Annotated in this window: 69 protein-coding genes and 1 pseudogene; 35 read left to right on the top strand and 35 right to left on the bottom strand. The window is 70.0% G+C overall.

Annotated elements, in window-relative coordinates:
• Positions 1–82 precede the first annotated feature (82 nt).
• From D452_RS0108210 to D452_RS0108200, 3 genes are all read right to left on the bottom strand, one after another.
• Positions 83–2,170 carry an FUSC family protein gene (locus tag D452_RS0108210; RefSeq protein ID WP_017543674.1) on the bottom strand — a complete coding sequence of 696 codons (2,088 nt, stop codon included), beginning with the start codon at positions 2,168–2,170 and terminating at the stop codon, positions 83–85.
• Positions 2,171–2,266: 96 nt separating this feature from the next.
• Positions 2,267–3,442 (bottom strand): coiled-coil domain-containing protein, encoded by a 1,176-nt coding sequence (locus D452_RS0108205; RefSeq protein WP_017543673.1) that lies wholly within the window; start codon positions 3,440–3,442, stop codon positions 2,267–2,269.
• Positions 3,443–3,682: 240 nt separating this feature from the next.
• Positions 3,683–4,225, bottom strand: a complete 543-nt coding sequence (locus tag D452_RS0108200; protein ID WP_017543672.1) for a GNAT family N-acetyltransferase — start codon at positions 4,223–4,225, stop codon at positions 3,683–3,685.
• Between the two features lie 314 nt (positions 4,226–4,539).
• Here D452_RS0108200 and D452_RS0108195 point away from each other — a divergent pair, with 314 nt between their 5' ends.
• Positions 4,540–5,469, top strand: coding sequence for a LysR family transcriptional regulator (locus D452_RS0108195; RefSeq protein ID WP_017543671.1), 930 nt, complete (start codon positions 4,540–4,542; stop codon positions 5,467–5,469).
• Positions 5,470–5,507: 38 nt separating this feature from the next.
• On the opposite strand, the gene D452_RS0108190 is transcribed toward D452_RS0108195, so the two are convergent.
• Entirely contained in the window at positions 5,508–6,428 is a 921-nt protein-coding gene (locus D452_RS0108190; protein ID WP_017543670.1) for a LysR family transcriptional regulator, read from the bottom strand.
• Positions 6,429–6,499: 71 nt separating this feature from the next.
• Here D452_RS0108190 and D452_RS0108185 point away from each other — a divergent pair, with 71 nt between their 5' ends.
• The 4 genes from D452_RS0108185 to D452_RS0108170 all read left to right on the top strand — a co-directional run bounded on the left by D452_RS0108185 (position 6,500) and on the right by D452_RS0108170 (position 11,567).
• Positions 6,500–7,558: an EamA family transporter gene (locus tag D452_RS0108185; RefSeq protein ID WP_017543669.1), complete on the top strand. Its 1,059-nt coding sequence runs from the start codon at positions 6,500–6,502 to the stop codon at positions 7,556–7,558.
• A 271-nt stretch (positions 7,559–7,829) separates the two neighbouring features.
• Positions 7,830–9,632, top strand: a complete 1,803-nt coding sequence (locus D452_RS0108180; RefSeq protein WP_017543668.1) for a hypothetical protein — start codon at positions 7,830–7,832, stop codon at positions 9,630–9,632.
• Positions 9,633–9,719: 87 nt separating this feature from the next.
• On the top strand, positions 9,720–10,367 hold the full coding sequence (locus D452_RS0108175) for an alpha-ketoglutarate-dependent dioxygenase AlkB family protein (protein ID WP_017543667.1): 648 nt from the start codon (positions 9,720–9,722) through the stop codon (positions 10,365–10,367).
• A 114-nt stretch (positions 10,368–10,481) separates the two neighbouring features.
• Entirely contained in the window at positions 10,482–11,567 is a 1,086-nt protein-coding gene (locus D452_RS0108170; RefSeq protein ID WP_017543666.1) for a magnesium and cobalt transport protein CorA, read from the top strand.
• Positions 11,568–11,582: 15 nt separating this feature from the next.
• On the opposite strand, the gene D452_RS0108165 is transcribed toward D452_RS0108170, so the two are convergent.
• Positions 11,583–13,187: a hypothetical protein gene (locus D452_RS0108165; protein ID WP_017543665.1), complete on the bottom strand. Its 1,605-nt coding sequence runs from the start codon at positions 13,185–13,187 to the stop codon at positions 11,583–11,585.
• Positions 13,188–13,326: 139 nt separating this feature from the next.
• Between D452_RS0108165 and D452_RS0108160 the strand changes: the two genes are divergently transcribed.
• Both D452_RS0108160 and D452_RS0108155 read left to right on the top strand, forming a co-directional pair.
• A complete protein-coding gene (locus D452_RS0108160) occupies positions 13,327–14,709 on the top strand; it encodes a GH1 family beta-glucosidase (protein WP_017543664.1) in 1,383 nt (460 codons plus the stop codon).
• Positions 14,710–14,911: 202 nt separating this feature from the next.
• The gene (locus tag D452_RS0108155; RefSeq protein WP_017543663.1) at positions 14,912–15,478 is read left to right on the top strand and encodes a TetR/AcrR family transcriptional regulator; all 567 of its coding nucleotides are present in this window, start codon (positions 14,912–14,914) and stop codon (positions 15,476–15,478) included.
• 68 nt (positions 15,479–15,546) lie between these two features.
• Here the strand turns inward: D452_RS0108155 and D452_RS27925 are convergent, their stop codons facing one another.
• Entirely contained in the window at positions 15,547–15,774 is a 228-nt protein-coding gene (locus D452_RS27925; protein ID WP_040693363.1) for a hypothetical protein, read from the bottom strand.
• 591 nt (positions 15,775–16,365) lie between these two features.
• Here D452_RS27925 and D452_RS0108145 point away from each other — a divergent pair.
• Together D452_RS0108145 and D452_RS0108140 are read left to right on the top strand one after the other, a co-directional pair.
• A complete protein-coding gene (locus tag D452_RS0108145) occupies positions 16,366–16,824 on the top strand; it encodes a hypothetical protein (RefSeq protein ID WP_040693376.1) in 459 nt (152 codons plus the stop codon).
• 565 nt (positions 16,825–17,389) lie between these two features.
• The gene (locus tag D452_RS0108140) at positions 17,390–18,001 is read left to right on the top strand and encodes a flavodoxin family protein (protein WP_026129084.1); all 612 of its coding nucleotides are present in this window, start codon (positions 17,390–17,392) and stop codon (positions 17,999–18,001) included.
• Positions 18,002–18,315: 314 nt separating this feature from the next.
• Here D452_RS0108140 and D452_RS0108135 read toward each other — a convergent pair whose 3' ends face one another.
• Complete coding sequence (locus D452_RS0108135) at positions 18,316–19,224, bottom strand: sigma-70 family RNA polymerase sigma factor (RefSeq protein WP_017543659.1); 909 nt, start codon at positions 19,222–19,224, stop codon at positions 18,316–18,318.
• 553 nt (positions 19,225–19,777) lie between these two features.
• On the opposite strand from D452_RS0108135, the gene D452_RS31830 reads away from it, so the two are divergent.
• Entirely contained in the window at positions 19,778–20,362 is a 585-nt protein-coding gene (locus D452_RS31830) for a molybdopterin dinucleotide binding domain-containing protein (RefSeq protein ID WP_338042020.1), read from the top strand.
• A 239-nt stretch (positions 20,363–20,601) separates the two neighbouring features.
• Here D452_RS31830 and D452_RS0108125 read toward each other — a convergent pair whose 3' ends face one another.
• Entirely contained in the window at positions 20,602–20,817 is a 216-nt protein-coding gene (locus D452_RS0108125; protein WP_026129083.1) for a hypothetical protein, read from the bottom strand.
• Between the two features lie 508 nt (positions 20,818–21,325).
• Between D452_RS0108125 and D452_RS0108120 the strand changes: the two genes are divergently transcribed.
• From D452_RS0108120 to D452_RS27920, 5 genes are all read left to right on the top strand, one after another.
• Positions 21,326–21,721 (top strand): Fur family transcriptional regulator, encoded by a 396-nt coding sequence (locus D452_RS0108120; RefSeq protein WP_026129082.1) that lies wholly within the window; start codon positions 21,326–21,328, stop codon positions 21,719–21,721.
• 228 nt (positions 21,722–21,949) lie between these two features.
• Positions 21,950–23,461, top strand: a complete 1,512-nt coding sequence (locus D452_RS0108115) for an ABC transporter substrate-binding protein (RefSeq protein ID WP_026129081.1) — start codon at positions 21,950–21,952, stop codon at positions 23,459–23,461.
• Positions 23,461–24,459 (top strand): ABC transporter permease, encoded by a 999-nt coding sequence (locus D452_RS0108110; RefSeq protein WP_017543654.1) that lies wholly within the window; start codon positions 23,461–23,463, stop codon positions 24,457–24,459. The genes D452_RS0108115 and D452_RS0108110 overlap by 1 nt, the downstream gene beginning before the upstream one ends.
• The gene (locus D452_RS0108105) at positions 24,456–25,307 is read left to right on the top strand and encodes an ABC transporter permease (protein WP_051061269.1); all 852 of its coding nucleotides are present in this window, start codon (positions 24,456–24,458) and stop codon (positions 25,305–25,307) included. Before D452_RS0108110 ends, D452_RS0108105 begins: the two co-directional genes overlap by 4 nt.
• Positions 25,300–26,697 carry an ABC transporter ATP-binding protein gene (locus D452_RS27920; RefSeq protein WP_040693360.1) on the top strand — a complete coding sequence of 466 codons (1,398 nt, stop codon included), beginning with the start codon at positions 25,300–25,302 and terminating at the stop codon, positions 26,695–26,697. Before D452_RS0108105 ends, D452_RS27920 begins: the two co-directional genes overlap by 8 nt.
• A 378-nt stretch (positions 26,698–27,075) precedes the next feature.
• On the opposite strand, the gene D452_RS0108085 is transcribed toward D452_RS27920, so the two are convergent.
• The 4 genes from D452_RS0108085 to D452_RS0108070 all read right to left on the bottom strand — a co-directional run bounded on the left by D452_RS0108085 (position 27,076) and on the right by D452_RS0108070 (position 31,614).
• Complete coding sequence (locus D452_RS0108085; protein WP_017543649.1) at positions 27,076–27,933, bottom strand: SAM-dependent methyltransferase; 858 nt, start codon at positions 27,931–27,933, stop codon at positions 27,076–27,078.
• Positions 27,934–27,997: 64 nt separating this feature from the next.
• Positions 27,998–29,314: a salicylate synthase gene (locus D452_RS0108080; RefSeq protein ID WP_017543648.1), complete on the bottom strand. Its 1,317-nt coding sequence runs from the start codon at positions 29,312–29,314 to the stop codon at positions 27,998–28,000.
• Between the two features lie 273 nt (positions 29,315–29,587).
• Positions 29,588–29,785 carry a ferredoxin gene (locus D452_RS0108075; protein WP_017543647.1) on the bottom strand — a complete coding sequence of 66 codons (198 nt, stop codon included), beginning with the start codon at positions 29,783–29,785 and terminating at the stop codon, positions 29,588–29,590.
• Between the two features lie 158 nt (positions 29,786–29,943).
• Positions 29,944–31,614, bottom strand: a complete 1,671-nt coding sequence (locus D452_RS0108070; protein WP_017543646.1) for a (2,3-dihydroxybenzoyl)adenylate synthase — start codon at positions 31,612–31,614, stop codon at positions 29,944–29,946.
• Between the two features lie 164 nt (positions 31,615–31,778).
• On the opposite strand from D452_RS0108070, the gene D452_RS0108065 reads away from it, so the two are divergent.
• Genes D452_RS0108065 through D452_RS31285 form a run of 4 tightly spaced genes read left to right on the top strand, consistent with a single transcriptional unit; the run spans position 31,779 to position 46,928 of the window.
• Positions 31,779–38,363 carry a non-ribosomal peptide synthetase gene (locus D452_RS0108065; protein ID WP_204366606.1) on the top strand — a complete coding sequence of 2,195 codons (6,585 nt, stop codon included), beginning with the start codon at positions 31,779–31,781 and terminating at the stop codon, positions 38,361–38,363.
• Entirely contained in the window at positions 38,360–43,825 is a 5,466-nt protein-coding gene (locus D452_RS0108060; protein WP_017543644.1) for a non-ribosomal peptide synthetase, read from the top strand. Before D452_RS0108065 ends, D452_RS0108060 begins: the two co-directional genes overlap by 4 nt.
• A complete protein-coding gene (locus tag D452_RS0108055) occupies positions 43,822–44,967 on the top strand; it encodes an NAD(P)H-binding protein (protein WP_017543643.1) in 1,146 nt (381 codons plus the stop codon). Before D452_RS0108060 ends, D452_RS0108055 begins: the two co-directional genes overlap by 4 nt.
• On the top strand, positions 44,964–46,928 hold the full coding sequence (locus D452_RS31285) for a Gfo/Idh/MocA family oxidoreductase (RefSeq protein ID WP_017543642.1): 1,965 nt from the start codon (positions 44,964–44,966) through the stop codon (positions 46,926–46,928). The genes D452_RS0108055 and D452_RS31285 overlap by 4 nt, the downstream gene beginning before the upstream one ends.
• On the opposite strand, the gene D452_RS0108045 is transcribed toward D452_RS31285, so the two are convergent.
• On the bottom strand, positions 46,918–48,138 hold the full coding sequence (locus tag D452_RS0108045) for a cytochrome P450 (protein WP_040693359.1): 1,221 nt from the start codon (positions 48,136–48,138) through the stop codon (positions 46,918–46,920). The two genes, D452_RS31285 and D452_RS0108045, sit on opposite strands and share 11 nt — an antisense overlap.
• A 214-nt stretch (positions 48,139–48,352) precedes the next feature.
• Here D452_RS0108045 and D452_RS0108040 point away from each other — a divergent pair, with 214 nt between their 5' ends.
• The 6 genes from D452_RS0108040 (at position 48,353) to D452_RS0108015 (ending at position 56,495) form a co-directional block, all read left to right on the top strand.
• Positions 48,353–49,144 carry a thioesterase II family protein gene (locus D452_RS0108040; protein ID WP_026129078.1) on the top strand — a complete coding sequence of 264 codons (792 nt, stop codon included), beginning with the start codon at positions 48,353–48,355 and terminating at the stop codon, positions 49,142–49,144.
• Positions 49,145–49,169: 25 nt separating this feature from the next.
• A complete protein-coding gene (locus D452_RS0108035; protein WP_017543639.1) occupies positions 49,170–49,922 on the top strand; it encodes a class I SAM-dependent methyltransferase in 753 nt (250 codons plus the stop codon).
• A gap of 634 nt (positions 49,923–50,556) precedes the next feature.
• Entirely contained in the window at positions 50,557–52,647 is a 2,091-nt protein-coding gene (locus tag D452_RS0108030; RefSeq protein ID WP_026129077.1) for a catalase, read from the top strand.
• 297 nt (positions 52,648–52,944) lie between these two features.
• Positions 52,945–54,129: an alcohol dehydrogenase catalytic domain-containing protein gene (locus tag D452_RS0108025; RefSeq protein WP_026129076.1), complete on the top strand. Its 1,185-nt coding sequence runs from the start codon at positions 52,945–52,947 to the stop codon at positions 54,127–54,129.
• A 58-nt stretch (positions 54,130–54,187) separates the two neighbouring features.
• Positions 54,188–54,625: a ChaB family protein gene (locus D452_RS0108020; protein ID WP_026129075.1), complete on the top strand. Its 438-nt coding sequence runs from the start codon at positions 54,188–54,190 to the stop codon at positions 54,623–54,625.
• A gap of 61 nt (positions 54,626–54,686) precedes the next feature.
• Positions 54,687–56,495: a thiamine pyrophosphate-requiring protein gene (locus tag D452_RS0108015; protein ID WP_017543635.1), complete on the top strand. Its 1,809-nt coding sequence runs from the start codon at positions 54,687–54,689 to the stop codon at positions 56,493–56,495.
• Positions 56,496–56,744: 249 nt separating this feature from the next.
• Here the strand turns inward: D452_RS0108015 and nrfD are convergent, their stop codons facing one another.
• The 5 genes from nrfD to D452_RS0107990 all read right to left on the bottom strand — a co-directional run bounded on the left by nrfD (position 56,745) and on the right by D452_RS0107990 (position 63,763).
• On the bottom strand, positions 56,745–57,815 hold the full coding sequence (gene nrfD, locus D452_RS0108010) for an NrfD/PsrC family molybdoenzyme membrane anchor subunit (RefSeq protein ID WP_017543634.1): 1,071 nt from the start codon (positions 57,813–57,815) through the stop codon (positions 56,745–56,747).
• Complete coding sequence (locus tag D452_RS0108005) at positions 57,812–58,738, bottom strand: 4Fe-4S dicluster domain-containing protein (protein WP_017543633.1); 927 nt, start codon at positions 58,736–58,738, stop codon at positions 57,812–57,814. The genes nrfD and D452_RS0108005 overlap by 4 nt, the downstream gene beginning before the upstream one ends.
• Positions 58,738–61,992 (bottom strand): formate dehydrogenase, encoded by a 3,255-nt coding sequence (gene fdh, locus D452_RS0108000; RefSeq protein WP_026129074.1) that lies wholly within the window; start codon positions 61,990–61,992, stop codon positions 58,738–58,740. The genes D452_RS0108005 and fdh overlap by 1 nt, the downstream gene beginning before the upstream one ends.
• Positions 61,993–62,049: 57 nt before the next feature.
• The gene (locus D452_RS0107995; protein ID WP_017543631.1) at positions 62,050–62,904 is read right to left on the bottom strand and encodes an SDR family oxidoreductase; all 855 of its coding nucleotides are present in this window, start codon (positions 62,902–62,904) and stop codon (positions 62,050–62,052) included.
• A 238-nt stretch (positions 62,905–63,142) separates the two neighbouring features.
• Positions 63,143–63,763, bottom strand: a complete 621-nt coding sequence (locus D452_RS0107990; RefSeq protein WP_017543630.1) for a TetR/AcrR family transcriptional regulator — start codon at positions 63,761–63,763, stop codon at positions 63,143–63,145.
• A 200-nt stretch (positions 63,764–63,963) separates the two neighbouring features.
• Here D452_RS0107990 and D452_RS0107985 point away from each other — a divergent pair, with 200 nt between their 5' ends.
• Entirely contained in the window at positions 63,964–64,677 is a 714-nt protein-coding gene (locus D452_RS0107985) for an SDR family oxidoreductase (RefSeq protein ID WP_017543629.1), read from the top strand.
• Positions 64,678–64,814: 137 nt separating this feature from the next.
• Here the strand turns inward: D452_RS0107985 and D452_RS31080 are convergent, their stop codons facing one another.
• The 3 genes from D452_RS31080 to D452_RS0107975 all read right to left on the bottom strand — a co-directional run bounded on the left by D452_RS31080 (position 64,815) and on the right by D452_RS0107975 (position 66,732).
• Positions 64,815–65,210, bottom strand: a complete 396-nt coding sequence (locus tag D452_RS31080) for an alpha/beta fold hydrolase (RefSeq protein ID WP_204366605.1) — start codon at positions 65,208–65,210, stop codon at positions 64,815–64,817.
• Positions 65,192–65,674, bottom strand: coding sequence for an alpha/beta fold hydrolase (locus D452_RS31075; RefSeq protein ID WP_204366604.1), 483 nt, complete (start codon positions 65,672–65,674; stop codon positions 65,192–65,194). The genes D452_RS31080 and D452_RS31075 overlap by 19 nt, the downstream gene beginning before the upstream one ends.
• 62 nt (positions 65,675–65,736) lie before the next feature.
• Entirely contained in the window at positions 65,737–66,732 is a 996-nt protein-coding gene (locus D452_RS0107975) for an NADP-dependent oxidoreductase (protein ID WP_017543628.1), read from the bottom strand.
• 402 nt (positions 66,733–67,134) lie between these two features.
• On the opposite strand from D452_RS0107975, the pseudogene D452_RS0107965 reads away from it, so the two are divergent.
• A pseudogene (locus D452_RS0107965) lies at positions 67,135–67,860 on the top strand (NADPH-dependent F420 reductase); the annotation flags it as partial.
• A gap of 52 nt (positions 67,861–67,912) precedes the next feature.
• Here the strand turns inward: D452_RS0107965 and D452_RS0107960 are convergent.
• The gene (locus tag D452_RS0107960) at positions 67,913–68,623 is read right to left on the bottom strand and encodes a nitroreductase (protein WP_017543626.1); all 711 of its coding nucleotides are present in this window, start codon (positions 68,621–68,623) and stop codon (positions 67,913–67,915) included.
• Positions 68,624–68,746: 123 nt separating this feature from the next.
• Between D452_RS0107960 and D452_RS0107955 the strand changes: the two genes are divergently transcribed.
• Positions 68,747–69,106, top strand: a complete 360-nt coding sequence (locus tag D452_RS0107955) for a MerR family transcriptional regulator (protein WP_017543625.1) — start codon at positions 68,747–68,749, stop codon at positions 69,104–69,106.
• Positions 69,107–69,199: 93 nt separating this feature from the next.
• Here D452_RS0107955 and D452_RS0107950 read toward each other — a convergent pair whose 3' ends face one another.
• Positions 69,200–69,733 (bottom strand): PACE efflux transporter, encoded by a 534-nt coding sequence (locus D452_RS0107950; RefSeq protein ID WP_017543624.1) that lies wholly within the window; start codon positions 69,731–69,733, stop codon positions 69,200–69,202.
• 100 nt (positions 69,734–69,833) lie between these two features.
• Here D452_RS0107950 and D452_RS0107945 point away from each other — a divergent pair, with 100 nt between their 5' ends.
• Positions 69,834–70,730, top strand: coding sequence for a LysR family transcriptional regulator (locus D452_RS0107945; RefSeq protein WP_017543623.1), 897 nt, complete (start codon positions 69,834–69,836; stop codon positions 70,728–70,730).
• A gap of 233 nt (positions 70,731–70,963) precedes the next feature.
• Here D452_RS0107945 and D452_RS0107940 read toward each other — a convergent pair whose 3' ends face one another.
• The gene (locus D452_RS0107940) at positions 70,964–71,383 is read right to left on the bottom strand and encodes a CBS domain-containing protein (protein ID WP_026129073.1); all 420 of its coding nucleotides are present in this window, start codon (positions 71,381–71,383) and stop codon (positions 70,964–70,966) included.
• Between the two features lie 916 nt (positions 71,384–72,299).
• On the opposite strand from D452_RS0107940, the gene D452_RS0107935 reads away from it, so the two are divergent.
• Complete coding sequence (locus D452_RS0107935) at positions 72,300–73,001, top strand: AAA family ATPase (RefSeq protein ID WP_017543621.1); 702 nt, start codon at positions 72,300–72,302, stop codon at positions 72,999–73,001.
• 24 nt (positions 73,002–73,025) lie between these two features.
• On the opposite strand, the gene D452_RS0107930 is transcribed toward D452_RS0107935, so the two are convergent.
• The 6 genes from D452_RS0107930 to D452_RS0107900 all read right to left on the bottom strand — a co-directional run bounded on the left by D452_RS0107930 (position 73,026) and on the right by D452_RS0107900 (position 79,146).
• Positions 73,026–74,189 carry an oxygenase MpaB family protein gene (locus D452_RS0107930; protein ID WP_017543620.1) on the bottom strand — a complete coding sequence of 388 codons (1,164 nt, stop codon included), beginning with the start codon at positions 74,187–74,189 and terminating at the stop codon, positions 73,026–73,028.
• Between the two features lie 13 nt (positions 74,190–74,202).
• Complete coding sequence (locus tag D452_RS0107925) at positions 74,203–75,255, bottom strand: polyprenyl synthetase family protein (RefSeq protein WP_026129072.1); 1,053 nt, start codon at positions 75,253–75,255, stop codon at positions 74,203–74,205.
• The gene (locus D452_RS0107920; protein WP_017543618.1) at positions 75,248–75,553 is read right to left on the bottom strand and encodes a hypothetical protein; all 306 of its coding nucleotides are present in this window, start codon (positions 75,551–75,553) and stop codon (positions 75,248–75,250) included. The genes D452_RS0107925 and D452_RS0107920 overlap by 8 nt, the downstream gene beginning before the upstream one ends.
• A 744-nt stretch (positions 75,554–76,297) precedes the next feature.
• Positions 76,298–77,260 carry a CPBP family intramembrane glutamic endopeptidase gene (locus D452_RS0107910; protein ID WP_017543617.1) on the bottom strand — a complete coding sequence of 321 codons (963 nt, stop codon included), beginning with the start codon at positions 77,258–77,260 and terminating at the stop codon, positions 76,298–76,300.
• A gap of 53 nt (positions 77,261–77,313) precedes the next feature.
• A complete protein-coding gene (locus D452_RS0107905) occupies positions 77,314–77,877 on the bottom strand; it encodes a DUF3887 domain-containing protein (RefSeq protein WP_017543616.1) in 564 nt (187 codons plus the stop codon).
• 615 nt (positions 77,878–78,492) lie between these two features.
• Positions 78,493–79,146, bottom strand: a complete 654-nt coding sequence (locus D452_RS0107900; RefSeq protein ID WP_040693365.1) for a TetR/AcrR family transcriptional regulator — start codon at positions 79,144–79,146, stop codon at positions 78,493–78,495.
• Between the two features lie 294 nt (positions 79,147–79,440).
• Between D452_RS0107900 and D452_RS0107895 the strand changes: the two genes are divergently transcribed.
• Positions 79,441–80,946: an MFS transporter gene (locus D452_RS0107895; RefSeq protein ID WP_051061267.1), complete on the top strand. Its 1,506-nt coding sequence runs from the start codon at positions 79,441–79,443 to the stop codon at positions 80,944–80,946.
• A 121-nt stretch (positions 80,947–81,067) separates the two neighbouring features.
• Positions 81,068–82,075, top strand: a complete 1,008-nt coding sequence (locus D452_RS0107890) for an SDR family NAD(P)-dependent oxidoreductase (RefSeq protein ID WP_017543613.1) — start codon at positions 81,068–81,070, stop codon at positions 82,073–82,075.
• A gap of 37 nt (positions 82,076–82,112) precedes the next feature.
• Here D452_RS0107890 and D452_RS0107885 read toward each other — a convergent pair whose 3' ends face one another.
• Both D452_RS0107885 and D452_RS0107880 read right to left on the bottom strand, forming a co-directional pair.
• Complete coding sequence (locus D452_RS0107885; RefSeq protein WP_026129071.1) at positions 82,113–83,825, bottom strand: SLC13 family permease; 1,713 nt, start codon at positions 83,823–83,825, stop codon at positions 82,113–82,115.
• 273 nt (positions 83,826–84,098) lie between these two features.
• Positions 84,099–85,265: an enolase C-terminal domain-like protein gene (locus D452_RS0107880; RefSeq protein ID WP_017543611.1), complete on the bottom strand. Its 1,167-nt coding sequence runs from the start codon at positions 85,263–85,265 to the stop codon at positions 84,099–84,101.
• A gap of 115 nt (positions 85,266–85,380) precedes the next feature.
• On the opposite strand from D452_RS0107880, the gene D452_RS0107875 reads away from it, so the two are divergent.
• Positions 85,381–86,082, top strand: coding sequence for a GntR family transcriptional regulator (locus tag D452_RS0107875; RefSeq protein WP_017543610.1), 702 nt, complete (start codon positions 85,381–85,383; stop codon positions 86,080–86,082).
• 648 nt (positions 86,083–86,730) lie between these two features.
• Here D452_RS0107875 and D452_RS0107870 read toward each other — a convergent pair.
• Together D452_RS0107870 and D452_RS0107860 are read right to left on the bottom strand one after the other, a co-directional pair.
• Entirely contained in the window at positions 86,731–87,705 is a 975-nt protein-coding gene (locus tag D452_RS0107870) for a phosphatidylinositol-specific phospholipase C (RefSeq protein ID WP_017543609.1), read from the bottom strand.
• A 421-nt stretch (positions 87,706–88,126) separates the two neighbouring features.
• Positions 88,127–88,900, bottom strand: coding sequence for a nucleotidyltransferase domain-containing protein (locus D452_RS0107860; protein ID WP_017543607.1), 774 nt, complete (start codon positions 88,898–88,900; stop codon positions 88,127–88,129).
• A gap of 250 nt (positions 88,901–89,150) precedes the next feature.
• Here D452_RS0107860 and D452_RS0107855 point away from each other — a divergent pair, with 250 nt between their 5' ends.
• Positions 89,151–89,954 carry an SAM-dependent methyltransferase gene (locus tag D452_RS0107855; protein ID WP_017543606.1) on the top strand — a complete coding sequence of 268 codons (804 nt, stop codon included), beginning with the start codon at positions 89,151–89,153 and terminating at the stop codon, positions 89,952–89,954.
• 712 nt (positions 89,955–90,666) lie between these two features.
• Here D452_RS0107855 and D452_RS0107850 read toward each other — a convergent pair.
• Positions 90,667–91,473 (bottom strand): sulfite exporter TauE/SafE family protein, encoded by an 807-nt coding sequence (locus D452_RS0107850; protein ID WP_026129070.1) that lies wholly within the window; start codon positions 91,471–91,473, stop codon positions 90,667–90,669.
• A gap of 87 nt (positions 91,474–91,560) precedes the next feature.
• Here D452_RS0107850 and D452_RS0107845 point away from each other — a divergent pair, with 87 nt between their 5' ends.
• Positions 91,561–92,334 carry an AraC family transcriptional regulator gene (locus D452_RS0107845; protein WP_017543604.1) on the top strand — a complete coding sequence of 258 codons (774 nt, stop codon included), beginning with the start codon at positions 91,561–91,563 and terminating at the stop codon, positions 92,332–92,334.
• The last annotated feature ends 130 nt before the right edge of the window (positions 92,335–92,464 follow it).

The raw sequence follows: 92,464 nt of genomic DNA, 5'->3' as shown, positions 1-92,464 counted from the left end.
CCGTGTTCCTAACCTCTCAGGTCAGTACACCTAGGGCTCCGCGCCCCGCACCGGACGGAGGGGCGCCCCGACCCTCCCGCGGCTACAGGTCGGCGTCGACGTCCTTCTGGGCGCGGCGCCGCTCGCGTTGGGCCCGGCGCTCGGCCTCCTGCTGAGCGGAACGCTCGTCCTGGGCGACGGCGCTGGTCATCGAGTTGGCCAGCGCCCGCAGCTCCATGTTGATCCTCGGATAGGCGGGCAGGCGCGGCAGCGCGCCCAGCCTCGGGGTGCGGCGTTCCTCCATCGCGGAGATGAGCTCGTGGAAGGCCAGGTCCACCCGCTGGAGGGTGATGGTGCCCGCGGGGTTCGGGCTGCGGTCCTGCGACAGCGCGGCCAGGGCCAGGTAGCCGATTCTCTGGGTGGCCACCACCACGGGCCACAGCGGGCGCGTGGAGGCGGCGCGGGGGACGTCGCCGATGGCGCTGTCGTACACCCCGCGCAGGCTGACCAGGGCAGCCCGCATGTCGCGGCGCAGACGGTAGCGGCGCTCCTCGGTGATCTCCACGTCCTGGTCCAGCACCGCCATCATGCACTGGCGGGTGCTCGCCAGAACGTTCGCGATGGCCTGCGGCAACCGGGTGGCCGAGGCCCGACGCCACAGCAGCAGCGCACCCACCAGGCCGAAGGCCGAACCCACCAGGGTGTCGATGATCCTGGAACCCGCGAGTTCGGTGACGGGGTACGGGTTGGCGGTGTACGACAGCAACAGCGCCATCGGGGTCAGCAGCACCGAGCCGTAGAAGAAGTTGCGCCCCACCACCAGCTGGGTGGCGCCCTGGAGCAGCCCGGCGGCGAGGATGACCACGACCAGGGGCAGGTCCAACGTGAGCAGCGCGACGCCGCCGAGCACACCCAGCAGGGTGCCCAGCGAACGCTGGACCGAACGGTTCAGGGTCAGCACCACGTTGCCGCCCTGGAGGACCGCCGTGGTGGTCAGGGCCACCCAGTAGTAGTGGTCCAGGCCCATCGAGAGCCCGAACGCGCCCGCGAGCGTCACCGTCAGCCACATGCGCAGCGCGGTCGGTCGGATCAGGGAGTCGCCGCTCAGACTGGAGCGCAGCGAGCTCCACAGCGCGGGGTAGCGGTCGTCGTGGAGGTCGGCGGTGCGCCGGTCGTCGTCGTTCTCCTCCTCGTCGGAGCCGCGCCGTGCGGACTGGGCCGCGCGCGACAGGAGGTTGTACAGGCGCGCCTCAAGGGAACGGGGGCGCATGCCGCGGCGCAGGTCGTCCAGGGAGTCCGGATCGGGCGCGCTGGCCGGGTCGGCGACGGCCAGGGCCATCTGGTCGGCGAAGTCCGCCGCCTCCTCGGGCAGCGCGGTGGGCCGGGCCATGCACACCTGGGTCGCGGCCAGATGGATGTCGGAGACCCACCGCAGCAGTGCCCGCAGTCGCGCGGCCTCGGTCGTGGTGCGGTAGCCGCGCGTCTGGCCGAGCAGTACGATTCGCCACGCCTCGGCGAGCGCCACCGACGCCGCGTGCTGCGCGTGGTCGAGTTCGGCCGTCCCCACCGCCCGCAGCAGGGTGGCCAGCCCCCGGTAGGCCGCGGCCACCGCCCTGTACTCGGGGTGGCGGGCACGCAGCGGGGCGCCGGACATCGAGACCGCCCACCCGACGGCGGCACCGAGCGCGGCGACCAGCGCGTGCAGGGGCACCTCGGCCAGGCCGCCGGGGGCGATGGTGGAGATGGTGGCGACCAGCACGAAGAACATCGTTCCGGGCTTGTCCACCCGCCAGGCGGCACACACCCAGGTGGCGACCCCGGCGGTCAGCCCGATGGAGGCCACGGCCGCCCACGGGGAGAGTGAGGCGGCCAACGAGTTGACGGTCACGGCCGCGACGAACCCCAGTCCGACCAGGGCCAGGGCCGCGGCGCGGTAGGCGTAGGGGGTCTTCTTCTCGTACAGGACGGTCATGGAGCCCAGGGCGGCGAGGGTGCCGATCTGGGGTCCGAAGATGACCGAGGCCAGGGCGAAGGACACGGTCATCGCGATGGCGGCCTGGAGTGCGGTGGTCCAGGCCCAGGGGCCCGCCTCCAGGCCGAAGATGGCCTTGAGGTTGACGCGCGGTCGCGGACGCTCACCCACCGTGACGCGTTCCGGGGTCTTGGCGGACTCCTCCCCGCCCAGGTTCATCGGGCCGGTCTCGCCAGTGGTTCCCAGATCTCGCACGTGGCCATCCTAAGCCGAAATACCGTGACGAAAGGGCACGTAGGTCGCAGATGTGCTCGATCAGGCACTCTGGGCGGCGGCCTCCCTGGCCCCTCTGAGGTCGGTCTCGGCCCTCTCGGCCCGCTCCAGCGCGCGGTCCCGCGCCTCCTCCGCCACGGACAGGCGCGCGGCCGCGGCCTCCCGGGCCTCGGTGAGGGTGAGTTCCGCGTTGCGGCGCTGGGCGTCCAGCTCGGTGGTCAGGCGTTCCAGTTCGGCGGTGAGCCGGGCCCGCTCGGCCTCCGCGGCGGCCCGGTCGGACTCCGCCCTCTGGTGGGCGCGCTCCAGTTCGGTGCCGAACCGGGCGCGCTCGGTCTCCAGGGCCGCGGCGTTGCGGGCGGCCTGTTCCTCGGCGTGCTCGGCCCGGGCCAGGGCGCCGCGCTCGGCCAGTTCCGCCTCGTCCCGACGCCGGGACTGCTCGGCCAGGTCGGTGCGCAGGCGCTCGGCCTCCACCTGCACCCGTTCCAGGCGCTCGGCGGATTCGGCCCTCTCCCGCAGGAGTTCGGTACGGGCCCGTTCAGCGGTCTCGGTGATCCGGTGCTCGGCGGCGGCCAGCCCGGCGTTGGCCTCGGCCACGGCCGCGTCGCGCTCGGCCACGGCGGTGCGGGCCAGTTCGGCCTGGTGTTCGCGTTCGGTCTCGGCGGTGTCCCTGCGGAGCAGGGCCTCCTCGGCCATGCGTTCGGCCTCCTGGGTGGCCGACACGGCGGCGGCGGTGGTCTCCTCCGCCGAGCGGCGGGCCGCCTCGGCCTCACGGCGCCGGTTCTCCGCCTCCAACCGGGCGGAGTCGGCCTCCGACACCTGACGGGAGGCGGCCAGCCGGGCCGCCTCCACCTGGGCCTCGGCGGCGGCCGGGTCGGACATCGTCGAGAAGGCCTCGGTCGCCGAGTCGAGCGTGGCGCTGAGCTGTTCGGCCTGGACGGCGAACCTCGTGAGGAGGTCGTCCGCGCGCAGTCGCGCGGCGGTCACGGGCTCCCCGCCCTGCGCGGGTGCTGCGGCCGCCGTCTTCTCCTCCGGCTCGGCGCGGGCCGCCTCCTCGGCGTTCTCGGCCTCCTGAGCGAGCCGCTGCCGTTCCTTCCACGCCCGCCAGCGGGTGTGTTCGGGCAGGTCGCAGTACTGCGGAGGGCGACCGGGGGAGGAACCCCGGGGAACCGGGCGGGTACAGCCGGGGAAGATGCAGGTGCTGGAGTCGGAGGAGGCCACGGGCCCGAGCGTAGCGCTTCGCGGTCCGCCCGCGCCGGGGTGTGTCGCGGGGTGTCGCCGGACGGAGCGCGAGCCGGATCACTCGTGGGCGCGGTGGGGGAGCGGGGGCCGTGGACGGGAGTCACGGGGGCGGGCCCGTCCCGGGCAGGGAGAAGCCCCCGCGCGGGACGTGGGTATGACCGCGCGGGGGCTCGTTCGCGGAGCCCTCACCGCTTCACCGGCGGTGAGGGCGGTGGGTGTTCAGTCGTGGGCGCCGAAGCCGTCCACGCGGCAGACCATCGTGGTGACGAAGGGGCGGAACCCCTCCTGTTCCAGGAAGCTGATGTCCTCGGATGCGGTGGCCAGAGCGGAGAACTCGATGTCACGGATGCCCGTGGCGGCGAGCTGCCGGCGGACCTCCTCCAGGAGCTTGGAGCCCACCCCGGTCCCGGTGTAGTCGGGGTCGATGGCGAAGGTCTGCACGACGGCGACCCGCTCGCCCCGGTCCCAGCTGCCCTGCGCGCTCTCGCGGACGGTGACCATCGCGTACCCGGCGAGGTCGCCGTCGTGCTCGGCGAGGATCGCCATGGTGTCGGGGTCGCGGAGCCAGGCCAGGTACTGGGCGCGGCGCCGCCGCCAGGACTCGTCCAGGCTCACCGCGCTGATGATGTCCTCCAGGTGCGGAGCCGTCACCGTGTGCTGCTGGTGCTGGGCACCCCACAGGTCGGCGAGCTCCTCCACCTCGTGGGCGCCGAGGTAGCGGAAGCCGAGAACGTCGACGTTCCTTGAACGAGGTTTGGTCATCAGCGAAGTTTGCATTTTCTTCTCACCCGTTCCACCAGCATGGGGTGCTGTCCCTGGGAAGGTGCACTCCGCACCTCCTTGGTTGAGCTGTGGGTCTGACTGTACGTGCCGGTATCAACCGGAGCGGGGGCGACACGGGGAAAAAGCCTGCGCGACATCTCTGATGGAGAAAAAAATGAAATCTTTCTTCAGGGTGCTCCGGTGCGACCGGAAGCGGACACTGGTGGACGATGTGTAAGGAATCACCATCAAAGAGTCGGTAATCAGACCGGAACACCATCGAAACCTGTTCGTTCTGTCCTAAATTAGGCAGCATGATCGACGTTCGGCGGTTGCAGCTCCTTCAGGCCCTTGACCACCACCGCACGGTGGCAGCCACCGCGGAGGCGCTCAACGTCACTCCGTCGGCGGTCTCCCAGCAGCTCGCCGCCCTGGCCAAGGAGGCCGGGGTCCCCCTCGTCGAACGCCAGGGCCGTCGCTTCCTGCTCACCGGTGCCGCCCGGGTCCTGCTCAAGCGTGCGCACGTCATCTTCGCGGAGATGGAGCGCGCCGCCGCCGACCTGGCCGAGTACTCCGACGGCGACCGCGGTGTCGTGCGGGTGGGTTCCTTCTCCACCGGCATCAGCGACCTCGTCGCCCCGGCCCTGGCCCGCCTGCGTACCAGCCACCCCGGCTGGAACTTCGAGGTCGTGCAGGCCGAACCCGAGGAGAGCGCCGAAATGGTGCGCTCCGGCCGACTGGACGTGGCCGTCACCATGTCCACCAGCCACCTGCCCGCGGCGGGCGACCCGGACTTCCGCAGCGATCCGGTCATGGTCGAGCTCTTCGACGCGATCCTGCCCTACCAGCACCCCCTGGCCACCCGGACCAGCCTGCACCTGGCCGAGGACCTGGCCGACGAGGACTGGATCATGTCCGGTCCGGGTACGGCTTGGAACTCCTGCGTGACGGCCGCCGCCAACCAGGCCGGGTTCCAGCCCCGGGTCGTGCACACGGTCGACGACTTCAGCGCCGTCTTCTCCATGGTCCAGGCGGGCCTGGGGGTCGCCCTCATGCCGAGGCTGGCGTGGACCGGGCTCAACCACCCGCAGATCGTCGTACGGGGGGTACGCGAGACCGCGCGCCGCCACATCGTCGTCCTGTCCCGGGCCGGGTCCACCCCCGAGCCGCTGCTCACCGCGATCCGCGAGGCCGCCAGCAAGGTCCCGGTCCCTTCGGTGGGTCCCTTCGCCATCGCGGGCTGAACCGGGGGCTCCCGGGAGCCGTCTCCTTGGCGGCGGGGTCAGAAGGGGAGCGGCGCCACCTCGTCCAACACGTCCTCGGCGGCCTGGTGCAGGTAGGAGGCCACCACGCGGATCGGCCGCCAGGCCCAACCGCCGGTGCGCCCGGCGAGGTACACCTGGCGGAAGCCGCCCAGCTCTCCCAGGGGCGCATGCGCGACCCCGCGCCGGGTGGAGGTCGACAGCCGTGGCACCACGCCCACGCCCACACCGGTGGCCACCAGCTCCTCGAACAGCTCCAGGGTGTCCACGCGGTGCCTGATCCTCGGGGTGAACCCGGCATCGGCGCACATCCGTTGCAGGAGCGCCTCCTCGTCCCCTCGGAAGGGGCTGGCGATCCAGGAGGCGTGGGCGAGCTCGCGTAAGCGGCGCCGGGTCAGTGTCCGACTGTCCGCCCCCTCGGAGGGCTGGGAGAGCAGGAGCGCCTCAGTGCCCACCGGGTACACCGTGAGCGTGCCCGGGAATTCCCGGGGGAGAAGACTGTACTGGTACACCACCCCCAGATCCGCGCCCCCGTCCTGGAGCAGATCCAGCGCCTGGTCGGACTCGTACTCGGTCAGACGGATGTCGATCCCGGGGTGGTCGCGCCGCAGACGGCGCACCGCGGGGAGCACGATCGGCGCCGCCGACGTGTACATCACCAGGTCGACGCGACCGACGGGGTCGGTGTCGCCGTCGAACTCGGCCTGGGCCGCCTCCACCCGGGCGAGGATGTCCACGGCGTGCTCCGCGAGTCGGCGCCCCGCGGGGGTGAGCCGCACCCGCCGCCCGTCCGGGGCGAGGAGGGGAACCCCGGCCTCCTTCTCCAGGACGGCGAAGTGCTTCGAGACGGCCGACGTACTCATGCCTGTGACCTCGGACACGGCGGCCATGGTCCCGAGTCGTTCCAGTTCGACGAGCAGGCGGAGTCGCGTGAAATCCATCAACCAAAACTACATGGTTCGTCAACCATCAGTCCGTGGACAGAAACGAACGAAATGAGTCCAATGGTCGGGTGATCCCCTCCTTCCTCTCCTCGCCCCGCCGTGCCCGGATCCGGGTCCCGGCGCCGTTGATGCTGCTCGTCGCCATGTTCACGCTGCACACGGGCAGCGCCCTGGCCGTGACCGCCTTCGCCCACGCGAGTCCGGCGACGGTCACCTGGCTCCGGCTGACGTGGGCCGCGCTCCTTCTCCTGGTGCTCGGCGGTCCCTCCCTGTGGCGGGCCGTGCGCGCGGCGACACCGCGCGAGCTGGGTGCCGTGGTGATCCTGGGCACAGCGAGCGCGGGGATGATGCTGTTCTACTCCGAGGCGACGGCGCGGATCGAGCTCGGCACCGCAACCTCCATCGAGTTCCTCGGCACCCTCGTGGTCGCCGTCGCGGCCATGCGCCGCCGCCGCGAGCTCGTGTGGATCGTCGCGGCCGTGGTCGGCGTGGTCTGCCTGACGCGCCCCTGGCAGAGCGAACTCGACCTTGCGGGCATCGGCTTCGCGCTGGCCGGTGCGGTCTGCGTGGTCGGCTACATCGTGCTCACGCAACGAGTCGGTGCCGGGTTCGGCGCCGTGCACGGCCTCGCCCTGGCGATGACCGTGGGCGCGCTGGTCACCGCACCCCTGGGCGCCCCGGCCGCCATCGCCGAACCGAACCTCGAACTCATCGTGTTCACGCTGCTCATCGCTCTGCTCTTCCCGATGGTGCCGTTCCTGCTGGAGATGATCGCCCTCCAGAGGATGAGCCGGACCGGATACAGCACCTTCTCCAGCCTCGAACCCGCCGTGGCCCTGGTGATGGGCATGATCGTCATCGGCCAGGCACCCGTCACCGTGCAGCTGGTGGGCATGGCCCTGGTGGTGGTCGCGGGGATCGGCGCCGCCCGGGGGGACCGCAGTCCCCGGCCCGCCGTCCCCCGGAGCGAGCCCGTGCGGACGCGCCGCCACGGCACCGCTCCGGCGAACGCCCCGGGCGGCGGGCACACCGGTGCGCCCCTCCCGGAGATCGTGGACCGAGTACGGTTCCCCTCGGCGCCCGCCGACGAGGGCCCGCACGACCGCGAGCCCGAGCGGGCCGCCTGAACCCGGTCCCTCGCCGCGTGCCCCCAAGAGGGTGGACGCGGCGCGGCGGGGGACCGTCACCGTGCCGCCACCCAAGGGTGAGCGGGTCAGCGCCCCCGGCCCCGCGCCAGTGGTGGGACCACCGGAACGAGGAGCGTCGCCTGGGAACGGTGACGGCGTCGGACCCGATGCGGACCAGCCCGGACCGATCGGCGGCATGACACGTCCCACCCCGCCGCAGCGCGTCCCAGGGCGCGCACGTTCCTTTCCATGCACTAACTTGGTCCGAATCATGGCGGCCAAATCTGACCTCGAACTCCTGCGCGCCCACGAACCGGTGCTCATGTGCACCAAGGGGGAGTTGTTCTTCCCCACCGAAGTGGACGCCTACGTACGCAGCTGCAGCCTCTGGATCGAGGAGCCCGGCGGACGCGAAAGCGTCATCGTCCCCGCCGGTGAGCTGACCCTCGACCGGCTCTCCCAGGCCGAGGAGGAGTGGCCGGGCCGCCACAAGCACCTCCGCTTCGTCCAGGAGGAGTCGCTGCGCGAGGAGGCCCGGCGCTTCAAGGGCATCGCCCGCTCAGTGATCCCCAAGAGCGGCCGTCTGGCCGCAGTGGGCGTGCTCGGCCGCGTCCTCGACATCCTGATGAAGCTCTCCCTGCTCATCCGGGGCGCGGTTCCCGGCGGCGTCACCTTCGCCGCGGTCACCCGCTACCGCGAGCGCGTGGACAACGGCGGTGCCACCTACTACGGACGCGTCACCCGCGAGGGCGGCTACATCGTCCTCCAGTACTGGTTCTTCTACGCCATGAACGACTGGCGCACCATCTACGGCGGGGTCAACGACCACGAGGCCGACTGGGAGCGCGTCACCGTCTACGTGGTGGAGAACCCCGACGGCACCACCCGGCCGGTGTGGGTCGGCGCGTCCTCGCACGAGTACCACGGCGACGACCTGCGCCGTTCCTGGGCCGACCCCGACCTGCACCGCGACGGCGTCCACCCCGTCATCTACGTCGGAGCGGGCTCGCACTCGCACCAGATGCTCCCCGGCGACTACCTCATCCAGGTGGACCCCGCCTTCCTGCGCGGCCTCGTGCGCGGCTGGCGCCGGTTCACGCAGCGGCTGTTCCGCGCCGACGCCGCCATCAACCGGCACGGCATCGGGGTCCCCTTCGTCGACTACGCGCGCGGCGACGGCGAACGGCTCGGCCCCGGCGGCGACCGCGAGTGGAACGCCGTCCTGATCGACGAGGACACCCCCTGGGTGCGCGGCTTCCGCGGCCTGTGGGGACGTGACACCCGGGACTTCTTCGAGGGCGAGCGCGCCCCCAGCGGTCCCCGGTACGAGCGTGACGGCACCATCCGCCGGTCCTGGGCCGATCCGCTGGCATGGGTCGGGCTCCAGAAGGTCGCGCCCACCGAGACCGCCGCACGCTCCGAACTGCGCGCCCACGTGCGCGGCCTGGAGTCGCGTCTGCGCCGACTGGACGGCGACGTCGTCAGCCGCCGCGACAGCCTCCGCCAGCTCGACTCGGCCCGCATGGCCCTGGACCGGGAGGCCGCCTCCCGGCCGCGCGCCCGCGAGTACGGTCAGCGGATCGAGGGACTGGAGAAGGAGCTGGCGGAGATCTACGAGAAGCGGGCCCTGCTCGCCGACGAACGCGACACCCTCCTGCGTTCCCTGGACAGCCAGACCCCGCTGGTGCCGTCCCCGACCGGGCACCTCAAGGCGCCCCACATGCCCTACGCCTCCGGCGAGCAGCGTGCCAACCGCTTCCTTCACCTGTGGGTCGCCCTGAGCACACCGCTGCTGCTCATCTCGCTGGCGCTGACGCTGTTCCTCCTCCACGGACAGATGACCCTCTGGGCCATGCTCGGAGTGGTCCTGGCCTTCGCCGCGATCGACTCCGTCGCGCGCCGCAATTTCGTCCAGTACCTGACCGGGATCGCGATCGCCGCGGTGGTCATCGGGTTGATCGTGGGCGTGGTCGCCGCCTTCATCGCGGACTGGCGCATCGCCATCACCGTCCCGATCGTCCTGATCGTGGTCGTGCTGCTGGTGGTCAACATCCGCGACCTCATGCGCCGCTGACCCCGCCCGACCGGGCTCCGGGCGGCGCGGCCTCCGCCCGGAGCGCCTTCCCGGGCGGACGCATCGAGGGCCGTGCATGATGGACCCATGGACGATGCGCTGTTCGGACGACCGCCCGTCTCCGTCGCCCCGGGCGCGGTGCACCTGCCCGGTTGGCTCACCCCGGACACCCAGGCCGCCCTGGTCCGCAGGTGCCGTGAGTGGGCCCGGGGCCCGGCCGGAACACGCCGCCACCCCATGCCGCGCGGTGGGGTCATGAGCGTCTCCATGACCTCACTCGGCTGGCACTGGGTCCCCTACTCCTATTCTCGGACCCTGCCCGACGGCACCCCCGTCCAGCCCTTCCCCGACCTCCTCGGTGAGCTCGCCGTCCGCGCCGTCGAGGCCGCCTACGAGGCCCCGTACGAGGGTGACCCCCACGACGTGGCCCTGGTCAACTTCTACGACGCCGACGCCCGCATGGGCATGCACCAGGACCGCGACGAACGCTCCCCGGCCCCGGTGGTCTCCCTCAGCCTCGGTGACACCTGCGTCTTCCGGTTCGGCAACACCGAGACCCGCACCCGCCCCTACACCGACGTCGAACTCCGCAGCGGGGACCTGTTCGTCTTCGGCGGGCCCTCCCGCATGGCCTACCACGGGGTCCCCCGCACCCGGCCGGGTACCGCCGACCCCGCCCTCGGGCTGGACGGCAGGCTCAACATCACCATCCGGGCCTCCGGCCTGCCCGGCTGACCCCGGACACCACCGGTTCCCGGCCTCCCCCGGTCGCCCCGGCGTGTCGGGGCGCGCCCGCGCCGACCCCGCGTCAGGATCGGGCAGGTCAGGTCAGGCAGGGAAGGGCACACCATGACCGAATCCGCGCCCGAACGCACCATGGCGCTGGGCCGGGCGGAGGCCGCGCTCCCCGCCGACGCGCCCCCGGGGGAGTGCCGGATCGTCCTGTACCGCTCCGGTGAGCGACAGCGCGAGGCGGCCACCCTCGCCGAGGCGCACGCGGCGGTGCGCGCCGACCCCTCACTCGGGGCCTGGGTGAGCCTCACCGAGCCCAACCGGGACCAGCTCCGAGAGGCCGCCCGCGAGTTCCACCTGCCCCGCCTGGCGGTGGAGGACGCGATCGTCGCCCACCAGCGGCCCAAGGCCGAGACCTACGGTGACGTGTTCTTCCTGGTGCTGCGCCCGGCCACCTACGACGAGGACAAGGAGACGATCCGTGTCGGCGAGGTGCACGTCTTCGGCACCCGGGACGTCGTCATCACCGTCCGCCACGACCCCTCGGTGGACTTCGAGCGGATCCGCGCGCGCCTGGAGGCCAAACCCCACATGATGGGCCACGGCGCCCTCGGAGTGATCTACGCGGTCCTGGATCGGGTCGTGGACGACTACGCGCCGGTCGTCGCGGCCCTCCAGGAGGACATCGACGAGGTGGAGAGCGCCGTCTTCGCGGGGGCTCGGGACGCCTCCCAGCGGACCTACAGGCTGGCCCGACAGATCATCCTGCTGCAACGGGCGGTCGACCCGCTCGGCCGCGTCCTGGAGGAGATCATGGAACCCCTGGACAGCCCGGAGCGGTTCGGTCCCAACATGCCCCGGCCGGGCGAACACCACAGGGGAGAGCTGAGGGAACACCTGCGCGACGTGGCCGATCACGTGGCGGCCGCCAGGGATCACGTCGAGGGGTTCCGCCAGTTGTTGAGCAACATCATGACCGTGGAGAGCAACCTGGTCGACCAGGCCCAGAACGAGGCGATGAAGAAGGTCTCGTCCTGGGGCGGAATCCTGGTCGTCCCCACGTTGATCGCGTCGATCTTCGGCATGAACATCGCCCCCCAGCCCGGCTTTCACTGGGTGTTCAACTGGCCGCTCGTCCTGGTCTTCATGTTCCTCTCGTCGCTGCTGCTCTATCTGCTCTTCCGACGCAACGACTGGCTCTGACCGGGGTGTGCGGGCTCAGGAGGCGAGCAGGGAACGGATCGCCTCCAGGTCGTGCCGGGCCGCGACCGCGTGCTCCTCGGTCTCCGACCGTGTCCGGCGCCACTCCCTGACCGCCGTGTCCACCTGCTGGTCCAGCTGGCGGCTCTGGTGCCGGACCACGCCCTCGACGTCTGCCTTCTCCCGTTCGGACAGGAAGAGGGCGTATCCGGCGGAGGCCGCCCCTGCCAGGGTCAGGACCCACAGAAGGCCGTTGGCGGTGAGCACCGAGAGCAACAGCAGGACCCCGGTGACGGCGGAGGCGCCCCAGAAGGACCGGCGGGGGCCACCCTCGGGGACGGCCCGCCGACGCAGCCGCTCACGTGTGTCCTCGACCTGCTGGCGGTTCGCTCCGGAAGGCGTCAGCTGGATCGCCGCCCCGTGCACCCTCAGGATCGCCGTCTCCGGGCACGGTTCGTTGGCCCGGTTCGCGAGTGCCTCGGCGGCGTCCAGGACGGCGGAACGCACGAGGACCAGCGAGAACGTGCGGCGCTGCGGGGGTGCGTCCTCCCCGGTCAGGTCCTGCTGGAGGAGCGAGGCCACCGTTCCCACGTCGTCGCTCCACGCCGGAAGGGTTTCGTCCTGGCCACTGTTCTCGATCACCGCGCGCAGACGGTTGGCGTCGGCCAACAGGGGAGCCTCCTCCGGGCTGCCCTCCTCCACGAGCAGACGCAGGGAGTCCTGGAGGAAGTCGGAGCTGGCCCGGTCCGGACCGAGTGTCTCGGAGGTGGCGCCCTCCCCGCGCACGTCGGTGATGCCGCTGATGCGTTCGCGCAGGTGGGCGAGGTCGGAGGCGGCCTGGCGCCACGGAGCGGCCGTGGTGGAGAGTGGGAGGGCACCCGAGTCGCGCGGTCCGCGGGGGCGCCCGCCCCGGCCGTTGGCGGGAGTGCCGGAGCCGAACCATCCGTCGACCAGCGGTCTGCGGACCCCGTCCCCGGGCCAGCCGCGCAGGGTGGACAGCAGCAGGTGCTCGCGGGCGTCGTCCCCGAAGGAGCCGTCGGCGGTGAGGATCCACAGCGCGCGCTCGCACCGGGTCACCTCGGAGTCGGGATCGGGAAGGCGGGGCAGCAGGTCCGCGGACACGTTCTCGCCCAGGGTGCGGGCGTGCTCGGCTCGGGTGAGCGCGCCCGTCAGAGCCGCGAACCCGCGAGCGCGCAGCGGGTCGACGCGGGCCGCCTCGTCGAAGTGCAGGCGGGCTCGGGGGAGGTCGTCGCCCAACAGGGAGTGCAGGCCCCGGGCGGCCGGGACCAGCCAGTACCCGGGGACGTCCTCGAGTTCCAGGCTGGGAAGCGCGGTTCCGTTCAGCATCTGGAGGGTGCGGTGGCGGGCGATGGCGGCGTTGTCGAACATCGCCAGTGTGGCGCGCACGTCACTGAGCTCGATGAAGGCGTCCAGGGTCGCGGACACCCGGTCCAACCGCTGCTCCAGCGTGCCCCGGACACGGCTCAGCTCGGACCGCACACGGCTGCGGTCGCGGGCCATCTGCGAGTACGCGACGTCCAGGTTCTCCTGGAGTTCGCGGATCCTCCGGTCCTGGGACATGTCCCTGGAGAGGAAGATCTGTGAGTAGTCGGTGTGGCTCAACCCGTTCCCTTTCCCTGTGTGCCCGGCGATCGCGGGGCGCGCTCACGACTGTGACGGATCCGGATCGCCTCTGGTTCGGGGGTTGCCCGGAACCGGTTCACCGGGCAGGCTTGGGAGCGCTCCCAAAGGAAAGGCCCCCATGAGCGCACCGCAACTTCCCCCGAACCTGCTGTTCGGTACCGCCACCGCCGCCTACCAGGTCGAGGGCGCCGCCACCGAGGGCGGCCGCGGCCCGTCCATCTGGGACACCTACTGCCGTACCCCCGGGCGAGTGGCCCGTGGGGAGTCCGGTGACGTCGCCTGCGACCACTACCACCGCTACGCCGAGGACGTCGACCTGATCGCCGGACTCGGCGTGGACCTGTACCGGTTCTCGGTCTCCTGGCCCCGCGTCCAGCCCGACGGCCGCGGAGCCCCCAACCCCGAGGGTCTGGCCTTCTACGACCGGCTCGTCGACACCCTCCTCGACGCGGGAGTCGAGCCCGCCCTCACCCTCTACCACTGGGACCTCCCCCAGGCCCTGGAGGACGAGGGCGGATGGCGGGTCCGCGACACCGCGCACCGGTTCGCCGAGTACGCGAGGATCGTCGCCGACCACCTCGGCGACCGGGTCGACCGCTGGATCACCCTCAACGAACCCTTCTGCAGCGCCTTCGTCGGGCACGCGGTCGGTCGCCACGCCCCCGGAACCCGGGAGGGCGCGGGCGCCCTCGCTGCCGCCCACCACCTGCTCCTCGCCCACGGCCAGGCCGTCGGGGAGCTGCGCGGCGCCGGGGCCGGGGAGGTCGGTATCACGCTCAACCCCGACCACCTGGTGCCCGCCACGGACTCCGAGGCCGACCGCGCCGCCGTCGAACGTGTCCGCACCCTGCACAACCGGACCTGGTTCGACCCGCTCTTCACCGGTGCCTACCCCGACAACGAGCGCGAGGTCTGGGGGGCGCTGGCCGACGCGCCCCACCGAAGGGAGGGGGACCTGGAGACCATCGGCCGCCCCCTCGACTTCCTCGGTGTCAACTTCTACCGGCCCCTGATGTTCCGCGACGCCCCGCACGCCGAACCGGACCCTGCGCTGCGCACCGCCGTGGACGTCGGCGCCGAGCAGGTGGAGTACACCGGTTCGTGGCGGCACACCACCATGGGATGGCCGGTGGTCCCGGAGACCTTCGAGGAACTGCTGGTGGACCTGAACCGCCGCTACCCGGGGCTCCCACCCATCCTCATCACCGAGAACGGGTCGGCCGAGCCGGACGCGCCCGACGACGACGGCCGGGTCCACGACACGGACCGCGTCGCGTACCTGCGCGAACACCTGGCCGCGCTGGGGCGAGCCATTGAGGCGGGAGTGGACGTCCGGGGCTACTTCGTGTGGTCGCTGCTGGACAACTTCGAGTGGGCCTACGGGTACGAGCGCAGGTTCGGACTCGTGCGCGTGGACTACCAGAGCCTGGAGCGCCACCCCAAGGACAGCTACCACTGGTACCGGGAGTACCTGGCCGCGCACCGCGCCCGCCGGGGCTAGGGGACGGCGGGAGCACGGACCTCCTTCCCACAGGGTTCCCTGGCGGACCAACGGCGTGTTGGCATACGTTCCGATCTGGGGCAAGCTCGAGGGCGCAGACGACGCACGAGGGCCGTGGGGGCTCATGACGGACGGATCGGGTATGACGGCGCCGCGGGATGCGAGTTCGGGGACCAGCGGAAGCCTCCGCGCCGCACAGCGCATGCTCCAGTTGCAGAACAGCCTGGTGGAACTGCTGCGGACCAAGCCCTTCAGTCAGGTCACCTACAAGGAGATCACCGAGGGCGTCGACATCGACCGTTCCACCGTCTACCGGTACTACAACCACAAGAACCAGGTGCTCCAGGCCGCCGTGGACGTGCGGCTGACCGCCTTCGCCTCCCAGGTGGACCTCACCTTCGGTCGGATGGAGTCCATCGACGGGTACATGGGCCGCCTGGTCGACGCCTGGATGGCGCTGTGGCTGGAGTCGGGCGCGCTGCTGGCGGCCGCCTCCGGCCTGGGCGCGGAGCCGGGGGAGCAGCGCAGGTGGTGGCGCGAGCGGACCGAACCGTGGATCGAGGCGGTCCGTGAGGCGATCGAGGTGGCCCGTTTCGTCGAGGAACTGCCCGAGGACGGGCGTCCGGCGCTGCCGCTGGCCGAGATGACGGTGGGGATGTGCCTGTCCACCTTCAACAACGAGCTCACCGTCGCGCACACCGCCGAGCACCGTGAGATGCTCCGGGAGCTGCTGGTCGACGCGGTTCTGCGCACGATGGGCCGCGGCTAGCCTCCTCCGGGGACCACCACGGACGGTCACCCCCGGCAGGAGGCGGGACCGCGCCGCGCGACCGGGAGTCAGGCCGGCTGTCGGGCCAGCTTGCCGAAGGAGCCGACGACCGCGCCGAACGCGAACATGGACGCCTCGTCCTCGTCCATGTGCACGATCCCGGCGGGGATGCGTACACGGTAGGGCTTCTCCTCGGCGGGCAGGACATCCAGCCCGTCGATGATCCCCTGACCCTCCAGCAACAGGAGGGCCTCCCCGACGCGCCCCGTGCGGTCTCCCCGCGCCCAAATCGACATACGTTCACCCTAACTACAGCGCGTGGCCGAAAGCGGAGCCGGTCCGTGTTCCGGGCGGCCGCGCCGTGGCATCGCGGGAGGTTCGCGGCAAAGCGAATCCGACCTGGAACGCCCGGTTCACGGCGCCTCGGCTACCCCGCCCGGATTGGGGGAGTCTGTTCCCAGTGATATCACCGGCGGTGCAGTTGCACGTGCATGCGCACGTGAGTCTGGCCGGAAACGGCCATGGGCCCGGGAAGTGACTCTCGACCCGTTGGCCAGAGCCGAATCGGGGTAGGCGGCGCTCGACCTCAGGGCGACAGGACGGTCATCGGTTCCCCCTCCGTGTCCAGTGCGGTCAGGCCGACCTCCGTCGCGAGCGACTGCCCTGATGAGCCCCTGCTGAAACAGGGAGCGTGAGGGGGTCGGTCCGCGTGAGCGACGTCGACGGGGCGGTCACTTCTCCACAGAGCGTTCCCCATGTGTACGAGTCGCTCGAACTGGTCAGGAACGCACCAACAGCGATGCTCGGAGGTGGCCATGTCGGACGCAACTCGTCTCCCTCCTCGCCGACCCTGGTTGAGAGGGGCCGCTCGTGGTGCCGTGGCGGCGATGGCGATGAGCGGTATGCGCCAGGCGGCGGTGGGGCTGGGGGTGATCGAGAGGACGCCCCCCGAGGCCATGTTGCTCGAGGGTGTTCCAACGGTTCTTCGCGCGGTCCCTGAGCACCGGCGGACGGCGTTCATCGAGTTCGCACATTGGGGGTACGGTGCGCTGGCAGGCGCGGCCTTCGGCTTGGTGCCTTCGCGTCTCCGCGCTTCCAGGATGACCGGGCCTCTCTACGGTCTGCTGTCCTGGGGGCTGTTCGAGCTCGCTCTGGCCCCCGCCCTCGACCTGGCACACGCCCACCGTGCACGACCGCAGGAACGGCTCGCCCTGCTGGTCGACCACGTGTTCTTCGGTCTCATCGTGGGTGCGCCGCCCGAGGCCGACATCGTTGAGCCCGCAGTGGGGGACCCTGGCGAGGGCGACCAGAGCCCTGACGACAGCGCGACCGCTGCGGAGCGGTGACGGGCAACGCAAGGAGCGGGCACTCCGACACTGAGTCCGAGCCTGGGTTCGGAAACCTCAGGTGTTCGGTTCGAGCCCGCTCACATCGGCCAGCGCTGGGTCGGAGTCGGGTTCACGGGCCAGAGCGCCCATGGTCGCGACACTCACGACCCGGGTGCATCCGGGGTTTCGTGGGGGGGCGTCCCGGATACTCGCCTCAGTACAGGCTGACGACGCCGCGAGTTGAGGGAGGCCCACGGTATGTCCGCACCAGGACGCGGCCGGGATTGTTCCACTGTTCCGGTCGCGCGACTGCGCGAGTACATTCGAGCTTTCGACGCGGAGCAGGTTCGCCAGCTGATTGCCTGTGAGGAGCACCGGGGAGGTCGGTCGGAGGCCCTGGAAATCCTGCACGATCGCCTCTGTCGGTTGGAACGCGGCGCCGACCCCTCCGGGCACGGTGTGGAGTCTTGAACAGCCGGGCGTAGGCGTGCGGTGCACGCTCGATGTCCGTTCCCACGAGAACGACCCTCCATTGCAGTGGACTTCCGGGAGGTCAGGGCAGGAGGTGCGTAGGGTCTTGGACATGCCTTCAGATCTTCGGGCCCTGGCCCTGACGTGCAGTCTCAAACCGAGCCCGGACCCTTCCAGCAGTGAGTCGCTCGCCCGGCAGGTGCTCGACGAGCTCACCGGACACGGGGTGCGGGGAGAGTCGCTGCGGGTCGTCGATCATCGGGTCAGCCCGGGTGTGGCGGTCGACATGGGCCAGGGTGACGAGTGGCCCGTGCTTCGGGAGAAGCTGCTGGCAGCCGACATCCTGGTGTTGGCCACTCCCACATGGGTGGGTCACATGTCGAGCGTTGCCCAGCGGGTCCTGGAGCGGATCAACGCCGAGCTGTCAGAGACCGACGACGAGGGGCGGCCGTCGATGTACGGCAAGGTCGCCGTGATCGCGGTCGTGGGGAACGAGGACGGGGCGCACAAGATCGTCGCGGACTGCGTCCAGGCGTTGAACGACTGCGGGTTCACCATCCCCGCCACGGGGTCCACCTACTGGAACTCCGAGGCGATGAACCCGAAGGACTACATCGATCTCGACAGGACCCCGGAACCCGTGGCGACCACCACGGCCACGGTGGCTCGTAACGCGGTACACCTCGCACGTCTGCTCCGAGAGCGCCAGTATCCGCGCCCGTGAACGGCGGTCACATTGCCTACGACCGGGACGGACGCGCGAACAGCGCCGACTCTCTCCTCGGCGGGGCCGGGGTGGACACGTCTCCGTGCGGGAAGCGGTCGAGTCGCGGTGCGTGCCGGCGAGTGTGGGCTGCCAGCGGAGTGAATCAGCTCGGGTGGGGCCTTCACGACGAGCTCGCAGTGCGAACCCGACGTGGTCGAAGTGTCCTTGAGCCAGAACCAACGCTCATGTCACCGGGTACCACTCCTCTCGCCGGAGGGTTGTCGAGGTGATCGTGGGACAGGAACGCGAGGCCATCGGCGCCTCACTGGCGGCTACCGCCTCATTCCGGGCTCGACCGTAGGTCGGGCTCGGGGCACATCGTGCTGCTGACCCGTTGCCGCGGCCGGCTTCGTCGGTGCCTCCTGGGCACGCAGTTCGGCGCGCAGCCATTCCAGAGCATGCGACAGGAGCCGAGAGACGTGCATCTGGGAGCAGCCCACCTCGCGGGCGATCCGTGCCTGCTTCCACTCGTCGAAGTAGCGGCGCTTGATGATGTGCCTCTCCCTCGGCGTCAGCTGCACCAGGGCCGATCGTGCGGCCTGCCGATCCACGACCAGGTCCAGGCCCTTGTCCTCCACACCCGTGAACCGCTCCCAGGCGAAACCGGACTCCTCGCCATGCGGGTCCGGCTCGCTGAGTGAAAAGGTGTTGTAGGCCTCCGAGACCAGGAGGACCTCCTCCACGTCCGCCACCGTCACCCCCATCTCTCGAGCGATCTCTGTGTTGGACGGGTGACGGCCCAGGCGTTGCTCGAGGTCCTGCCGGGTTTGGCGCATGAGTGGGCGGCGGGCCTGGGCTGTGCGCGGTGTGTGAACCGCCCACGTGTGGTCACGGAAGTGGCGCTTGATCTCTCCGGTTACCGTCGGCAGTAGATAGGCGATGAAAGGCCTACCTTTGCTCGAGTCGAATCCTTGAATGGCCTTGGCCAGGCCCAGACAAGCGGTTTGTCGCAGGTCCTCGAGAGTCTCGCCCCGTCCGCCGTAGCGGCGAGCGAGGCGGTTCAACAGCGGCTGGTAGTGGTTGAGGATGCGTTCCTTGAGCCACACGGCAGCCGCGCTGCCCTCGTGTTCCTCCCGCAGAGCCAGGAGGAGTTCCTCGACTGAGGCGTCCTCGGCCGGACACGCGTTGGTGCGGCCGTCGGGGCCGGGCGTGGGCACGGATGTCTCGGTGCTGGAGCTCATACGGGGTCCTCGCAACGATGGCATGGAGCCGAACGAGAAACGGACAGGTGACGGCTCTGTTCATGCCCGAGGCGCCGCGACGCGAAAACCTGGATGCCGGGACTTGACGAGTCTTTGCGGCCGGGTTGGATCGCGCACTCACCCGCGGCGCTCGCCGTGGCGAGAAGCCGCACCGGGCGAGTCGACCTCCATCTCGCTCAGGGAGTGGCCCCCACGAGGTGGACCACTGGGTGCCATCGGCGTCGATTCTGCATTCCAACGGTGACGCGTTGGACATCGCGGTCAAGGACGGCCGGATCGTCGGAGTGCGTGGGCGCCTTCTTGGAGGAGTACCACACCCTCGCCGCGATCGCCCACGGCGCGATCGGCACCTATCACCTGGACGGAACACCAGGTCGTGCACAGCCACAGCGGCGAGCGCCCTGAAGGAGTCCTTCGGTTGCGACGGACGGCCGGGCTCCTACGAGGACATCGATCACGCGGACGTCATCGCGCTGAGCGCGCCGCCGCGATCTGCGACCTCCCCGCCCACGAGATCCGCGAGGCGGCCACCATGCTGCTGGGCGATGCCAAGCGCCTGGTGTCGACCGTGCTCCAGGGCTTCTACCAGTCGAACCAGGCCACTGCGGCTTCAATGGCCCTGCAACCATCAGAACCCCGATGGCACTCCGCGACTCTCCTCGGACGGTCGGTTCTCAGCGCGCCGGACGAGTGTGAGAGCCACGGCAAGAACCTCGTCACGGGGGCTGCGCTGGAAGAGGATGAGTACCGCGCGGCCAACCCCAGCGGGTTGGCGATGCTCAAGGCTGTGGACTTCGTGCCACCACACGAGACCCCGAGCGAGGAATACCCGTTCGCACTGATCACGGGCCGCACGCTGTACCACTTCCACACGCGGACCAAGACCGGGCGTTCCCCCGCACTCCAGCGATCCGCCCCTGAGGTGTGGGTGGAGATCTCCCCGTCCGACGCACGAGCGGGGGCAGGGAGGGAGACATGGTGGAAGTGCGTTCGCGGCTTGGGGGTGTCCGTGGCCGGGCGAGGGTCAGCGGAATCCGGCCGGGCGTTCTGCCAAGGGGCTGGAAGCCACCAGGGGAGACCCGGACACTGTGGAGGAGTTCGACGAGGAGGGGCATGACAAGGATGAGAGTGGCCCTGCGAGAACGGCTACCGATCGGTGCAGGCCTCGTTCCCTCCGCCAGACGCGCTGGGCGCGGGGGATGCTCAAGACGCTCTCGCCGCAGATCCTGGCGAGCTGAGCCGCGGCGTCTGCTCGTGCCGTTCGCCTCCGCGCTCGTGGTGAAGTCCAGCCCCTGACTGGGCGCCAAGGGCCGTTCTCCATCGGTGCCGATTCCTAGCTGACGTCCTGGGAAAGGGTCACTTTCCCTCCTCGAGACGCAGGGCGACGCCCAGCGCGAAGAAGGTGGGCGCCCACTGGCCGACGAAAATTCCCCACCGGTCGGCGCGATCGGTACCGGCGTCCTCCTTCTTCTTGGACACGACCCAGCTCAGGAACGACAGGCCGATGCTGGCGGCGCCTGCGCAGTACGCCATCTCCGAGGTGACGCCGAGCTCGGACAGTTTCGCGATCATGATGCCTCCCAACACTTGCGTGCAGTCCCTTGTACCACTGCCCGACCTGCCCGGGTCCTACAAGTAAACCCGTGCAAACTCGTGCGCCGCTGTTGTGTCCGGGCCCTGGGCTGCCCTGCAGTGGGGCACTTCTGGTCGCTCATCTCCGGGGACGCGGATGATCCTTCGATCGGTGGCCATGCGGGTACAGCCGCTTGCCCTCATCAAGGACCTCGTCTGCTCGTCCGGGTTGTTGTGGCGGTCTGTCGACCGACACGTGTGTGGATGGACGGGCTCGCGGTCGGCAGCCTCGAACTCGACACCCACGACAAGAGCCCCGATGGCGGCGAGTCGGGCAAGGCGGGCGTTTGGTGGCGGTGTGGGCCGTTTTGTCGTGCTACGGTTTTGATAATCATTTCCATTGGTCGTGCCTCAGACCCCTCCAGGAGGTCCCTCGTGTACGCAGGGCTGTGCCGATGCCGAGGCGCCCTCTTGTCTGTGTCGATCCTTCGTCTGGCGGTCGGCTGACATGCCCAACGTGCCCAAGTACATGGACTTCGTCCTCAGGATCATGGGGCGGGAAGCTCGCTTTCAGGGTTGCCGCGAGATCCATCAGAAGCTGGAGAAGGCACAGGCGGCCGTCTCGGACCGGCCGAGCCTCTCCACCGTCTACCGCACCCTGCATCGGATGGCCCGGGACGGTCTGCTGGACACCATTCAGTCGCCGGAGGGTGAGCGCCTCTATCGCCGCTGCCAAACCTCTGTGCATCACCACCACCTCTTCTGTCGGGTCTGTGGTGGTGTGGAGGAGATCACCGAGATCGCCGCACTCGCCGCAGCCGTAGAGCACATCCGAAACGCGAGCGGCTTCGAGAAGGTCGACCACACTTTCGAACTGAGCGGTATCTGTCCGCGGTGCCTCTGACTCCCGCGCGATCGAAGTCGAGCTCGGGCACCCCACGAACCTGCTCCACCAGGACGCCGGGCTCAACACACGGGGCCCCACGCCCGCGCGCTGGCCCAGCTGGCGCTACGAACCCACTCGCCTGGTGTACCGCGTGCGCGGCGAACACCCACGAACCTCCTGACGACGTCAGGAGATCTCCTCCGGAGCCGTGGCGACCACGGCTTCTCCCCTGAGAAAGGCCGAACGATGAGACGACGATCCCTGGCCGCGGGCGCCCTCGTGGCGCTCCTGGCAGTAACCGCCTGTGGAGGTGGGGAGAGCGAGACAGCCTCGGCTTCCGACACCACCCTCCGCTACGCGGCGGTGGGAGCGCCGGCGGCCACCACCAACGACCCCCACGGGCGTGTCGGAAACGAGTCCGACTACATGCGGTTCGCCATGCTCTACGACGTGCTCACCGTCACCGACGAGGACGGACGGGTCCAGCCGCGACTCGCACGGACCTGGGAAGCCAGCGGTGGCGAGCTGGACCGTTGGACCATCACTCTCCGCGATGACGCCATCTTCTCCGACGGTGAGCCGGTCACCGCGGACGATGTCCTGTTCTCCCTGAATCGCATCCAGGGCAAGGGCGCCGAGAACAACGGTCGCCTGTCGGTCTTCGACCTGGAATCCTCCTCGGTGGTGGACGAACACACCTTGGAACTGGCCACCCACCAGCCCTATGCCGAGGTCGGTAACGCTCTCGCCTCCCTGACCTTCGTGGTCCCCGACGGTAGCGACGACATCACCGAACCCGTGGTCGGCTCCGGACCGTTCCAGCTCCAGGAACACGACGACACCACCGCGGTCCTGACGCGCAACGACGACTGGTGGGGCGGGGCCGCCGACTACCGGACCCTGCAGATCAGCGCCATGCCCGACCCGGCCACACGGGCCGAGGCCGTGGCCGCGGGCCAAGCGGACGTCGGGGGCAGCGTGTCGCCCACCAGTGCGCAGCAGTACGAGGAGAGCGACGCGGTGCAGGTGGTCACCCGGCCCGCCGGAGTGAACTACCCATTGGTCATGGACCTGGACACCGAGCCCTTTGACGACCCGAACGTGCGGGAGGCCATCAAGCTGGCACTGGACCGCGAGCAGCTCGTCGAGACGGTCTTCCTCGGATACGGCGAAGCCGGCGCGGACATCCTCAATCCCCAGGAGCCCTTCGCGTCTGACCGCGCACCAGTCGAACGGGACCTGGACCGTGCCCGCGAACTGCTGGAGGACGCTGGCCACGCGGACGACGTCGAGCTCACCCTGCATGCCACCAACTCCTACCCGGGCATGGAGGAGACCGCTGCCCTGGCCGCCGAACAACTCGCGGAGGCGGGCATCAAGGTCGAGATCGAGGTGGGCGCCCCCGACACGTACTGGTCCGAGGTGTGGAACGTCGAACCCTTCTACCTCAACAGCCTGGGCGGCAACGGCTTCGTCGACTACGCCCGGATGGCCCTGCTCTCTGACGGCCCCGTCAACGAGACGGCGTGGGACGTCCCTGAGTGGGACGCCGATTTCGCCGACGCGCTGGCCACCGCCGACGAGGGCGACCGTCACGCCGTGCTCGCGGACCTCCAGGAACGCGTCGCCGACGATGGCGGCTATGTGGTGTGGGGCACCGGAGACGGAATCGACCTTGCGGGCTCCGGCGTGAGCGGACTGCCGACCGGCCCCGGCTTCCACCGCCTGTTCATCGAACAGGTCCGGGTCGCCCACTGATGTCCCGTCCCCGGACCGTCCCCGCGGTCGTCCACCTCCGCGCCCCGGGGACGGCCGCGGGGGCCTCCTTCCTGTTCGCCCTGGCTCGGACCGTGTTTCTGCTGGCACTGGTGTCGGTGGTGGTGTTCACCTCCACAGAACTCCTGCCCGGCGACGCAGCGGACCTGCGTGCGACACCCGGCGCCGACCAGGACCAGGTACGAGCACTACGGGACGAACTGGGCCTGAACGCCGCACCCTGGCGGCGCTACCTCGACTGGGCTGCCGCCCTGCTCACCGGTGACCTGGGCACGTCCCTGGTCAACGGCCGCCCCGTCGCCGACGCCCTCGCGCAACGTCTACCCGCCACCCTCACAGTGGTCGGGGGAGCCTTGGCGGTGGCTGCGCCCACCTCTGTGGCCCTGGCCTGGTGGGCAGGGGGAAGCGGACGAGCCAAGCGGGTGTCCACCGCTCTTCTGACCGGGGGCGCGGCCCTGCCCACCGCCGTCACCGCGGCGATCCTCGTCACAGTGTTCTCGGGCGCTCTGGGACTGGTGCCCCCGGTCTCCCTGCTCCCACCCGGGGCTGAGCCCTGGCAGCACCCGGAACTGCTCTTTCTCCCCGTGATGGCACTGGCACTTCCCACCGCGTTCTACGGAGCGAGCCTGCTCGCGGGAGCAGTGTCCGACACCATGTGCCTGCCACACGTGGCCGACGCCCGTCGGCGTGGTGTGCCGCCCTGGCGCATCGCCGCCACCGATGTCCTCCCCTTCCTCCTGGCTCCCTTCACCAGGGTCACGGCGGTGACCGGAGGCGGGCTGATCGCCGCCGCAGCGCTGGTGGAGACCCTCTTCGGCTATCCCGGCATCGGCTCCCTGCTGGTTTCCTCGATCGCCTCACGAGACCTGCCGGTCGTCCAGGCCACCGCTGTCCTCGCTGCTGCGGTCGTCCTCATTGGGCTGCTGGCCGGTGACCTGGTCGCCGCTCTGACCGAACCGCGTCGGAGGTGGTTGGCGTGAACCGTCGAGCCGCTGTACGCCTCGCCTCGTTGAGTGTCCCTCTCCTGGCAGCCGGAGTCCTCGCCGTCGCCCTGTTCGGCCAAGGGTGGGCACCGAACAGCCCCACGGCCCCCCTGGGGGCGCCCTGGCAGGGGCCTTCCCCCGGCCTTCCCCTGGGAACCGACGCTCTGGGCCGTGACGTGTGGTCCCGTGTGCTGGCGGGCGGGGGAGGACTGCTCGGTGTCTCCATGACCGCTGCCGTGTGCGCCTGTGTCATCGGAACAGTTGGAGGCCTGGTCGCAGGGTGGTTCGGCGGGCTGACCTCGCGGTCCCTCACCGCCGCGGCCGACCTGCTGCTCGCTCTCCCCTCCCTGCTGTTCGCCCTCGTCGTAGCGGTCGCCCTGCCCTGGTACACAGCAGTGATCATCGCGACGGTGTGCGGGGGAGCGCCGCTCACCCTGCGGGTCGTCCGAGATGCCGTCCGAGCCGCGCGCACGTCCGGTTACGTCGAAGCCGCGCTCCTGCGTGGGGAGGCCACCGCGTCCATTCTGGGCAGGGAGGTGCTCCCGGCCATGCGGGGGCTGGTCACCGCCGACCTGGGACTGCGCCTGGTGGTCGCCCTGCAGGTGGCCTCGGCACTGAGCGTCCTGGGGCTGGGCGCCGCCCCGCCCGCCCCCGACTGGGCCCTCATGCTCAGGGAGAACATGACCGGTGTGGCGATCAACCCCTGGGCCGTCGCCGCACCAGCTGTGGCTCTGGGCATCACCACCGTGCTGCTCGCGCTCCTGGCCCAGATCTGTCTCACTGCCGATCGCACGAGCCGGGTCCGAGACCACGACCCCGCACTGAAGGAGCCCGCGGATGGCTGAAGGACTGTGTGCCGAGGCGCTGCTGGTCGAGGACGAACACGGCTCCCATGTGGTGGGGCCTGTGGACCTGCGGGTGCCGGACGGTGGGGTGCTCGCGGTCATGGGAGCCTCGGGAAGCGGCAAAACCAGCGCCGTTCTGGCCGCCCTGGACGCACTCCCGCCCAGTCTGGTGCGCAGGACCGGCCAGGTGCGCTGGCAGGGAGAAACGGTGCCCGCAGGGCGGGCGGCGCGCCGATGGCGCCGCGGCAGCGCCGGCGTCCTCGGCCAGGACCCAGCCTCGGACCTGCACCCCCTGCGCCCAGTGTGCGCCCTGGTGGCCGAGGCGCTGCCGGTCGGATCCCGGCGCGCGAAAGCCGAGGCAGTCCATGCGGTCCTCACCTCACTGGGCCTGGATGCCGACACGCTGTGGCGGAGGCGCCCACACGAACTCTCCGGGGGGCAGGCCCAGCGCGTAGCACTGGCCAGGGCAGTGGTCGCCGATCCCGAGGTGCTGGTCCTGGATGAACCCACGAGCGGCCTGGACCCCGCCACCGTGGAACTCGTGCTCGGCGTTCTCGAACAGAGGCGCGGCCGTCGTGGAAGGGTCACCGTCGTGATCACCCATGATCGAGGCTTCGCTGAACGGGTGGCCGACCATCGTCTCGACATCGGTGTGACCGATCCGGTTCGCGGAGCCGGTGTCACGACCGCGGACCCCCGTCACCCACGGGGCGCCACCCTGCTGAGCCTACGGGGAGTCCGGCTCCTGGCCCCTGGCGGCCGGGAACTGGTCCGCGAGGTGAATCTGTCTGTCGGCGAGGGGGAGGCGGTCGCGGTACTGGGCCCTTCTGGTTGTGGGAAGTCCACCCTGCTCAGGAGTGTGGCCGGGCTCCATCCTCCAGCAGTGGGCACACTCTCGCTCGGCGGACGGATCCTGCCCGCCAGGCACACGGACCGGGCCAGGGAGTCGTTGCGAGCCATCCAGCTGGTAGCCCAGGACCCGGCCGCGACCCTGAACCCGTCCCAGCGAGTCGCAACCACACTCGCGCGCCCGGCTATGGTGCTTCGGGGGCTCACCCGTGGCCAGGCTGCTGCGGAGGTTCCGGGGCTCCTGCGGCGGGTGGGGTTGCCTGCGGACATCCAACGCGCGCTGCCGTCCCGGCTCTCCGGTGGCCAGCGCCAACGCGTGGCCGTCGCACGTGCCCTGGCTGCGGGACCTCGGGTGCTGCTGGCGGACGAGGTGTCCTCGGCCCTGGACGCCGATAGTGCTTGCACCATCCTGGAGCTGCTGGACACTCTCCGTACTGAGGAGGGCCTGGCTGTCATCGCGGTCACCCACGACAGACACGTCGCCGACCGTATGGACCGGGTGCTCACGCTGGACCCGGAGCGCCGCATCTTGGCCGCGTAGCCCTGAGGCCTCGCGGCCAGCGGTATTCGTCTTCGTCAGCTGAGGGGAGTGGACTGGCCAGCCCCGAGCCGCAACGTTCCGCCTGCCGGTCACACGCTCTTGTTCACACGAGGGCGTGCACTGACGCTCTCCGGGCCCCGACGGATCCCACCGTCAGGGCCCTCGGGGCTCGTTGACCGCGGCGCCCATCGCCTGGCCGCGGCCAGGGTGTGTTCGACCGACAGCAGCCGTTGGCGGTCACGCGACGAGCGTGGCCTCCTCTCACCTGGCACCACGGCGCGGATGACGCGCCGCGCCGAGATGTGCCTGGACTGCCGCGGTCGGGAAAGCCCCGCGAAACCGCCTGGCCCCAGGACAGGGACCATGCGGCCGTGACACTCAGTCCGAGGACCGCCGACCCAGGGCAAGCAGGGTCGGATGGACCATGTAATAGCCGGCGGAATCGACGATGTAGTCCGGGTGCCCGGGCGTCATGAGCCGCTCGGCCTCGGCCACCTCATCACGGGTCAGACCCGCGTCGGTGCCACGCTTGACCACCGACTCGCGCAGTTCCGGCCACACGGCGTTCTCCAGATAGGGGCGCACGCTCGGGTCCGCGTCGACCGGCGAACCCACTCGAGCGAAGACGCTCACCCTTACGTCAAGCAGTCCTGCGGCCGTCAGCCACGCGGCGTGGCGCTCATAGTGGGCGGGGCCACCGGAGGGGATCCCCCAGTTGAGTTCGGAAGCGGTACGCGCCGCCCGCTCCAGCCGGGAATGACCAGGCAGGAACATGGCCTGGTAGTAGTTGCTGGTGAAGAGCCCCAGTACGCCGCCGGGGCTCAGGGCGTGCGCCGCGCGCGCGACCAAGGCGCCGGGGTCGTCGAAGTTCCCGGGCCAGACCACGTCCGATGCCCAGATCGCATCGAAGCCCTCACCTGAGTCAGCGGCTTCGTCGAGTACCTCGACCAGGTCGGCGGCGCGCACCTCGACCCTGTCGGACACCCCTTCGGCTTGGGCGTGCTCCCTGGCCAGAGCCAGTACGTCGGGATTGCGGTCCACTGCCAGGACCCGTGCCCGGGGGTCGGCTGCCCGGGCCAGCGCCACCAGCCCGCCCCCGGCACCGGTTCCGGCGTCGAGCAGGCGTGTTCGTCCGGGCAGGTCCATCGCCCCGACAGCCTGTTCGACGGCTGGGGCGACGAAGGCCCGGTTGGCGAGCAGGTAGGGGACCAACCCGTTCTCTTGGACGTCTGTCATGGCATGACCACCTCGGCGAAGTCGGGAAGGGGAGTGCTGTGCTGGTGCGTCGGCATGGTCACGGTCACGAAGCGGACACCACGTGCGGCAGCACGCTGGACAGCTTCTCGCGGGTTTCCTCGAATTCCCGTTCGGGACGCGAGCCCGCCACGATCCCGGCCCCCGCGCGAAGCCAGGCCTGCCCCTGTTCCTCGTAGACGGCGCGTAGGACCAGCGCAGCTTCGAGTTCGCCGTGGGAGGTGGCAGTGACCACGGCCCCGGAATACAGGCCGCGACCCTCCTCCAGACGGACGATTGCCTCAAGGGCTCTCGGCTTGGGGATCCCCGATGCGGTGATCGCTGGGAAGAGCGCCTCGAAGGCGCGCCAGGGGGTGGTGTCCTCGGCCAGGCGCCCCCGCACGGTGGACGCCAGGTGCTGGACACTGCCGCGGAGGGAGACGCTCATGAAATCCGAAACAGCGACCGAATCGGGAAGGCACACTGACCGCATCTCCGTGACGGCCTCGCGCACCGATATGGCGTGCTCGTGGATCTCCTTGGGGTCGGACTGCAGCTCGGCGCGGGCCGCAGCATCGGCCTCCGCGCCCCTACCGGCCGCCCGAGTGCCCGCGAGCGGATTGGTCAGCACCTCGCCATCCCCGTCGACAGTGACGACCAGTTCGGGGCTGAAGCCCGCGCTGCGGAGCCCATCGACATCCAGCAGGAACGACCGGGCGGGGGTGTTGGCCCGGCGTCCGGCCACGTAGGTGGCGGGGATGTCGACGGCGAAGGGCACGTTCACCTTGCGCGACAGGATCACCTTGTCGTAGAGGCCGCGGTCGATCTCGGTGAGGGCCTCGCTCACGAGCCCGACGTAGGCCTGGGAGTTGTTCTGCGAGTCGATCGTGACGCGGGTCCGCTCCGTTTCGGAGACCCGTTCGCTCAGCACGGAGCGCACCTTCTGGCGCATCTGGGCTGAGCCCCCGCTGATGTGGGCCCCGCCCACGGTCATGCGGACTTCGCTCCGGGGCACGATGAGGCGGGCGAGCCGCGCGTGTTCCCTGCGGAGCGCGGGGGCCGCCGCGCGGGAGTGGAGCGCGAAGTCGAACCCCACCCAGCCGTAGGCCCGCCAGGACTCTTCGGGCAGAGCGGCCAGGGTCTCGGCCAGTGTGTCGGCCGGGCTGCCCGTGTAGGGGCGGGAGTCGACGATCCCCTCGGCGCCGCGGACCGTGACCCGGTCGCTGTCGAGGTCGACTCCCCAGCGCACTCCGCCGCCGAAGAGCCAGACCCCGTCGCGCTCGTAGAGGACGTATTCGGAGAAGGGGCCGGAGGCCGCGAGCCGCGCGGCGGCCGCGACGGGGTCGAGCGGGCCTTCGACCTGTTCGGTTTCGCTACGGCTCACGGCCGGCTCCTTGTCCCGGACGGCTCGAGGGCCGTAACTGGTGTGCCCGTGGTCAACATTCGTCTCCGGTCTGTTTTCGAGGCCAGTGGATGGTCGCTTCTTCGGGGCCCGGTCGCCTGTCTGCGGGCCCGGCGCGGGCCACACGTGCCGAGCCGGTGCCGGTTCGACGACCGCGGCCGCTGTCACTCGCACGCGAGGTCGAGTCGGCCGAGGCCGGTCATCGTCCCTTCGCGTGCTGGCTGGGGGTGAGGGTGGATGGGGCGGGCCCCGGGGTCAGTCCGAGGTGAACTCGATCGCGCCGGACGGGCAGCGATCGACCGCATCGCGCACGCGTGCGGCGTCGCGGGAGTCGGGCCGGTCGGTGAGTAGACGTACCAGCCCGTCCTCCTCGCCCTGATCGAACACGCGGTCGGCGGCGATGACGCACTGGCCAGCGCCGATACAGACCTCGCTGTGGACGGTGATGCGCACGCGAGAACGTCCCCTTCACTGTGGAGCGGCCCGGGCAGGGCCGCTGAGCACCCGAGGGCGCTGTCCGATTGATCGTAAATGATAATCATTTTCATTAGAAGCGTGTGCGTGTGTGGCTGGGGTCGCAACGCCTTACGTGTCGCTTCGGTCGCACAAGGTCACCGCGTGGCTCCCTGGTCGCGTGCGCGCAGAGCGTTCTTGTCGACCTTGCCCACGGCGGTCAGGGGAAGTTCTTCGACGACTTCGATCCGGTCGGGAGCCTTGTAGCCCGCCAACCCCCTGCCGCGCAGGAACGCGCCGAGCTCGCGGGCGGTGGGCGGGGAGCCCTTGCAGACCAGGAAGGCGACCGAGCGCTCGCCCAGATCCGGATCGGGTGCGGCTACCAAGGCCGCCGCCGACACGTCCGGGTGAGTGAGCATCTGGCTCTCGACCTCGGTGGCGTCGATCTTCTCTCCACCACGGTTGATCTGGTCCTTCACCCGGCCCACGACATCGATGTGACCGGTCGGATGGAGGCGGACGAGATCACCGGTGCGGTAGAAGCCGTCGGACGTGAAGTGCGTGGTGGCGAGTTCCGGGGCGCGGTAGTAGCCGCGCAGGGTGTAGGGCCCCCGGGTCAGCAGCTCACCCACGGCTCCCGTGGGCACCACGGCGTCCGACTCGTCGACCACCCGCACCTCGTCGCCGGACGAGATGGGCCGTCCCTGCGTGGTGCACACCAGATCATCGGGGTCGTCGAGGCGGGTGACGTTGATCAGTCCCTCGGCCATGCCGAACACCTGCTGCAGACGACAGTCCAGCTCCGGGCGGACACGGCGTGCGAGCTCGTTGGCCAGTCGGGCTCCCCCCACCTGCAGGACCGAGAGGCTGTCGAGTTCGGCTGAACCCGGGTCCCGGTCGGCGTGGGCCTCCAACCACACGGGCACCATCGGGGGACTCAGCGCCGTGACCGTCACCTTCTCGCGGGCGATCAGGGGAAACGCTGTCTCAGGGGCCGGGTTGGGTGCCATCACCACGGTCCCGCCGACGGTCAGCGTGCCCAGGATTCCCGGACAGGACATCGTGAAGTTGAAGGCGGCTGGCAGTACCGCGAGGTAGACGCTGTCCGGCGTCAGGCCCGCGGCGGCAGCGGCGGCGCGGGCGTTGTAGGCGTAGTCCCGGTGTGTGCGCGGGATGAGTTTGGGCGTGCCCGTCGTCCCGCCGGAGAGCAGGAGCAGTCCGATGTCGCCGGCAGCGGGGCGCTCCCCACCGGGGGAGAGGTCGGCAGAGGCGTCGGTGCGCAGTTCCTCGAAGCCGATGGCGCCCTCGAGTTCGCCGGTGTCGCCGACGACCACCACATGGCGCAGCTCCCCGTGCCTCTCACGCATGGATGCGGCCAGCGTCCGGTAGTCGAACCGGGAGTGGCGGTCGGCCACGACGTAGCCGACGGCGCCGGTGACCCGGAGAAGGTGGGAGATCTCGTGCTCGCGGTGTCCGGGCATGGCATGGACCGGGACCGCGCCGAGGTACTGCAGGCCGAACCAGACCAGCAGGAACTCCGCCCGGTTGGGCAGCTGCACCACCACCCGGTCCCCCCGGCGCAGCCCTCGGCGGTGCAGCCCCGCTGCCACCGCTCGGGCCTCGTCGGCCAGTTCCGCGTAGGACCACCGGGCTCGGCCGTCCACGAGCGCGATGGCCTCAGGGCGCTGCTCCGCCTGATGCTCCAGTAGGTCGGCCAGGGTTTCCGGGCGCCAGAATCCGGCTGCCTCATAGCGCTGGCGCTCCTCCTGCGGCCACCCGGGCCAGTCCGGCTCTCTGGCCGCTTCGGGATGGTTTGCACGGTTGATCATCTCTGCTCCTTTTGCGTCTTATGCCACACAAGGGGGGATCGCGCTCAACGCCCCGCTTAGGGTAAAAAGATAACGGTTTTCGTTTTCACTCATGTCACCGACCCCCGTGCCCCAGCGGTCCCGGTCGGCCCCCAGCCCCTCGCGAGCCAAGGAGACGATCACGCGTGTCCCAGCCAGCCGATCCGCCAACGGTGCCCATGACGCAGGGAGAGCTGCGCGCCGCGATTGCCGCACTGGTGGACCTCCCACCGGCGGAGATCGGACCTGATGACGACTTGTTCGAGCTCGGCCTGGACTCCATCGCCCTGATGCGCTTGGCCGCTCGATGGCGACGCGCGGGCCTGACGGTCGGCTTCGATGAACTCGCGGAAGCAGCGAGCCTGCGCGGCTGGCAGCAACTCCTGGCACCGGTCACCTCATCCCAGGGGGCCGACCCCGCGGGGGAGAGCCCGAACGAACCGTTCCCGCTCGCCGCCATGCAGCACGCCTACTGGATCGGACGCCAGGAAGGCCAGCCCCTCGGCGGGGTCGGCGCGCACTTCTACGCCGAGCTCGACGGCACAGACGTCGACCCGGCACGCCTCGAAACCGCCGTCACAGCGCTGCGCCGCCGTCACGGGATGCTCCGCGTCACCGTGCTCGACGACGGACGACAGCGCGTCCTGGACCACCCGACAACACCCGCGCTGAACGTGCGCGACCTGACCAGCGAGACCCCGGAACGGGTCGACCGAGTGCTCGCTGAACTGCGCGACCACTACACCCACAGGCGTATGGACGTCGAGAGGGGCGAGGTGTTCGATCTCGCTCTGACACTCCGCCCCGGCGGGGCCACCCGCTTGCACATCGACCTCGACATGCTGGCGGCCGACGCCGCGAGCATGCGGGTGCTGCTGCGCGATCTCCAGCTGCTCTACGCCGACCCCGACGCGGCACTTCCGCAGATCCCCCTGGACTACCGCTCCTACCTGAACGCCACCGAGACGACTCGAGCGCGGGAGCGCGAGGAGGACCGCGCCTGGTGGAGCGAGAACCTGGAATCGCTGAGCGCCCCACCAGCCCTGCCCACCGTCGTCGACCCGCTCGACCCGGACTCGGCCACGGCACGCTTCCACCCGACCACACGGCTGCACCACTGGCTCGACCCCGAGCGCAAGCAACAGCTGCTGGCTGCTGCCCGCAGACACCGGGTCACCCCCGCCGCCGCCTTGGCGGGCGCCTTCGCCGAAGCACTCGGCGCCTGGAGCGACTCCCCGAGATTCCTGCTGAACCTGCCGCTGTTCCACCGCGACCTGGACCTGGACGGGGCCGAATCACTCGTCGGTGACTTCAGCAGCTCGATCCTGCTCGACGTCGACCTCACCCGGGAGCGAACCTTCGCTGAGTCCGCGCGTCACGTGCAGAGCCGCCTGCGCACAGCGGCCGCCCACGGCTCCTACTCCGGTGTCGAAGTCCTCCGCGACCTCTCCCGAGCCCACGACGGCGTGCCGACCCTGGCCCCCGTCGTCTACACCAGCGCCCTGGGCCTGGGAGAAATCTACGACTCCGCGGTCCGCGGCACGTTCGGCGACCCGGTGTGGATCATCTCCCAGGGCCCCCAGGTCTGGCTCGACGCCCAGGTGACCGAACTCGACGGCGGGCTGCTCCTGAACTGGGACGTACGGCACCACGCGTTCGAACCCGGTGTGCCCGAAGCAGCGTTCGCGGCCTACCGCGACCTCGTCGAGACCCTTGTCGATGACGCCGCAGCCTGGTCCAGGCCCGCGAACCCGCCCCTGCCCGAAGCCCAGGCCCGAGTACGCGAAACCGTCAACGCCACCGATGCGCCGACCGTGACCGAACGGCTGCACGAGGGTTTCTTCCGTGCCGCACGCGAACGACCGGACGCCCCGGCCCTGCTCCCTGATACCGGCGAGCCGGTGACCTACGCCGCTCTGGCCGAAAGCGCGGGCCGTGTCAGCGCGCTCCTGGCCCGGGCGGGCGTGGAACCGGGCGACGCGGTCGTGGTCAGCCTGCCCCGCGGCGTGCGACAGGTGGCCGCTGTCCTCGGCATCCTCGGCGCGGGCGCGGCCTACATCCCCATCGGAGTGGAACAGCCGACAGAACGCACCCGACGCGTCCTCGGTGTGGCCGACGCCGCCGCAGTGCTCACCGACGCCGCGCACACCGACCGATTCACCGCCCCCGCACCGGGGCGGCAGGGACCACCCGTCGTGCGGATCGAAGACGCGGACCGGCTCGCCCCAGTCCCGCCGGAACTCCACCAGAGCCTCGACAGCACCGCGTACATCATCTTCACCTCCGGATCCACCGGCACTCCGAAGGGCGTGGAGGTCGCGCACGGGGCCGCGATGAACACCATCGCCGCCCTGAACGACCACTTCGACGTCGGACCGCACGACCGAGGCCTGGCACTGGCGGACCTGGACTTCGACATGTCCGTCTACGACCTCTTCGCGCCCTTGTCCGCAGGCGGGGCAGTGGTCCTCATCAGCGACGAGGCCCGACGCGACGCCCACCACTGGGCCACGATGATGCGCAAGCACGGGGTCACACTCCTGAACTGCGTCCCCGCCCTGCTCGACATGGTCCTGACCGCGGCCGAGTCACACCCCGACGGACTCGGCGACCACCTGCGATTCGTCCTGCTCGGCGGCGACTGGGTCGGCCTGGACCAGCCCGCGCGCCTGCGCGCGCTGGCCCCGGAAGCCCGGTTCACCGCCCTGGGCGGGATGACCGAAGCAGCCGTGCACTCCACCGTGTTCGAGGTCGACCAGGTCGATCCCTCCTGGGTCTCGATCCCATGGGGCCTCCCCCTGCCCAACATGCGGGCCCGGGTCGTGGACCACCACGGCCGAGACCGCCCCGACTGGGTCGCTGGCGAGCTGTGGGTCAGCGGTGCCGGACTGGCGACCGCCTACCGCGGCGACCCCGAGCGCACCGCCGAGAAGTTCGTCACCGAGCAGGGGCGCCGGTGGTACCGCACCGGAGACCGGGCACGGTACCGCTCCGACGGAGTCCTGGAATTCCTCGGCCGCGCGGACCACCAGGTCAAACTGCGCGGACACCGTATCGAGCTGGGCGAGGTCGAAGCGGCTGCCGCCTCCACACCGGGGGTCTCGACCGCGGTGGCTCTCATCACGGGCACACCGCGCAGGCTCGCCCTCCTGGCGGCCACAGGGGAGGGGACAGCGGGTGAAGCGGAGCTGCGCGCCACCCTGGAGCGCAACCTCCCCTCCTACATGGTCCCGTCCCAGCTCGTACTGGTGGACGCCCTCCCTCTGACCACCAACGGCAAGCCCGACCGGCGACGCGCCGAGGAACTGGCGGCGTCCGCGAACAACCGCACCCCCGACGAAGGCGACCGCGCCGAAGAGCAGTCCCCTCGCGGGTGGGCCGAGACCGTGGTCGCCGAGGTCTGGAGCGAGCTCCTCGGTGTCAGGGTCATCCGGCGCGACGACGGCTTCTTCGCGCTGGGCGGTGACTCGCTGCTGGCAACCCGGATGATCGGCGCCCTGCGTGAGCGCGGTGCCGGTGGCGCGGGGGTCGCACGCCTGTTCTCCTCGCCCACACTGGCCGACTTCGCCGCCACACTCACCCGGCAGGCGCCACCGACCGGCACAACCCTGGGAGAGGGCGACCACGCCAACCGCCACCAGCCCTTCCCCATGACCGACGTCCAGCGGGCGTTCTGGATCGGTCGCGACAGCAGGCTCTCCCTCGGCGGGGTCGGCACCTACCACTACAGCGAGTTCGACGGCGCCGACTTCGACCTGCACCGGTTCGAACGCGTCTGGACGATCCTGGTGGAACGGCACGAGATGCTGCGCGCCGTCTTCGACGAGGACGGACAACAGCGAATCCTGCGACAGGTACCATCCGTCACGGTAGCGGTCACCGAGGTCGACTCCGAGGAAGAGGCGTCAACGGTCCTGACCCGGCTGCGTGACGACGCCTCCCACCTGAGCATCGATCTGACACGCTGGCCCCTGTTCGAGCTCCGTGCCGTGCGTTATCCCAGCGGCGGTACGACGCGCACGCGCCTGGCCGTCGGACTCGACTACATCGTCCTGGACGCCGCCTCGATCATCGCCCTGTACGGAGAACTCGACCGTCTCTACAGCGACCCCGAGACGGAACTGGAGCCCATCGACGTCTCGTTCCGCGACTACGTTCTCCAGTCCGAACCCGACCCCGACTCGGTCGAGCTCGCGCGCCAACACTGGATGCGGCGACTCCGGACACTGCCGCCCGCACCCGCCCTCCCGTTGGTCGCCGACCCCTCCACCGTGGAGCACCCGCGCTTCACCCGGCGCCAGCGCCCCGTCCACGCGCGATCGTGGCAGGCGATCACCGACAAGGCCCGAGCCCACGGGCTGACTCCTTCGGTCGTCCTCCTCACCTGCTACGCGGAAGTCCTCTCATCGTGGAGCGACCAACCAGACGTGACGGTCAACCTCACCCTGTTCAACCGGCAGCCGGTCCATCCCCACATCGACCTGATCATGGGCGACTTCACCTCGGTCTCCCTGCTCGGATACGAGCCGCGCGCCGGGGAGCCGTGGACAGCCGCCGCCCACCGCCTGCAGCTCGTCATGAGCGAGGATCTCGACAACCGCGACGCCTCGGTGACCTGGCTCCTCCAGGAACTCGCCAAACGTACCGGCGCCGTCGACGCGGCCATGCCCGTGGTCTTCAGCAGCTCCGTGGGGGTCGGTGACCGCACCGTCAAGGACCTCTCCGACGGTTTCCCCGAGAAGGTCTGGGGCATCTCCCAGACCCCGCAGGTGCTTCTGGACAACCAGGTCACTGAGTCCCACGGCGGAGTCATGGTCACCTGGGACGCCATCGAGGAGCTGTTCCGTCCCGGCGTGCTCGACGCCATGTTCGAGGCCTACAACGCGATGCTGGCCTGGCTGGCCGAGAACGACTGGGACACGGTCGCCCCAACCGTGCTGCCCCGTGCCCAGGCCGACGCGCGGCGCCCCGCCCTGGGTACCGCCCCCGCCGCCGACACCCTGCACGGCGAAGTCCTGCGCCAGGCGCAGAAGCTGCCACACTCTCCCGCCGTACTCCGGACACCGCAGAACGAATCCCTCACCTACGGCGGGCTCGCGGCACGGGCGACCCGAGTCGCGGGCGGCCTGGCCGCAAGAGGCGTGGGCGCCGACGACGTCGTCGCTATCACCCTGCCGCCCGGAGCGGACCAGGTCGTCGCCATCCTGGGTGTGCTCTCCACTGGCGCCGCCTACCTTCTGAGTGACCCGGGGACGCCCCGATCCCAGCGCGAGCACGAGCAACGGGCGGCCGGGGCACGCACCGTGATCGTCGGCTCCGGGCACGCGGACGAACCGGACGAGGTCGATCTGGGGGATCTGGTCGCCGCAGACCCCCTGCGCGGTGACCTCGCGGCCGATCCCGGAGCTCCGGCGTACGTCACCGTCGACACCGGCCCGGATGGGCACGACACCACGGTCGAGTTCATCGAACACCGGGCGGTGCTGGCAACGATCACGGCTGTGCGCGAAAACTTCGGAATCGACACACAGGATCGGATGCTCGCCGCCGACCCCCCATCCGCAGGAGTGAACGCGTTCACCGTGTTCGGTCCGCTCGGTGTGGGTGGCGCACTGGTGTGCCCCCGAGCCGACCGAACGGGGAGCGGGGCCCCTTCCCCGGCCGCGCTGGTGGCCGAGCACGGTGTGACGTTGTGGAACGGTCCTCCGATGCTCCTCGAGGAACTGATCACGGCGGCCTCGGCACACGAAGGGGAGCCACTGCGCAGCCTTCGCCTGGCACTCGTGTCGGGCGACCGGGTGAGCACGGGACTTCCCGGCCGCCTGCGCGGGGCCTCCGGCGGTGGAGCCCGACTCGTGGCCCTGCACGGCGGCCACGGCACCGCCGGCTGGGCGAGCGCAGTGGAGTCGCACAGCGACACCGATGGCTCCGTGACGTCGGGGCGGCCGCTTGCAGGCCACCAGTTGCACATCGTGGACTCCGTGGGCCGCGAACGTCCCGACCAGGTGATCGGAGACCTCTGGATCGGCCAGCTCCATGCCCAACCCGAGCCGGCCCTGACCGGGGCGTCCGGTTCGCCCGGACGGCTCCGCCCGGCAGGTGTCCGGGCCCGGTACCTGTCCGACGGCACCGTCGAATTCCTCGGCCCCGACCCGCAGGCTGTGCTCAGCGGTCGCCGGATCGACCTCAGCGCTGTCGCATCCGCGCTCGAGTCGCATCCACACGTCACCCAGAGCGCTGTGGTCACTGTGGGCCAGGGGCGTGAACGGCGGCTCCACGCCTTCATGGTGACCACTGGGGGCGAGGACCCCGAAGGCCTGTCGCGACACCTCGCCGACCTGCTGCCACCCTTCGCCGTGCCGGCCAGGCTCACCCGCCTACCCCGCCTACCCCTGACCGCCGACGGCGCCGTCGACCGCGGCGCCCTGACCGAAGCGGCCGTCTCGGAGGAACACGCTGCCTCGGGACCGCCCACGGGCGAGACCGAAATCCAGATCGCCACCTTGTGGAAGGAACTCCTGGGGACCGGGGCCGACCACCGCTACGCCGACTTCTTCGCCGCCGGTGGAGACAGCCTGACCGCGCTGCGCCTGGTCACCGCCACAGGCGAGGCATTCGGCGTCGACGTCTCCGTCCGTTCGTTCCTCACCGCATCCACCCTCGCCGACCTGGCCCGCCAGGTCGACCACGCGCTCGCCTCCCGCGACGAAGAAGAAAGCGGAACCCTATGAACGCCCACCAACTCGTCTCCGCCATGGAGAAGGACGGCATCCGGCTCTGGGAGGACGGCGGCGCCCTGCGGTTCCGAGCCCCCAAGGGAGTGCTGACCGAGGAGCGCAAAGCCCTGCTGCGCGAGAACCGCGCGGAGGTCCTTTCCCACCTGACCGCACGCCGTCTTGCCACCCGCATCACCCCGGACCCCCAGCACGCAGGCACACCCTTCCCGCTGACCGACATCCAGGCGGCCTACCTGGTCGGCCGAGGCAGCGCCTACGGGTACGGCGGAGTGGCCTGCCACGTCTACGTCGAGCTCTCCTTCCCAGCCGACACCGACCCCGAGCGGCTCGAAGCCTGCTGGTGGGGTGTCGTGCGCCGCCACGGCATGCTGCGTGCGGTGGTCCACCCCGACGGTTTCCAGGAGGTCCTGGCAGAGATCCCGGAAACGCCGGTTCCCACCGCTGACCTGCGCGCCGCCACCCCCGCTGAGGCCGTCGAAAGAGTCGACCAGGTGCGTCGGGAACTCGCCTCCAGGGTCCCGCCCACCGACGTGCCACCTCTGTTCGAGCTGCGTATGACGCGATGCGCCGACGAGCTCATCCTGCACCTGTCGATCGACCAGCTCATCGTCGACTACGCCAGCCTGCTGCTGGTGCTCTCCGAGCTTGAGGACACGTACCACGGCCGGGAGCCCGAAGCCCTGGAGATCGGGTTCCGCGACTACGTTCTGGCACGCCGTAACCAGACACTGACAGGCGAGTACGACCGTGCCCGGGACTACTGGACTCGGCGCCTGCCCTCCCTGCCCCCCGCCCCTGACCTGCCGCTGCCCCCTGACGGCGGTCAGGTCGGTGCCTTCCGGCGCTTCGAGGAGATCCTGGGCGCCGAGCAGCGCGCATCCTTCGAGGCCAACGCCGCTCGCGCCGGTGTCACCGCCTCGGCTGCGGCGATGGCCGCCTACGCCGAGGTGCTCGGTCGCTGGAGCCGCAGTCCGCAGTTCACACTCAACGTCCCCACGTTCACCCGGCTGCCCCTGCACGCCGACGTCGACCGCCTCGTGGGAGACTTCACCGCTGTCGAACTCCTCGCTGTGGACCTGCGCCCGGCACAGACGTTCGCTGAACGTGCCGTCACGCTGCGCGACACCCTGCTCGAGGACCTGGAACACTCCCTGTACACCGGGAGCCAGGTCCTGGCCGATCTCACCCGGCGCAGTGACAGCGACACCGTGCTGATGCCGGTCGTGTTCACCAGCACCCTCGGCTCGGCGGCTGCCCGGCGTCCCGCGGCCGCGATCCGCCACGCCCAGACCCAGACCCCGCAGGTCTGGCTGGACTGCCAGGTCATGGAGCGCGCCGACGAACTGGCGCTCAGCTGGGACGTGCGCGAAGGGGTTCTGGGCGGTGACACGGCCGCTGACCTCTTCGCCGCCTTCGCCGCCCTGATGACCCGCCTCGCCGAGGAGCCCGACGCCTGGAACGAGACGGCCCGCATCGATCTGCCGGAGGCCACCAGCGCCGTCCGCAAGCGCGTCAACGACACCGCAGTGCCAGCACCGCGCGCCCTGTTGCACCAGGGGGTCCTGGCAGCCGCCGAACGCGACCCCGCGCGTGTGGCCGTCATCGACCGGGACCGCGAGCTGACCTACGGCGAGCTGGTCGGTCACGCCTCCGCGGTCGCGCGGGCGCTGGGAAGCAGTGGTGTCTCCGCGGGCGACCTGGTCGCCATCACGATGGAGAAGGGATGGGAACAGGTCGCGGGCGTTCTGGGCACCCTGATGGTGGGCGCCGCCTACCTTCCGCTGGACACCACGCAGCCCCCGCAGCGCCGCGCGGCGATCCTCACCGACGCCGGAGCCTCGGTGGTCCTGACCCAGTCCTGGCTGGTGGAGGAGGGGGAGTGGACCGCGGAGTGCACCACCGTCGCCGTGGACAGCCTCCCCGTCACGTCAGCTCCGCCGCCTCAGCACGAGACCGGCCCCGACGACCTGGCCTACGTCATCTACACATCGGGGTCGACCGGAGCTCCCAAGGGAGTGATGATCAGCCACGCCGCGGCGTTGAACACGGTCACCGACGTCAACCGCAGATTCGGCGTGACCGCGGACGACCGTGTTCTCGCACTGGCCCAGCTCGGATTCGACCTGTCCGTCTACGACATCTTCGGCCCCCTGTCGGTGGGTGCGACCGTGGTGCTGCCGGACCCCGCGCGCCGAGGTGACCCCTCCGAGTGGATCGAAACGGTCCGGACCAGAGAGGTCACGTTCTGGAACTCGGTGCCGGGACAGCTCCAGATGGTGCACGACTACCTGCGATCGGACGACCCGCCCCTGTCGTCGCTGCGCGTCGCGCTGCTGTCGGGAGACTGGATTCCCACCACGCTGCCCGAAGCCGTGCGCACCTGGGCTCCGAACATGGCGGTGCACAGTCTCGGCGGTGCCACGGAGGCTTCGATCTGGTCCATCCACCACCCGATCGACCAGGTCGACCCCGCCTGGCGCAGCATCCCCTACGGCAGGCCCATGGACAACCAGACGTTCCACGTCCTGGACACGGCACTGCGCCCCTGTCCCGACCTGGTCGTCGGCGAGCTCCACATCGGCGGTATCGGACTGGCCCAGGGCTACTTCGGCGACCCCGAGCGGACGGCGGCACGGTTCATCCGGCACCCGGAAACCGGTGAGCGGCTCTACCGCACCGGTGACCTGGGCCGCTACTGGCCCGACGGGGTGATCGAGTTCCTCGGCCGCGAGGACCACCAGGTCAAGATCCGCGGCTACCGGATCGAGCTCGGTGAGGTCCAGGCCGCCGTGGAGTCGCTGCCCGAGGTGGGCGCTGCCGCGGTCGTACTCACCGGCGGGCGCGGCAACGCACCCACCGGCGCAGGCCAAAGCCTGACCGCCTTCGTCGAACCCGCTCACCGCGACACCCCCCTCCCTCTCCCGGAGACACTGCTCCCGGCTGTGCGCACCGCAGCCCTGCGGGTCGAGGAGCAGGTGGACATCGCGGAGTTGGCCGCCTTCCGCGCCGCGTTCAGCGAAGCGGCCCTGGCATCCATCGCCGACACCCTCGCGCCGGCCTTCGCTGATGGCGGTGCCCGCTCGCCGCAGGAGGTGTCCGAAACCCTGGGAGCAGCCCCCGAGCACCACCGGCTGGTGCGACGCTGGCTGAAGGGGCTCCTGACCGCAGGCCTCCTGGAGCGGACTCCCCAAGGAAAGCTGACCGCTCTGCGCGTTCCGGACCCGAAGGCCATCGCCCTCGCTTGGGACGAGGCCTCCCGGCTCGAAAGCCGTGCGGGGTGGAGCCCCGAGCTGTTCGCCACGGTGCGTTCCAGCGCCGAACACCTGCCCGCCCTGATCGCGGGTCGGGAGGAGGCAGCCGCCCGGCCGTTCTCCGGTGCTGACCTCCGGGCGCTGACCGCCGCCTACGCGGAAAACGCGGGATCCTCGGCGCTGCGCTCGGTCCTGGCCGCCGCTGCCACCGAGATCGCACGCACCAGAGACACCTCCGACCCCCTGCGGATCATGGAGGTCGGGCTGCGCGGCGGCGGGGTGGCCAACACCCTGCTACCCGCTCTGGCCGACCACCCGGTCGACTACCTGGGGGCCGACGCGTCGGCTCAGAACCGCTCCGCGTTCGAGCAGACCCACGCCGACGACCCGCGCGTGCGCTGCGCGGCCTTCGACCCCGCGCACGACCCTGCCGAGCAGGGGCTGGCACGCAACTCCGTGGACCTGCTGGTCTGCGTCGGAGTCGTGGACAACCTCCCCGACGCACAAGCGGCCCTCGACCGACTCTCCACCTTGGTGGCGCCCGGCGGCTGGATGCTCCTGCTGGCCAACACCAACGACGACGACCACGCGCTCCGCATCTCCGCGGAGTTCATGGCCGAACACGCCGGACCCTTCACCGATGTTCGCCAGGCGCAGGAACAGTCCTTCCTGCGCCACGAACAGTGGCGGGAACTGCTCAACGGTCGGGACCGCCGCATCGCCGCCGAGTTCCCCGAGAGCTCCGAAGCGGCCGGGGCCTTCGGCCAGCACCTGTACCTGGTCCAGGTCAAACCCCTGCACGCCCCGGTCGCGGTGTCGTCACTGACACGACGCAGCCACGAACTCCTCCCCGAATACTCGGTTCCCTCGCACTGGGAAGTTGTCGACGCCCTGCCCAGGACGGAGAACGGCAAGCTGGACCGCACCGCTCTGGAGAAGCGGTCGCTGCAGCTGGGAACGGGCCCCGCCGAGGAGGCAGGCGACCAGACGCCCCGCGACGACCTCGAACGTGCTCTGGCCGACCTGTGGGCCGAGCTGCTCGAAACAGAGCGCATCGGTCGCGACGACGACCTCTTCGCGCTCGGCGGCGACTCACTGCTGGTGGCCCGGATCGTCGGGCGGCTCCGTGACGGGCTGGCCGGACACGAGTGGGATCTCGAATGGGAGGTCGTTCTACGCCACCTGCTGCGCCAGCCGACCATCGCCGGACTCGCCGCTTACCTGCGCGAACTCTCCGCACCCGAAGCGGAGACGGACGCTGAGAACTCCGCGCTGGTGGAGCTGATCGCGCCCGGGCCCGACGCTCCGGTGACCGTGCTCGTGCACGCCGGAACGGGCACCCTGCTCCCGTACCGTCCTCTGGTCACCCGGTTCCGTGCCCGCTCCGGAGCGGGACACGGACTGGTGGGTCTGGAGCTGCCGACGCCCGAGGACTTCCGCAACGCCGACCCGAACGGGCTCATCGACCGCACAGCCGCCGAGTACGTGCGTGCCCTGCTCGACGCCGGCCACACACAGGTCGACGTCGTCGGGTACTGCGTGGGGGGTGTCATCGCCACCGAGGTGGCCCGAGGACTCTCCGAGGCCGGAGCCACCGTCCGCAGCCTCACGGTCATTAGCAGCCACAGCCCGACGTTCCGTATCGACGACGAACTGCTCTCCGAGTACTCCTTCGCGCTCATGATGGGCATCGAACCGGCCGACATCGGATTCCCCGCTGACTCCGAGCGGGCCGGGGCCGCGGTCTCGGCCGTTCTCGACCGTTCCCCCGGCGCCGTCCTGGACGGGGCGATCGCCGACCTGGACGACGAGTTCGCAGATGTGGCGGCCTCCTTCCAGGCGCTGGAAGCGGTGCCCCGCATGGCCCGGGTCACTCGCATGTGCGAGGCCCTGCCCCCTGAGCTCGCCGGAACCTACGAGCCCGAAGGCCTGCTCAGGGCGCTGCGCACCTACCAGCAGAGCATCTTCGCTCTGAGTCGGCACCGCGCCGAACCCTACGCGGGTGACATCACCTTCCTGCGGCACAACGGCGCCTACCCCTTCCCTGGAAGCGCCGACACCATCGCTGACCACTGGGCCCGGATCTGCCTCGGCGATCTGCGCACCCGCGACATCCCCGGCGAGCATTTCACCTGCATGACGGGTGAGAACGTCCCCACCGTGGACGGCCACCTGCACGAGATCATCGAAGGGAAGACGTCATGATCGGCCTCATCGGCGCCTCAGGCGCGGTCGGTCGCCACACCGCCGCCGCCCTGACCAAAGCCGGAGTGGGACCGCTGCGGCTGGGGGCGAGGCGCCCCTCAGCCATCCCCTCCGGCCCCTGGCCCGAAGGAAGCGAGGCCGTCGAGGTCGACGCCCTGGACCCCGCCTCACTTGCCCGCTTCAGCGCTGGCTGCACCCTGCTGGTCAACTGCGCCGGTCCGAGCTACCTGCTCAAGGACACCGTCGTGCGGGCCGGTCTGGCCGCCGGAGCTGACGTCGTCGACGTCCTGGGCGACGACCCCGTCCACGAATCCCTGACGCGGTCGGGCGCGGTCGGGTCGGACCGCTGTGTCGTCCTGTCGGCCGGCACCGTCCCCGGACTGGCGGGTCTCATCCCCCTCTGGCTCGCCGGAGCCGACCAGACAGAGGGGCCAGCACACAGGATGACCGGCTACGCCGGCGGGCTGGAACACGCGACCGAGAGCGTGGCGGCCGACATCGTGCTCTCCCTGGACACCGGGGGAGCGGGCGGCGAGCGGTTCGGCCGCCCCTTGGCCGCATGGCGTCACGGCCGCAGCGTGGACAGAGTCCTGCGGGTGGCCGACGGCGCCGAGGCCCCCTACTTCCCCCACAGGGTCGCCCTGCACCCGCTTCTGACGGCCGAGGTGGAGCGGCTGGCCGCACGGATGGACCTGGCCGAGGCCGACTGGTACACCGTCTTCCCCGGAACACAGGTGCGTGAGCTGTTCACCGCCCTGCCAACGCTCCCGATGGACACCGCTGAGCAACGGGACGCGGTGGTCCGGCGCATCCGTCGGGCCGCCGAGGTCGACGCCGCGGGCAGCGACCCCTACTACCGGATGGTGTTCAGCCTCTCGGGCCAGGACTGGGCACGCACATGCGTGGTCCACAGCGACAACAGCTACCAGCTCAGCGGGGCGGTCGCGGCACTCGCGGTCCTGGACGTCCTGGCCGGTCGTATCGGCAGGGGTCTGCACTACGCCGCCGAGGCCATGGATCCGCGCGCCACGGTGGCAGCGCTGCGCGCGAACGGGGACGCGGAGTTCGCGACCCACCGGCACACTGTCGCACTCCCCAATCCCGGTGAAGTGGACACAGCCGTCGAGGACGGTGAGCTGTGAGCGCGTCAGCGCCCCTGCGCGCCGTTGTCTGCGGCACGAACTTCGGCCGCTTCTACATTGACGCCGTCCAACGCCACCCGGGGTTCACCCTGGCGGGAATCCTCTCCACAGGCAGCCGTTACTCGCGGGAACTGGCAGAGGGGCACGGCGTACCCTGCCACACCTCTCCGGAGGAGCTCCCCGACGACATCGACGCCGCCTTCGTGGCGGTCCCCGCGGCAGTCATGGGCGGCCGGGGGGCGGAACTCACGTGCACCCTGCTCGACAGAGGTGTACACGTGCTCCAGGAGCACCCGATGCACCCCGACGAGCTGTCGGAGTCCCTTCGCCGGGCGCGGCGGGCCAACCGCCAGTTCCACGTCAACACCCACTACCCGCATGTGGCCCCGGTGCGCGAGTTCATCGAGGCGGCGACCAGGCTGAGAGAGCGGCAGCGCGTCCTCTTCGTCGACGCGGCGGCCCCGGTCCACGTCCTGGCCCCCCTGATCGACATCCTGGCGCGAGCTCTGGGTGGTACCCGGCCCTGGCGCCTGGGAGATCCGGCTCCACTGCCCGAGGACGTCGTCGCCGCCGCCAACGGCGAGGCACCGCTGCGCCTGCTGCACGGTGCCATCGCCGGCGCTCCGCTGACCTTGAGAGTCCAGAACCAGATCCACCCCGGAGACCGCGACAACCACTCCCTTTTCTGGCACCGAGTGGCTGTGGGGACCGAAGGGGGCGTCCTGACACTGGCCGACACCCACGGTCCGGTCCTGTGGCACCCACGCATGCACTCCCCCCGGGACTCCGGGCACCGGCTGGTGTTCACACCTGAGCCGGGAGCCGAGGCACTCCGGCTGCCGGCCTCGGCGATCCTGGGTCAGGCCGGTCCGCCGCCCCGTATCTGTGACATCTTCTCGGAGCTGTGGCCCGCGGCGATCAGTGAGGCGCTCGACAAGTTCGCTGCGGCTATCGCCGCAGGCGCGGATCCGCTTCGTTCGGCCCAACACGACCTCGCGGTCTTCGCGCTCTGGCGAGACCTGATGGCGCGGCTGGGGCCTCCGGAACTGATCCGTCCGGCGGATCCCGAACCCCTCGCCCCCTCCGCGCTCACAACATCCGGTGCGGCGCCGACGGAGCAGGCGGCGGGCCCCCGGGTCGGCAGCCCCCGGTCGGGCCCAGTCCTGCCCGGTGAGCCGACACGCCCTCCCGCGGCACAGCTGTCGGACTACAACGAAGCAGCGGAGTTCTTCGACCTCGGCGCGCGAGAGCACACCGCGCGCACCGGTCCCGCAGTCGTCGCGTGCCTGAACGGGATCGACCCGCAGGCTGGTCCCCTCGTGGACATTGGCGCGGGCAGCGGTTTGGTCACCCGGCAGGTCGCATCGGCCTACCCCGACATCCACCTGATCGCCACCGAACCCGCCGCGGGTATGCGCGCCCTGCTCACGGCCCGGGTCGGCGATGACCCCGAGCTCGCGCGGCGAGTGACCGTTCTGCCCCACGCCGCGGAAGAACTGCTTGAGCCGGGGGCGCTACCGGAGCGGATATCCGGAGCCGTGCTCTGCGGGGTACTGGGCCACCTCGAACCCGACCTGAGGCACGAACTCCTGAGAGAGTTGGTGCGGCGCCTGGCGCCCGGCGCACCGATCGTCGTCGAGCTGACAGGCATGCGCGAGCCCACGACGATCCCCCCGACACTCCTGCGCCACAGCGAGCTCGGCGACCAGCGGTACGAGTGGTGGATGGCCGGCGAACCGGACGGGCCGGACCGCATGCGCCTGGACACCACCTGGCGCGTCTTCCGCAAGGGCGGGCCCGTACGCGAGGTCCGGGAGCAGTACCGCTGGTACACCCTGGAACTCGAACAGCTCGCCGAGGAGAGCGGTCTGCACCTCACTCCGGCGCCCGCGCCCCACGCCGCGAGCGTGCCCTACCTGGGCACGCTCACAGCGTCAGGGAACGGGGTGGTCACCACGTGACGAGCACCCGTTCGGGCCCGAACGCGATGCCGTCGTGACGGTACCGGACCGACTCGAACGGCTCCGCGGCCCGGAGCCCGGGCATGCGGTCGACCAGGGTTCCGATGGCGATCCCGAGTTCGAGACGGGCCACGTTCTGGCCCACGCACTGGTGGATCCCGTAGCTGAACGCCACGTGGGTCCTACCAGTGCGGTCGAAGTCGATGCGTTCGGGGTCGGGGAACACCGTGGGGTCGTGGTCGGCCGCAGCCAGCAGCGGGATGATCCCATCGCCCGCAGGGATGACGGTGCCGCCGATCTCGATGTCCTCCGTGGCTGTGCGCAGCGCGATGGAATCGCCCACGGACAGGGACCGAAGGAGTTCTTCGACAGCCTGAGGAAGCACAGCGGGGTCGCGTCGCAACCGGTCGAGCAGCTCGGGTCGCCGCAGCAGGGCGAGCACGCTCAGGGCGATCTGATTGGTGGTGGTCTCCCAGCCCGCGACGATCAGAATGCTGATCGTGGTCACCAGTTCCTGTCGAGTCAGCTCACCCGAGGGCAACCGCTCGTGGACCAGTCGACTCAGCAGGTCCTCACCGGGGTCGCTTTCCCGAGCACGCACGGCGTCCTCCACCACCGCTCCCAGGGCGCCGATGCCCTCGCTGGCCCCCTCCGCGGTGCTGGAACCGCCGCCGAAGACCTGGGAACCGAGGGTCTCGGTGACACGCCGGAACAGCGGGTCGCCGCGACGCAGCCCGATCAACTCGCACATGACGGTGCTGGAGACCACATGGGCGAAGTGGGTCACCAGATCAGCGGGCGGGCCGTAGGACAGCAATTCATCGATGCGGTCGTCGACGACCCGCTGAATGTCACGGCGCATCCGACGCGCCTTGCGCACTGTCATCTCCGCCAACAGCATTCGGCGGAACCGGGAGTGCTCAGGCGGGTCCATGCGGATGAACGGTGTCGTCTTCGTGCCCGCCTCCTGCTCACCCTCCACCAGCGCCGGAAAACCGGGCCTGCGGATGTCCGCGCTGACGCGGGGATCGGCGAGCACCGCGCGCACCTCCTGGTAGCCGGTCACCACCCAGGCGGTGCGGCCGGTGGGCAGGCGCACCTGGGCCACGGGGCCGCGCCGTCGCAGGTCGGCATAGGCGCTTGGAGCCGAGAACGGGCATTCGCGCGGCATGGGAAAAGCCGGAAGCTTCACCCCGTCGGCGTCGGACATACGCACACCAGCCCTTCTTGGAAGAATAGAGCGAGAAAACGGGAAGGCGGATAAATCCACAGATCCCCGTGCCTGACTTTACAGTGGGCGGATCTGAATTCCAACACGAAATCGAAAACGCGACTCGAGACCAATATCACTGGCGCTGTCAATGTCGGCGCCATTAAAAGCCATTCCATTATGCGTGGAATAGAACGTGATCAGGAGAACTCCCGTGGACCCGCAGCACCCACCCCTCAGCCCATGGCTGCGCAGGCCCCGGCGCCGCCCCCAGGCGGATGTGCGCCTCATCTGCCTGCCCCACGCCGGCGGATCGGCATCCTCGCTACGCCCGTGGCAGTACCTGCTGCCATCCGGCATCGAGGCGCTCACCGTGCAGTATCCCGGGCGCGAGGACCGCTTCGGTGACCCCATGGTCGACACGATGCACGAAGTCGTCGACGCAGTCGTCAACGCACTGGACCCCCTCACGGACCGCCCCTACGCGCTCTTGGGACACAGCATGGGAAGCGCTGTGGCCTACGAGGTGGCTGTGGAAGCGCGTCGGAGGTCGATTCCAGCGCCTGTCCGGCTCTTCGCGTCAGGGCGGCCCGCACCCCACCACGCCCACCGCGGCGACGTCCACCTGCGCGACGACGCCCATCTGGCAGCCGACCTCACTCGTCTGGGTGGCACTCCGCCCGAGGTCCTGGCCGACGAGGAGCTACGAACAGCAGTGCTGCGCTACGTGCGTAACGACTACCGACTGATCGAGACCTACCACCCGACCAGGGCGAAACCCCTCGACATTCCCGTGCACGTCCTCATCGGTGCGCAGGACCCGGAGTGCTCGGTGGAAGCGGCGGCGACCTGGGAGACCACGACAACCCGAGAGGTCACCACCGAGGTGTTCCCTGGCGGTCACTTCTTCCTCGCGCAGCAGCGCCGCAGGGTCGCGGCCACCATCGCCCAGGCCCTCGGGCAGGACCCCGGCGACACGGCACCCACCTGGCCCAGCACACCCTGACACCTCAGCTAGAAGGGACACCACCATGGTCGCCGACTACTACACGGCCTCAGCCGAGTTCTACGAAATGGTCGCCGCACGCCATGTGCGCACCAGCGCGGGACCTCTGCGCACCGCGTTGGCCGGTGTCAACGCCGGAACCGGCCCCATCGTCGAAATCGGCGCGGGCACGGGCAGCATCACCGAAGTGATCGCGGCCGCCCTGCCCAGTGCTCCAATCATCGCCGCGGAACCCTCGACTCCCATGCGGGCCATGCTCACCAGCCGCGTCTTCGGCAAGGTCGACCTGCGGTCTCGCGTGACCATCAGCGCCGAACCCGCCCAGCACATCCGCCTGCCCGATCGTGTGGGCGCGGTGGTCATCTTCGGTGTGCTCGGGCACCTCACCAAGGACGAACGAGCCGCACTCTGGCGCAAGCTGGGCGACCACGTTCCACCCGGAGCACCGATCATCGTGGAACTCATGGGCACCGGCTCCGCCAAGGCGATCCCTCCCTTCCGGATGCTGCGCGAACGTATCGGCGAACAGACCTACGAGTGGTGGATGCAGGTCGAACCTGTCGAGGGCAACATCCTCAGGTGGGAGACGACCTGGAAGGTGCTTCACGACGGCACGGTGGTGCGCAGCACCCACGACACCTACCTGTGGGAGAACCTCAGCATCGCCGACCTCGCTGAGGAAGCGGGAATGACGGGGAAGCTGATCAGCGGGCCCGGTGTGCCCGGGGCCCCCGAGATCGGTGTCCTCACCATTCCACAGTCCGGTCGGGGGCACTGAGGAAGAAAGCCCCCTTCGACCAGTCGCACGGGAAGCAGCCGACACACACGGGAACCGTCCGACGCGCGCGACGAGGAGACCGCAGTGAGAACGGCTCGCGGAGGACGACCCACAAAGGACGTGGGGACGAACCAGGACGCCCGTCCACGTCCGCGCGCATCCACACGGGAACCCCACGCACGAGGGGTTTGCCCCCGACAAGAAGAAGTCGGAGGCACGCGAACGAGTCCTCACCTCTGACAGGTCCAGCCCGCCCCGCCGGCGTCCATCGAACCGGCGGGCGGGCTGAACGGGCAGGCGCCGGCACGTCAGAACTCTGCTCGCAAGGAGGCCGCGTCGATCTCGGCACCACCACCAGGGAGCCTTGGCCACTCGGCTGGCAACGCCGGGCTGCCCTCGGCCCGCAGATGCACGGGGCTTCTCCGCAGACCCCGCTCGGATCGGCGCGGCTGGGCACCCCGCGGCAGCATCGATCGCGATGGCAGCGCGTCGCCGCCCGACCAAGCTCGGCATCCGGCCGGGCGAGACGGGGTCAAATTCCGGTGTGCGGCGTTTACGAGGTCGTCTCCTCGGTCATGGCGAGGCGGGACGGGCGGTGCCCGTCCCGACCTGGACCCGACGGGGGGAGTTCGACATGCCCGACCACGAGCAGGACGCCAAGGACCGGCTTCTGGAACAGAACCGCACTGACTCCCAGGGCCCGCTGACCACCGAGACCGGTGTGCGGGTCGAGGACACCGACAACTCCCTCAGCGCCGGGGAACGTGGCCCCACCCTCCTGGAGGACTTCCACGCTCGGGAGAAGATCACCCACTTCGACCACGAGCGCATCCCCGAACGCGTCGTGCACGCCAGGGGAGCGGGGGCCTACGGCCACTTCACGCCCTACGAGGACCTCTCCGAGGTGACCGCGGCCCACTTCCTCAGCGGGCCCGACGTCACCACCCCCGTCTTCGTCCGCTTCTCCACCGTGGCCGGGTCCCGAGGTTCCGCGGACACCGTCCGCGACGTGCGCGGCTTCGCGGTCAAGTTCTACACCGAACAGGGGAACTACGACCTGGTCGGCAACAACATGCCCGTCTTCTTCATCCAGGACGGCATCAAGTTCCCCGACTTCGTGCACGCGGTCAAGCCCGAGCCGCACAACGAGATTCCGCAGGCCCAGTCCGCGCACGATACCCTGTGGGACTTCGTCGGACTCCAGCCGGAGACCACCCACATGATGATGTGGCTGATGTCGGACCGGGCGATCCCGCGCAGCTACCGCACCATGCAGGGCTTCGGCGTGCACACCTTCCGGTTCGTCAACGCCGGGGGTCGGGGGACCTTCGTCAAGTTCCACTGGAAGCCGCTCCTGGGCACGCACTCGCTGGTGTGGGACGAGGCCCAGCGCATCCAGGGCAAGGATCCCGACTTCAACCGGCGTGACCTGTGGGAGTCCATCGAGCGCGGCCAGTTCCCCGAGTGGGAGCTGGGGGTGCAGCTGATCCCGGAGGAGGACGAGCACGCGTTCGACTTCGACCTGCTGGACGCCACCAAGATCATCCCCGAGGAGCAGGTGCCGGTACGCCCCATCGGGCGCATGGTGCTGGACCGCAACCCGGACAACTTCTTCGCTGAGACCGAACAGGTCGCCTTCCACACCGCGAACGTCGTCCCGGGGATCGATTTCACCAACGATCCGCTGCTCCAGGCCCGCAACTTCTCCTACCTGGACACGCAGCTGTTGCGCCTGGGCGGGTCCAACTTCCAACAGATCCCCGTCAACCGGCCCGTGGCACAGGTGAGCAACAACCAGCGCGACGGGTTCTCCCAGCACCGGGTACACCGCGGCCAGACCTCCTACTACCCGAACTCCCTGGGCGGCGGCTGCCCCGCGCTGGCTGACGAGAACGTCTACCGGCACTACACGGAGAAGGTCGAAGGCAACAAGATCCGCAAACGGGCGGAGAGCTTCAAGGACCACTACTCCCAAGCCAGGTTGTTCCTGAACAGCCTCGTCGACTGGGAGCGGGAGCACCTGGTGGCCGCGTTCCGCTTCGAGCTGGGCAAGTGCGAGGAGTTGGCGGTGCGTCAGCGGGCGGTGGCCAACCTGGCCCACGTGGACCACGGCCTGGCAGTCGAGGTCGCCGAGGGTGTGGGCGTGGAGCCGCCGCAGGACCCCGGTACCGGCCGCCACACCCGGACCTCACCCGCGCTCAGCCAGGCCAACACCGCGTTCGGAGACCTGACCGGACGCCAGGTCGCGGTGCTGGTCGACCACGGAGTGGACGGCGCCGAGGTCGAGGCTCTGCGGCAGGCCCTGGTGGCCGAAGGAGCCGTCGTGGAGGCGCTCGCCCGGCTGGACGGCTCGGTGCGCACCCGTGAGGGCGGCACTCTGCCGGTGGACCGCGCCTTCACGACCGTCTCCTCGGTCCTCTACGACGCCGTGGCCGTCCCCGGCGGCGGCGACGCCGCAGCCTCGCTCGCCCGGGACGGCGAGGCCCGGCACTTCGTGCTGGAGGCCTACAAGCACGCCAAGGCCATCGCCGCGGTCGGGGCGGGAACCGTGTTGCTCGACGCCCCTGGGCTCCCTGACACCCTCGGCCATCCGCCCACGGTCACCGAGACCACCCATGGCGTGGTCCGGGCCCCTGGGGTGGACGAGGGCCTGGTCAGGGAGTTCGCACGCCTGATCGGGGAACACCGCGACTGGACTCGGCCGACCCAGCCCGTCTCTGCCTGACTGCTCCGCGTCCGCGAGGGGACTGTCGCGGGAACAGGGAGTCAGTGGATGTTTCAGGGGCCGGGAGGTCGGCAAGGGCACCCATAGAAGGCAGTCAACGTGTGGCCTGGGAGACCCAGCCCAGGCGGTCCGATCAGCATGGTGACGCCGACCGCTGAGCGGACCACCGCCGACGGGACCACCCTGGAAACGGAACCCGCCCCGCCCGGTCAAGGGGGCCCGGGCGGGGCGCTCCGTCGGGACGTCGGCGCCCCACAAGGTAGGCACCCGCACGCGTGAACGGAGCGGAGGAGAACCGTGAGAGCAGTGGTGTGGAACGGCACACGCGACGTCAGGACCGAGAACGTGCCCGATCCGCGCATCGAGCAGCCCGACGACGCCCTCATCCGGGTCACCAGTTCCGGCCTCTGCGGATCCGACCTGCACCTCTACGAAGTGCTCGGGCCCTTCATGAACGCGGGTGACATCCTCGGACACGAACCCCTGGGCGTGGTCGAGGAGGTGGGCCCGGGCGTCACCACGCTGGCACCGGGGGAGCGCGTCGTCATCCCCTTCCAGATCTCCTGCGGACACTGCGCCATGTGCGACAGCGGTCTGCAGACCCAGTGCGAGAACACCCGCGCCGAGGAACAGGGGATGGGCGCCAGCATCTACGGCTACAGCTCCCTGTACGGCTCGGTCCCCGGGGCGCAGGCCGAGTACCTGCGGGTACCGCGAGCCGCCAACAACGCCATCCCGATCCCAGGCGAGGGACACGACGACCGCTACGTGTTCCTCTCGGACGTGCTGCCCACGGCCTGGCAGGCCGTGCGGTACGCGGACGTCGCACGTGGTGGATCGGTGGCGGTTCTGGGCTTGGGACCCATCGGTGAGATGTGCTGCCGAGTCGCCCAGCACCTGGGCGCCGGACGTGTCTTCGGCGTCGACCCGGTGGCTGAGCGGCGCGCACGCGCCGCCGCGAGGGGGGTCGAGGTCTTCGACCCCTCCGAGGGCTCGGACGGCCTGATCGAGCAGGTCCGGGACCGCACCCAGGGGCGCGGCCCGGACGCGGTGATCGACGCCGTGGGCATGGAGGCCCAGGGCCACGGATCCGCGAGGTTCGCGCAGCGAGTCGCCGCGTTCATGCCCAAGGGCGCGGCGGCCAAGATGATGGAGACCGCCGGGGTGGATCGCCTGGCCGCGCTGAGGACAGCGATCGACCTGGTGCGCCGGGGCGGCACCATCTCACTGATCGGCGTCTACGGAGGCATGGCGGACCCACTGCCCATGCTCACCCTCTTCGACAAGCAGATCCAGCTGCGAATGGGTCAGGCCAACGTCCGCCACTGGGCGCCGGAGATCCTGCCGCGACTCGACGATGACGACGTTCTGGGTGTGGACGACTTCGCCACCCACCACGTCACCCTGGACGAGGCCCCGCAGGCCTACCAGAACTTCCAGGACAAGTCGGAGGGGACGTTCAAGGTGGTCTTCCGACCTTGAGCGAGTCACGGGCACGCACGCGGCACGGGAAAGAGTCGAAACAGAGGAGGCGCACACGATGCCTGGAGTGACGGAACTCCCGGACACCCTGCGCAGGTCGCCCAAGAAGGCGCAGCGCACGTGGATCGAGGCGCACGACAACGCCGTCAAGGAGTACGGGGAGGGTGAGAGGGCCCACCGGGTCGCCTTCGCCGCCCTCAAACACAAGTTCGAGAAGGTCGGTGACCGCTGGGAGCGCAAGCAGGCAGACCGCGGGGGCCCCTCGGACGAGCAGGCCAGGAACCCGCGGGCGGGCAAGCGCCCGGGCCGCGACCTGCCCACCGCCGGCGGCGTCGACGCCAAGGCCACCAAGGACCACCTCTACAACAGGGCCAGGCAGCTCGACATCCCCGGCCGCTCCAACATGAACAAGGACGAGCTGGTGGAAGCGCTCCGCAAGGAGAGCAACCGGCGCACCTCGGGGAGCGGCGGGTCCGCACGGAGCCGCTCCCGCTGACCCCCGCGCGTCACCGCCCGGTGCCTCCGGACGCCGGGCCCCACCCGATGAAGGAGGGGACATGGCCCAGAACGTCGCCAACCACGTGCTGCGCCGACTGGCGCAGTGGGGTGTCACCGAGGTCTTCGGCTACCCCGGCGACAGCGTGAACGGCCTCGTCGCCGAGATGGCGAAGGTCGCGGACGGACCCCGCTTCGTCCAGGCCCGACACGAGGAGATGTCCGCCTTCGAGGCGGTCGGCTACGCGAAGTTCGGCGGCCGTCTGGGCGTGTGCATGGCCACCGGGGGGCCGGGCGCCGTGCACCTGCTCAACGGCCTCTACGACGCCAAACTCGACCATGTCCCGGTCCTGGCGATCGTGGGTCAGGCCAGCCGCACCGCCATGGGCGGCGCCTACCAACAGGAGATCGACCTCCACAGCCTTTTCAAGGACGTCTCCTCGGCGTTCCTGGAGACGGTGAACGTACCCCAGCAGCTCCCGAACGTCCTGGACCGCGCCGTGCGCTCGGCCCTGGCGGAGCGAGCCCCGGCCACCGTGATCATCCCCGCCGACGTGCAGGAGCTCGACTACGCGCCGCCGGAGCACGAGTTCAAACACGTGCCGTCGAGCGCTCCGGACCAGCGGGTCCGTGGCGGCACCGTGCTGCCGCCCTCCAGCGATCTGGACCGCGCCGCCGAGGTGATCGACGCCGGTGAGCGGGTGGCGATCCTGGTCGGGCAGGGCGCCAGGGGAGCGGCGGACGAGGTGCTGGCCCTGGCCGACGCGACCGGAGCGGGGATCGCCAAGGCGCTCCTGGGCAAGGACGTGCTCCCCGATGACCTGCCGAGGGTCACCGGAGCCATCGGATTGCTGGGGACCCGGCCCTCGTGGGAGCTGATGCGCGACTGCGACACCCTGCTCATCGTGGGCTCGAACCTGCCCTACTCCCAGTTCCTGCCGCCTTTCGGACGCCGGGCCGTGGAGATCGACATCGACCCGCGGTTCATCGGGATGCGCTACCCCACCGAGGTCAACCTCGTCGGGGACGCGGCGGGCACACTGCGTGCGCTGCTCGAACGGCTCGATCCGCCCGAGACGGTGCGCGACGGCCGTGAGCGCTGGAGCACCGAGGTGGAGGGCAGCGTGCGCCGCTGGCGGCGGGTCCTCGACTCGCAGGCGAAGGTCTCCGCGGACCCGGTCAACCCGATGAGGGTCGTCAGCGAACTCTCTCCGCGGCTGCCCGACGACGCCATGGTGACCGTGGACTCGGGTTCGGCCACCAACTGGTACGCGCGGTTCCTGGACCTGGGCTGGGGCAACCGGGGATCGGTCTCCGGCACCCTCGCGACCATGGGGTGCGCCGTCCCCTACGCCATCGGGGCCAAGTTCGCCGCTCCCGACCGGCCAGTGGTCGCGCTGGTGGGCGACGGCGCCATGCAGATGAACGGGCTCATGGAGCTGCTGACCGCGCGCCGCTACCAGCACCTGTGGGACGACCCCCGGCTGGTGGTGTGCGTGCTGCACAACAACGACCTCAACCAGGTCACCTGGGAACTGCGGGCGATGGGTGGTTCGCCGAGGACCCCGTACTCACAGGATCTGCCGGACCTGTCGTATGCGGACGTCGCCGAGTCGGTGGGGTTCACGGGGATCACCGTGAAGCGGCCGGAGGACGTCGGCCCCGCCTGGGACCGGGCCCTGTCCGCCGAGGGGGCCGTGGTGCTGGACGTCCACTGCGACGCCGACGTACCGCCGATCCCGCCCCAGACCGAGTGGGACCAGGTCACCGACACGCTCAGAGCACTCCTGAGCGGGGACCCCGACCTGTCGGGCGTCGCGGCACGCGGCCTGGCCACCAAGATCCAGGAGTTCCTGCCGCACGGCCGCTGACCGGCGCTCCCGCAACGCGCGGACCGCGTACCTGATCGCCGACCATCGGGGGCTCGACGCTCAGATGTGGGGCCCGGGACCTGCGGTGGCGTGCGAGCCGTGCGGTGCCGCGCGCTGGCGTGCGAGCCGTTCGGTCGCGCACGGGTCGTTCGATCGCGCACGAGGCGTGCGGCGGCGCGCGGGGCGTCGGCAGGACGCGGGGACCGGTGCCGTCAACCGGCACCGGCCCCCGAGCGTCCGCCCGGAGGGTCAGCTGCGCTGCCGGAGGCGCTCCCTCTGGGGTACGACGGTGTACTTCGGGTCCTCTGCCGACTGCACACCGGCCTGGAAGACACCCAGCCGGGTCAGCGCGGACCCGCCCACCAGCGCGGCTCCGCTCAGGGCCGAGACCACCCGGTTGCGCCGCCCCAGCACCGCGCCCACCGCGCCCGCCAGGGTGAGGGACTTGGCGGTACGCGTGAGCGCCCCCGCCAGCCCCCGGCCGTAGGGCTCTCCGACCAGGCCCATCCGCTTCTCCATGAAGGTGGACACCGCGAGTTCGGTCAGCGCCCCGCCCACGGCGGCCCGTCGGAACGGGTCGGCGTGCCCCGTCGGTGTCGTGACCAGCCCCATGCCCCCCGCCGCCGCGACCGCGGAGGAGGCGAAGACGTAGGGCATCTCCCGGTGGCCCTCGTGCCAGGAGGGAACCGCCGTGTCGCAGATCAGCGGTGCCGTGTAGGTGGCGACCAGCGGACCGAGGACCCCGGCGCCCATGGTCGCGGCCGTCCCGATCCGTGGGAACCACCCGGTGGCGGCGGTCACGGCGGCCGTCCCGGCCAGGGGGCCGTAGCCCGCGAGGAGCCAGGACCCCACACTCATCGGTGAGGTCGGCTTGAACACCCGCAGCATGTTGAGGAAGCGCTCGGGTCGCCCGAGGTCGTGGACGAGCGCGACCAGCGACCCGGAGACCGCCACCAGCGCCGTGTACTTGAGCGGTCGGGCCAGATCGGCGCGACCGTTGGCCTCCGCTCCCGCTGCGAGGATCGAGGACGCCCCGGCCAACCCGCCCAGGAAGAGGTAGCCGCCGATGTCGCGGGCCTCCCACACCACCCCGTTGAGCACCGGTCGGCCGTGGTAGGTGCGGAAGTCGGCGTCGGGTACGCGGGTGGGCTCGCCCCCGCGGCGGCCCCGGCGGCGACCGCTCGGGCGTCCGGGCGTCCGGACCGCCTGAGCCTGGTCACGTTCGTTCCGCTGCTCCTCGGAGACCACGTCCGCCGCGCCGGTGATCGCGTCGCGCCCGCGATCGCTCGGGCCCGCTCCGTCGAGTTCGGGATTGCTCATGGCCGCCTCCCCGCGAACGCCGCGAGCGCACCGGCGAACAGGACCACCGCCGCCGCACCCGCGTGCCGCCACATCGACGGCAGGTCCCGTGTGGTCACCACCGGGTCGGGCGGCAGACCGTACACCTCTGGCTCGTCCAGCAGCAGGAAGAACGCGCCCGCGCCGCCCACGCCGTCCTCCGGATCCTCGCCGTACAACCGAGCGGAGGACACCCCCGCCCCCTGGAGGTCCTCGACCCGCCTCTGGGCCCGTTCCCGCAGCTCGTCCAGGTCGCCGAACTGGATGGAGTCGGTGGGGCACGCCTTCGCGCACGCGGGCTCCAGACCATCGCCGATCCGGTCGTAGCAGAGCGTGCACTTCCAAGCCCGACCGTCGACCTCACGACGGTCGATCACCCCGTACGGGCAGGCGGACACGCAGTACCCGCACCCGTTGCAGATGTCCTCCTGCACCACCACCGTGTCGAACTCCGTGCGGAAGAGCGACCCCGTGGGACACACGTCCAGGCAGGCCGCGCTCGTACAGTGCTTGCACACGTCGGACGACATCAACCACCGGAACTCACCCCGGCCCGTCCCGTCGCCGTCCTCGTCCGTGCGCTGTCCCGGGAGGTCGAACGAGGGCATGCCGAGGTCGACCGTCCCGGGCCCCGAACCGCCGCCGGGGGTCCCGTCGCCGCCCGCCGTCCTGCCCACCCCGGACTCCTGGTATCCGAGCGGTACGCGCTGCTCGACGAAGGCCACGTGGCGCCAGGTGTCGGCGCTCAGGCGACCGCTGTTGTCGAAGGACGAGGCCAGGAAGTCCAACCCGTCCTCCGGGACCATGTTCCACTCCTTGCACGCCACCTCGCAGGCCTTGCACCCGATGCACACGCTGGTGTCGGTGAAGAAGCCCTTGCGTGAGGGCCGTTCGTCCGCGGTCATCAGTCCTCCGTTCCGGTCCGCTCGGTGACGCCCGCCCTGCGCCGGTACTCCTCCACCAGGGCCACGCGTTCGGGGCCCCGGGGACGCCGACCCGGACGGATGTCCGCGGTCAGCGCCTTCACTTCCTGGATGTGCACGTTCGGGTCCAACGCCATGGACATCAGCTCGTTGGCCGAGTCACCCGTCGAGTACCCGTTGGGACCCCAGTGATAGGGCATGCCGATCTGGTGCACGACGCGCCCCTGCACGCGCAAGGGCCGCATACGGTCGGTGACCAGCACCCTGGCCTCGATGGCGTTGCGCGCCGTGACGACGGTCGCCCAGCCGCCGTGCTCCAGCTCCCGCTCCGCCGCCAGCTCCGGACCGACCTCGCAGAAGAACTCCGGTTGAAGTTCGGACAGGTAGGGCGTCCACCGGCTCATCCCCCCGGCGGTGAAGTGCTCGGTGAGCCGGTAGGTCGTCACCACGTACGGGAACACCCCGGACCCCGGTGTGCCCGGGGCGGGGTGGTAGCGGTTGAGCTCGTGCTGGAAGAGCAGGCGGGTGGGGTTGCGCTGCTGCCCGTACAGCGGGTTGCCGAACGGGGTGTCCTGCGGCTCGTAGTGCGTGGGCATGGGGCCGTCGTGCAGACCGGCCGGAGCGTAGAGCCACCCCTTTCCGTCCGCCTGCATGATGAACGGGTCCACCCCGCTCAGGGCCTCGACACCGGTCGCGTCCTCGGAGGGCCGGTAGCCGGGCGCCTTGTCGTACTCGAAGTCGGCGACGTCGTACCCCGTCCAGTGCCCCGCCTCCTCGTCCCACCACACCAGGGCCTTGCGATCGCTCCACGGGCGGCCCTGCGGGTCGGCCGAGGCGCGGTTGTACAGCACGCGCCGGTTGTCCGGCCACGACCACGCCCACTCGGCCGCGATCCAGTCCTGCTCGTTCCCCGGCTTCTTGCGCGCGGCCTGGTTCACCCCGCCCGCGAACACCCCGCAGTAGATCCAGCAGCCGCAGCTGGTGGAGCCGTCCGCCCTCAACCGGGTGTACCCGTCCAGCGGGCGGCCCCGCGCGTCGTGCCCGTTGATCTCACGCAGCACGGCCTCCGCGCTCGGCTCCCCGTCCGGTTCCAACGGGTAGTCCCAGGTGAGTTCGAGGACCGGCAGGTCCTTGGGGTCCCGTGACCCGGCCAGCCGCTCCCGGACCAGCCGCCCCAGGTGGTACATGAACCACAGGTCGCTGCGCTGGTCGCCGCTGGGCTCCACCGCGCGGTCGTGCCACTGGAGGGTCCGGTTGGTGTTGGTGAACGTGCCCGACTTCTCCGTGTGCGCCGCCGCCGGGAAGAAGAAGACCTCCGTGCCGATGTCCTCCGTGCGCATCTCCCCGGACTCGATCTCCGGGCCGTCCTTCCACCAGGTGGCGCTCTCGATCAGCGAGAAGTCGCGCACCACCAGCCATTCCAGCTCGGCCATGCCGAAGCGCTGCGCCCGGCTGTTGGCCGATCCCACCGCGGGGTTCTCGCCCATGAGGAAGTAGCCCCTGCACTCGCCCTCCATCTGGGCCATCACGGTGTCGTACGTGCTGTGCGACCCGGTCAGCCGGGGCAGGTGTCCGAAGCGGAAGTCGTTGTCGGCCGTGGCGTGCTCGCCGAACCACGCCTTGAGCAGGCTCACCGTGTAGGACTCCATGCCCGACCAGAACCCCTTGCGCGGGTAGCCGGCCGCCAGCACGTACCCCTCCAGGTCCTGCTCCTCGTGGGCGTGCGGCATCGGCAGGTAGCCGGGCAGCAGGTCGAACAGCGTGGGCACGTCACTGGAGCCCTGGATGCTGGCGTGCCCGCGCAGCGCCTGGATGCCACCGCCGGGTCGGCCCACGTTGCCCAGCAGCAGCTGGAGGATCGACGCGGTGCGGATGTACTGCGAACCCACGGTGTGCTGCGTCCAGCCGACCGCGTAACAGAACGCGCTGGTGCGGTCCGGCCCCGAGTTCTCGGTGAGGTGGTCGCACACCCGCAGGAACACGTCCTTCGGGACACCGCACACCTCCTCGACCATCTCGGGTGTGTAGCGCGAGTAGTGGCGCCTGAGAACCTGGAACACACACCGGGGGTCCGTGAGCGTGCGGTCCTCCTCGGGGCGCTCCCGGATCACCGCGCCTCCCGAGCCCTGTTGTTCCGGGCGCCCTGAGCGACTGGTGTCGCCCGTGACGCCCTCACGGGTCCGGGGGAGCTGGTTGCGGTCGCCCGCCGCGGCCGCCACCGTCGCTCCCTCGTAGGTCCAGGTGGAGACGTCGTAGGAGCGGTCCTTCTCGGAGAACCCGGAGAACACCCCGTCCAGGTCCTCGGTGTCCCGGAAGGCCTCACCCACGATGGTCGCGGCGTTCGTGTACTCCAGGACGTAGTCGTGGAAGTACTTCCCCTCCGAGAGCACGTGGTTGATGATGGCGCCCAGGAAGGCGATGTCGGTGCCCGCGCGGATCGGCACGTGCAGGTCCGCCAGGGCGCTGGTCCGGCTGAACCGCGGGTCGACGTGGATGACGACGGCGCCCCGCGCCTTGGCCTCCATCACCCACTGGAACCCCACGGGGTGCGCCTCGGCGAAGTTGGAGCCCTCGATCACGATGCAGTCGGAGTTCTGGAGGTCCTGGAGGAACATGGTGGCCCCTCCGCGCCCGAAGGAGGTCCCCAGCCCCGCGACCGTGGAACTGTGGCACACCCGGGCCTGGTTCTCCACCTGGATGACGCCCAGGGCGGTGAGGAGCTTCTTGATCAGGTAGTTCTCCTCGTTGTCGAGGGTCGCCCCGCCCAGGCTCGCGATGCCGAGCGTGCGCGCCACGCGCCGTCCGTCGCACTCCTCCTCCCAGGTCTCCTCCCGCGTTGCCACCACGCGGTCGGCCACCATGCGCATGGCCGTGTCCAGGTCCAGCTCCTCCCAGTCCGTGCCGTAGGGGGGCCGGTACAGGACCCGGTCCCGCCGGGACGGTCCTGTGGTGAGCTGGAGGCTCGCCGAACCCTTGGGGCACAGGCGTCCCCTGCTGACGGGGGAGTCAGGGTCCCCCTCGATCTGGATGACCCGCTCGTCACGGACGTACACGTTCTGCCCGCAACCCACCGCGCAGTACGGACAGACCGACTTGACCACCCGGTCCACCCGCGCGGTGCGCGGGCGCAGCCGCTCGGTGCGCTCCGACCTGGCCGCGTCCCCGAGCCCCATTCGGTCGTCGCCGGTGACCTGCTTCAGCACGGGCCACGACCGGAGCCATCTCCACACACTCATGGAACTCCTCTCGGGCCCGGGGCGTCATCGCCCACGGGCCCGCTTCCTCGCCTGACGTCAGCTGCCCTGGATCTCTCCGCCGGTGGGTGTGAGGGTCTCGCCGGTGTAGTAGGACGAGAGCCTGTTGCTGGCGAAGAACACGTAGGAGGGGGCGATCTCGTCCGGTTGGGCGGCTCGTCCCATGGGTGCCTGCTCGCCGAACCCTTCGGATCCCTTCCTGCCCAGTGTCGAGGGGATCAGCGGTGTCCACACCGGCCCCGGCGCCACGCAGTTGACCCTGATGCCCTGGTCCATGAGCACCTGGGACAGCGACAAGGACAGGTTCATGACGGCTGACTTGCTCGACGCGTAGTCGATCAGCGACTTGTTGCCCCGTAGGCCGTTGATCGATCCGGTGATGATGACGGAACCGTCCCGGGACATGTGCGGCAGTGCCTCGCGGAGGGTCCAGAACACTCCCATCACGTTCACGTCGAAGGTGCGGCGTAGTTGTTCCGTGGTCAGGTCCGTGAAGTTCTCGACCGGGGTCTGGGTGGCGGCGTGCTCCACGAGGACGTCGATTCCGCCGAGTTCCTGCACGGCCCTGTTGACCAGGTGCGCGCATTCGGACTCGTCGGCCAGGTCGCCGCGTACGCCTACGGCTCGGCGGCCCTGAGCCTGGACCAGGTCGACGGTGTGTTGGGCCTCGGCGTCCTCGCTGAGGTAGCCGAAGACGATGTCGGCGCCTTCTTTGGCGAAGGCCACCACGACGGCCCTGCCGATGCCGGAGTCGCCTCCGGTGACCAGGGCGCGTTTACCTTCGAGGAGTCCTCTGCCCTGGTAGTCGCGCATCTCGTCCCGGGGTTGGGGTTCCATCGGTTCGGTGCGGCCCGGGTAGGGCTGGCTCTGCGCGGGTGGCTGTGTCTCGTTCACGGGGGTCCCCCTTCCGATCGGCCTTCCTGGACCGCCCTGCCCGACTGGCGGGATCCGCACACCTGCCCGGCCGATACGGAGCACCATCCTTTGCCCCCGTCCGCGAGTGGAGGGGGACGTCTTTCCGGGTGATGGAGTTTCCGTAGAGGCCGCACGGGTCAGGGCCACAGCTGGAACCGGGTTCGAAGGGACGGGTTCGCCAGACAGGGGGATGAGCGGATCGCGCCGGCGCGGGTGCTCAGGTGGGGCCGCTGGCCGTGCCAGGGAGCATGACGGCGATCTGACCGCGGATGTCCCTGGCGATGGTCTCCGCGTCGGACGTCACGTTCGCCGATGTCGCCATGCTGAGGAACATGACGGCCGACACGATGTGCGCCAGTGCCGCCGCGTCGTTCACATCGGTTGCGGTGTCGCGACCGATCACGGCGGCGATGGCCGCCTCGGTCCGGGCCGTGATCATGAGGGCGTCGCGGTGACGGGGCTCCTCGGGGTCGCCGAACACCATCTCGCGCAGGTAGGTGCGTCCGTTCTCGACCTGTCTGCGGTTGCACTCCACGATCGGGCGCACGATGGCCATGACGGCGTCCAGTGTGTCAGCGGTGCCCTCGGCGTCCCTGATCCCCCGGTCCAGGGATTCGGAGTAGTGGGAGTTCTGAACCAGCAGAAGCAGTTCGCCCTTGCTCTTGGCGTAGAGGAACAGGGTGCCGGTACCGATGTCGGCGCGTTCGGCGATCTGCTGGGTGGTGACCTCGTCGACCCCGTACTCAGCGAAGAGCTCACTGGCCGCCGCGGTGATGCGTTCGAGCTTCTGCTGTTTGTTGCGCTCGCGTCGCCCCGGCGCCCGGGAGGCGGATGACATCGATCCCTCCTTGGGGAATAGGTTTTGATCAGGCTCAGTTATGAGCGTAGTCATTAACGCCTGGATTCGGGTACGCCCGGGGTTCATTCTTCCACGCGGGAGCGGGCACCCCCGGGCGGTCCCGGGCGGTGCTCACGACCGACGGCGCCACCCGGGCACCCACCACGCCCAGCGCGCGGACAACACCTAGGAGAGCCACCATGCCCACACTCGACGGATCCGTCGTCCTGGTCACCGGAGCCAACGGAGGCATCGGCACGCAGTTCGTCAGGCAGGCCCTGGCGCGCGGCGCCAGCAAGGTCTACGCCTCCGCGCGCAATCCCCGGGCCTGGGACGACGAGCGCATCGTCCCCCTGCGGCTCGACGTCACCGACCACGCCTCCATCCAGGAGGCGGTCGAGGCCGCCGGCGACGTGACCGTGCTGGTCAACAACGCCGGAGCCTCGGTGTCCAGCCCGGGCATCCTCACACACAGCGACGAGGAGATCCGTGCCAACGTCGAAACGAACTTCCTGGGCCCGCTCTTCCTCGCCCGCGCCTTCGCCCCCGTCCTGTCGGCGAAGAAGGCGTCGGCCATCATCGACATCCACTCGGCGCTGAGCTGGTACGCCGTCGCGGGCATCTACAGCGCCACCAAGGCCGCCCTGTGGTCGGCGACCAACTCCCTGCGTCTGGAACTCGCCCCTCGGGGAGTGCACGTCGTCGGAGTGCACGTGGGATACGTCGACACCCCGATGGCCGCTCACACCACCGATCCCAAGACCGACCCCGCCGACCTGGTGAGCACCGTGTTCGACGCCACCGAGGCGGGGCAGTACGAGGTTCTCGCCGACGAGACCTCCGTTCAGGTCAAGGCGGGGCTCAGTGCGCCGATCGAGGCGCTCTACCCCCAGCTCGGCGCGACCGACGCCTGAGCCTCCGGGATCGGGCGCCGCGGCCGTGGGAGGCGCGTGCGCGGCCGCGGCGCCCCCGCTGACGAAGGCCCTCGTGACCGGTGGGCCGTCCGCTCGCCCCCGCACTTCGACTGTCCTGGGGCGGAGCGCTGGTGGAGTCAGCGGGTGAGGAACTCCACTGCGACAGGGGCGAACTCCCGGTGGTACTGGAAGATGCCTCCGTGCCCGGAGTCGGGGTAGATGACCAGTTCCGAGTCGGGGATGCGACGGTGCAGGTCCTCGGAGAGCACCGAGGGCACCATGCGGTCGTTGTCCCCGTTGGCGATCAGGGTGGGCTGGGTGATCCCCGACAGGTCGGCGGGTGCCGAACGCCCCCACCTCTTGATCGCCTTCAACTGCTGCTGGAAAGCGTGGACCCTGATGGGTGCGTCACGATCCGTGGTGCGTTCCCTGAGCCGTTCGACGAACGCCCTTCCCGCGTGCCTGCCGGTGGCGTCGCGGTTGAAGAACAGGAACTCCTTCGGGTCCGACCGGGTCAGGGCGGCTCGCGCCATGTCGTAGTAGGTGGTCCGGGCGACCTTGTCGATGTCCTTCCCGCCTGCGGGCCCGTACCGGTGAGGATGAGCCTGCGGACGAGTGCGGGACGCTCGGCCACCAGGGCTTGGGCGATCATGCCGCCGAGCGAGAAGGAGAAGACGTCGATCTCCTCGAATCCCAGAGCCTCGACGAAGGTCACCGCGTCGGAGGCCATGGCCTCGACCGTGTCGGGGACCGCGCCGGTCGAGGCCCCGACCCCGCGGTTGTCGAAGGCGATGACGCGCCGTTCCCTGGCGATGGGGTCGACGATGCGCGGGTCCCAGTTGTCCAGGGTCGCGGCCAGGTGCACGAGGAACACGACGGGGACACCCCCTCTCGGTCCCAGTTCCCGGTAGGCGTAGGTCACCGCGCCCGCGGTGACGGTGCGGGTCGGCGCCTCCGCGTACGAGGTGTTGACCGGATCATCGCTGGTGTCGTTCATGATGACCTCCCTTGAGGGCACGCGCAGGTGTGCCTCGACGGTGATGGACGATGCCTGGTGAGTCAGGTGTGGCTGATGACCGTCTTTCCCCGGGCACCTCCGGAGGCCAACTCCTGGAGGGCCTGGGGTGTCTGTTCGAAGGGGAACACCTTCCCCACGACGGGGCGCAGGCTCCCTTCGTCGACGAGGGCACTGATCCGGCGTAGCTGGTCACCGTCGGCGCGCATGAACAGGAACTCGTACGTCACGCCGAGTTTCCTGGCCCGGCGGCGAACCCCCGCGCTCAGCGCGGTGATCGCCAGGCGCAGCAGCGGATTCAGTCCGGCTCCTCGTGCGAAGGCCGGATCAGGCGGGCCGGAGATCCCGATCGCCTTGCCGCCGGGCCTGAGTACCCGCAGGGACCGCTCCAGGTTCGTGCCGCCCAGGCTGTCCAGGACCAGGTCGTAGTCGCTCAGTACCTTCTCGAAGTCCTGGCTGCGGTAGTCGATGACCGTGTCCGCACCCAGTTCGCGGACGAAGTCGGCGTTGGCGGCGCTGGCAGTGGTGGCGACGCTCGCGCCGAGGTGTTTGGCGAGCTGGATGGCGATCGAACCGACACCGCCGGCGCCCGCGTGGATGAGGACCTTCTGCCCCGGCCCCACGTCGCCGCGTTCGACGAGCGCCTGCCATGCGGTGAGCGCGACCAACGGTAGCGAGCCCGCCTCCACGAAGGAGATGGACGCTGGTTTGAGGGCCACGTCGGCCTCAGCGACGGCGATGCGTTCGGCGAAGGTACCGATCCGGTCCTTGTCGGGCCTTGCGTACACCTGGTCGCCGGGTTCGAAGTCCCGGACTCCGGCTCCGACTCCGATGACGGTGCCGGCGACGTCGTGTCCCAGGATCAGCGGAAACCCGTAGGGGAGGATCTGCTTGAACTCACCGACGCGGATCTTCTCGTCCAGCTGGTTCAGTCCGGCGGCCTCCACCCGCACGAGGACGTCACGTTCCCCGACCACGGGCTCGGAGACCTCAACCTCTCGCGGCTCCTCCTTGTACCTGGTGATGACGAACGCTCTCATGGGCTGTCGCCCCTTCTGCCTGATGAGTGTGGTGGCACGGCCCCGCGCACACAGTGGAGGGGCCGACCCGCAGCGATGAACACGCGGCGCTTCTGAAGGTCAGCACCTTCAGCACCTCCTCCGCGCCGCCGCAGTGGTAACGGAAGCCACGAGACCGGGTGTAGCTGTCCACGGCTTCGTGGATCCCAGTACCCCTGACCTGCTCCTACCCGAACTCGGTGAATATAGTCAATAATGAGTGTACTCATATTTGTGGGATGGGGTCAGCGTGTGTGTGATTCGCGTACCGTCCGGACGGCGCGTCGCTGATTTGCCCCTGACACTGGTGTCAGGTCCTAATGTGGCCGGGTATCCGGTGCGCTCGCGAGCGCACGGACGCCGAACGGCCAGCACAAGGAAGAGGAACGGGCGATGTCGACTCTGGGGATCATCGGAAGCGGGAACATCGGAACCGCGGTCGCGCGGTTGGCGGTGGCAGCGGGGATCGATGTGGTGATCGCCAACTCACGAGGCCCGCAGAGCCTGACCGGGCTGATCGAAGAGCTGGGACCGCGCGCCACCGCGGCCACTGTGGAACAGGCCGCCCGGGCAGGGGAAGCCACCCTGCTCAGCGTCCCGTTGACGGCCTACGGCTCCCTGCCCGAGGGACTGCTGCGGGGGCGGACCGTGTTGGACACCGGCAACTACTACCCGTTCCGCGACGGACGGATCACCGAACTCGACTCCGAGCAGGAGACCACGGCCGAACTCGCCCAACGGCTCCTGCCCGGCGCCCTGCTGGTCAAGGCGTTCAACAACATCATGGCCCACCACATCCCCCAGCTCGCCCGCCCCGCCGGGGCCGACGACCGCAGCGCCCTGCCCATCGCCGGTGAGGACCCCGCAGCCAAGGCCCGGGCCGCGGCGTTGATCGACAGGCTCGGCTTCGACACCGTCGACGCCGGGACCCCGGCCGAGAGCTGGCGTTTCGAGCCCGAGTCCGACGCGTACACCAGGATCTACCTCACCGACCCCGGCGTACCGGTTGACCAGATGATGCAGGCCCCCGCCGCCCCGGTCCCCGCCAGCGAGCTGGCTGCCCTGCTGGAGTCGGGTCGGCGGGTGAAGGTGGCCGAACGCACCTTCTGAGCACGCTCGAAGGGGGCCTCCACCGCGGGACCGGTGGGGCCCCCTTTCGTGCCTAGGACACCTCGTCCAGGACGCCGGGCGTGTCATGCGCCACGACGCTCTCGGCCAGCGGCACCCGCCCCATCCGGAATGTGCTCGCAGGCCCCTCGGGGTCGGCCAGGCCGAAGGAGATACCGAACAACAGCCTCATCTCCGGATTGACGCCCAGGGACTCGCGCACGACGTCGGCGTAGAAGCCCAGCATCGTCTGCGGAATGCCCGACAGGCCGCGTGCCTCCAGTGCGAGCAGGAAGGTCTGCGCGTACATACCCAGGTCACCGGCAACGCGCACCCCGTCGCCGAACTGGGGCATGAACAGCAGCGCGACGTGGGGGGCGTCGAAGAACTCCAGGTTGCGCAGCGCGGCCTCGTGGCGTCCCCGGGTGTCGGAGCGCTCCACGCCCAGGGACTGGTAGTAGGCCGCCCCCTGTTCCCGGGCGCGCTGGAGGTAGTAGCCGTCGCCGAAGTCCGCGTAGTCGAAGCTGAAGTCCGGGGAGGTCCGCCCGTCCCGGTCAGCTTCCAGCAGTCGGGCGCTCAGCTCGTCGCGGCGGGCGCCCGAGACGACGTGCACCTGCCAGGGCTGGGTGTTGCAGTTGGAGGGCGCACGCTGGGCGTCCTCCAGGACCGCGCGGATGTCGGACGCGGCCACCGGTTCGGGGAGAAAGCCCCGGACCGAGCGGCGTGAGCGCACGATGTCGGCGAAGGAGCGGGAACTGTGGGGCACAACGATTCCTCTCAGGCGGTGTCGGCTCGTGCACACCAGGCGACCGGGCCCTGGTCTCCGGTGTACGCGCGGCTACACTAGGACCTGACATTGGTGTCAGAGGCAAATCGGATCGGAGGTCCTGTGCGGATCGGAGACCTGGCCGAGCGGACCGGGGCCAGCGTGCGCTCTCTGCGCTACTACGAGAAGCAGGGCATGCTCTCCAGCGAACGCAGCGCCAGCGGGCAGCGCCACTACGGCGAGGACGCCGTGAGCCGCGTGGTGTTGATCCGGCAGTTCTTCGCCGCCGGCATGAACAGCAGGACCATCGCCGCGCTGCTGCCGCACATCAAGAACAACGGGGAGCGCTGCCCGCCCCAGGTCCTGCGCCAACTCGTCTCCGAACTCGAGCGCATCGACGCCCAAGCGGACGAACTGGCCCGCGCACGTCGGACCCTGAACGACATGGTCGAGGCCACGAAGGAGGCCATGCGGGCCACCTGAGGGGCGCCCTCACGCGACCGCGCGAAGAAGGGCACCCACGCAGCGCGGATGCCCTCGGACCTGCCCCGGCACGGTCGGTTCTTTTTCGGGGTCCTACCGCCCAGAAGGAGGGTGCTCACGACCATCGCCGCGCTGAGAATCATCATCAGGGGCGTTCGCGACGAGGGCATGGGGTCCTCGAACCGGTTCAGCATCAGGAACCGGGTCCGCGATGGCGGAGGACGGCAAGCCGAAGACCTTGTCGAAGGCCCAGTTGTAGCCGTAGGTGTAGAACGGGATGTAGACGATGAACACCAGGTCCAGCAGCAGCGCCTGAAGCAGCGTGATCTCCAGCCACCACGCGATGAGCGGGATCAGGAAACACACCAGCGTCAGCTGGAACGAGACCGCGTGCAGGACCCGCCTCCCCACTGTGCGCTCGCGGCTGGCCTGCCGTCTCTCCCACGCCTCGAACAAGTAGTTGAAGGCCATGTTCCACAGCGACGCCACCGTGGCGATCATGATCGCGAGCGGGGCCGTCGTCGCCGGGCCGCTGCCGGTCAGGGCCGTCATCACCGCGGTACCGACCAGGAATCCGATGACCTCGTAGCCGCCCACGTAGACCAGCTTGCGCTTCAGACCTTGCACTTCGCACTCTTTCCAGCGTTCTCGGATACAGCAGGGACGACGTTAGCGTCAGCTAGGGTGATGGAAAAAGTCAGCTTCTTTCAGTTGGATTGATAGACCGATGGGCCTGTCCAGCGACAACATCGACCTGTTCCTCGCCGTGGTCGACCACGGCTCCTTCTCGGCCGCCGCACGGGCGCTGAACCGGGTCCCCTCGGCGGTCAGCATGGGGATCGCCAACATCGAGGCCGAACTCGGCTACCCGCTGTTCGACCGCTCCAGACGCGAGCCCGCGCCCACCGCGCAGGCGCAGGCCCTCATCCCGCACGCCCGGCAGATCGCCAGCAGGCTGCGCCTCCTCCAGGCGCACGCGATCGAGCTCTCCGACGACCTGGAGAGCACGCTCACCGTGGGTGTGGCGGCAGGGGTCGACCGGGGGCCCCTCCTGGACGCCGTGGCGGAGATCGCCGAACGCCACCCCCTGCTTCCTGTCGAGATCGCCGACGCCCAGCAGGACGACGTCCGCGAGATGCTGCACGGCGGGGCCGTGGACCTGGCGCTGATGTTCGCCAGGACCCGGAACGACAGGGAGGAGGTGTTCCTGAACGTGGCGGAGGAGAGGTTCGTGGCGGTGGCGTCCGCGACGGTGGAGACCTTCGGGCTGCCCGCGGACCTCCGGCGCCTGGAGGACCTCGCCGGCGCCCGCCAGATCACGGTGTCCAGCCTGGAGCAGGAACTCTCGGAGCGGCGTTTGGTTGTCTCGGACGCCTACTGGCGCACGAACTCGGCGGAGACCGCGCTCGGGCTGGTGGAGCGCGGGGTCGGCTGGGCCAACCTGCCGCTTCCCGTGGTGAAGGGGAAGGTCGCCGAGGGGGCCGTGCGCGTGATGGAGTTCGAGAACCTCCGGAACGGGTTGGCCATGCCGGTGCAGCTGGTGTGGCTGCGCGGCCGTCCCCTACGGAAGGCGGCGGGGCGGTTGGTCGCCCGGATGGGCCCGGACCGGAGGGTCGAGGGCTGACGGGGGAGCGGAGCACGAAGGGGCCTGGGGGAGAAGGCTGCTGATCCTCCCGGGGATCCGGGCCCGGCATCCATGCCCACGGAGATCCCCCACCGCGACCCGGTCCGGCCCGCTCCCGCGCATCGCGGGAGCGGGCCGGAGAGCCCTCGGTGGCAGAGCGTGGACGACCCCCAGGGGCCGTCATCTGTCCCGTTCGCGTGGGGGAGCGGCGGAGCCGCCCCGGCCCACGCGGACTAGCTCAGGCTCAGCGCTTCCACCAGATCCCCTGTTTCGGGGTTGGGGAGAGCGCGTGCGATGTCAGCGGTCGTGACGATCCCGACGAGCGTGACCCCGTCGATGACGGGGAGCCTCTTGACCCCGTGCTCCAGCATGGTGCTCATGGCTTCGTCAACGGGGTCGTCCGCTCCCACAGTGGCGGCCTGGCCCTGGTTCAGGCCTCCGGCCGGGTCGGCGAGGCGCTTGCCTCCGGCGAGCCCCCGCACGACGATGTCGCGGTCGGTCAGCACACCCTTGAGTCGACCGTCCTGCCCGCAGATGGGCAGTGCCCCCACCTGGTCGGCGGCCATGAGGTCCGCTGCCTTCTGTAGTGAGTCGTCCGTACCGATACACCGGGGGTCGGGCGTCATCACTTCTCGGACCGTGGTCGGTGCCATCTCGAATCCTCTCCCTCCGTGTGACGGCAGCGCGGGTCAGCGCCGTTGACCGGTGTGCCGGTCCCCTCCACGCAGATGGGAGGGGTTCGGGTGGTCCCGAACGTCCCCAGGGGTCCGACCCCTGGACGACCGTGCGCTCCCGGCCCGGAGAACCTCGCACGTGCTCCAGTGCGGAGCCGCAGGTTCGCTGGGATGCTGCCTGATCGGCCTGTTGGTCGCCCTACCCGGCACAGCGCCTGACAACACAAACTCGGACGAGCCCGACAGCGCGATGCGCACCTGCGGCTGGCGGAGGGAAAGTGGCGCTCCGATGCCCCCGTGTCACTCCGTTCCGTCCCGGACCATCCACAACAGGGTGTCCTTCTGTGCCGCGTTGTGCCCCCTGCTGACGTCCCGGCCCAGGACCGCGGAGCATGCAACCACCCTCCGACACGGAGGGCGACCAAGGTCGACCATCGACCACCGTCGTACCCCCAGGCTCTGACGGGAGTTGGATTCTCGGGGCGGTCATCGACGATCACTCACCTCTCACGCGGCGTGCCAGGGAGCGTTTCGAGAGTGGATCAGGGTCATGCGATGATCATGTCTCGTGGCTCGGAGTTCTGACAGACGCTCAGTGGGCGGTACCGGAGTCGGGGCTTCGAAGGGCGTTCGAGCGCCCTGTTCCGCCTCTGGCAGCGCGAGGGCACCGGCCACCGGGTCTTCGAGCAGAGCCAGGTCCGAGTCGCCCGCACCCACCAACACGCGGCCTGTGCACCCAGTCGTGGTAGGGGCACCGGCCGTTACCCGGGGTGTGCGGGAACGCGCGGTACTCGTCGACGGCGTCGATGCGCGGCAGCACCATGATGCAGGTGACGCGGCCACTGTAGAGCGGCGCCCCACCGGCGCGAAGGTCGGCTTTGAGGAGCTACCGAAGATGTTCCAGGGTCGGGTGCGGTACGTGCCCACGGTGGATGACGCGATGGTGCGCGGGGCCGTCTACCCTCGGCGGTCCCTGGTTCTGGTCGCCGGGGTGCCCGGGGCCGGGAAGAGCACCCTGCTGCGGAGGTTGTTCGGTCTGCGCGGGGACGAGGAACGGACCGTGCTCACCGCGGACGGTGTACGGGTGATCGACTCGCTACAGTCGCGGTACCAGCTGCGACCGCTGCTCGGCAGGGTCCCCTACCCACTGTGGCGCTGGGTGGTGCACGTTTTACATCTGGTCCAGGTGGCCGCGGCGCTGCGCGGCGGCCCGGTGGTGGTGCACGAGTGCGGAACCCGGCGCCCGGTCCGCTTGCTGCTCGCCCTGCTCTGCCGACTCCGCCGGTACGAGATGCATGTGCTCATGATCGACGCCACCCCGCAGGAGGCCCGGAGCGGGCAGAACGCCCGGGGGCGCCGGGTGACCGAGCGCAGCCACCGGATGCATTCTCGGCGCTGGCGGCGACTGCGCGCGGCCACCAGGAACGGGCCGACGGCGTTCGCGCCGGGCGCGCGCAGTCTGCTCGCACTCGACCGGCGCCGGGCGCGGGAGTTGGCCTGGATCCGATTCGGTCCGTCGGCCAGCACGGTGCCGTTGGCGGGGGTGAGGGAGCTGAGGGTGAGCGACGGTGGCGGAGAAGCCGTGATCCACATCTGATCGGGCCCGGGGCCGTGCCGTCACTCAGGCGCGCGGCGTCAGGGGCGGTGGGCTCCAGCGGTCGGTCCGATCGGTCCGGGAAGTGACACCGAACTCGTCCTTGAGCTGCTCGGGGATGGCGTACTGCATGACCCGGCCACGGGTGAGGGAGCTGAGTTCGAGGTGGGTGGTGAGGTGGCCGAGCCGGTCCAGGGCCCACTCTCCCAGCGGAGAGCGGTCCTCGATGCGCTCGAAGATGCCGAGCAGGGCGGGGGAGAGCTTGACGGCCGTGTCCCAGCCGGTGCGCGGAACCTGGAGCCAGTCGGCGCAGGTGTCGCCGATGAGGTAACGGATGAGAGCGGCGACCACGGGATCGAGGAGGGTTCCCGGGACCACCTCCTCATAGAGATCGATGAGCTGGCGGGTCAGCCGCGCCCCTTCCTCGGAGGGGCCCATGTACCTGGTCATGTACAGGTCGGAGAACTCTCGGGCCTCCTCCAGATCGGCGGGGGCGTGGTCGGGGCTGATCCCGAGCATCTCGCCGACGACGCGCCAGACGTAGAAGTAGGACTCCGCGCCGTCGACCGACATATGGATGCCCAGGCGGTGCAGTGCGTCCAGCACCTGGAGGGAGAACATCATCTGGCCGCCGATCATGTCCTCCTGGCAGATCGGCGTGCCGAGCGCGGCCACGTCCCAACGGCCCTCACGGCGCATGTGGTAGCGGATGGAGGCGTGCAGCAGCCGTACCTTCTGGACGGCGGGGACGAACCGGCTCCCCGCCTCGAAGGCGTCGGGCCGCATCAGGTAGACGGTGAACTGCCCGGTCTCTGCCATGCGCCGTGAGGGGTACTCCAGGGCGTGGGTGGCGCTGAGCAGCTTGGCCACGTGCGGGATGACGTAGCAGGCGGGCATCGCTGAGAAGGCCAGGGCAGTGGATATGTGCACGTTGTTGTCAATGAAGAACGACCGTGCCTTCTCCATCTCACCCCAGTCGATCCAGGTCGGCGGTGCGGAGGTGGCGTGCAGGTACTCACGGGCGACGTCCGGTAGTCCGTCGGGTAGGTCCTGACCGGCGGTGGAGAAGTAGCGCATCAGGGTGTTGAACTTGCCGACCTCTCCGCGTTCGAACAGTTCCTGCACCGTCGCGTCGGCGAGTTCGTCGCCCAGGAGCCTCAGCGCGTCCATGGACTGTGGTGTGTAGGTCATGGCATTCCTTCGGTCAGTAACGGCGGGACGCGACGGAGACCACCATGTGGGACAGGGCGGAGGCGGCTTCGTCCGGGAGGTCCGCGTGGGCGAGTACAGCGGTCGCGGCCCGGACGCGCTGGACGATCATCTCCTCGACACGGTCGAGGGCCCCGGTGCGTCGCGCGATCGCTCGCACTCGCGACAGGCCCTCGCCGTCCAGGCCCCGTCTGCCGAGCAGTCCGCGCAGCTCCCGTCGTTCGGCCGCGGTGGCGGCCGACCAGGTCTCGGCGAGCAGGACGGTCGGCCGGTTGCCCCGGATGTCGTCCAGGTTCGACTTTCCCGTGAGTTCCGGATCTCCGAAGAGCCCCAGCAGGTCGTCACGCAGCTGGAACGCCTCGCCGAGGGGAAGTCCGTAGGAGGTGAAGGCCTCCATCAGCGTGCCCGGTGCTCCGGCCAACGCCCCGCCGATGCGCAGGGGGTGCTCGACCGTGTACTTGGCGGTCTTGTAGCGGATCACCTGCAGCGACCTGCCCGTGTCGGGCGGGGAACCGGTACGGAGGATCTCCAGGCACTCCCCGGCGATCAGTTCCCGGGTCATGACCGCCCACAGCTCGCGAGCGCGGGACAGATAGGCCGCGGGCAGGCCGCAGTTGAGGAACAGTTGGGCGGCCCACGACATCAGCAGGTCCCCGGTCAGCAGGGCCAGGGCTCGGCCCCCTGCGTGGGGTCGAGCCCGACCGGTGAACGCGGCGCGCAGCGCCACATGTGAGCTCGGCACGCCGTGGCGCATCGGGCTCTCGTCGATGAGGTCGTCGTGGATGACGGCGGCGGCGTGCACCAGCTCCATCGCTGTGGCGGCCCTGACCAGAGCATCGCTGTCCGGTTGCCCGGCCGCGCGCCATCCCCAGTAGCAGAACGCGGCGCGCAGACGCTTGCCGCTGGCGACCGCCACGGCCAACTGCTCGGTCACCGGCAACAGGTCGGCGTCGATGGCGAGGAGTCGATCCGTCTCCTGCCGCGCGAACTCCTGCAACGCGGCGTCCACCCGGGTGCGGAGCAGAGAGTGCTCCCTGATCTCAGACATCGCTCTGCCCGGGCCGGGACGCGGCCCGCCGGGCAAGCAGCTCCACATGGGATTCGGACACGGGGACGTACCGTTGCAATGCGAGCCGCCCCCGCTGCCGCAGTTCCTCCCGGCCGTCCTGAGACAGCTCCCCCAGGTCCGACCGGACCAGCAGCGCCCTCGCCTTCTTCAGAGCCGCCCCGATACCGCTGAACGCCAGGTCGGCCACCCCGGCCGCGATCAGTACCGGTTCGCCCACGTGGTCGGCCCTCGCACCGTCACCGGTGTGCGCCACAGCATCCCTGCTTTCAGTCGACATGAGAAGGACCGCGGCGGAAGAACGGACAAAAGCTCCCGGAAATATTCGGCCCGGCCATTCTCATATCCGTTCAGCGTCCTTGCATATCAAGCATCTTGGGTAATTGCCTCTTTTGTCAATGCGATGCTGCAACCTGGTCCGTTTTAGTGTTTTTGGTAGATATTCCCGAGCGTGAAAGAAGGGGGCAATATGAGGGGTTTTGGGGTATCGTCTCTCGCTAGCAGGGGCCCTTCGGCAACGGTGGGGCCGAGCGGAGCGGTGAGTTGCCCAGGCGCGAGTTCCGCACGAGTGCGGGGAACGTACACACGGTCGCCGACGGCGCGGTGCCTGTCCTGGGTTGTCAGGGTCGGGTCGGTGGCGCACTCATCGCTGCTGTGAGAAGCATGATCACCCATCGCCGGGCCGCGTCGCCCGATACCGGGGGCGCACAGTTGGGGGAGAGGGCTGGTAGACCTCGAGGCGGTCGACAGCCGTCACGGCGAGGATCCCCCGCATTCGAAACCGCAACTCCTCCGGGAAAAGGCCGGGCAGTGCGCGCGCGAAGGCCGCGAGGTAGCGCTCGCGGACCGAGTCCTCGGCCGGGAACCGGGGGCCCAGGCCGATAGCCACCCGGGTCCTCGGTGCCTTCGGCTGGTGGTGGCGGGGGACCGGCCGTGGACAAGAGCGTCACCGGCCACGCCGGGGGCTTGGTGTCTCACCGGCCGCACCGCCACATCCACGTGAGGTTCTCAGGATTCCCTGTGACTACTCACCGGTTACCTGTTCCGCGGCCGGGCGTTCAGGGGCCTGACCCTTCTTCGGCGGTGGGGTGGAGGGGTGCTTGGCGGCAGAGAACTGTCCTGTGGCGACGAGGACCGCCACGAGCGCGAGCGGCACGATCCACCCGCTCCAGCCCAGGACCGTCGCCTGCGTGGTGTCGACGTGCTCACCAGCCCTGGCGAAGAGAAGATAGGTCGCACCCGCCCCGTTGAACGAGGCATGCGCCAGGGCCGCGGGCCACACGGATCCCGAGCGGAGTCGCAGCCAGCCGAAGACCGCGCCGATCAGAACGCACATGCCGACCATCGCGGTCAACCCGAGCCAGCCTGGTGCATCGGGGTAGTTGTAGCCCAGCAGGATGAGCGGAGCGTGCCACAGACCCCAGATCACGCCAGAGACCAGCAGGGCTGGGAGTGTTCCCAGCGGCATCAGCTTCGGGAGTAGCCACCCTCGCCACCCGAGTTCCTCGCCCAGAGCCGGAACGAGGTTGATGAACGCCGCCAGAGGGAGCGTGGCCAGCTGGAGGACGATGAGCGCACCGATCGGTATCGGGATCTCGGTGGTGCCCGTCTGCTCGTCGAGGACCTGCTGGAACGCGGAGAAGTTCGCGAAGTCGGCCGGATAGACCCCCAGCAGCGCACCGACCGGGAGCGCCACCAGGACCAGCGCGATGGGCACGAAGATCCCCAGCACCCCGTAACCGAGCACCCTCCGCACCGGTCTGAGCGGCCACAGCCCGAGCACCCAGGCCTTCTGTCGAGGCCGCTCCACGAAGAACACGACGACGAGGGCGGCGATCGCGGGGGTCAGCATCGTGGCGGTGGCCACGAGGGTGAACCAGCGGCTGGCGAGTCCGTCACCGAGCCAGAGCGGGAGCGCGAGGAGCCAGGCGAGTGCGAACGCCAGGATGATGAACACGGTGACGGATCGCAGGTCGCGTCTGTCCATGCGGGGTTCGCCCCGGGGCGTGGGCGGCTTCGATCCGCCCGGAGAATCGGTGGTCACGACGTCTGTCCTTCCAGGATGTGCAGACCGGTGATGGTGCGGTCGTCGCGGAACGCGATCCGTGCCGTGTAGTCGCCCGCCTCGAACGCGAGCGGCGTGTTCGTGATCGTCAGGTCACCGGCTCGGGTGACCTCCGGCTCGCCACGACTCTCGAAGGCTCCCGAGAGGCCGACGAGCTGGGCCCAGGCGGCCGCGAGTGCCTCCTCCGACAGGCCGTCGCGCATGGTCGTGTCGAACTGCTCGGTGACCCGCGCCCACTGTCCGGAGGCGAGGTGCTCGATCACCGTGGCGGCCAGTTCCACGACGCCGGGGAGTGGCGTGGTGTTCATGGGTTCTCCTGTTCTGGGGTCGATCGGTTTTCCATAGCGCTGAAACGCCGCCTGCCTGCTCACGCCGAGTGCGTCACCGATGACCTGCCATGTGGCGCCGTTCTGGCGTGCCTGTTGCACGACGGCACGCACGACGTCGTCGGCGGCCGCCTGCATGCTCACGGCACTGGCTATCGAATCGGCCCAGTCCTCGTCCCTGTTCAGGACACGTGAGGCGAGGAGTGCGTCCATGTGCGTCTTCAAGGCACGCAGGGCATCAGTCAATCGTTCTTGCACATGTAAAGCATAGCTTTACAAGCGGGCTGTGTGTCAAGAGAGGGTGTGCCACACCGATCGGCGGAAGGAACCCCACGGGTGCGCACCTCTTCGAGATCGCGCACGCTGCCGTGCCTCGCACAGGCCGATCAGGAACGGGCGCACCGGTTACGGTGGGTCACCCAGGCGGGCCTGTATCGGGCTGGTTGGCGGGGGCGCCACGCGCGTTCGCTCTCGCTCCCCGCGCTGGTGCGAGCGGAAACAGCCGGGAATGTGGTCAGGGTGCCGGCATCCCGGGACGCACAGAGGCCAGCCTCGTGGGCTCCGGCATGGCTACTTCGGGTGAGTCGTGGGGGTCTGGTTTCCCGCATGACAACAGGAGTCGCTGCGCGTTCGTCGTCAACCGCACCAGCCAGACGGTCGGTATCCACAGGACCACGAATCGCACCCGAGTGGCCCCACTCTTGATTCGGGTGGCGGGACGAACTCCCGTTCGCCCGCGGCGCCCGCATCGCCTGACCGGCTCGGGGCCCGGGGGATGACGGCGCACGAACACGAGGGCAAGGGGACGCGTGGTTCGCGCCGGATCGATCAGACCAACACGCGGGTGACCGGAGCCGTCCACAGGCCGGTGAGCGCGTCAGTCAGGCCGACCGCGGTCTGGGGCCAGGAGCTCCACGACGTGCTGTTGCCCGCGGCCACGGCTCGCTCCCGCTCGGCGATGGTGTGCACGATGAGCTGGCGAGTCATGGCCTGGCGTTCCAGGCGAACCTCCGTCGGCAGGTCGGGGAGACACCTGTGCAGCTCTTCCCCCGCCCGCGCGAGCGAGGGCGAGTCCAGGGCCTCGCTCGCCGCGATCTCCCGGTAGGCCGGATCCGCCAGGACCTGGGCGCTGAAACGCCCGTACCAGGAAGGTGAGCCGAGCTCCTCCAGGTGTAGGGCGAGGGGCTCGACCGTGCACGCCACCCAGTCCCTGACCTCGTCCGAGCCGTCGATCCGCGCCACCATCCTGCCCCGCGCGCCCTCGATCTGCTCGGTGTGCTGGCGCACGATCGCGCGCACCAGTCCCTCCTTGGAGCCGAAGTGGTAGGAGACCGCCGTGTTGTTGCCCTGGCCCGCCTCCTGACTGATCTGGCGGTTGGACACACCGGCCACACCGTGCTCGGCGAACAGCCGCTCCGCGGTCAGCAGGATCGTCTCCCGTGTCGCCGCGACCTGCTCCGACCTCGCCACCCTGTCACTCATGCGGACCACGGTACCGACATCCGCCCGTAGCGGCCCCTCAGCTTCAGCGGCCTCGTCGCTGCGTCCGCTGGCAGGCCCGGCTCGGGGGCATGATCCGCGGATGCTCCCTGGAGGGGTGCGGGTGGCCGTCGTGTGATCGGGCTGCCGCCGTATCGGTTCGCACTTCGCATGGTGGTGTGGGTCCTCACTTGGTCGTCCAGCGTGGAACCGCCGTGTACGTACTGTTATCGTAAGTCAAGCGCCTGACTTAAACGTGGGCGCTTTCGCGTGTCCGAATACGGGGGTTCCTGCTCGATGACTCATGTGCGTGCCAGCCCACCGGTCGAGCGCTCTCGTGCCCGGCCGAACGTGGTCGTCTGTGTCCTGGCCTTCTGCGGCATCGTCGTCTCACTCATGCAGACCCTGGTCATCCCGCTCGTGCCGGTCCTGCCCGGCCTGCTGGGAGCCACCCCCGGGGACACGGCGTGGGCGATCACCGCCACCCTGCTCGCCGCCGCGGTCGCCACCCCCACCGTGGGACGCCTGGGCGACATGTACGGCAAGCGCCGCATGCTGCTGATCAGCCTGGCGGTCCTCGTGGTCGGTTCGCTGGCCTGCGCCCTCGCCACCAGCCTGGTGCCGATGGTCGTGGGCCGCGCCCTCCAGGGACTGGCGGCCGGGGTCATCCCGCTGGGCATCAGCATCATGCGCGACGAGCTGCCGGCCGAGCGCCTCGGCGGGGCGACCGCCCTGATGAGCGCGTCCCTCGGCGTGGGCGGCGCACTCGGCCTTCCCGCCTCCGCGCTCGTGGCGCAGGTCGCCGACTGGCACGTCCTCTTCTGGGCGGCCGCCGTGCTGGCGACAGCGGGAGCCGTTCTGGTCCACACCCTGATTCCCGATTCCGGAGTTCGTAGCGGGGGCACGTTCGATCTGATCGGTTCGCTGGGCCTGTCCGTCGCGCTTCTCCTCCTGCTGCTGGCGATTTCCAAGGGCTCGGACTGGGGCTGGGGCAGCGGTGTTCCGGGGGCCATGCTCGCCGCCGCGGCGGTGGTGCTCCTGGTGTGGGGCTGGTGGGAGCTGCGCGTGCCGCACCCGCTGGTCGACCTGCGCACCAGCGTGCGCCGTCAGGTCCTGCTCACGAACATCGCCTCCCTGGTGTTCGGGTTCTCCATGTTCGCCATGTCCCTGGTGATTCCGCAGCTCCTCCAGCTACCGGAGGTCACCGGTTACGGGTTCGGGCAGACGATCCTGGTCGCGGGGCTGGTGATGGCCCCGCACGGTCTGGTCATGATGGCGATGTCCCCGGTCTCGGCACGCGTCTCGCGAACAAGAGGACCGAAGACGACGCTGATGTGCGGCGCCCTGCTGGTCGGTCTCGGCTACGGCCTGAGCTTGTTGCTCATGTCCGGCGTCTGGCAGCTCATGATCGCCTCCACCGTCATCGGTGCGGGTGTGGGTCTGGCCTACGGCGCCATGCCCGCACTGGTCATGGGAGCCGTGCCGCGGTCCGAGACGGCCTCGGCCAACAGCCTCAACACCCTCATGCGCTCCATCGGTACCTCCGTGGCCAGCGCCGTGGCCGGGCTCGTCATCGCCAACGTGACCATGACCGCGGGTGGTGAGTTGTTCCCCGCTCAGAACGCCTTCGTGTTGATCCTGGGCATGGGCGCTCTGGCGGCGCTCTCGGCCCTCGCCGTCGCGGCCTTCCTGCCCAAGCGTGTGGCGGCCTCCGACCCCGGTGAGCCCGTCCCCGTCCCCGTGCCCGAGGCCAAGCCCGGCCCCGAAGCGACCCCGCCCGCCCGCACCGCCAGCGGAACCTGAACACCGCGTACTGCGCGGACGTTCGACCGGGCCGCCGTTCCTTCGACCGTGCGCCGCCTCCAGAGCCCACGTCGCCACACGACGGCCCGGCCCCGGCAAGCCCCGAAACACAGGAGAAGACATGACCGCGAACGACAGACCCGTCACCGCCGCGAACACCGTGGAGGAGTGGCTCGCGCACCCCACCGGAGGACCGGTCCTGCGCGAACTGCTGGAAGGGTCGGGACAGGACGCGGACGCGCTGCGCCCCGTCGGTAAGCTCTCGCTGGCCAAACTCGTCGAGATCGCCGGGGAGCGCTTCCCGCAGGAGTTGGTCGACGAACTCGTGCTCCGCGCCAACGGCGGGGTCGCCCCCGCCCCGGAGGAGGAGCCCGAGGCGCCCACTGCGGGTGCGCGGTTCGCCGGGCGCACGGTCGTGGTCACCGGGGCGGCCTCGGGGATCGGCCGCGCCACCGCCGCGCGGATCGTGCGCGAGGGCGGGCGGGTCGTCGCCGTGGACATCGCGCAGGACCGCCTCCAGAGCCTGGTCGACGCCTCGCCCGACGGCACGGTCGTCCCGGTCGCGGCCGACATCACCGGCGACGAGGACGTGGCCAGGATCGTCGAGGCGGCGGGGGAGCGCGTCGACGGTCTGGCCAACGTCGCCGGGATCATGGACGACATGTCGCCCCTGCACGAGGTGAGCGACCAGACCTGGGAGCGGGTCTTCGCTGTCAACGTCGACGGCACCTTCAAACTCTCGCGCGCCGTGGTCCCGGCCATGCTCGCCGCCGGACGGGGCACGATCGTCAACGTCGCCTCCGAGGCCGCCCTGCGCGGCAACGCGGCCGGCGTCGCCTACACGGCCTCCAAGCACGCCGTCGTCGGCATCACGCGCAGCTCGGCGTTCATGTACGGACCGCACGGTGTCAGAGTCAACGCGGTGGCCCCGGGGCCGGTGGCGACGGGGATCGACGGCACTTTCGGCTCGGAGTTCGGCAAGGCCCGCATCGGCGAGTTCATGCGTCTCATCCCGCAGGTCGCCGACGCTGACAAGCTCGCCGCGTCGATCACGTGGCTGCTCAGCGACGACAGCGACAACGTCAACGGCGTCGTGCTCGCCTCCGACGGCGGCTGGTCGGTGCAGTAACCGCACCGGTGGTGAGCGGCCGAGAGCCGTGCCCCGGTCACTGGAACGCGGGGGGAGTGGACATCAGGTCGATTCCCCACATCCACGGCAGCATGTAGAGGACTCCCAGGACGATGAGGGCAAGGGCTACCCAGTTGAGCCAGAAGCCGACCTTGACCATCTCGATGATGGTCAGCTTCCCGGTGCCGAACATGATCGCGTTCGGCGGGGTGCCCACCGGGAGCATGAACGCGCAGTTCGCGGCCATCGCGCAGGGAACCATCAACGCGTACGGGTGAATGTTCAGCGAGATCGCGAAGGCGGCCATGACCGGGAGGATCATCGTCGCCGTCGCGGCGTTCGAGGTGATCTCCGTCAGGAGCAGCACGAGTGTGGTGGCGACGACGATGATCAGCACCACGCTGACCCCGTCGAGCATGCGCAGTTGCTCGCCGATCCACGAGGAGAGGCCGGTGTCGACGAACCCCGCCGCGATGGCCAGTCCGCCGCCGAACAGCAGGAGGATTCCCCAGGGGATCCTCTTCGAGTCCTCCCACTGGAGGATCCTTTTGTCCCTTCCGCCGCGAGTCGGCAGCATGAACAGGGTCACCGTCGCGACGATCGCGATCACTCCGTCGCTGATCCCCGGAAGAAGGCCCTCCCACAGGAAGGATCGGGACACCCACATGAACGCCGCCCCGAGGAAGACACCGAGCACGACCTTCTCCTCGGCGGACATTCTGCCGAGGGACCTCTTCTCCTCCCGGATGATCTCCTTGCCGCCGGGAAGGTGCTTGAACCGGACCCTGAACTTGATGCTCGTCAGGTAGAACCACGTGAAGGCCAGGAGGGCGACGACGATGGGAACGCCGAACACCATCCAACCGCCGAACGAGATGCTCTGGCCGAAGAGCTCCCCGGAGGTCGCGGCGAGGATGGCGAGGGGCGGTGTGCCGATCAGGGTTCCGAGGCCGCCGATGGTGGCCGCGTAGCCGATGCCGAAGACCATGGACTTCTCGAACTTCGACAGGTCGTCGGCGAATTCACCACCCCGGAGTGAACGGGCGGCCTGGTACGCGACGGCCAGGCCGACGGGGATCATCATCATCGTGGCGGCCGTGTTGGAGACCCACATCGAGAGGAATCCCGTCGCGACCATGAAGCCGAGAACGATGCGGCGGGGGCTCGTGCCGATCGCCGCGACGATCGTGAGGGCGATGCGCTGATGGAGGTTCCATTTCTCCATGGCGATCGCGATCGAGAACCCCCCGAGGAACAGGAAGATGATGTCGTTGCCGTAGGCCGAGACCACGACATCCCCGTCCAGCGCGCCGGACAGCGGCAGGAGCACGATGGGAAGCAGGGACGTGACCGGGATGGGGATCGCCTCAGTGATCCACCACGTCGCCACCCAGAGAGTGGTGGCCAGGACCGCCCTGCCCTCAGGGGACAGTCCCTCCGGGTGGAAGAACAGCAGCGTCAACACGAACAGGAGCGGACCGAGGACCAGGCCGATGATCCGGGCGGGCGTGTACCCGGGGTCGGAGCCATCGGGACCACCGGGCCCGTCGGGGCCGTCCGAGCCTTCGGCCGATGTGGAACTCGGGGGTTCGCCGCGGGCTTCGGTGTGGCCGCTGCTCTCGCCCGTGGCCGCTGCCACCCGCTCCGTCCGACGCGGCGTCCTGCGCGTCGAGAACGTCAGTAGCTCTTTGATCTGCCGGTGTGAGTCCCACAGGTTTCCCCACAGGGAATGCGCATAGGAGTGTGCCATTGCTGTACCTTCTCTGGTCTTCGGCTTGGTTCGACCTGCCGCAGATCGGTTCGGGTGGAGTTCGGCGAACATCGGTGATGAGGGAACTGGGAGCGCGGGTTCTCCGCGGGGGAGGCGCAGACCCCTCTTTCGGTCGTGGAACCGGCGCCTCTTGCGGCATGCGCCGTTCGCGTGGTGGCGAACGCGTCTCGCTCCTCGGAGTGGCCCCCTACGGTGGCGGGAGCGGGCACTCCCGTGTCCGCGGTCGGACCGGAAGGCCGGGGGGTCGGGCGGTCAGGCGTGCAGGTCGCGGAGGACCTCGTGGAACTTCGCCTTGCCCTCGAGCCCGATGCCCGGGAGGTCGCCCGGCGCCACACGACCGTGGTGGATCACCGCGTCGTCAGTGAAGCCGCCCGTGGGCTGGAACTCTCCGGGGTAGGACTCGTTGCCGCCGAGTTTGAGCGCCGCGGCGATGTGCAGCGAGAACTGGTGCCCGCCGTGCGGGACGCACCGGCGGGAGGACCAACCGTGCTGGGCGAGCATGTCCAGGACCCGGCGGTACTCGGTGAGTCCGTAGCTCAGCGCGGGGTCGACCTGGATGAAGTCGCGGTCCGGTCGCATCCCGCCGTAGCGGATCAGGTTCCGGGCGTCCTGCAACGAGAAGAGGTTCTCACCCGTCGCGATGGGATGGCGGTAGTCCTCCGACAGCGTCGCGTTCAGACCGTAGTCCAGGGGGTCGCCGACCTCCTCGTACCAGAAGAGGCCGTACTGGTCGATGGCCCGGCCGTAGTCCAGCGCCGTCCGTAGGTCGAACTTGCCGTTGACGTCCACCATCAGGCGGGACCCGTCACCGTCCAGGACGTCGATGACCGCCTCGATGCGCCTGAGGTCCTCGGTCAGGTCGGCGCCGCCGATCTTCATCTTGACGATGTCGTATCCGGCGTCGAGGAAGCCCCGCATCTCGTCCTGGAGGTCACGCAGGGTCTTGCCGGGGGCGTAGTAGCCGCCGGCGGCGTAGACGAAGACGTCCTGATCCGGGTCGCCGTCGCCGTAGTGGTCGGAAATCCACCGGTAGAGGGGCACGCCCGCGGCCTTGGCGGCGAGGTCGTACAGCGCCATGTCCGCCACACCGACGGCGACGGAGCGCTCTCCGTGACCACCGGGCTTCTCGTTGCGCATCATGACCTCCCACGCCCGGGCGGGTGAGAGTTCACCGTTCTCGTCCAGCAGTTCCTCAGGCGTGGCGTCGCGCAACCGCGGCAGCATCCGCTCGTTCAGGATGGCTGTGGCGTTGTACCGGCCGTTGGAGTTGAAGCCGTAGCCCACCAGGGGCTTTCCATCGACCACCACGTCACTGACCAGCGCCAGGATCGTGCAGTCCATCTTGCTGAAGTCGATGTAGGCGTTGCGCATCGACGAGCTGATCGGGATGGTGCCGACGTGGGCGGAAACGATTCTCATAGACTTCCTCCTGTCGAACGATGTCTTATAAGACCCTTATAAGTACGGCGGAGTCTATGCTGACTGAGACGGGGGTCACAAGCCCGTGGGTGAGGATTCTGTGAAAGAGGTCACGATGAGCAGCGCGAAGGCCTCCTCCAGCAAGGGCGGATTGGCCTACACCGAACTGCGCCGCCGCATCACCTCCGGCGAGCTCGCCCCGGGATCACGCCTCTCGCAGTACGAACTGGCCGAGGAGCTGGGGATGAGCATCACTCCTCTGCGCGAGGCGATCAGGCGACTGGTCAGCGAGGAGTGGGTCGTGATGGACGCCCACCGCGATGTGCGCGTGGCGCCTATGAGCGCCTCCGAGGCTCGCGAACTGCTGGAGGTCCGCTTCTCGCTGGAACCCTCGGCCACCGAGCTCGCCGCTCTACGCAGGACGGAGGAGGAGATCGCCGCGATGAGGGCGGCGGCCGACCGGCTGCTGCCGGTCACCCGCAGCTGGGGTGAGGAGGCCATCGCGGCGCATCGGGCCTTCCACCGGGCGATCTACGCCGCTTCCCACAACAACGTGATGATCAGGCTGCTGGACGACCTGTGGGACAAGGCCGACCGGTACCGGCGGATCGGCCTCGAACTGCCCGCGGGCGCCGAGCCGCGCACCATCGACCTGAACCAGCACCACAGGATCCTGGAGCTCGTGATCGTCGGCGACGGTGCGGCCGCGGCCGACCTGGTGCGCTCCCATATCCGCAACAGCCTCGGTGCCATGGTCACGGACGCCCTCGAGGGGCTGGAGCGTGCTTACCACCCCATCGCCGCGCGTTCGACCTGAGGCCACCCGAAGCCCAGGTTCGCAAGCCTCACAGCCACGCGCGGGGCGGGTGTCCGTGCGGAACCTGACGCCCCGCACCCCTGGGTGCGCCAGTTTGGCCCTGGTGCTCACGTGGCGGAACCGTTCGGCAGAGAAGGGTCCAAAGTGGAAATCTACGACATAAAGGTGGGTTCCGTTCCGCGTCACATCGTCGCGGAAAACTTGCCGGATTCACCCACCCGGGACAAGCCGGATTCCGTACTCTGGACCCGCGCGCAACGCGTGAGCGCCGGTGCGGAACGCGGTGGACGGGTGATCCGCACCGGCCGCCCCTTCGTACCCGAACCCTCCTGGGAGGGCACGCTGTCCCGGCCGCGCAGCTACCGGGACCACGGGGCAGCGCCCCATGGAGCTTGCGTCCGGTCCGTGCGACCGGTCGATGGACGGCGGACGCCCCCCTCTCCCTAGGGGAGCCGGGGGAGCGGAGCCGACCGGGGCGGTGGCGGGCCGGTCGCCGACACCCGGCAGGGACGGTTCCACCGCTGACGGCCTTCGAGCGCACCCCTGCTGCTCTGCTGACGCGCTGCGTGCTGTGAGCGCCGGGCCCTCGGACGTGGCCCCGGCCGGGGGCCGTGGGGTCGAGGACGCCCACCGCCCCCCGCGAACGACTCAGCCGGGGTTGTGCGCGATGACGAGATCGGTCAGTTCCTGGCTGGGGAAGTCCATGACCACCACACCCGTGCGAGGCGCCTCCACGGGGCGCAGGTGGTCGATCGCGCGGGGGTTCACACCCCGGATGCCCAAACCGCCCAGGGCGACCTCACGCGGGTTCGCGAAGGGGGCTCCGCTGCCGCTGAGGTGGTTGACGTACAGGACGTCGTCGGCGCCCGAGGCGGTGCGCTCGAAGTGGGCGCGGGCCTTCTCCCACTTGGTGGGAATGTCGAAGAGTGTGGGCACCCGGTAGTCGTCCTGGATGTCCAGGGAGGACCCGTTCCAGCGGACGCCGTAGTCGCGGGAGGCGGAGAAGTCCTGCACGATGACGATGCTGCCCCGGACCTCGCCGAGGTCGGGCACGCGGTCCACGCCCTGCTCGGGCACCCACAGGCGTTCGGTCAGGATGTCCCGGGTGTCCGGGTTCTCCTCGACGTAGTGGTCCAGGGTCTGCTCGTAGGACCGGGTGTTCTCCTCCTCGGTGTGCTCCTTCTTCATCCGCATGAGCACGGTCTCGGAGGGGTTCTCGTCGAGGAAGGCGCCGATGTCAGTGACCACGTCGGTGAAGTTCAGGTTCAGGTATTCGACACCGTGGTGGATGGGGAAGGCGTCCCGGTAGTGGCGGGTGCGCACGTCGAGGAAACGCACCCCGGAGTCGAGCTGTTCGGTGAGGGTGAGGTCCTGCGTGCGCGACCACACGGAGCCGGTCCAGGCGCCGGTGTCGTGGGTGCCGGGGACGGACAGCGCCGACAGGTTCGTGTCGTCGGGGATCTGCCCCATCCAGGCGGTGCGCGCGACCGACGGGCCCTGCTCGGCGGCGGCCGGAGCGGCGGAGGCGAGCACGGACAGGAGCGAACCGGTGAGGAGGAGGGCGGCCAGCACCGGTCCGGTGCGTCGGGGGACAGCCGTGGTGGCGGAGGGGAGGGTGAGCATGGGGGGTCCTTCGGGAGCGGGGGCGGCCCTGGGATCGGGCCGCTTTCACCCTGCCACGCGGCGGTCGCGTTGGCATCCCCCCTTCCTCACGCGCTGGGCGGAGGAGACGGGTGACGGGCGCACGTGTGCGCCCGTCGACCCGGTGCTGGGGCGTCCGCTCCTAGCGGGTCTTGACGACGGCCGCGATGAGACCGGAGATGATCATCATGGACAGGCTGACGATCATGAGCACGAACGCGACGGTTCCGACCATGGTGTTTCCTTCACTGTGTCGTCCCCCGGGCACCGTGGGCCGTTCCCCCGGCGCCCGGCACACCGGGACACCCGTGATTTCGGGCGCGGCATGTTACCTCTTCGGTCCACAACCCTATCTCGCCGTCGCGAGGTCGCCGCGTCGGGTGCCCGCTCTGACCAGCGTGGTTCAGCTCTCGTTCCAGAACCGCTGGTAGGTCCCGACCAGCCAGCGGTCGGCCCATTCGGAGTCAGGTCCTTCGGGCAGGTGGGAGGTCCGGCACAGCTCCTCCAGACGGCGCTCCAGTTCCCCCGCCCGCTCCAGGGCCTCGTCGCGGGAGCGCTCTCCCCGGCGTAGGGCCAGCAGCCAGCCCCGGTCGGGTTCGGGCATGGGCAGGGTGATGTCGCCGGTCTCCATCAACTCGACGCCCTGGAGGCCCAGCCGGACCATGTGGTAGGCGTACTTCGTGTCGAAACCGTGCCGTTCCACCAGCTCGGGGCGGTTGGTGTGCCTGCCGCCCCTGGTGCCCGCCATACGGTCCCGCTGGGCACGCAGGTAGCCGAGGAAACGCTCTCCCGCACGGCGGGACAGGAAACGGTGGGCGTTGACCCGTAGGTCGACGCCGACGGGCGTGAGGGTGGTGATCTCGTCCTCGGGGACGAAGAGCGGCAGCAGGACGGTGGGGTTGCCCTCCAGGGCCAGGCGGGTCCACTTGCGCAGTGAGTAGACGGTCAGGTCGAGGTCGCCGGGGCCGGACCGGACGTGTTCGCCCTGGTCGCGGAGGATGTACTGCTCGAAGGCGCGCAGGCCGATCACGTACTCGGGCGGCTCGACGCAGATGCCCATCTCGTCGCGGTCGTTCTGGCCGTCGAGGTTGAGTCCGTGGACGACGGAGCCGACCTGACAGCGCAGGACGGTGCCCTGCGCGGCGATACGGGCGAACTCCTCACTGGAGTGCTTCACCTGAGCCTCCCGGTTCGGTGGATCGTGGTCGCAACCTATCGGGGCCGCGGCGGGCACCACGAACGGATTTCGGGGGCCGTCACTCGTACGAGACCGCCTCAGAGGGCGCGTGAGGCGACCGGTGACAACAAAACTCTTATTTCCTTACAAACCAGGGCCTATGGTTCTTGCCGGGCATGCCCCGCGTCCGTTTAGCTGGTCCCGTACCCCGCCCGGCAACCGCCGGGCCCGGCAGTGGAGAGCAGGACCCGTGCCCCCCGAGAACACCGAATCCAGGATCGACACCACCGTCCCGCACAACGCCAGGATCTGGAACTACTGGCTGGGCGGCAAGGACAACTACCCCGTCGACCGGGAGATGGGCGAACAGATCCGTTCCTTCTTTCCGGAGATCGTCGACAACGCGATCGCCGACCGCGCCTTCCTCGTCCGCACCGTCACCTACCTGGCGCAGGAGGAAGGAATCCGGCAGTTCCTGGACGTCGGCACCGGACTGCCCACCCACAACAACACCCACGAGGTCGCGCAGTCGATCGCGCCCGACGCCCGTGTGGTCTACGTGGACAACGACCCGCTGGTGCTCACCCACGCCCGTGCGTTGCTCACCGGCACCGACCAGGGTGTGACCGACTACGTTGACGCCGACCTGCGCGACCCGGACGCCATCCTGGCCACGGCCGCCAAGACCCTGGACCTCGACCAGCCGGTGGCCCTGATGCTGCTGGGCGTCGTGAACTTCGTGGCCGACGACGCCGAGGTGCGCTCGATCATGGACCGGCTGCTGGACGCGCTCGCCCCGGGCAGCTACCTGGTGGTCTCCCATCCCACCGACGACATCGACCACGAGCGCGCCCACCAGGTGGCCGCCGCGTGGAACGAGAAGGGCACCCCCAAGATCACCATCCGTACGGCGGCGGAGATCACGGGGCTCTTCGACGGCCTGGAGCTGCTGGAGCCGGGCGTGGTGTCCTGCTCGCTGTGGCGGCCGGGGCCGACCGAGGTGGGCACGCTGCGCCCGGTGGCCGAGTACGGCGGCGTGGCCCGCAAGGCCTGACCGCCCCGGCCGCCCCGTCATCCGACCCAGCCTCACCCCCGAGGGGCCCGTGGCCAGTCAGCCGCGCGCACCGATCGATACCGACCACTGGCGCGTGCGGCTGGCCGCCCTCTGTGAACGCCACGCGGTCGGGGGCCCAGCTCGACCCCTGCGGGTCGGCCCCGGCGCGGAGGGCGGCACCCTTCGCCCCCTTGGGATGACCCGTGCCTGCACCCTGCCGGAGGAGGCCATGGCTGCACGGTGCGGCGGTCGGCCACGTGCGGGGACTACCCGACCCGGAGATCGCTCTTGTGTGGGGGATACCCCGATCCATGGGCCCGGCCGGCACCGTCCTGGCCAGCGCCGGGGACGTGCCGCGCTTCGCCGCCGCCCACCTGCGCGGCGGTCTCGGCGCGGCCGCGCGCCACGCCCCGGGAGCGCCTTCATGTACTCGGGCGGGGGAGCGCCCCCGCTTTCCAGGGGTGGCGCACGTATGTACTCGCGACCCCGTTGCATGGGGCGCCGTCGTAGCAAGTGCGGGTGGGGCCTTCCCGCTCTTGAGCGGGAGAGCGCTCCCCGAATCCCCGCAGAGCCGACGCTCCCGCCCCAGCGGGCAGCGTCCACGCGGTGCGGGGCCAGCCAGTCCGCGACGGGCATGGTGTTCGGGGGTGAACCTGTCGCACCTGCCCACGGCGCTGACTCCTGCCACAGGTATCGCGAACGCGGTGCTCCTCTACAGCACCAGGAACACGACCAGCACCACGGCGAGCAGGATCACGTAGGACACCGCGTGTGCGCGGTCGGGGATCCGGCCGACGAGGCGGCGGACCAGCGCGATGGTGGGCAGCGACCCGGCCAGCAACAGGGCCCCGGCCACCAGGTCCACCGAACCCAGGTGCCCCTGGTCGGCTCCGGCGCCGCCGGTTCCCCACAGCGCGTAGACCAGCGTCCCGGCGAGCGCGACCGGCACCGTGAGCGGGTTGGCCATCGCGGTGGCCTCACCCATGGGCAGCCCGCGTCGGCGCAGCAGGGGAACGGTCATGACGCTGCCGCCCACCCCCAGGAAGCCGGTGACGGCGCCGATACCCAGCCCCACCGACCGGGTGACTCCCGGGCGTGGGACCCGTGGCGTGGTGCCCGGTGACGGTGAGAGAAACCCCCTGCGCAGCACGCTGTCGGCGATGGTCACGGCCAGGTAGACCACGAACAGGGCGTGTTGGACCGCGCCGCCCGCCATCGTGGCGGCCAGCGCCCCGATGGCCGAGCCGATTCCGATGGGGACGGCCAGGGGCCACAGGTGTTCGCGGCGCAGGCGTCCGGCACGGTACTGGGCCCAGGTGGCGCTCAGGGAGTTGACCACCATGACCGCCGTGGAGGTGGCCACGGCGACCGCCATGGCGTCGACGCCCGGTTCGGCGCGGGCCAGGGTGACGGCGTACACGACCGGAACGGTCACGAAGCCGCCGCCGAAGCCGAACACGACCGTGGTGACGCCGGTCAGACAGCCCAGGGCCAGGAGAACGAGGATCGAGGAGAGCACCCGCACCACGGTAGGGAGATGTGGGGCTGGCGTGCATTCGATGAAAGGACATGAATGATCGTGTAACAGACACGGTAGCGTCGGTCCGTGCGCAACGTCCCCGTGTCCGAAGTCGACCACATCGACCGGCCGGTGCTGGCCATCGGTACCGACTACCCGCCCGGATTCCTGCTGGCCCGGCACCGGCACCGGCGTGCCCAGTTCCTGTACGGCGCCACCGGGGTGATGCGGGTGGTGACCGACGACGGCGCGTGGACCGTGCCGCCGCAGCGGGCGGTGCTCGTGCCCGCCGGAACCGACCACGAAGTGACGATGGAAGGGGTCAGCACCCGCAGCCTGTACGTGGAACCGTCGGCGGTGCCGTGGTTCCCCGCCCGGTGTCAGGTGGTGGAGGTGTCCGCGCTGCTGCGCGAGCTGTTGTTGGCGGCGGTGGACATCGAGCCCCGCCACGAACGCCATGGCCGGGACGCCGCCCTGGTCGAACTCCTCCTCCACGAGCTCCGGGGGCTGGCGCCGCTGCCGTTGGACCTGCCCCTGCCGCGCCACGAGGGACTGCGCGCCCTGTGCGAGGAGTTCCTGGAGGCTCCCCGCGTCCACGATCCGCTGGCCCGGTGGGCGGGACGACTGCACGTGAGTGAGCGCACGGTGAACCGGCTGTTCCGGGCGGAGACCGGGATGGGGTTCGCGCGATGGCGGCAGCGGGCCTGTGTGCTGCGTTCCCTGCCCGAGCTGGCTCGGGGAGAGGCGGTCGCGCGGGTCGCCTCGGACCTCGGATACGACAGCCCGGCGGCGTTCTCTGCGGTGTTCGCGCGTCTGCTGGGGACCAGTCCCCGGGACTACCGCTCCGCCGCCACCCTGTAAGTCGCCGGGCACGGGACCTCATCGAGCGGCGCGGCATCAGCTGGGGGTGCTGGGGGTGCTGGGGGTGCTGGGGGCGCCCGCAGCACTGCTGCTCCGGGTGCCCGACGGAGCTTCCCGGCCGGTGTCCTGT

It is taken from the genome of Nocardiopsis prasina DSM 43845, from assembly GCF_000341265.1.
Taxonomy (GTDB): domain Bacteria; phylum Actinomycetota; class Actinomycetes; order Streptosporangiales; family Streptosporangiaceae; genus Nocardiopsis; species Nocardiopsis prasina.
This window is presented reverse-complemented; position numbering and strand designations above follow the sequence as displayed.

Coding starts and splice junctions, on each gene's coding strand:
- D452_RS0108110 (WP_017543654.1), top strand. CDS start 23,461: ATGTCCCGTCCCCGGACCGTCCCCGCGGTCGTCCACCTCCGCGCCCCG.
- nrfD (WP_017543634.1), bottom strand. CDS start 57,815: ATGAGCAATCCCGAACTCGACGGAGCGGGCCCGAGCGATCGCGGGCGC.
- D452_RS0108210 (WP_017543674.1), bottom strand. CDS start 2,170: ATGAACCTGGGCGGGGAGGAGTCCGCCAAGACCCCGGAACGCGTCACG.
- D452_RS0108055 (WP_017543643.1), top strand. CDS start 43,822: ATGATCGGCCTCATCGGCGCCTCAGGCGCGGTCGGTCGCCACACCGCC.
- D452_RS0108155 (WP_017543663.1), top strand. CDS start 14,912: ATGCTCCAGTTGCAGAACAGCCTGGTGGAACTGCTGCGGACCAAGCCC.
- D452_RS0108120 (WP_026129082.1), top strand. CDS start 21,326: ATGCCCAACGTGCCCAAGTACATGGACTTCGTCCTCAGGATCATGGGG.
- D452_RS0107930 (WP_017543620.1), bottom strand. CDS start 74,189: ATGACCTACACACCACAGTCCATGGACGCGCTGAGGCTCCTGGGCGAC.
- D452_RS0108135 (WP_017543659.1), bottom strand. CDS start 19,224: ATGAGCTCCAGCACCGAGACATCCGTGCCCACGCCCGGCCCCGACGGC.
- D452_RS0107905 (WP_017543616.1), bottom strand. CDS start 77,877: ATGGACGCACTCCTCGCCTCACGTGTCCTGAACAGGGACGAGGACTGG.
- D452_RS0107935 (WP_017543621.1), top strand. CDS start 72,300: ATGTTCCAGGGTCGGGTGCGGTACGTGCCCACGGTGGATGACGCGATG.
- D452_RS27920 (WP_040693360.1), top strand. CDS start 25,300: ATGGCTGAAGGACTGTGTGCCGAGGCGCTGCTGGTCGAGGACGAACAC.
- D452_RS0108070 (WP_017543646.1), bottom strand. CDS start 31,614: ATGATCAACCGTGCAAACCATCCCGAAGCGGCCAGAGAGCCGGACTGG.
- D452_RS0107880 (WP_017543611.1), bottom strand. CDS start 85,265: ATGAGAATCGTTTCCGCCCACGTCGGCACCATCCCGATCAGCTCGTCG.
- D452_RS0108170 (WP_017543666.1), top strand. CDS start 10,482: ATGACCGAATCCGCGCCCGAACGCACCATGGCGCTGGGCCGGGCGGAG.
- D452_RS0108160 (WP_017543664.1), top strand. CDS start 13,327: ATGAGCGCACCGCAACTTCCCCCGAACCTGCTGTTCGGTACCGCCACC.
- D452_RS0107900 (WP_040693365.1), bottom strand. CDS start 79,146: ATGAGTGACAGGGTGGCGAGGTCGGAGCAGGTCGCGGCGACACGGGAG.
- D452_RS0107870 (WP_017543609.1), bottom strand. CDS start 87,705: ATGCTCACCCTCCCCTCCGCCACCACGGCTGTCCCCCGACGCACCGGA.
- D452_RS0108145 (WP_040693376.1), top strand. CDS start 16,366: ATGGCGATGAGCGGTATGCGCCAGGCGGCGGTGGGGCTGGGGGTGATC.
- D452_RS0107925 (WP_026129072.1), bottom strand. CDS start 75,255: ATGTCTGAGATCAGGGAGCACTCTCTGCTCCGCACCCGGGTGGACGCC.
- D452_RS0107940 (WP_026129073.1), bottom strand. CDS start 71,383: ATGGCACCGACCACGGTCCGAGAAGTGATGACGCCCGACCCCCGGTGT.
- D452_RS31080 (WP_204366605.1), bottom strand. CDS start 65,210: ATGGCGCGAGCCGCCCTGACCCGGTCGGACCCGAAGGAGTTCCTGTTC.
- D452_RS27925 (WP_040693363.1), bottom strand. CDS start 15,774: ATGTCGATTTGGGCGCGGGGAGACCGCACGGGGCGCGTCGGGGAGGCC.
- D452_RS0107985 (WP_017543629.1), top strand. CDS start 63,964: ATGCCCACACTCGACGGATCCGTCGTCCTGGTCACCGGAGCCAACGGA.
- D452_RS0108005 (WP_017543633.1), bottom strand. CDS start 58,738: ATGACCGCGGACGAACGGCCCTCACGCAAGGGCTTCTTCACCGACACC.
- D452_RS0108180 (WP_017543668.1), top strand. CDS start 7,830: ATGGCGGCCAAATCTGACCTCGAACTCCTGCGCGCCCACGAACCGGTG.
- D452_RS31075 (WP_204366604.1), bottom strand. CDS start 65,674: ATGAACGACACCAGCGATGATCCGGTCAACACCTCGTACGCGGAGGCG.
- D452_RS0108020 (WP_026129075.1), top strand. CDS start 54,188: ATGCCTGGAGTGACGGAACTCCCGGACACCCTGCGCAGGTCGCCCAAG.
- D452_RS0108125 (WP_026129083.1), bottom strand. CDS start 20,817: ATGATCGCGAAACTGTCCGAGCTCGGCGTCACCTCGGAGATGGCGTAC.
- D452_RS0108115 (WP_026129081.1), top strand. CDS start 21,950: ATGAGACGACGATCCCTGGCCGCGGGCGCCCTCGTGGCGCTCCTGGCA.
- D452_RS31830 (WP_338042020.1), top strand. CDS start 19,778: ATGCTGCTGGGCGATGCCAAGCGCCTGGTGTCGACCGTGCTCCAGGGC.
- D452_RS0108200 (WP_017543672.1), bottom strand. CDS start 4,225: ATGACCAAACCTCGTTCAAGGAACGTCGACGTTCTCGGCTTCCGCTAC.
- D452_RS0107895 (WP_051061267.1), top strand. CDS start 79,441: ATGACTCATGTGCGTGCCAGCCCACCGGTCGAGCGCTCTCGTGCCCGG.
- fdh (WP_026129074.1), bottom strand. CDS start 61,992: ATGAGTGTGTGGAGATGGCTCCGGTCGTGGCCCGTGCTGAAGCAGGTC.
- D452_RS0107890 (WP_017543613.1), top strand. CDS start 81,068: ATGACCGCGAACGACAGACCCGTCACCGCCGCGAACACCGTGGAGGAG.
- D452_RS0107875 (WP_017543610.1), top strand. CDS start 85,381: ATGAGCAGCGCGAAGGCCTCCTCCAGCAAGGGCGGATTGGCCTACACC.
- D452_RS0107885 (WP_026129071.1), bottom strand. CDS start 83,825: ATGGCACACTCCTATGCGCATTCCCTGTGGGGAAACCTGTGGGACTCA.
- D452_RS0108175 (WP_017543667.1), top strand. CDS start 9,720: ATGGACGATGCGCTGTTCGGACGACCGCCCGTCTCCGTCGCCCCGGGC.
- D452_RS0108035 (WP_017543639.1), top strand. CDS start 49,170: ATGGTCGCCGACTACTACACGGCCTCAGCCGAGTTCTACGAAATGGTC.
- D452_RS0107975 (WP_017543628.1), bottom strand. CDS start 66,732: ATGAGAGCGTTCGTCATCACCAGGTACAAGGAGGAGCCGCGAGAGGTT.
- D452_RS0108045 (WP_040693359.1), bottom strand. CDS start 48,138: ATGTCCGACGCCGACGGGGTGAAGCTTCCGGCTTTTCCCATGCCGCGC.
- D452_RS0108195 (WP_017543671.1), top strand. CDS start 4,540: ATGATCGACGTTCGGCGGTTGCAGCTCCTTCAGGCCCTTGACCACCAC.
- D452_RS0108060 (WP_017543644.1), top strand. CDS start 38,360: ATGAACGCCCACCAACTCGTCTCCGCCATGGAGAAGGACGGCATCCGG.
- D452_RS0108015 (WP_017543635.1), top strand. CDS start 54,687: ATGGCCCAGAACGTCGCCAACCACGTGCTGCGCCGACTGGCGCAGTGG.
- D452_RS0108085 (WP_017543649.1), bottom strand. CDS start 27,933: ATGACAGACGTCCAAGAGAACGGGTTGGTCCCCTACCTGCTCGCCAAC.
- D452_RS0107920 (WP_017543618.1), bottom strand. CDS start 75,553: ATGTCGACTGAAAGCAGGGATGCTGTGGCGCACACCGGTGACGGTGCG.
- D452_RS0108030 (WP_026129077.1), top strand. CDS start 50,557: ATGCCCGACCACGAGCAGGACGCCAAGGACCGGCTTCTGGAACAGAAC.
- D452_RS0107910 (WP_017543617.1), bottom strand. CDS start 77,260: ATGGACAGACGCGACCTGCGATCCGTCACCGTGTTCATCATCCTGGCG.
- D452_RS0107945 (WP_017543623.1), top strand. CDS start 69,834: ATGGGCCTGTCCAGCGACAACATCGACCTGTTCCTCGCCGTGGTCGAC.
- D452_RS0108140 (WP_026129084.1), top strand. CDS start 17,390: ATGCCTTCAGATCTTCGGGCCCTGGCCCTGACGTGCAGTCTCAAACCG.
- D452_RS0108190 (WP_017543670.1), bottom strand. CDS start 6,428: ATGGATTTCACGCGACTCCGCCTGCTCGTCGAACTGGAACGACTCGGG.
- D452_RS0107990 (WP_017543630.1), bottom strand. CDS start 63,763: ATGTCATCCGCCTCCCGGGCGCCGGGGCGACGCGAGCGCAACAAACAG.